Genomic DNA, 115,343 nt, shown 5'->3' on the forward strand with positions numbered 1-115,343 from the left:
ACCGATTGGCGGCACTTAAGCCAGCGCAAAGCTTGTTCGATACCGGCCGAGCCTATTGGCCTGCTTGTGCTTAGGCTGCGCAGCGATATGGGGCGTTGGGCTGAATGAAACGAACGGGGGGTCAATAGATGAAGCCTAATTTTGTTGTATTTGTTGTGGATCAGATGCAAGCTCGCACGATGTCTCTGCATGGCCATCCAGACGTGCGGACGCCGAATTTAGATCAGCTGGGGCTAGAAGGAGTGTCCTTCACCAGAGCGTATTGCAACAATCCCGTATGTATGCCTTCGCGTGCGACCCTATTGACGGGCCTTACTCCCCGGCAGCATGGCTGCTTGACGAACGGCAACGCCGTTCCTGAGCACCTGCCGACACTGCCGGGGGTGCTCGCTCAGAATGGGTATCGGACACATGCCGTAGGCAAGCTGCATCATCAGCCTATCGGCTCTGTCAGCAAGGGCGAGGAGATGGCTTTCTCATGGGAGAGCAGAGCGCGGTGGGAGGCTGGAGAGATTACAGCGCTGCCAAACGATTATTACGGCTACCAGACGACGGAGCATGTAGGCGGGCATGTCGACTGCTACGGCGATTATTTGACATGGCTGGAGCAGGAGCTGCCGGGAGGAAGGGAGCGATTGCTGCGGGCGGGAGCCTATGAGAAAAATAGCCTGTACGAGCAGCATTGGAAGATCGATCTGCCTGAAGCGCTGCATTACAACCGGTGGATCGCTCGCCGCTCAGCGGATTTCCTGGAAGGGCTTGGGCAGGAGGAGCCCTTCTATCTCTGGTGCTCCTTCCCCGATCCGCATCATCCCTTCGCAGCCTGCCGTCCTTATAGCGAGATGTATGATCCGCAGTCGCTGACGCTGCCGGAGGGGTGGAATGATGAAGCGGATTCTATCGATTGGCTGAAGGGCCTAAGAGCCGTTCATCCCGGGCACTCGCAGTTTGATGAAGCCACTCTGCGTGACATATTAGCGCAGACCTATGGCATGATCACACATGTGGACAGCTGTATAGGGGACGTGCTGGACAAGCTGAAGGAGCGTGGACTCTATGAGAACACCATTATTGTCTTCATGGCGGATCATGGAGAATATTTGGGCTCCCATCGGCTGCTGACCAAGGCAGAATGGCCTTGGGAGGAGCTTCTGAATGTTCCGTATATCTGGAGAGCTCCCCGCGCTGCCGGGCAGGGCGTCTATCGTGAGCGCGTCGTCAGCCTGCTGGACTTCGTGCCGACGGTTCTGGACTTTGCCGGTATAGATCAGGCTGTCATGGATACGCGCGGCATCTACAGCGCGCCGCCGCTTGGCTTGCCGGGCCGCAGTCTGCGCGCTGCCGTTGAAGAGGGCAAGGAGCTGCCTCCCCGTCCGGCGCTTGTGGAATACGATGAGGATTGGTATGCGCCCGAGACGACTCGAATGCGCACACTTGTTGCGGAGCAATACAAATTAACGGTGTTTATAAATTCGGATGAGGGGCTGCTGTTCGATCTGGCGGCAGATCCTCGTGAGCATAACAACCTATGGCATGTTCCTGAATATGCACATGTTCGTTATAAGCTGACAGAGCAGCTCCTGCGGGAGCTGATTCGCACTGACCGGTTCGATACGCTACGGATAACTGGAGCGTAAGAGGCTGTCTTGGGGCTGTTTGGAAGAGTGGTGCTCCCACTTTTCTGGACAGCCTCTTTTTTGTTCCACTTTAAATAAGGTATTGACGGGAATAGATGGTAAACCTATAATAAAAACGAAACGAGTTTCGATTATAGTATTTAATAATTAAATACTGAACGATAGTTTCGAAAACTCAATACTTTTTTATAAGTTTATGTAATCGTTCTCAAGGAAGGGGTGAGCCTGAGCATTAAGGTAAGTGTTCATGCCGTACAGTCTCTGTCACCGATGAATACAGAAAAAGGAGTGCTTGTTGTGGAAAATGTGAATGAAGTCCGGCAGCTGGACGTACCCGACATCAAGCGCGGGACGCCATTGAAGCAAAGGGCCTCAAGGCTGCTGAAGAGCTACCAGCTATATTTGTTTGTGCTTCCCGCTGTTTTGTATTACGTGCTCTTTCATTACGCGCCGTTATACGGCATTCAAATCGCCTTCAAGAACTTCCTGGCCTTCAAGGGTATAGCGGGCAGTCCATGGGTGGGTCTGGAGCATTTCGAACGATTTTTCCGTTCCTTCGAATTTACCAAAATTATTCTGAACACGATCAAGCTTAGCGTACTGCAGCTTGTGGTGGGCTTTCCGGCTCCGATCATACTCGCGCTGATGCTGAATCAGCTCATGCACAAGAGGTTCAAGAAGTTTGTGCAGACCGTTATTTATGCGCCTCACTTTATTTCGACGGTCGTTATTGCGGGCATGCTGTTTTTATTCCTGTCGCCGGATACGGGCATGGTTAACAAGCTCATCGGATTGTTTGGCGGCGAGCCGGTATTTTTTATGGGGGATCCCGACTGGTTCAGGCCCGTATATGTGCTGTCGGAGATTTGGCAGAACACAGGCTGGGGCACCATCATATATTTGGCAGCGCTTACGACGATCAGTCCCGAGCTGCATGAATCGGCGGTTGTGGATGGCGCAAACAAATTTCAGCGGATTCTGCATATCGATATCCCCGGCATTATGCCGACGGCCGTTATTCTGCTTATTCTGAGCACGGGCAATATTATGAGTCTCGGCTTCGAGAAGGTCTACCTGCTGCAAACGCCGCTTAACCTGCCCTCATCGGAGATTATTTCCACCTATGTGTACAAGACGGGCTTGGTTGGCGCACAATACAGCTTCTCAACCGCTGTAGGATTGTTCAACTCTGTTATCAATTTCATCATTCTCATCACAGTTAACCAAATTGCCAAAAAAGCTTCCAATACATCGTTATGGTAAGAAGCGGGGAGGTTCAATATGTTTAAACGCAGTCTAGCAGACATCTGGTTCGATCGCGTAAATATGCTGTTGATTATGACCGGACTGGCCATCATTGTTTATCCCCTCTACTTCGTGGTGCTGGCCTCAGTGACAGACCCTGGTGCTGTTCAGATGACCTTGTTCTGGCCGGAGAAGTTCAGTCTGGAGGGCTACAAGAAGATACTGGACAGCGACAACCTGTGGGTGGGCTACAAAAACTCTTTTGTATACGCAATCTTTGGAACCATTATCAATTTATGTCTGACCCTTCCCGCAGCCTACGCCTTGTCGCGGAAGGATATGAAGGGCCGCAGTACGGTTATGCTCTTTATAACGTTCACGATGTTTTTCAGCGGTGGACTTATCCCTACCTACTTGACGGTCAAGGAGCTTGGACTGCTTGACTCGGTTTGGGCGATGGTCATACCTAATGCGGTGGGCGCGTGGAATCTCATCATTGCTCGAACGTTTTTCCAGTCTACGATTCCGGATGAGCTTCTGGAGGCGGCGAAGATAGACGGCTGCTCCGATGCCAAGTTTTTTTGGAAAATGGTGCTTCCCCTGTCGCAGGCGCTTATTGCGATTATGGTGTTGTTCTACGGTGTTGCGCATTGGAATTCCTACTTCAACGCCTTGATCTACCTGCGGGACCAGGAGCTGTTCCCCCTGCAGCTCGTGCTTCGATCCATTCTGATCGAGAATCAGATTAGCAACGACATGATGACGGACATGTCCTCCATGGGAGACCAGCTCCGAGCGGCTGAGCTGATTAAATACGGCATGATTATTATTGCGGCACTCCCGCTGCTCATTCTGTATCCTTTCTTGCAGAACTATTTTGTCAAAGGCGTCATGATTGGAAGCATCAAGGGGTAAAGGATGCGGCCGTCATTACGGAAGGGAGGTGCATGCCGGGCATCCTTGTTGATTTGCTGCAGCTCATGTAAGCGCATACGAATACAAAATTAGGAGGTCATCGATTTGAACAATCGGAGAAAAAAACTGTTGGTATCCTTTCTTTCAGTCATGATGAGCGTTTCTGTTCTAAGTGCTTGTGCAGGAAACAACAATGATGGTGTGGAGCCCTCCAAGGAGCCGAATCAAACGGAAGCGGCTCAGACGCCCGAATCAACGGATGGAGGAGGGGAGCAAGGTGTATTCCCGATAGCGGAGAAGGTGACGCTTGAGATGGTAACCTGTAAGCACCCTAACAATGGGCCGTTCGAGGAAATGGATTTCTTCAAGCAATATGAAGAGAAAACCAATGTGCAGATTGAATGGACAGACATTGAATTTGCGCAATGTGAGGAGCAGCGCAATCTGATTCTGGCCAGCGGCGAGCTGCCGGATGCCTTCTATGGCACACTTGCGCTGACAGGCAATGACGTCATTAACTATGGCGGCCAAGGCATGCTGGTTCCCCTGGAGCAATACATCACGAAGGAAACGATGCCCAATCTGACGGCGTTGATTGAACAGAATCCGAAGTACAAGGCGATGCTGACAGCGCCGGATGGCCATATCTATTCGCTGCCGAGCATCCGCGAGCTGATGCTGTGGCTCTCTCCCGACATGATGTACCTGAACAAGGAATGGCTGGACAAGCTGGAGCTTGCCGTGCCGACAACAACAGATGAGCTGCGCACCGTTCTGGAAGCTTTTAAGACGAAGGATCCTAACGGCAATGGCAAAAATGACGAAATTCCGTTCTCCTTCCTGTGGGACTTCGCGAACTATAACGTAATGGGCATCGGCTCATTGTTCGGCACCTTCGGAAGAGCGGACTCCGCCAACCATATTTTCGTAGAGGATGGCAAGGTCGTCTTCTCTGCGAAGGAGCCGGAGTATATGGAAGCGATCCAATATTTCCACTCCTACTTCAAGGATGGACTGTTCGACAAGGAAAGTCTGGCGCAGGACCGCAATCAGCTGGTAGGCAAGGGCAGCGGTACCGAGCAGCGTCTGGGCGGCTTCTTCTCCTGGAACGCCTTCTCGGTTGTTGGCGTCGACAATGATCCCAAGTATGTCTTGGTTCCGGCTCTGAAAGGACCAGACGGCGATCAAGTATGGAGAAAATCGCTGGGCAACAATCAAGGCGTCAACCCGTTTGCTTTCTCCATGACAGCTGCGAATGAGCATCCAGAGCTGACGATGCAGTGGATTGACTTGTCCTATGCAACGGATACATCCATCGAAGCAGGCTGGGGACCTATCGGAACAACATTGGAAGACAAGGGCGGCACTTTGACGCTGAAGGAGGCCCCAGCAGGCCTGACGACAGACCAATACGTATTCAAGACGGCACCGGTTGAAGCGCCTTACGCCATTCTGGAGAATACGTACGGCACTCGTCTGGCCATGGCCGACAAGGACAAGGTCAAAATTGACGGCATCAAAGAAAACTATTTGCCTTACATGACCTCGGAGACGTTCCCAGGTGTATTGTTTACGGCGGAGGAATCTCAGAAGATCAAGACGCTGGATACCGACATTAACAGCTACGTGAACCAGACTAGCGCCAAGTGGCTGCTTCAAGGCGGCGTAGAAGGCGAATGGGACAAATACCTGGCTGACCTGCAGAAGATGAAGGTTGAGGAGCTGATCAGCATTTATCAAACGGCGTACGACCGCTTCAAGAGCGCCCAATAATAATCACAAATAATAGAGAGCATCCCCTGGAGGCTTGGGGCCCGGGGGAGGCTCTCCACTTTCGCTACATGAATAGAAGGGATGGTGCATTCATTTTGAAAGCGTATTCAGGGATTAAACGATGGTTGACCGTCTTTTTGAGTGCGGCTGTACTGACCGTATCTTGTCTCACAGGTGCAGGGGGGGTTAGTTATGCAGATGAGGCAAGCGACGAGCTTCCTGTAAATATTCGAACGGACAAGGCAGATTTCGATACGATTCCAGCCGTTGCTGAGCATTATAGGAATCAATTCGGCAATCAAGCAGTGGCGTACTTCAACAGTATTAATAACGAAAGCCGAATTCAGCGCATTAACTTCCTGCAGTACCCAGATGGACAGTTTTTGCAGATTAATGGCGAAGTAACGCTTGATATTCCTGCAAGGAATGCAAAAGTGTGGCGTCTGTTCAGTGATGTGCGCTTTGAGGGCTCCGTTGCGCAGACGATGAAGCTTTATGTGATTGACCCCAATGATGTGGAAACAGAATGGACCGTATTCCAGAACGGTGGCTGGAATGACCGTATAACCGGGCTATATACCAACTATACGAAGATGGGCTTCCAGGAAGACAACCCAACGGAGGGGATCACCCATCCTTGGCTAATTAAGGATACGAACGGCGATATTATCTACGAAGGCTACAAGATGAAAATCGTCGGGAACGGAACGCTGCGAAGCGTCTATCACTGGGAAGAAGAAGGCGTTCCGCTGGAGTTTGATACTTCCGCATGGACCGTTCTTGGAGGAGACATGGCTATACTGGACGTCTCCGTTGATGTAGATGCGCTGACCAATTTAAGCATGGACGGCGTGAACAAGCTGCCCGAGGAAGTGTTCAAGCGTTATCATGTGAACAGCGGGCCGATCGGCTTAGAGCAAGCCGGGGGCGAATTTACGGTGCTGGACGAGGCGTATCACAGAACGACTCATGATTACGGCTTTACTCCCGGTCGCGGCGCCTTTCATTACACACTGATGACCAGCTGGGCGGGTCTCAAGGAGGATTCGACGCGCCCTGGATATGCAGACTTTACGGCGACGAACCAGGTTTATGCCAAGAGTCAGCCTGCCATCGACAAATTCGAAGGTCTGTATCCATCGATCGGCAAGGATTATGTCCTGACGCTGGACGGCTGGCCGAGGTGGATGTGGGAATCCCCTAATTCCGGACAATCGGAGCATTTCGGCACACCGTCCCGCGCCAACTTCGATGCTGCTGCCGATGCGTCAGCCAAGCTGATCAAGAGCATCGATACCAGATTTGACGGGCTGGGTCCCAAATATGTGGAGGTTAAAAACGAATCAACGATTCCGCAGGAATGGTGGTTCTTCCAATCGGAGCCGGAGCAAGCGTGGAGTTACTTGTCGGAGTTCCACAACAAAGTGTCTGAAGAGGTAAAGGCTTTAAATCCGGATGTGTTGGTCGGCGGACCGTCAAGCGCATTCATGTATCTGGAGAAAAATGATTTCAATGAAGCGCGTGCGCAGCTGAAATTTATGGATGATACAAAGGATTCACTGGATTGGTATTCGCATCACTTCTATGAAAATGCCAACCTTTTCATCCATGACAGAGAAAACAACTCGGATGGCTTCCTGAGCGGACGAATGGAAGCAGTGCTGGATCTGCTCAATGCGCACATGGTGAATACAGATAACGTGAAGCCGATTTACATTACAGAAGAAGGAACCTATAATACGGCGGGAAGCGACGCGGACTACTTCCAGAAATTAGTTGCCTTCAACGGCTACATGCTGCGTTTCATCAATTATTCCGATACAATCGGAATGCTGGTTCCTTACTTGTATCCTATTATTAACTGGCGCCCCAACTCCACGGGTACGTTCTACAAATATAATGAGGCACAGAATGGATTATTGGAAGAAATGACGCCAATGGAAGCTTATCTGGATATGTGGAAGGATTACCGCGGCGCGTTCCTTCCTGCTGAAGCGGATCAAGAGCGTGTCTTCACAAATGCGGTTCGCTACAATGACAAGGTGTATGTCGCTGTTCACAATCTGAACTCGCAGCGCGTTAACCTGGATCTGAATGTGTTCGCGGGCGACGCCGATATTGCAGGCGTAACGCGCAAGCATTTCTTCCTGGAGAAGGGCGAGCTGACCTATGAGGAAGAGAATGTCACAGATCTGGACAATGTGTACATGCGCGTTCAGGAAATGAGCGTATTCGAGATTACGCTGGATTCCAATCCAGCGTTCACCAAGACGTGGGAGAGAGAATTTGCATATGCGCCTCAGGAGCTTGTGCCGACGAGCGTGAATGCGCCGGCCTCATTTACGGTTCAAGCAAGGCCTGCGAATCTCGCCAAAGCGACTCTCCGTATTGGCTTCGGCAAGACGGGCAGCGGGTTTGCGGAGGACATGCAAGTGGTTGTAAATCCTAGTGATACGGCCAATATGCAAAGCTTTAGCAAGGATTTGGCTTACACGAATAAGCCTGGCAACCTGTTGACCTTTACTGAATTTGAGCTGGATACCAGCAAGCTTCTGGCGAGCAATACCATTGAAATATCGCTCCCGGATGAAGATGGATATATCACAAGCGTACAAATCATCGAGTACCACGAGCAGTCGGCTCCAACAGGCGTCGCTACAAGTGCGCTTGCTGGTCCTATTGCGGACGCTAAGTCGAAGCTTACGTCGACTATCATTTCGTCCACAGGCAATGAGGTTGAGCCAGGCAAGAGCTGGGTGAAAAAGCAGTACCGAGACACGCTCAATATTGAAGTAACCAAAGCTGAGATTGTTGCACAGGATGCCTTAGCGACAAATGCTGAAGTGACAGAAGCTTTGGCAGACCTAGCCAAGGCGGCTGGGATTTTTGATCAGTATACGAAGACCAAATCGTCGCCTAGCGGCAGTCGAGGGGCCAAATTCTCCTTCGAGGACGGAGAAACGGCAGCTTATACCCACAATGTAAATGCTGTTACGGCATCGACAGGCACGCAAGGCGCAACGGACGGCAGCAAGGCGCTTCAAGCGGAGTTTACGACCTTCACATCCTACGCTTGGGATACAACAGGCACCTACTCAGGCAGCCTTGATTTTGCGGCGCCGGAGGAAGGCTGGAGCCTGGGAACTGCCCCATTTACCTTCGATGTCAAGAATTTAAGAAGCTACGCGACGCAGCTGCGAGTGGAAATTACGGACACTTCGGACGTAAAAGGCACTTATTATTTTACGCTCGGAGCAGATGCTTCGAGGAGCATCAGCATTGCCGATTTCGGCGTTGCGGGCGGCACATGGCTAGCGGACGGCAATTTCCCGAGAAGCGCTGCAATTGATACGGAGAATATTAAAAATATTCGATTGTATGTCTTTTCTCCAACGGCTGCTCCTGTTACGAATGCAGCGCTGGCCTTTGATAATATAGTTATTGGCCGTGTATCGGATCCCGGGCCAGGTCCTGTTAATCCAAACGGTGTGTTCCTATCCTTCGAGGATCAAGAAGAAGTTGTCTACGCGGCTAGCGGCCAAGGGATTACCGCTTCCCGATCGGAACAAGGCGCGACACATGGCAGCAAAGCATTAAATACGGAGTTTACTACCTTCACCGCATACAGCTGGGATACGAGCGGCAAATATTCAGGCAGCATAGACTTCACTGCGCCGGAGGAGGGCTGGAGCTTGGGCAGCAAGCCGCTTCAATTGGATGTTGCGAATCTCGTGAGCACAGGAGCCCAGCTTCGCGTGGAGGTTGCCGATGTTCAGGGGAATAGAGGCATTTATTATTTTGCCATAGCGCCCAATCAAGCACGAACGCTTACGATATCCCAATTTGGCGTATCTGCGGCCAGCTGGCTGGCAGACGGCTATTTCGCAAGAACGGCGGCAATTGACACCACTAAGCTGAAATCTATTCGCTTGTATGTATTTGAGCCTACAGCTGTAACCGTGGGACATGCGAAGCTTGCTATCGATAATATGATGATAGGCAGCGGGCCGGTCCAGCCAACAGATGAGCAGCTGGCAGCCGAAGCGGCCGATACGTTGTCGGCAGCCTCGTTAACATTCGCGGAGGGAGACACAGCGCAAGCCGTAACAGGAGCTATTGTATTGCCGTCTGCTGGCCTTCATGGAGCAACCGTGGCATGGGCTTCCAGCCATCCTGCGACAGTGTCGGCTAACGGGACGGTGGTTCGACCTCAGCATGGAAGCGGGAATCAGGTTGTGACGCTGACTGCTACCGTTACTATTGGAGCGGCAAGCGCAACCAAGGCTATTACAGTAACTGTGCTGGAGCAGGCTGCGCCTCCGTCTCCGCCTCCGCCAATCATTCATGTGCCGGGTCCAACAGCTCCGCCAGCACCGAGCGCTGAGGTTCTCGTGAATGGCAAGAAGCTGGACAAAATAGCAAGCGCGGTTACCGCGACCGAGGCGGGGCGCAAGGTGACAACGATTACGGTCGACCAGCAGCTGCTTAAGAATAGTCTGAGCACTATAGCGAATAATGCTGTTCTTACCATTCCTGACGAGAGCGGCTCCCCTGTTGTGAATGGCAAGCTTAATGGGGCAATCGTTAAGGATCTGCAGCATAAAAATGTGGTGCTTGAGCTTCGAACAGCCGCTAACTCCTATAAGCTTCCTCTTGAGGAGCTTCAAATGGATCATATGATCAAGGAGCTTGGCTCTGATGTGTCGCTGGAGGACCTGATTATCAATGTAAGAATCAGTCAAGCCGATGAAGAAACCCGGCAGGCGCTGGAGCAGTCGGCTGAGCAAGACGGATTTACGGTAGTGGCCGCTCCTGTAGAGTTCCATATTACCTACACTTACGAGGATCAGACAAAAGAAATTAGCACATTCAACTCCTTCGTGGAAAGAACGATCCTTATTCCGGAAGGCGTGTATCCCAATGAGATCACCACGGGGGTAGTAGTGGAAGAGGATGGAACCGTTAGAGGGATACCAACTAAAGTGGTGGGACAGAATGGCAGCTATTATGCTGTGATGAATAGCTTGACGAACAGCACCTACGCGGTGATCTGGAATCCTGTGGCTTTCCAGGATGTATCCGGTCATTGGGCGGAGCAGGCTGTAAATGACTTAGGCTCCAGATTAATCATAGCTGGGGTTGACGGCAACCGCTTTGAGCCGGATCGCTCCATCACCCGCGCCGAGTTTGCCGCGATCCTGGTAAGAGCTCTGGGACTTCAGGCAGAGGCAGGAGAGTCGGCGTATTCCGATGTTGCCCAAGGCAGCTGGTATGAAGCCTATCTCAATACGGCGACAGCGTATGGCTTGATTAACGGCTATGAGAGTGGTGAATTCAGGCCTCATGCTGTCATCACGCGTGAACAGGTTATGAGCATCATGGAACGAGCTATGGCGCTCACGGGACTTGATTCTGCAGCCGAGATGATAGAAGCGGATGAGCTGCTGTCCAGTTTCAAGGATGGCGACGAGGCGGCAGCCTACGCCAAGAGCGGTATTGCAGCCAGCATTAAGGCAGGTCTCGTGCTGGGCAGAAGCGAGCAAGTGCTTGCTCCGAAAGCAGCTATCACAAGAGCGGAAGTCGCGGAGGTTGTTAGTAGACTTCTGGAGCAATCTAACTTAATCTAATCAGTAGACGTTGTTCAAAAAGTCCAATTTTGATCACGAAGTATACCGGGAAGTCTATTCGACATCGAATATGGAACGCAAGCGAAACTTCCGGTGCTCACGTAGCTCCACTACGTTCCGCTCCTCAGTTTCTACTTTCGTTCCATCTTCTCGGTGCTGAAAACCGAACTTTTTGAACTTAGATTACTATTTGAACTTAGATTATTAGTGAGTTATTTTTTGGAGAGACCTCTTTATGGAGGTCTCTTGCATGTTAGGAAGAGATTGGGAAGAGAGGGCGAGGAAGTATGAATCCATATGAGGTTATTTGTAAAGTCCAGGATGGGTATTCGGTTGTCGAGCTGCGGGATACAGAGCGTGGAGATTGTGCGCAGCTTGTGCCGGAGATTGGCGGGAATCTAATTCGGTTTCATTCATCTGGGCGAGAGCTGTTAGCTGCGCCGGGCTCTATTCATGATTTGAGAGGGAATGAATTCATGTACGGCACCCCCCTGCTATTCCCGCCAAATCGCGTGCCAGGCGGAAGCTTTACGTTCAAGGGAAGACCTTACCAGCTGCCTATCAATGAGCAGCCGGACCGCCATCTGCATGGCGAGCTGGCGCGAAGAAGCTGGGAGGCCGTGGAATGGGGAGGAACGGAAGAACAAGGGGCTTATGTTGTGCTTCGGTTTCGGTATTCCGATCATGAGGATATGCTGGCTTACTTCCCGCATCCTCTCATATTCAACGTGACCATATCCCTGCTGGGTGGACGTCTCCGACTGGACGGCGCCATCGTCAATGAGGGCGAGGACGAGGCACCGTTCGCCTTCGGCCTTCATCCTTACTTCAATCTGCCAGGCGAACAAGCCCTGTTGCAAGCTCCGGCGGCCAAGGAATGGCCAATCTCAAGCTTCACCTTCATTGAGGGTGCCCCAGCCGATACCGAACGTGCGGGAGAGCTGCGCGGAGGGCTTCCGCTGAATCGTATTGCTCCTCTTGGCTCAGCTATGGTGGAGCTTCAGGAGGGTGAGGAGCGTATCTGCCGGCTGCGGATGATAGAAGAAGGCTATACGATCGCCTATTCCATCGGCAACACCTTCCCCTATTTGCTTATTTTCCGTCCCAATTGGTCGGAGTCGATCTGTCTGGAGCCATACTCCTGTCTGACTGACGCCTTCAATCTGCCTTATCCCCCGGAGATGACGGGAGCAAGAGGCCTCGCTCCTGGCGAGCGTGTGACGTTCGAGACTTGTATGTGGGTGGAGGAGTCATCTTAAGCTCTTGGCTTGAAGCTCTCGCGTTCCACTAGCCAATGCTGCAGGATAATGTCCTCTTGAATGATCAAATCTGGATGGACAATCAGCTGGTGAATATACTCAACTGATTTCCTGCCGAGCTCGTCCATTGGCTGCTGCATGGAGGTTATGGATGGACGAACAATCTCAGCAACCGCACTGCCGTCGAAGCCGATAATGGAGATGTCATCAGGAACGCGCAGTCCGTGATCCAGAGCGCCATTAAGCGCACCAACCGCCATATCATCCGTAGCGGCAAAGATAACAGTCGGCAGCTCCTCCTGGCGCAGGAGCTCTTCCATAAGCCTGCGTCCGGAGGAAAGCTTGTAATCACCCAATTTAATGAAGCTTTCATTGCGCTTAATACCATGCTCCTGCAATGCACCCAGATAGCCGCTGTAACGATTACGGCCGGCAGCTATATCCTGCAAGTCCCCGCTAAAATAAGCAATTTTGGTATGCCCCATCCGAATGAGATACTCCGTTGCGTCGAAAGCGGCTCTATAATCGTCAATTCGAACGGACAGGTGGGCATTAGACGGTGCGTTAATACTCGAGAACAGAATGGGCATGTTGGCATTATTGAAGAACGTAATGATTTCGTCATTAAATTTCTGATGCATAATAATGATGCCGTCTATTCGCATCTCCTTAAAAATTTGCAAATATTTCATTTCCTTCTCCAGATTTTCTGCAATATTGCCAACGAGCAGAGTATAACCCAGGGCGCTGGCCGTTTCTTCAATACTCCGTAGAATGGTTGAGAAGAAGTGATTGGTTATATCCGGCACAATAATGCCAATGGTGTTCGTTCTATGTGTCTTCAAGCTGCGGGCAATATGGCTTGGCGAATAATCCAGCTCCTCGATTGCGCGATTCACCTTCTCCAGCAAAGCCTCGCTAACATATTTTTCACCGTTTAATACCCGCGATACGCTCGTTACCGAAACCCCCGCCCGTTGCGCAACATCCTTAATACTTGCTCTCATAACATTCCCCTTTCACTCGATGCTGTTCCCTTAAAAATAGGACAGTACTCCGCAGCCTGTCAACTAGAGGCTAACCTGAATCCGTGATACAAAGTTTATAAAAACCGAGATATTTAAAGGAAAATGCATCTCTGAAGTCGAAAATTAAAGATAATCGCTTATTATCTACTTTCACCAACGAGGTGCTGAATATGAAGATCCAATTCACCCAATCTAAGGAAATCCTCTTAACAACGCATGCAGGCTTGGCTGCGGTCGGTGCGCTGCTTTCCCATACACAGTTGTCTCAGCGTCTTAATCGCTCAGCCGTTAAAGGAATGGAGAATCCGATCCACGGGAACGGCGAAGTCATGAAAAGCTATCTTGGTCTGCTCTGCCAAGGTAAAAGCGATTTCGACCACATCGAGCCTTTTCGCAAAGATACGGTGTTTCAAACATGCCTGGGTATTCGCAAAGTGCCTTCAAGCCCTACGCTCCGTCAGCGACTGGATGCCGCTGCACAAACAATAGATGCCAATTGGAATGACATTCTGTTGCAGGAATCTGCCGACCTCATCCGAAACCTCAATGCCCCGGTAACTGGACTTGACGCAGGCGAGCATACGGTCATACCGCTGGACATTGACGTTTCGCCGTTCGATAACTCCGGCACGAAAAAAGAAGGTGTCTCCCTCACGTACAAAGGAACATTTGGATATGCCCCCATCTTTGCCTATTTGGGCCGAGAAGGGTATGGCGTAAATCTTCAATTGCGTGAAGGTAGTACACACAGCCAGAAAGATGGTGCTGATTTCCTTCGGGAAACGATTCATTACGCTCGTCGCATTACAAGTGATCGTCTACTCGTCCGTATGGATTCTGCTCACGATAGTCTTGAAAACTTGCAAGTTTGCCACGCGGAGAAAGATGTTGACTACATCATTAAAGTCAATCTTCGCGGCGCTTCCAAAGAAAGCTGGCTGCGAGTAGCCGAAGACAAAGGGATATCTTGTGAGCAACGCCCTGGGAAGACCACCTACATCGGCGCGATTACATTTCCACAGAAAGACTTCGATTGTAACCTGCGTCAAGTGTTCCAAGTCATCGTGCGTACGATCGATCGGGATGGGCAGGTGCTCATGTTTCCAGATGTGGAAGTGAACGTTTACTGGACATCTCTGACTTGCTCGCCATGGCGTGTCATTGAGCTTTATCGCGATCATGGCACAAGCGAGCAATTTCATAGTGAGCTTAAGACCGATCTAGATTTGGAGCGATTGCCGGCAGGCAAGTTCGATACGAATGAGCTAGTCCTGCACGCTGGCGTATTCGCCTATAACCTGCTTCGCATCATGGGACAAGAAAGCTTACGTCAAGATGATGCACCGATTCGTGGAGGCGTCGGGCGCCGTCGTATCCGAACTGTCATTCAGAACATCATCTACATCGCAGCTAGAGTCAGCCGCCATGCCCGACAAACGTCCTTCAATTTCGGCCGTTACAGTCCATGGTTCCAAACCGTTCGTCGAATCTACCAGGCATTTGCCTGATTATTGTGAATGAAACGCAAGCACAGCCACCAGTCGCCTCCCCCCTGTAAAAAAGGAGGTTTATTTCGCATGCCTTGCTTCCTGTGAAAAGCGCTTCTTGTTTGAATCCGAAGATGGGAATGTTGTAAGATACACAATCTTCTACGCCTGTTTTCCAAAATACGGACTGCCTAGGAGGTAGGGGACCTAAGCTGTCACGGATTCAGGGCTAACTTTTTTAATGGATAAATTCAAACAAATACAATTGTTTACAATTAATAAAGAAAAAACGTCAATAGAATTAACAAAAGTCCAATAGAATGATCATGTCGCCCGTATGGTAACGATACCATAAATCAATTTGCAGTAAAAGGAGATTGTTAGAATGAATGAGCTGTTAGTTGCAGGGGGTACTTTAACGCCTCTCAGCTCCAAGACACATATCACTTATCAACTTCCAATCATCGGCCAGCTTGCTTCTCTGGAGCTAGAGTTCAGGTATAGTCCCAAGGTGTTGGTGGATCAGGAGGCCGCACAATCTCTGATTATCGAGGCTATCGAGAGATACAATGAACCATCTCATGCAGAGCTGCAGAAGCAGCAATGGGAACGTTATACACCTCTGCAAAACTTATTAACCTTATCCGTAGATGATCCGAACGGATTCCGAGGTTCAGCGCATCGCCATTCACCTGAGCAGAAGTATAAAATTGCGGGCTTGGCATCTTCTCCGGGGTTCATCAATGGAGAGCTTCCAGAAGGGCTATGGAGAATTACAATCAGTGTGCATTGTGTAATCACCCCGGAGTGCTCTTATCAACTAATAATAAGGGGAGGATCTCAGCTGTATGAAATGGATACCGTTTGAGCTGCATACCCATACGCCCCACAGCGACGGGAAGCATACACTGCTGGAGATGTGTCTTGAAGCGAGGAGATTAGGTATTCAGGGAATTGCACTTACTGATCACAACACGATGTCGGGCATGTCGGAAGCAAGAGCAGTCCAGGAGGAAACGGGTGTTGTCATCCTGCCGGGAATGGAATGGACAACCTTCTATGGACACATGCTGACGATAGGAGCGCCTTATTGCGACTGGCGTGACCTTGGGCCCAAGGATATACATAAGGGTATTAGCAGGGTGCATCAGGCAGGCGGCATTGTAGGGATTGCTCATCCATATAGAATGGGCAGCCCGATCTGTACGGGATGCCACTGGGAATATGAAGTAGAGAACTGGAACGATGTAGATTATATGGAGGTATGGCATGAGCTGAACCCTTCCCTTAAGCGCCATAATAGACAAGCTATGCAGAAATGGACAGCATTGTTGGATCAGGGCTACCGAATTACAGCTACAGCAGGCCGTGATTGGCATCATTCTGCGGTTCATAACGAACGGCCAGCCGTAACTTATATTGAATTACCTGAGGGCTGGGAGAACTGTGCTGCAGAGTCGGTGGTGCACGCCATCGCCCAAGGTCGATGCATGCCCAGCATGGGACCACTGCTCCTAATGGAAGCTGTTGTAGGAGCTAGCAGATACCGCGTGGGTGATGAGATTCCTATTCATGAAGATTCAGAGATGACCGTTACACTTCAAATTTGTATTGTCAGGTCTGAATTGTGTATTCCTTACGGGAATGAGCTATTGGTGACAAGAGTAGTTGTTGAATCCAATAACGGTATTCTGCTGGATCAAGTGTGGGACCAAGAGCAGACGCATTTACAGCAGCAAATCGAATTGGAAGGAATACGTTGGTTGCGAGCAAAAGCGATGGGGGTCATGCAAGAGGTATTTACAACCCTTGTCTTTACAAACCCCATCTATATTAGAATGCCGAAGAGTGAAAACGCAGAAGAGGAGATGAATGGATGCAAAACTATCGAATAATTGCTCATACAGGCTGCGAGGGTACTCCGTACAACTCAATCGCCTCTTGCGAGGCAGGCTATAAAGCCGGAGCTGAGATACTGGAAGTGGATGTTCGTTCAACGAAGGACGGCGTCGCGGCGCTTTATCATGATGATGAGCCGGATGTTGGCGCCTATACTTATGACGAATGGATTGCTGCAGGGAATGGTACAGCTGTCAAGCTGGAGGAAGTGCTCATGCTGTTCCAGGCAAGAGAGGCTGCGTTCAATCTGGACTTGAAGACAAAGGATGCCTATCGGGCGACAGTCCCGGTTGTGAATAAGCTGAATGCGTGGCATCAGGTATACTTCACCGGCGTTACGGACCATCTTGCCGGAAGCGAGCATGCCAAGCATGTCGTCTGGAACCTCCCCCATCTGTCTATGGAAATGGCAGATGACAAGTATGAAGCGGAAGTAAGTCGATATTGCGAGGAAGCAGTGAAAAGTGGCTTTACCGGCATGAATGCCCATTACGTCTCCTGTCGCGCATCCCTGATTCGTCAAGCGAGACAACATCGGAGACAACATCGGCTTATGGTCTGGATCTATACATTGCCGGACGATACAGAGTTAATAGCAGGCTATCTAGACATGGGTGTTGATGCGGTATCACTCCTTAACCCCTCGGTCTGGAGCAAACGTTAATATGGATAATCATTTCTTGGTAGAAAAGGAGGGAGGACGGGGCTGCCCCGTCCATCCAATATGTCTCTAGTGAATGTAAGCAATGCAAGAACAAGGGTCCCAGAGAAGCGGCTTATAGCTGCAAGACGAGAATCATATGCCGTGTGGTACGTGTTTTTGCTCCCGACACTGCTCGGCATACTGTTCTTCACCGTATACCCGCTGCTTGAATCACTTCGTCTCAGCTTTACCAGAGGTGTCGAGGAGCGTTTCGTTGGGACGGACAATTATACCGATGTGCTTACCTCAGATACGTTCTGGTATGCGGTCTACAATACCTTATACATTACAATCTTTCAGTTAATATTTGCTATTCCTTTGGGGTTTGTACTTGCTTGCCTCATTAATAGCCTGCGTCGTTCAAGCCATTTCTTCAAGGTGCTGTTCTATATTCCCAATACCACCTCGATGGTGGCGGCGGCAACCGTCTTTGTTGCGATTCTTCATCCCGACGGTCCTCTGAATTATGCCCTGGAGCTGCTTGGCATGGAGAAGGTGGTGTGGCTCTCCCAGCCCGTTTCCGCCAAGTGGGGCGCTATCATTCTATCCGTATGGCATTGGTTAGGCTTCGTTATTATTATATGTCTTGCGAATTTACAGGCAATCCCAATTGAATATTACGAGGCCTCATCTATTGACGGTGCTACACGATTGCAGCAGTGGTGGTTCATTACGATACCCAACATGCTAGGCAGTCTGGCTCTTCTTTGCATACTGGGCTGGATCGGCGGCCTTCAACGTTTTGCAGACGTCTTCATGCTGGGTGGCTTGCAGGGCAGCCCTGCGCGCTCACTCCACACAGTGGTCGGCTTTATATTTGAGAGGGGCTTTGGCGGCAATGAATACGGCATAGCTTCGGCAGCCGCCTATATATTGTTCCTCGTTATTCTCGTCTTCACCTATTTCAACATAAAGCTCCTCCGAATGAAAATATAGAAGGCAGGTCATAATCTATGCTTAGCTCTACCAAAAGAGATGCAGCGACCAAAGCCGTGATTACGATTCTGCTGGCGGCTATTGGATGTATAATGATTTACCCGTTTCTCTGGATGATTAGCGTCAGTCTGGAGAGAACAGCCAACGTAGCGCTGCCCTTCCCACCGCGCTTCATACCGGAGTTGTTCTCATGGTTCAACTATGGTCTGGTGTTCGAGAATAATGCTCTGTTCTTGGCCTATGGAAATTCAACTTTTCTTGCCTGTGTTCATGTTGCGATGAGTATCGCCTCGGCTTTGCTGGGGGGCTACGCGTTCTCGCGAGGCAGCTTTAAGGGCAAGCGAATCCTTTATATCGCTGTGCTTGCCACAATGATGATTCCATTCGAGACTAGACTCATTCCAATGTTTACCATGTTTAATGACCTGGGTCTTATAAATACCAAATATCCTCTAATCTTGCCATCCATTATTGATGCCTTGGGGCTTGTCCTGGCCAAGCAATATTTCGATCAGCTGCCCGAAGGTCTGAGAGAATCTGCCAAGATGGATGGGGCAGGCGAATTCAAGACGTATTTCTTTATCTTTGTGCCCTTAACGGGTCCCATTACGGCCACACTTGCCATCCTTGCCTTTCAGGAGAGCTGGAATTCATTTATATGGCCGCTCGTTGTCATTAACGATCAACATCTCAAGACAGTTCCTTTGTTTTTATCCAGCTTCTCGGCAGAGAACGGGGACAGACTTGCGGGTGTTACGATGGCCCTGACTGCCATGAGTATTATGCCGATTCTTCTAGTGTTTATCTTTTTCCAGAAATATATTATTCGGAGCGTGGCATTAAGCGGTCTGAAGGGAGAGTGATAGGATAGGGAGAGAAACAGAATAGAGAGAGACAGAATAGAGAGAGAAGCCAGATTAAGAGAACAGCTGTAGTGCCATATTGTTGCGAGAGTTAAATGGAGAGTATAAAAAGAAAAATGGAGGCTAAACCAGCTATGCTTAAAACAAACCCGAAAATGTTCGTTTGTATTTTATTTCTACTTTTTTCCTTAGCACTAAGCGCATGCAGCGGGAACGGAGGGGCGAATGCACCCGGAGCTACAAACGAAGCTAACGGCGGTCATGCCGATCGTTCGCCGACTGATGATGCCGGAACATCGAATCCGCAGCTTACAGGCACGCTTAAAGTGCAGATGATCGGAGACTTCTCCGTGGAAGACAAGACTGATGCCATTACAGGCCAGAAGTCCAAGGGCATTAAAGTATTAAAGGATGAGTTCGAGAAGCGTTACCCCGGCACGACTGTCGAATTCGTATTAATGGGCTGGGATAACTACAATGAGAAGACTCAGACCATGCTGCAGTCGAATGCTGCAGATGTCTACCAGGTGCCGGGTATCGCCAAGTTTGCGGAGCAAGGCTTATTGGAGCCGCTGCAGCCTTATATTGATAGAGACAGCTTCGACTTAGGTATTTACCTCAATGGCCAGGTAGATGGATGGCGAGCAATGGGACCTAATGATCAAGAACCCGAAATTTATAGCCTTCCTTATATCGGCGATGCTCGGCTAATCGTGTATGATACGAAGCTATTCGACGATTGGGGAGTGCCGTATCTGTCTGAATCGCCAACAATTGACGAAATATTGGAAAAAGCAAAGTTGATGACGGGGACGAATCCGAAGACGGGCGAACAAAACTATGGATTAACCTTTAATGGCAAGGACGCGGCAGATACAATCATGAACGTTAATGAAGCCAAGGGCGGTCAGTGGGGAAGCGGCTTCTTGTGGAAGGAAATGACGTTGGAGTTCGATACACCATCGATGGTGGAATCGGCAGAATGGTTGAATGAGGCGATGCAATACGCACCGGAAGGCGTGCTTGTTAACCAAGGCGCAGAAAATTTCTTGAATGTGAACAACAACATTGCCATTAATCTGCGTGCTGCACCAGGCTTTGTTAATACCATTGAAGCATTTGGCACAAAGGACCGTTATCAGGCCTCGCTCTTGTTCAAGCATCCAGAGAATGGCATGGGCGGCATGTTCGCTGGAAGTCCTTTTGCAATCGGAACAACAAGCTCGAACAAGGAGCTTGCTTGGGAATGGTTGAAATTCAGCGGCTCTGAATTTTTCCAGGAATATATGTGGATGGAGCAGCGCTCCCAGAGTATGCCTGTTATTAAGTCAGCAGCTGACTGGGATTCGGTAAAAGAAATTCCTCAGATGGATATAATTCTTAAGCAGATGAGCCAGCTGTGGGCTCCGCGCTATCCATACCGTTCAGGACAGCCAAGGTATATTCTGTCTGAGAATGTTGAACGTATTCTCTTGGGTGAGGTGCCGGCTGCAGAAGGCTTGAAGAAGGCGCAAGAAGAGTCGAGCAAATGGGTTAAGGATCAGTTATAAATTAAGTGATATAGAGAGGCGGAATGTTCCATGGTAAAGAAAGCTTCCATGCTGCTTGTGATGCTCGCTATGCTCGTTACATCCTTTGCAAGCCCATCCTTCGCATACACCAGCAGCAATTGGATGGGGTCAATCGCAAATACGACTTCTGTAGCCTCGCTGTCGATTCCAGGCACCCATAATTCGGGAGCCTTGTATGAGCCGATTTATGGCACGGCCAAAAATCAGGATCTTACTATTGCTCAGCAGCTATCTATCGGAGTGCGGTATCTGGACATTCGTACAAGACATTTCCAGAATGGCTTCACTATTCATCATGGAGCCGTGTATCAGAATCAGAACTTCGACGACGTGTTGAATGCGGTCCTAACCTTTTTGAAAAATAATCCTTCAGAGACTGTGATCATGAGTGTAAAGGAAGAGCACACGGCAGCAGAAAATACACGCTCCTTCGAAGAAACCTTCAATTGGTACGTTAGCAAAAATCCAAGCAAGTGGGTCATGACAGATCATATTCCTACTCTTGGAGAAGCCAGAGGGAAGATTGTGCTCCTGAGAAGATTTCCTGCCGCACAGCTCCCTAAAGGCATAGATGCTACGGGTTGGCAAGAGAACACAACCTTTACGATTAAGAAGAATGCCAATCTGAAGATCCAGGACTATTATAAGGTAACGGATAAGAGTAAAAAGTGGAATGATATTCAGAGCATGTATAATGAAGCAAAAACAAGCAATCCGACCTGGCTCTATATTAACTACACCAGCGGGTACAAGCCAGGCTTGTTCGGCATTCCGAATATTCGTGAAATCAAGAATGATATAAATCCTAAAGTAACCAGCTTTTTCACGACTAATACCAAAGGACGATTCGGCATTTCGGCAATGGATTTTATTACGAGTGACCATGCTTCTAAAATTATAGCAACCAATTTTTAGCGCTTGATGCTTAGATTTATGAGAGGCCTCTATATGGAGGCCTCTTTCACATTTATATCTGATGACAAAAAAATTCGTTGTTTACTTCGATATTCTCGCCGCGCAACATCAGGCAAGAGAACGGTCAATTAATTCTGGCAGCCCAATATGAACCCTGTACCGCTATGCTAGTAAGGGCGCTGGGACTAAGGCTGGAGCCGACTCAACGGTCATTCAAGGATGTCCATGCATCCAGCTGGTATAGCGCTTAACTTAACTAGAGAAGAATGCGCGGTCTGGATCCAGTGGCTTCTGTCTAAGTATGTGTTAGAAGTCGATATTTGAACATTGCAAGTCGAGATTGCATCTTCTCTCTACAGCGTTGAAGGACTATGCTGATTACAGAAGTAATGTCATAGTCCTTCAACCTATGCGAGCTATAAAAAATATCGTCTCGCAAAAGAGGACAGCATGATGGGGGGAACACAGATGCTGATCGGAATTCCCGGACTATTGCCGCCGGATTTGCTGAAATGGATGAGAGAGATGGGACATGGTGATGAGCTGGTGCTGGCGGATGCCAATTTCCCAGCTGCAAGCCATGCGCAGCGACTTGTACGATGCGATGGAATTGGCATTGTTGAATTGCTGGAAGCGATCGTCAAGGTGCTTCCACTGGACGATTATGTGGAGAAGCCTGCGGCGGTTATGGCCGTTGTCCCAGGCGATCCCGTAGAGACAACGATTTGGGACTCCTATGAAGCGATACTGTATAGAAAAACAGGATTGTCATCCTCATTGGAATCGATTGAGAGATTCAGCTTCTATGAACGGAGCAGTTCAGCGTATGTTATTGTTGCAACTGGTGAACGGGCACAATACGGCAACCTAATTCTGAAGAAGGGGGTCGTTCGTGAACATGATTGACCAGAGGCCCAATATTGTATTCCTATTCGCAGACGATCAAAGATTTGATACCCTGCGTGCATTGGGCAATACCGACATTCATACGCCGCATCTGGATAACCTGCTGGAGCACGGCACCGCCTTTCGCCAGGCTCATATTCCAGGCGGCACGGTAGGTGCAGTCTGTATGCCCAGCCGCGCGATGCTGCATACAGGAAGAACATTGTTCCATATTCATGACGACGGAAGAAGCATTCCTGAGGAGCATGTATTGATGGGGGAAACGTTCCGGCAAGCGGGTTACGCCACCTTCGGCATTGGCAAATGGCATAACGGCGCCGCCTCCTTTAACCGGAGCTTCAGCGACGGAGAGGATATCTTTTTCGGAGGAATGGAGGATCATTGGAATGTACCCGCTTTCCGTTATCATGCGGATGGAAGCTACTCAGGGAAAATTCCTGTAATTAGAGATCGTTTGATGTCTAATGAAGTGGAATATCGGCCTGCAGACAAGATTCAGGCTGGCGTTCATTCAACTGACCTGTTCTCGGATACCGCCGTACATTGGATTCATCAGTATAAAGAGGAGGAGCCGTTCTTCCTGTATGTGTCCTACATGGCTCCCCATGATCCTCGAAGCATGCCGGAGAAGTATATGAAGCTGTATGATCCAGCATCGTTGACGCTTCCTGATAATGTTGCGTGTGAGCATGCTTTCGATTATGGCATACGTGATATAAGAGATGAGAGGCTGGCAGCATATCCGCGAACGGAAGAAGAAATTCGGGGACATCTGGCAGAATATTATGCCATGATTACACATCTGGACGATCGAATCGGTGATATTATCCATGCTTTGAAGGAGACGGACCTGTTCGATCATACGATTATCGTATTCACAGGAGACAACGGACTCGCCGTAGGCCAGCATGGACTAATGGGCAAGCAAAGCTGTTATGAGCATAGCGTAAGAGTTCCGCTCATTTTCTCTGGGCCGGGAATACCGAAAGGACAGCGAAGAGATGAATTTGTATATTTATCCGACATCTACCCTACCTTATGCGAATTAACGCAAGTTCCGATTCCATCGTCAGTCGAAGGTGCATCTCTAGCCCCTCTGTTCTCTCGCGGCGGAGCCATCTCGGATCGGGATAGGCTGTATTTTGCCTATGCCGACCTTGTCCGAGCCGTGAAGAGCAGAGAGTACAAGCTCATCGTCTACCACCATAAGTCCCAATTGTTCCGTGTAAGCGAGGACCCCCTGGAGCGATATAATCTAATTGAGGATCCGGCTTTCTCCCATATGGAGCAGGTATTAATGAAAGAATTAATAGAGCACAGCTATCGATCAGGAGATCGCAAGCACCCCGCAGGACAACAATTCTGGTCGCAAATCGACAGATATCAACAAGGAGAAGATGAACAACTATGATAAATATAAATCAAATAAATGATGTGATTGGGAAAGGTCCGTTTCAGGACAACTGGGAGTCGTTAAGCCGCTATACGGTGCCGAGTTGGTACAAAAAGGCGAAGTTTGGCATCTTCATTCATTGGGGAGTCTACTCGGTCCCAGCTTATGGGAATGAGTGGTATCCTCGTGAAATGTACTTGAAGGATAGCGCCAGGCGGGATCGGCAGGATGTCAGCATGTTTGATTACCATATACAAACCTATGGCCCGCAGCATGAGTTCGGATATAAGGATTTTATTCCGATGTTCAAGGCAGAAAAGTTTGATCCTGCGGCTTGGGCAAGCTTATTCAGAAGAGCGGGTGCGAGGTATGTAATGCCCGTCGCTGAACATCATGATGGCTTCCAAATGTACGACAGCCAATTGTCGCAATGGAATGCCGCGAAGATGGGGCCGCAGCGCGACATCATCAGAGCGCTGAAGGAAGCTGTGCAGGAGAAGGGGATGAAATTCGCGGTGTCTTCCCATCGGGCGGAGAACTGGTGGTTCTACGACGGTGGAATGACCTTTCATTCGGATGTCCAGGACGACAGCTTCCGCGGTTTATATGGTCCGGCTCAGCCAAGGGATCCGGAATGGACGATTCACGGGGAAGGACCGGACGAAGCGTTCTTGACCGATTGGCTGCTTAGAACTTGCGAGCTTGTTGACCTATACCAGCCATCGATCGTCTGGTTCGACTGGTGGATCATGAATATTCGCTTCAAGCCATATCTTAAGAAATTCGCAGCCTATTATTATAATCGGGCAGCGGAGTGGGGGACGGAGGTTGCGATCAATTACAAGCTGGACGCTTATATGCATGGCACAGCAGTGTTCGATATTGAACGCGGTCAATTGAATGGCATTCGTCCCGAGCTGTGGCAGACCGACACTTCTGTTGCTCGCAACTCTTGGTCTCACAGTGTCAATAATCAATATAAGGACCCGGCGGACTTGATCTGCGATCTGATCGATATAGTGAGCAAGAACGGTTGTTTGTTGTTGAACATTGGACCGAAGGCGGACGGAACGATTCCGCAGGAAGACGAGTCAATCCTTCTTGCGATAGGTGATTGGCTTGCCGTGAACGGGGAAGGCATCTACGATACGACACATTGGAAGATATATGGTGAAGGACCGACCCAATCGGGAGAAGAGATGCACACGGAAGGCAAGCGGGGTGCCTATACAGAAGAAGATATCCGATTCACCTTCAAGGACGGGACGTTATATGCTTTCGTTATGAAGCTGCCCACTAGCGGAACCGTTATGATCCGATCTCTGTCCACGAATTCACGTCATTTCCGCAGTGTCATTTCAAGTGTAAACACTCTTGATGGCAACCTGCCGCTTGAATGGACAGTTTCTAATGAGGGGTTGGAGATCGATATTTCTTCTCTGGCTGAAACTCCGTATCCTACAGGCTTCAAAATTGGGATGGAGTAGTTGCTGCCAAACAAGAAAAATAGGAGCGATCATAATGCATAAAAGTAGCACGAAGCCCAATATTGTATCTATTCTAGCTGATGATATGGGAGCCTGGGCGTTAGGCTGTTCTGGCAATTCGGAAATAAAAACCCCGCATTTGGATAAGCTGGCGGAGGGGGGAGCGCGGTTTGATCAGTTTTATTGTGTATCACCCGTATGCTCCCCGGCCAGAGCTTCCATTCTAACGGGTACGATCCCCTCAAGGCATGGCGTACATGATTGGATTCGTTCAGGGAGTGTGAACAAATCAGAGCTTCCGAACAAGATGAGCAGCATGTCAATCTTCCACGACGAGCATGAGGCAGAGGCCTATTTGGAAGGTCAGCTTACTTATACCGACTTGTTATCTCAAGCTGGGTATCGTTGCGCGTTAAGCGGCAAATGGCATTTGGGCAACAGCTCTAAACCCCAGCATGGATTTCATCATTGGTATACCATTGTGCGAGGGGGCTGCTCCTACATGAAGCCAGACGTTGTGGAGCAAGATGAATTCCGTATAGAGGATGGCTACGTGACTGATCTCATTACAGATCATGCCATTCATTTTATTGAGGAATTGACGACCACGGCTGATCCATTTTATCTAAGCGTACATTATACGGCACCACATTCCCCATGGGAGCATTCGGAGCATCCTGAACGGTACTTGCAAATGTATGACGATTGTGAGTTCAACTCTGTTCCAGAGCTTCCAGCGCACCCCAATCAAATTCCAACCTGTCCACGAGGAGAAGGGGACAGACGACGGGAGCTGCTGCAGGGCTATTATGCAGCTATAACGGCCATGGACCATGGTATCGGACAAATCGTTGCAAAGCTGGATGAGAAGGGGATTAGAGACAATACTCTGATTGTCTTTATGACAGATAACGGAATGAATATGGGACACCATGGTATATGGGGCAAAGGAAACGGAACGTTTCCACTTAATATGTTCGATACTTCAGTGAAGATTCCAGCCATATTCCATCATCGGGGCATGATTCCAGCGGGACAAGTGCTTCGGGAGCTTGTAAGCCAATATGATGTGTTTCCGACATTGCTGGAGTATGCAGGCATTGAGCTTCATCATCACGAGATAGGCCCAGGCCGAAGCTTTGCGAAGCTAATGCTAGGGACAGAGGGAAATCATAATGAACATATCGTTGTATATGATGAATATGGTCCCGTTCGTATGATTCGAACGAAGGAATGGAAGTATGTGCACAGATATCCGTATGGACCGCATGAGCTGTACCAGCTTAGCAGAGATCCGGAAGAGAATGTTAATCGCATTCAAGATACGAGCTGCGCGCTAACCATTGAGGACATGCAATTACGTCTGGGCAACTGGTTTAGCCAATACGTCTTGCCGGAATCGGACGGTGTATATGCGCCGGTTACAGGCCTCGGTCAGATGAAATCTATTCGTCGGGGCCGAATAGAGGCAGGCACATTCAAGTCGTGAAGATTCATTCGCTTAGGAGGAGACATATGAGAGGTTTTGGTGTGGAATCAGCAGAAGCTTCACTATTCAGCCACAGACTCGAACCAATAGGACGTATCCTGGAGGACCGTCATTATCATGTTTGGTGTTGTTCACCCATCTACGACGAGGAAGGTAAGGTGCATGTGTTCTTCTCCAGATGGCCGCTAGATGCAGGACATGAAGGATGGTTGAAGGTAAGTGAAATTGCTCATGCTGTAGCCGACGAGCCTGGAGGCCCATATAAGGTGTTGGGTACAGTGATGACTGGTAGGAAGGGGAAAGCCTGGGACGCAGCGACCATTCATAATCCAACGGTGCAAAAAATCGGTTCAAAGTATGCGATGTTCTACCTGGGCAATTCCGATGGAACTGTGCATACCCAACGTATTGGGCTGGCTATAGCAGATTCATTGTATGGTCCCTGGAGCCGAGTAGGCAATGAACCCATATTAGATGTAAGTGAAGACAAAGGGATGTGGGACAGCTACATTACAGTAAATCCGGCTTTGCTGCAGCATCAAGACGGACAATTCTGGCTTTATTACAAAGCATGGGATCGGTACAACGACAATATGCGTAAAATGGGGGTGGCCATTGCGAAGCATATTGAAGGCCCTTATATCAAGCATCCCGCTAATCCGCTGGTTGACTTCTCCTGCATCCCGGCTGAAGCAGAGGACGCCTATGTCTTTGAAGAAAATGGAAAATACCATATGCTTATGCGAGATATGGGGGTGTTCAGCGAACGAGGTGGAATCTATCTGGAGTCGGAAGACGGCTTGCAATGGTCCCAGCCAACGATTGGTTATTACCCAAGTCATTATTATTTTGATGAACCAGAGTACCGCTTTGAGAGGCCGCAAGTGCTCATGAGGAATGGAACCCCTGCTTATCTGTTCTTGGCGCTTATGGGCTGGAATGGTCAACGATCAAGTGGAGCAGTATTAAAAATCCAGAAATAAGAAGCAAGGGGGTGCTTCCAGAGCGCTAAATGGTTATGATAAAATAAAATGATAACGCTTTCAATACAACTGTACATGGAACGAGTCAAGGGGGGGAGAACATGTCCAATCGTCGCGGGAGACCGGTGTTCAAATTTCTTATACCTTATTTGAGCATGCTGCTGCTTGCCAGCTTGGTATCTGTCATTATGTATCAGCAGACGAGCCGTGTGGTGAAGGAAGAGGTGTCGAGCCGCAACCAGGCCGTCCTACAGCTGGCTAAGCAGCAATTGGATCGACAGATTGTAGAGACCAATCAGCTTGCCATTAGCCTGAGCCAGGATCCGAGGGTGCTCGCTATGCAGCAAATTGAGAACCCATATGAGCGAAGCAGCATTACACGTCTGATGGAATTGCAGAAGCAACTTGGCAGCTATTCGGCTATTACACCATCCATTGAAAATTACTACATTCATTATATAAAAAGCCAATTTGTAATATCACCTGATAAACATAGCTTATTATCCCGAGCTTCCAGCGCGGAAGCGCAGTCGGATTCCGTCCACACGTTTATTAAGGGTCTTGAGGATCGGTACTATTATCAGGAGATGATGCCGGAGCTGAAGCTCCGCAGCGCTAATGGTGAACGCCGGCTAATTCCTTACATTCATTCCATTGGTTATCCAAGCTATTATTTGTCACATATTGTGATGTTCATCGACAGCTCTTCTATAAGGAATGCGTTGCGTTCGATTGATCTCTCGGAGGGCGGTTATGCCTATCTTGCCAACCAGGAGGGTGACATTATTGCCGGTGTTGCCGGCAGCGGCGAATTCCTTCCTCGAACCAGCCATAATGAACATGAGCAGCCTTCCGGTCAATTCGTCACCTCCATTGGGCTCGACAACGGCAGCTGGAGTCTCGTTGCCGTACAGCCGGAGCATATCGTGCTGCGAAAGGTGTACTATGTCAAAAAAATATCTGCGGTTATTATCTTCGGCATGCTGGCAATTGGAGGCGTGGCTTCTGTGCTGTTTGCTTATCGCAACAGCAGACCATTAAAAGCACTCATTCAGACTGTATTCCAATTAGAGTCGCATAATGAGCGGCTGCATCGAAGCATGGAAGAGCAAAAGCCGTTGCTGCAGGCGGCATTCCTGCAACGGCTGCTGGATGGTGCGTATCCCGGACAAAAAGAAATGGAGTCTGTGATGCAGTATTTGGATATTCCCTTACAGGGCGAACGATATTCCGTTATCATTATTCAATTACCCTATATCTTGGAGTCGATTGATATGGGAGCGTTGGAGAAGCTGGATCTGGAGAAAGCAGGCTTAAGGGAATGTATCGCGGAGCTGGAGGGGAATCACGCTTGTATGCTGGATATTGGCGAGAGCCGGCTGGCCATGATTTATTCCTCTGATACAGTCATTGAGGATGCTTGGAAGGAAGAGCTGACCATGAAGCTAAGTGCCATTCAGGAGTTGTTTCTCGGACGCTTCCAGCATGCCTTGCAGTTCGGCATAGGGCGACCTTATTCCTCATTAATGGATGTGTCGGCATCCTTCGAAGAGGCCTCCATTGCCTTGTCCTTCGGTATGCCTTCCTCTAGTCCCATGCCGTATTACGATGAGTTGCCCAGACATCCGCAATCGTATTATTATCCGTTCGATGTGGAGCAGAAGCTTCTTAACTATTTGCGAAGCGGGAACATGGAAGAGCTTGACAACACCTTTGGCAACTTGTTCGTCGAAAATTTTGTTGAGCGCTCTTTAATCGAACCTGTCCTACGGCTCTTGTTGTCCGAATTGGTCAGTACGGCTCTCAAGTTTATTGATCAGTCGGGCACGCAGATGTTCGAGGATGAAAGTATAGATATGATGTCCTTTCTGCAATTGCCTCATGGAGCAGGTGAAGCGGAGGCTTGCTTTCATCGAATTACAAGGCTGTACCAGCACATTGCGAGCAAGACCATTGACCAGAAGCGTATTCGGAATGAAGAGCTGATGCGCGAAATTGTCAGTTATCTGGACCTCCACTATTCAGACCCTTCCTTATGTCTGCCCATGCTGTCTGATCAATTCCAAATATCGGAGACTTATCTTTCGTTGCTGGTAAAAGAACATACAGGCTGCTCTTTCACGGAATATGTGAACACTAAGCGTATGAATGCTGCCAAAGAGCTATTGTCGGAGTCCAGGCTCAACATTGAACAGATTGCTGACCATGTGGGATATTCGTCGCTGAATTCATTCAGCCGAGCGTTCAAGCGTATGCATGGCGTAACGCCTACGCATTATCGAGCATTTTCCGGGCAGTGATTCAAAGAATTGAATATCCTTCCTTGTATGCCGCATGCAGCGGCTGTTTTTTTTGTTTATTTTGAAAATGCATAATGAAAAATCAAATGGATGAAAGCGTTTTTAATCATTTGTATAAAGAAAGGGCAAATGCAGATAGCGTAAATATGCTTTCCCAGCTAAGATCAAATTGTCGACGAGGCTCAACAATAGAAAAGGGGGACAACAAACAATGAGAACGGTTTCATCCATACAAACCAATCCAAAAGTCAGAATGCGCCTTCCGGCAGAACATCTGAAGCAGGCAAAACGCAGCTGGCAGCTGCTTGTTTTGTTTTCATTGCCGCTTGCATATTTAATCATTTTTCAATATTGGCCGATGTATGGAGCTCAAATCGCATTTAAAGATTTTATTCCCGTGAAAGGCGTTATGGGAAGCGAATGGGTCGGCATGAAGCACATGACGAGGTTTTTTGGTTCCTACGATTTCTGGAGAGTGCTGAAAAATACGATTGGCCTGGCCTTCTATCATTTAATCGTCGGATTTCCGGTGCCGATTATCCTGGCGCTAGGACTGAACTATGTCAGGCAGGCCAGATTCAAGAAGTCTGTGCAAATGATTACGTATGCGCCGCACTTTATATCCACTGTTGTTATGGTCGGTATGCTGCTTCAGTTTCTGGATCCACGAACAGGCATTGTAAACCAGTTTCTAAAGCTAATAGGTGCAGACCCCGTTCACTTTATGGCGAAGCCTGAGCTGTTTCAAACCATCTACGTTCTGTCTGATATTTGGCAGAATGCTGGATGGGGGTGCATCATTTATTTGGCTGCGCTGGCAGGCGTAAGCCCGACGCTGCATGAGGCTGCAGTCGTTGACGGCGCAAGCAAGTGGCGTCGCATCTGGCATATTGACCTTCCGGGCATTATGCCGGTCATGATCATTCTGTTGATCTTGTCGATGGGCAATCTAATGCAAACGGGGTTTGAGAAGGTTTACCTCATGCAGAATCCCGTCAATATTACAACCTCTGAAGTTATTGATACTTATGTCTACAAGGTCGGGCTGATCTCGGATGGATTAAATTTCTCCTATGCTTCGGCTATCGGTTTGTTCAAGTCTATCGTAAATTTAATATTGCTCGTAACCGTCAATCAGATTGCGCGTGTGGTTGGCAAAGAAAGTCTTTGGTAGGAGGGTCGCATATGAGCCACATGGGAAGTCCAAGGCAGAGAATCAAAGAATCAAAAGGGGATGCGGCGTTCACCTGGATCAATTATAGTATCCTGCTTACGATGGTTATTATTACACTGTATCCTCTCATCTATATTGTAAGCGCATCCTTTAGCGACAGTCAGGCTGTCGTCTCCGGGAAGGTATGGCTGTGGCCGGTTCAACCGACACTGGATGGCTACGAAGCGATATTCAAGCACAAGCTGATTGTATCCTCTGTCATGAATTCCTTCTATTACATGATTGTAGGCACTCTATTTAATGTTGTTCTTACGCTGCTGGCCGCTTATCCGTTGTCGCGAAGAGACTTTTATGGCGCCAAGCTGTTTATGGTCCTGCTTGTATTCACGATGATGTTCGATGGAGGATTAATTCCGCGTTATTTGCTTGTCAAAGATCTCGGTATGCTGGATACGCGGTGGGCGCTTATTATTCCCGCTGCGCTTAGCGTGTGGAATGTCATTATTACACGAACCTACTTCCGCGTAACCATTTCCAGCGAGCTGCTGGAGGCGGCACAGATGGACGGCTGCAACGATTTCCGGTTCCTGTGGAGGATTGTGCTCCCGCTGTCCGCCCCGATTATCGCCGTCATTAGTTTGTTTTATGCCGTCGGTCATTGGAATCAATATTTCAACGCGCTTATTTATTTGAAGGATCAATCGCTTTACCCCCTGCAAATTGTATTAAAGGATATTCTGGTACAAAACAAGGTGGATATGAGCATGGTGGCCGATGCCGTTGAAATGGCGGAGAAGGATGCCCTGCGACAGCTGCTCAAATATTCCTTGATTGTAGTCGCCGCAGGACCGGTATTGGTCTTGTATCCGTTCGTGCAGAAGCATTTTGTAAAGGGCGTTATGATCGGCTCGTTAAAGGAGTAGCGAATCTTCAAGAAAAGACAGCTTATGGAGAGGGGTGATGCGTATTTGCTAATATTCCTGGCACCAGGTGTCAGAGGCCCTGCATAGCAGTCATCCATTTGAATCGGGTTAACTTAAAAAAGGGAGGAAAACAGAGTGAAACAAAAATGGACTCTTGCGTTTGTAATGATGTGTTTACTGTTAGCCGCTTGCTCTAATGGAAGCGGGTCCAATGCGAAGCCGGACAATAAGGAGGGAGACAAAGCGGGGAATACGAGCGCTGTTTCTGCGCCGGGTACCTTTCCAATTGTAGAAGAGAAGGTTACTTTAAAGGTGCTTGCGGCACTACGGCCGGATGTAGAGGACTATCGTACAAACGAATTTACGAAGTGGCTGGAAGAGCGGACCAATGTGCATCTGGAGTGGGAGACGGTTCCGGAATCCAACATGAAAGAGAAGCTGAATCTGACGCTGGCGAGCGGTGATTATCCTGACATCTTTATGAATATGGGTATTACAGATGCGCAGCTCGAGATTTACGGCAACCAGGGGGTATTCCTGCCTCTTGAGGATTTGATTGAACAGCATGCGGTGAATACGAAAAATATATTCGCAGAGCAGGAGCACTTAAAACCGGCGATTACCTCCAATGACGGTCATATCTACACCATGCCGGATATTAATGAATGCTACCATTGCTATTACTCCGGCAAGCTATGGATTTACAAGCCTTGGCTGGATAAGCTGGGACTGGAGATGCCAACAACAACGGATGAATTCTATGAAGTACTGAAGGCATTCAAGACTCAGGATCCGAACGGTAATGGCATCGCCGATGAAATTCCGCTGTCTGGATCACCCAAAGGGTGGAACAGCTCTGTCGAAGGCTTTTTGATGAACGCATTCGTCTATTACGATTTCATAAACGGTGATACAACACGGCGATTGTATATGAATAACGGAGCCATAGATGCGGCGTTTATGTCGGAGCAATACCGCGAAGGGCTGCGGTATATGAAGAAGCTGTTCGACGAAGGATTAATTAATGCAGAGGCTTTCGTACAGGATGGCGATCAGTTGAAGCAGCTGGGAGCTAATGGGGATGTTGTGATTCTGGGCGCTGCTCCCAATGGAAGTCCAATCCCGATATCCGATAATGAAAGATGGAAGGATTATGTTGTTGTTCCGCCGCTCAAAGGCCCATCCGGCACGCAATATGTGAATGCACAGAATAGAAGAGGCAATGTCAACGGCCGATTTGTAGTGAGTGCGACAAGCAAGCATCCCGAAGTCGCTATACGTCTGGCTGATGCTTTCTACGATCCAGAGGTGCAGATGTTCTCCTTGTTCGGCAAGGAAGGCGAGGACTGGAGAAAAGCGGAGAGTGGCGAACAGGGTCTGGAAGGCAATCCAGCGACGTTCGTACGCTTGAAGAAAACTAGTGAAGTCGCGAATCACAGCTGGAATCAGGCCAACCCGACGAATCGGACTGTTGCTTTCCGAATTGGCGAAGCTATCAATGATCCGGTGAACAATGTAGAGTACATTCTGCATGCCTCGACCAAAAGCTATGAGCCGTTCCGTAACGAGACGGTTATGGTTCCGCCGCTCATCTTCAACGAAGCGCAGTCGTCAGAGCTGCTGGGCTTGCAGAAGACCATCAATGATTACGTCGACAACATGCTTGTCCAGTTCGTCATGGGCGATGCCAATCTGGAAGCCGGCTGGGACGGTTACCTGAACGAGCTGAGTAATATGAATATTAAGCGCTACCTGGAAATTATGCAGGAGGCGTACGATATTCGCTACAAGAAGTAAGGAATGATGAACAACCCCGACAAAACATCTTGTCGGGGTTATGATCATTAATAATAGCCATGTACGAGTCGGTGGGACTGTGCATGGCTATTTATTTTGCTCCAAGTAGAAAGCGCTCTCTGTAGGCGCCAGGGGTGATCCCCTCCTTGCTGCGGAAGATGCGGATGAAATAGCTGCTATGCTCATAGCCCACCTCATAAGCAATTTCCTGAATGCTGGTCATCGTATGGGCAAGCATATGTTTGGCTCGTTCCATTCGAATATGCTGCTGATATTGTAACGGTGTCATACCCGTATGCTTCTTCAGGCATCTGCTTAAATAGTCAATGTGGTAATGCAGCTCATCCTCAAGCTTCTTCGAGCTGAAGGGCTCCTGCATATGGTTCTCCAAATATCGAGCCATTCGGGTGCACAGCTCCAATGACCTCGACATGGGCCTCGTCTGGTAGATGACTTGCTGCAACTCAAGCAATAGCTGAGCAGTCAGGCTATGGAGCTCCAGTGCATTACGGATAAAAATGTGATTGCGAATCTCAACCATCCGATCCAGTATGGGGAGCAGAGGAGGCAAAACAACCTCCGTATGCTTAGGTAGATACATCGCATGTGATCGGGGGTTATGATCGTCATCCGTTGGCTGCTGAAGCGTCTCCATCCATTCGAAGCCGCCGCTATTCAACTCGCGAGGAGGAACAGGATGGCTGAAGTGTACATAATAGGTTTCCGTATTTTGTTCACAGGGGAGATGCCCGAAGTGGGTGCGTCCCGGTTCCAGCAGCAGCATACTGCCCGCCGTAATTGTATAGGGCTGGTCGTCTTCCGTCATATATAAAGTCCCATTGGTTACGATGATAAGATCGTAAAGGCTCCAGCTTCGCCGGAAATGTGCTTGCCCTTGCTTCCACCAGGAATGGCCAACAGTAACAAACTGCGGTAAAGGCGGGATGATAAACTCCAGCATCTTCATATTAGCGCCTCCATTAGCGGTCTATTCCTTAACAATAGGATAACGTTCGGCATACTGTCAATGGACAACTTCGGTTTGTGTAGTAGTCGGAATTGTCTCATTGGAAGTCGAGTATAACGCTTACAGAGCCAATGGCTAGAACGTATAATGGCAGGAAAGAAACAATGCTGAGGGGGAGAAGAATGAGGCAGACTTGGAGCTTGAATACGGATTGGAAGTTTTATTACGGGGACCTTGTTAATACCAATTACGACGCTGTGCACAAGGAAAGATATTCAAATCCGCATTGGATCAAGTCCGGTAATCATGGAATTGCCAAATGGGGGTATGACGATTCAACTTGGAGTGACGTTCGGGTTCCACACGACTTCGTGCTGGAGCGCGGCGAATATGATACGCAGGTGCCTGCGTCACACGGCTCGCTGAAGAAGGGTGTTGGCTGGTATCGCAGGGCATTTATGCTGACCGAGGATATCGCGTCGAAACGCTTAACTATTGAATTTGACGGGGTGTTCCGGAACTGCTCCATATGGGTGAACGGCCATTATGTAGGAGGTCATTTAAGCGGGTATACCAGCTTTGCTTATGATATTACAGAGGTGGTGCATGCCGAAGAGCCGAATGTAGTAGCGGTCCGGGTGGATGCAAGTGAATTCGAAGGCTGGTGGTATGAAGGCGGCGGCATATATCGCGAAGTTAGACTGGTAATGACGGATTCGCTGAGAATATCGCATTGGGGAACGTTCGTAAAGGCTGAGCTCGATTCAATTGAGAACAAAGCGCTTGTTGTCATCGAGACGGAGGTAGACAGCCATTACGAGAAGGACGTAGCATTTAAGCTGCAATCTGTCATCATGGGGCCAGATGGAGAGCTGGCTGGCGAAGCCGTTACATCTGCTGATATCTCCGCGGATGATAGTCTAACGCTCAAGCAGTCCGTTACTCTGGAGGCTCCTTGTCTCTGGTCCACGGATTCACCCAATTTATATACGCTCAAGAGTATGTTATTCATTGGAGACGAAGTTGTTGATAGATACGAAACGGTCTTCGGAGTGCGGACGATTGCCTTTGATGCCGAGCGAGGATTTCTGCTGAATGGTCAGCCGCTGAAGCTTAAGGGCGTATGCTGCCACGAGGATCATGCCGGCGTCGGCATGGCGGTGCCTGCAGCCGTTAATGAATTCCGTATTCAGCGATTAAAGGAGATGGGCTGCAATGCGTACCGAACGTCGCATAATCCGCCCGCTCCTTCCGTCCTTGAGGCTTGTGATCGGCTAGGCATGCTCGTCATTGATGAGGTGCGTCAAACGGATGCAACAAGTGAAGGGCTGAGCCAATTGAGAAGTCTCATCCGAAGGGACCGGAACCATCCATCCATTATCTTATGGTCGTTAGGCAATGAGGAAATGAATATTCAAGGGAAGGACGCAGGTGTGCGTATATTGCACGCCATGCAAAAACTTGCGCATAAACTTGATCCAAGCCGCAAGTGCACGTACGGTATGAATGCCGACTGGCTGCCGCTTACGCAGTATCATGAAGAGAACGGCTTCCATATCGACGTTCATGGCTTTAACTATATGATGAGAAGGAATTGGGATGCGTACGATCAGTTTCACAAGGCTTATCCGGACAAACCGTTTATCGGTACCGAGAATGCTTCGACGCTGTCCACCCGCGGTGTCTACAGGAAGTCATTCGCCGATCGCTCGTTAAACATCTCCGAGCATGGCAAAGCAACAGTCATCTGGTCGAATTCGGAGCGTGAAGGCCTTATTAGTGCTTATGGTGAAACGTATCCATTGTGGGGAGCTCAGCCGGAGGAAGCCTGGAAGGCGGCGGCGGAGCATGACTTTGTAGCGGGATTGTTTGTATGGACGGGGTTCGACTACCGAGGAGAAACATTCCCTTATGAATGGCCTAGCGTCATCTCTCGATACGGGATTATGGATTTGTGCGGCTTCCCGAAGGATATTTATTATTACTATCAAGCTAGATGGACGAGCCAGCCCGTGCTGCACCTACTCCCGCATTGGAATTGGCAGGGAAGCGAAGGGGAATTGATCGATGTATGGGCATTCTCGAACATGGATGAGGTGGAATTATTTTTGAACGGGAACAGTGCAGGAAGGCGACCTGTTCCTGAGCATGGCCATGCCGAATGGCAGGTTGTCTACGAAGCGGGTGAATTAATGGCGTGTGGGTACCGCAATGGCGAGCTAGTGCTGACGGAGGTTGTTGCGACAACAGGCGAGCCGGCCCAGATCCTCCTGAGCTCCGAGAGGACCACTCTTATAGCCGATAATGAAGATGTATGTATCGTGCAAGCAGCGATTGCCGATGCAGCCGGTCGAATCGTTCCGAATGCAGACGCGCTCTTGACGTTTTCTGTAGAAGGACATGGTCAGTTAATTGGTACAGGCAATGGCAACCCGGAAAGCCATGAGGATGACAAGTCGCCCTGCCGAAGAGCTTTCAAAGGACTGTGCCAGGTGCTGGTATGGGCCAACGGAGCAGGCGGTGACATTCGTCTGATTGCTGAAGCGGAAGGCGTAAAGCGTGGAGAATTAACTATTCACATTGAGACTTCGGATAAAACATCGCTTGCGTCCACGTTGAGATCTGCCGAGCTGATTCCAACGGGCACGGGTCGGAGAGATGCAGCCGACGGCGGTGTCTGATCGGCAATGATAGGGAGCTGCACGATTCTCTTGTCTAGCATTCCAATACGTACCGGAGGACAACAGATATGACACAATCTCATGATCGACCCAACCTATTATTTATTATGTCAGATGACCATGCAGCCAATGCCATTAGTGCTTATAGCTCCAGGCTGGCTGAGGTATTCGCGACTCCCCACATCGACAGGCTGGCCAAGGAAGGGGCGCTCTTCCGCAATTTCTTCTGCACAAACGCCATATGCACACCTAGTCGCGCGACGATTCTGACCGGTTTGTATTCCCACCATAATGGTGTGAAGACGTTAAGCGACAGCTTGAGCACGGAGCTGGAGACGTATCCTCGAAGGATGCGGGAAGCGGGCTACGAGACGGCCGTTATCGGCAAGTGGCATCTGCACAGCGAGCCGCAGGGATTTGACCATTACGATGTGCTGTCCGGGCAGGGCACGTATTGGAATCCCAGCTTTATGAGGTCAGGCTTTGACTGGTCATCCATATCCGATGTTCATGATGTGATTACCGGGACGAGACATGCTGGGTATGTGACGGACATTATTACGGACAAATGTCTGGAGTGGCTGGAAGCACGAGATCCATCCAAGCCCTTTATGTTGCATTGTCACCATAAGGCACCGCATGACGATTTCGAATATCATCCCCGTTATGAGCATCTGTTCGACGGGATAGAAATTCCGGAGCCGGAAAGTTTGTGGGAGAATCGGGAGCATCGTTCAGAAGGCTCCCGAGACTACGGTACGTCTGTGTCGGAGCGTAATCCGAAGCGGAATGCCGTCCTGCGACAGAGCGATCCGTCTTACCCGACCGGTCCTCTTGAGCTTGCGGGCCTGGATGCGGAAGGGAGAACCAAAGCGGCGTATCAGAAATATTTGAAGGATTATCTTCGAGTTGTCAAGGGAATAGACGACAATGTAGGCCGATTGCTTGACTACCTGGAGCAAAGCGGACAACTGGAGCATACGATTGTCATCTATACCTCCGATCAGGGGATGTTTCTCGGCGAGCATGATTATATCGACAAACGCTGGATTTATGAAGAAGCGCTACGGATGCCGTTCCTCATTCGGTATCCAAAGGAGATCGAGCCGGGCACCGTGATGGAATCGCTCGTGAGCAATATTGATATCGGACCGACATTGTTGGATTATGCCGATACCGACTATACTTGCAAAGTGGACGGGAGCAGCTTCAGAGGGCTGTTGAACGGGTCACAGATGGAATGGAAGGACGCCATCTATTATCGTTATTGGATGCATCTAACGCATCATGATAACCCGGCGCACTTCGGCTTGCGGACGAGAGAATACAAGCTGATCTTCTTCTACGGCTTGCCGCTGGACGCCTCGGGAGCACTGGATGAGGAGACGCCTGCATCATGGGAATTTTATGATTTGCGGCAGGATCCTTACGAGATGAATAATGTATATGGACATCCCGAATACAAGGAGCTTATTAAAGAAGCGAGACAAAAGTTGTTTGCGATAAAGAAGAGTGCAGGCGATGATGATTCAGCTTATCCAGAGCTGCTGGAACGAATAGCGCTATCACAGTACAGCTAGTTTAAATTCATACAACTGCAGTTCAGCGAAGCGGAGGCCCCTATGGTGTCTCCGCTTTCTTGAAATATAAAGAAAGCTTGCTTTCATAATGGCTCGTCCACATTAGGCCTCTTGCTTGGCTTAACAACCCATGTTCCTCCGACAAGGAATACCCCGCTAAGTATAAATACGGATAGAAGTCCTGCTGAGGAACCGATCAAGCCGAAGAAGAGAGGAGCCACGATCTGGGAGGCTCTGTTGACGGTTAATCTAAGACCAAGCACCTCTCCCGTGCGGGACTTCGGAGACGCATTATAAGTCGTCGTCATGGATAGAGGCTGACTGCAGCCGAGCCCGGCTCCCATACAAGCGCTCAGCACCGCGAGTACCAGAATATGATCCCAGATCGGCAGGAGCAGGAAGCAGATGCCGGCGACGAAGATAGAGGCCATCAACACATAATCACGTCCGAAGGCGTTCGTCAGCTTGGTTAGAGAGAAGCGCACGACTACCATCATCAACCCTTGAAGGGTTAATATCCAGCCAATAGATGAAGCCGAGATATCCATTCCTTGGGCATACAAGGGGAAATAAGCGACAAAGATATCGCGGCTGTATAGAGCTAGCGCGCTCGAAATCATCGCCTTGCGCAGCTGCGGAATCTTCAGAAGTCCCAGGGAGGATATTAAAGTGGCTTCAGCCGGAGCTGTTGTTTTGCCAGAAGCTTGGAGACGCCAGGCCAATATGAACGCAATGATACACAATACTAGAGAAGCTGCAAAGACGGACGGATAGGAGATATGCTCCGCCATATAGCCGCCAGCTACAGGTCCAGCCACCGCTCCCACCGAAACGGCGGTTGAGAACATGCTGAAATAGTAATCCCGCTTATGCGGGGGAGCAGCATTCCCCAGAAGGTTTTGCAAGGAAATTACAATGAGAACATGAGAGATACCCACAATAATCTGCGAAAGATAAAGCGCCCAAAGCGAATCAATCAGCGCGGGTATGGCCATACCTGTCCCAACTCCGATAAAGCCGCTTAATACCGGAAGCCGGTCCCCGACCTTGTCCGCAATTCTTCCTGCATAGATGGAGAGGAATAATGGAATCAATGCGTATGCTGCGGTTAAGTATCCAATTTCAAGAGTAGAAGCGCCGAGCTCGGCTCCGTACAAGGTCACGATGGGGCGGGTCATATTCAAGATCATCTGAAAGCAAAAAATAGCGATCAGTATAATTCGAAAGCTCATAGCGGCGCGCAAGAATGATCCCCTCCTAATACGTACGGGATACATTATATCATGATTGCTTTTGACGAACTGTACATGGTTTTTCCATATAAAAAAGCTAAAATTTTCATATTGGATTGGAATGCCAATCCTTTACAATGAAAGCGCATCCAAGAATTGCGAGTAAAGGGGAGAGGAGGACAGCTTAACAATAACGGGCAAACCATATCACATGAATTTGAATTTGGGAGGTAATAAAATTTGAAGCGACTATTTGCAGGCCTGCTTACCTTGGCTATGATTGCCGGGCTGGCGGGACAGCCTGGCACAGCCAACGCAGCCACCCCGTTCCCTACTTTGAACTTCGATAATGGCGTAATCCCCTCTTATGTAACAGGCTCGAACGCTACACTTCAGATTGTAACGAATACGACAGGGTCTAAGGCGCTCAAGGTCAACTACGCCGTTGCGGACTTCCCCTCCGTGAAGTTTGCGCCCGCCACGCCATGGAGTGTAGGCTCCGGCAATGCGATTGCCTTCGAGCTGACGAATGCAAGTAATAAGGATATTACATTCTACCTGCGTGTGGATGACAGCGCCCAAGCCGACGGCGTGAAGGATTCTATCGTTAGTCAGGCGGTAGCGAAGGCCGGGACGACTAACCAATATTTTCTGAGTCTCAACTCCGCGGTGCTGGATTTGGGCATGCGCTTCCTGCCGCCTAATCCTGCCGGCTTACAGATGGGATATGCATGGGGAGATAAGTCCATTGATCCCGCCAATGTTGTGTCCTTGCAATTTTTTCAGATGTATCCCAGCACTGCTACAGCCTTGGTCATTGACAATTTGAGAGTGATCCAGGATCCCAATTCGAATCTAAGCTACTTGAACGGCATTGTCGATAAGTATGGTCAGTATTCAGGGGCAAGCTGGAGCGAGAAGATCAACAGTGACCAGGATCTCTTGAACGATAAAGCAGAGGAGGCGCTTGCGCTTAACGGTTCACAGCCCATTGCTACAAGCCAATACGGAGGGTGGAAGAACGGTCCCAAGCTGCAAGCGACAGGTCGATTCAGGGTTGCTCAATATGGGGGCAAGTGGACATTGGTTGATCCTGAAGGGTACTTATTCTTCTCGACTGGTGTGGACGTCGTCCGCTTGGATGATATGCACACCTGGATCTCGGGACGGGATGCGATGTTCAAGGACCTTCCGGCCAAAAACAGCTCACTCGGCGAGCACTTCCGTTATACAACGACAGTAGGCAGCCCGCCGCTGGGACAAACCGAGGGCTGGCTGTTCAATCACTATTCCGCGAACCTGGAACGCAAATACGGAACCGATTATATCAATAAGTGGAAGGATGTATCCGTGGCCCGCTTCAAAAATTGGGGCTTCAACTCGCTTGGCAATTGGTCGGAGCCAACGCTGTTCTTCGGCAAGGGCTCCCAGCACAAGCTGGCGTATGTGGCCAATGGCTGGACGAGTTGGGGAACCCACACTACCATTCCAAGCGGGGAGTGGGGAGGGGTTGCCGACCCGTACGATCCGCAGTTCACGGTCAGTGTCAACGATATGGTGCAGAATCAGATTGTTGCGTATGGCGTCGCGCAGGACCCATGGCTTATCGGCATTTATGTAGATAATGAAATCCCTTGGGGCAGTCCTGCTACTACACAGAGCAAATATTTGCTTATCAGCAACCTGTTAGCCATGAATGCTGCTGACAGCAAAAGCTATGCCAAACGTGCCATGATCGCCCATCTGAAGACCAAATACAGCAACAACATTGCAGCATTAAACGCCCAGTGGGGCACTTCATTCGCTTCCTTCTCAGCAATAGACGCGCCGTTCAAGCCGGCGCAAATCTCAAACGGCATGCTTCCCGACTATTCAGCGATGCTGAAGCTTCTGGCAAAAAAATATTTCAGTATCGTAGATGCCGCCTTGACACAAGCACTGCCCAATACTCTGTATCTGGGCTCCAGGTTTGCGGAATGGGGCATTAGCAAGGAGGTTCAAGAGGCCGCCGCTGAATATGTGGATGTGGTGAGCTACAACGTCTATAAGGAGTCTGTTAACGGTCATAGCTGGATGGATATCGCTGCGCTGAACAAGCCTGCTATTGTAGGAGAGTTTGCCTTCGGATCCAATGATAGAGGTATGTTCGGAACGGGTCCGAACTCGGAATCCGCCGCGTCAAGCCAGCAGGATCGGGCGTCCAAATTTACGAATTATATGAATGCCGCCTTGCAGAATCCTTATTTTGTCGGCGCGCATTGGTTCCAATATGTGGATGAGCCGCTGCTTGGCCGTCATTGGGACGGCGAAAATTACAATCTGGGCTTTGTGGATGTGGCCGATGTTCCGTATGCTCCTCTTGTCCAAGCCGCTAAAACGGTTCACGCTCAAGCCTATGCCACAAGATTCGGCAGCACAGGGAATACGAAGATATCCTTCGAAACCTCGGAGAATCTATCCCTGATCAGCGCTTATAATCAAGCGACTATTCAATATGTGTCACAGGGCGCAACCGATGGTGTTCGCGCTATGAAGGTCAATGTAGGCACTCTCGATACGGTGTATGCCGGAGTAGAGTTCAAACCTGCTTCGCCATGGAATCTGGGAGCTGCGCCATCCATCACGGCAGATGTGACCAACCCAACCGCATTGCCGATACAGCTCCGATGCAACGTGCTGGATAATAATGGACAGCTGAGAACGTTTTATTTTACCGTAAATGCCAATGCTTCTCGCACCATTACGCTCGGCAGCTTCGGCGCCTCGCCTGCCCAAACGTCTGGGGCTGACGGCTATTGGGGAGCGACAAACGGATTGTCGACGGCCCAAATCAAGTCCATCAGCTTCTACTTGTGGGAGGACGCGCCGCAAAGCGGGAATTCGTTTATAATGGATCGTCTGCTTGTATCCAAGTAAAGAAATGAGGGAAGCAGCAACAAATTACCTCCCAATAGCATTTGTTTACCGTTGCTTAGCCTAATCCCTTGTATTAATGTCTAATGTACAAGGGAGGGAGAAGGTCATGAGCAGGCCTAATATATTGTTCGTTATTGCAGATGACGCATCCCATATGGGAGCGTATGGCCATGATTTTGTATCGACACCGGCATTCGACCGGGTAGCGAAGGAAGGTGTTCTGTTCCAGAACGCCTTTACCACCAATCCGAAATGCGCGCCTTCGAGAGCCAGCATTCTTGCCGGCATGCATACCTGGCAGATGGAGGAGGCATGCAATCATTTTGGCAAGTTTCCTTCCAAATTTGCTTGTTATCCGGACCTTCTGGAGGAGCAGGGCTATCATATCGGCTATACAGGAAAGGGCTGGTCTCCAGGCGATTGGAAGTCAGGGGGACGCAAGCGGAATCCAGCCGGTCCGGCATATAATGAGAAGAAGCTCGTGCCGCCTACAACGGGCATCAGCACCATTGATTATGTCGCGAACTTCCATGACTTTCTGGACGATCGAGCGGGGACGGAGCCGTTCTGCTTCTGGTTCGGATGCCTGGAGCCTCACCGCCATTATGAGCAAGGCAGCGGTCTGCGCGCCGGGAAGCGGCTTGAGGACATTAAGCTGCCCGCCTATTATCCCGATGATGATACGATTAGAAGTGATTGGCTGGATTACGCCTTGGAAGTGGAATGGTTCGACACACAGCTGGGTAGAATGCTGGACCTGCTGGAGGAACGCGGTGAGCTGGATCGAACTCTCATCGTGGTGACCTCCGACAACGGCATGCCCTTTCCTCGTGTGAAGGGCCAGATGTACGAGCAGGACTTCCGCCTCCCAATGGCAATTTGCTGGAGGGAGAAGGTGCCTGGAAACCGGAGGGTTCAGGATCTCGTCAGCTTTATGGATCTCGCCCCCACCTTCCTGGAGGCGGGGGGCGTAACTCCGCCCTCCCAAATGTCGGGGAACAGCCTCATGAGCTTGCTAATAAGCGACAAGGAGGGACAGGTAGATCCTTCTCGCGTACGGGCGTTTATGGGCAAGGAGCGGCATGATCTTGGCACGGAGGGCGACGTGGCTTATCCTGTGCGCTGCATAAGAACACCGGATTACTTGTATGTTCGCAATTTTAAGCCTGAGCTGTGGCCAGCTGGCAATCCCGAGACCGGTTATCCTAATGTCGACAGCTCTCCGACCAAAACCTTGCTGCTGAAGCAACATGAGGAGGGCGATGACGAATATTACCTTCTTTCATTTGGTAAGCGACCGGCTGAGGAATTGTTCGATATCGTTGCCGATCCGGAATGTATGGTGAATCTGGCGGATGTGGAGGCCTATCAATCCTTGAAGGAATCGCTGTGGGAAGAGCTGAGGGATAAGCTGGAGCAGACGGGAGACCCCCGTATTATGGGCCAAGGGGATATATTCGACGGCTATGAATATGTAGGAGACCAATCTCATTCCTGGAAGGCGTACAAGGAAGGCTGGTTTGAGAAGCAAAGGTTTTAGAGGTCTGAAGAAGCCTGGGGGCAACGTTGGTCACAACGAAGCCTCGCGGGCTTTTTTCTTTATACAACCGTTATTGGACGGACAGTAACAAATGTTCCACCCTCGATTCCTATTTTTTCTGCCTATACGCGTTTGTGGAAGCGCTTTACAATTGATACGAAACGTAACATTTCACACTTAAATGAAGGGAGTGAGCATTGCCATTTGGTCTTGCAGCATGGGAGGGAAGGTAGAGCGATGGGATGAATAAATCTAATTCAAGGAGCGATTGCGATGAAGAAAGGTCGAAACGCAAGATGGAAGGCACTGCTGGCCATTGTGCTGGCATGCTGTGTAGGCGGGATGGGGTTTCCAAGCCTGCCGCCGCTGTCAGCCGCCGCAAGCCCGCTTACTGCGGAGCTGTTAAACAATCCAGGCTTTGAATCAAGCGGCGGCTGGTATGGGGACAATGTGACCTTCAATATGAAAACGACCGACAAGCACACCGGCTTGAAGTCGGGATTCGTCTCTGGCAGGCCGGAGGCGGGCAAGGGTCTCATCTACGGCGGCAACCTGAAGCCTCTCGTGCTCTCGGCTGATGAAGGGACATACACCGTTGGGGCCTGGATGAAGCTGGCGGATGCGGGAGCGACGGATACAGCGGTCCTGCAGGTGTATATGAATGACAACAATGTCATTCGTACCTTCGAGGTGACAGGCGAGGTAGGCAATAGCTGGACCTATGTGACAGGCACTGTGCCGCTGGAATTTTCAGAGTACATGGGTGACATCAAGCTGAAAATCTTTACGAAAAACAGCACAAAGGACTTCTACGTAGACGATTCCACGTTCTACAAGGGGACAACCTATCTGGCCGCTCAACGTCCGGCTGCGCCGGGGGGACAAGCCTCAGGTCCTGATCTCTCCAGCCTGCAATACTTAAAGATGTCGGATGATTATCGCGTCTTCATTAACGGAGAAGAGAAGTTTGTGTACAAAAGCTTAAATAATGCGGGCGGCAACGCCAGGTATAACAGCATGTCATTCATCAACTTCGATACGAGCGGACCTGCTGAGGTGAAAATATACCCCAAAGCTCCCGTCTTCGAATATCAGCTCCGGCCATATTCCTATGATATCGACAGTGAATTAACAAGTGACGGCATGATTACCTTCATGCTGGAGCCGACCAAGCAAGTTGTGCTGACGCTCGGGGAGAATTATGACAAGGCGCTGGTCATCTGCGCGAATCCCGTTGAGCAGGCACCCCAGCCATCCGCAGTAGCTCAATATTACGGTCCTGGCGTTCATGTCATCGGGCATTGGAGCGAGCCTGGAGCGCGGGGCAAGCTGCAGAGCGGCGACACGGTATATATTGCTGAAGGAGCCGTCGTTGTGGGAGCCTTCAATGCCAATGACCGAAGCAACGTGAAGATATACGGACGCGGCATAATATATGGCGGAGCGTATCCTCATGATGAGGATTTCAGCAGCTTCGTAGCGGATTCCAAAACGGTGGATGTCGAGAACATTACGGTTGAAGGCATCACCTTCACCAACTCGCCAGGCTGGACCATTCGCGCCTTCTCGCATGACGATGAGAAGAAGAACGTCAGGCAATTAACCGTTCGCAATGTGAAGCAAATCGGGCAATGGCACTACAATACAGACGGCATTCAGATCGGACCAGACGGCTTTCTTATTGAAAATAACTTCCTACAATCCAATGACGACAATTTTTCGTTGAACGGAGCTTGCCGAAATGGCGAGATTCGCAACAATATACATTGGGTGAACCGCAACGGCGGCGTGTATACGCTGGGCTGGGGCGTTAATCGTATCGAGAATATTCATATTCACGATAATGTCGTCTATCGTTACGGCTCCAAGCTGTCCATTGATGCCGTCTTCCCTCTGGAGATGACCAAGGACATCGCGAAGGTGAAAAATATTCATTATAAGGACATTATTATTGAGGACCTGGGTGTAGGCACCTATTGGGTGGATTACAGGGCCAAGTCTAGAGGCTCCGTACAGGATATAACCTTCGAGAACATTACAATTCTGGATAGCAAGCCGGGCAAAATGACAGGCTACAGCAGCGCCATTCCGATTAACGACGTTGTGTTCAAAAACGTAACGCTGAAGGGTGTTCCCGTTACGGACGCCGCATCGGGCCAGCTTACATTAACCAATGTAACGAATGTTCAATACGCGCATGATGCCGTACCTCCGGTGCTGCTGCCGATTGCTTCAGCACAGCTTAGCGCAGATAAACATGTGCTGGTAGCGGGAGATGCTGGGCAGAATACCGCCAAGCTAACGGTCAGCGGCAAGCTGACGGATCAGTCCAATGCGCCTATATCGCAGGCAACGGTCGTCTATTCCTCTTCTGCTCCCGATGTTGTAAGCGTTTCAACGTCGGGAACAGCACAGGCTCTGAAGGCGGGGAGCGCCGTCCTATCCGCAGCAGTTACGTTGAACGGGGCGACAGCTGCAACGAACAGTATTACCTTCCAAGTGACGGAAAGCCCGCTGCTTTCCCATAATGTTGTCATCAATGGAGGCTTCGAGGGGGATGGCGGCTACAAGAAGCCGCCGACTGGCTGGACGGTCACAGGGGATGCAGCCTTTTATGCGCAGGCTAACGGTCAATACGGGAATTACTCCCACTCCGGGCAAGCCTATGGCAACTTCTACAGCAGCAATCCGTACGTAACGACGGTCACGCAGACGATCAGCAATATTCCTAACGGAGATTATTATTTCGAAATGTGGTACTCCGGATGGGAGCGGAATTCGGCATACGCCGGCGTGAAGGATTATGGCGGAGAGCTGAAGCAGGTAGCTCTAACCGATCAGCTTAACAATCAGCACAAGGTGAGCATTGACTCAATCCCAGTAACGAATAATCAGGCCACCATTGTGGTCCATCTGGACGGTAAAGGCGGCAAGCCTCTGTACATTGACGATATCGTTCTGATGAAAAAGAATGGGGGCACGCCGCCTCCAGCATTCGAGGAAACAGCCCCGGGGCTGCGATATACCCAAGGCGGCTCCTTGTGGGATGCCGCAAGCGGAACGTTAACCTTCACCAAGAGCGGTACAATTGACGGCTTCTTCTATCAAGTGCCGTCGGCGGTGAAGAAGGTGTTTATTGCATCCAATGTTACGGTAACAGGCGGCTTCCTCTTCAGCTCCAGCGCTACGATTGAAGGGGAGAGCTGGGATACCTCCGTTATCTATGGAACGCCGGAGCAGCGATACTCTCAGAATCGGGGGCTTAATCCATGGCAGCTGAATGCGATTGAGATGCGCGGCAACGGCACCTTGCACGTCAAAAATTTGAAGTCGCTTAATCCGAAGGGCTACCATATTTCGGGTTATGGCTCAGGCACCGTCATCCACGTCGATCATGTTCAGATGATTGATGACCGCGGGGGCGATCAGAACAATGGCGACGGGTTTGTTGGTACGGACGGCTCCTCTATTCGTAACAGCTTTATCAGCACAGGTGACGACGCCATTAAGCTGTATCGGAATATGACGATTGAGAATGTGGAGATTGAGATGCTTCATAATGGAGCGCCGATACAGCTTGGCTGGAACGATGATGAGAATCAGGTCGTCAATGCCTCTATTAAAGACCTGAAGGTGGTAGGGAAAAGCCCAAGCGAGACCTATAATCTTGGCGTGTTCAGCTGGGTTCACGGCACGACGGCCAAAACCCGCAATTTGACAATTGACGGGCTGTACGTGAATGCTCCAGGAGCGCAGCTATTCCGAATCAACTCGCCGAACGCAAAGCTTAATATGAACATTGTGGATGCCAATATTATTACCGGCGTCTACGGAACGGTCAAGTCTACAGGAGCAATAACCATTAATGGATCAACAGAACGCTCCAACTATTATTCCTTCGATGGCAGTCTGCCGGATCCAGGCGATCCCGTATATGAGCCTTCTCCTTATCAAGCGACTGCGGTGAAGGGAAGTCCCGTTGTTGATGGTGTGAAGGATGACCTTTGGGACGCTGCTCCTGTCATCAAGACGGATAAGCTGCGCATGGGTGAAGGGCTGACAGCGGCAGAATATCGGATGATGTGGGACGAGGGCTACCTGTATGTGCTGGCTCAAGTACAAGCAGCTGCTGGATTAAATGCGGATAACCCTAATATATGGGAGAATGATTCCATAGAGGTGTTCGTCGATGAGGATAACGCCAAAGCGCCCGCTTACGACGATAACGACAGGCATCTTATCGTTTCCTATACGAACAAGCGCCAAGCTTTCGACACTGTCGGACTGGAGCAGGTTCACACAGCTGCGGCTGCCGACGCTACCAGCTACACGGTGGAGATGAAAATTCCTTTCCTGCTGCCCCATCAGGCCGGACATGTGATCGGATTTGACGGACAGGCGAACAGCACAGGGGGCACGGGCAATCGGGTTTCGATAAGCGGCTGGTCCGGCGAGCAGAACCTGTCTGACAAAACCCCGCGCGTCTGGGGCGAGCTGACGCTGGCGGATGAAGCGGGCTCAGGCTCTGATCCGGTCATTGGAGCGGAGGATATGACCATTACGGAAGGGCAAAGCTTTGTGCTTCCGCTGACGCTTCGCCATACAGACGGCTTGGGACGGCTGAAGGCGGTTATTCATTACGATCCCAATAGGCTCACGTTCAAGCAGATTACATTCAAGGACATACTCCCACTGGTCGAATACAACGCTGAGACACCAGGCCTTATCGTATTTGATGGTATCAATGAAGCGGGAATAACGTCCGCATCGGAGCTCATTGCGGAGCTTGAATTTACAGCGAAGCCATTGGCTGGCGAAGAGTCGGCAACCATGTCCATTCTGCTGGATGGCATTGAAGCCCATACCACTCTGGGGGCGCCATATTCCATCACCGCTCAAGCCGCGGTCATTACCATTGATGAGCGGATTGTCTTCGGGGATGTGAATGATGATGGCCGAATTGACGGATTGGATGCGCTGAAGCTGATGAGGCATCTGACAAATCTGGAGACATTAACGGCCGAGCAGGCCAAGGCAGCCGATTACGATGGCGATGGTGTGCTGACCACTTCGGATGTGCTCAAAATTCTCAAAAAAAGCGTTGGTCTAATTGATTAGGAAGCTATGGTTATGGATGACCGTCGTGATGCTGGCCATTAGTCCCCTAGTTCCGGTACAAGCGTTATCGATGGAGCAGCCCCTGCTTGTTGTGCAGTCTGCATCCGGGAAGCCGGGAGAAGAGGCGATTGTACAAGTGCTCCTCCGAGAGCCGGCACAGCTCAAGACCCTGCGATTCAAGCTGCGCTATGACCCTTTCTTGCTGGAGCTGAATGAGAGCAATGTTAGGCAGGGAGGCGATGTGGGAGCCGGCTGGCTGTATGCGAGCAAGGTCGAGCCTGATCAGGGCACTGTGCACATAGGAGCCGTCAGCACCAAAGGCTTTCTGACGAATCAGGATGCCGTAATCGCAACTCTATCATTTGGCATTCGAGCCCAGGCGAAGGCTGGTCCTGCGCGAGTCACAATTGAGACGGTTGAGGCTTATTACGATGTTGCGAAGCCGGCACCTATTCAGACTAGCTCCGGGAGAATCGACATTATGAGCACCACATCGCCTGTCAATATGCCTATCTTGAAGGGAGAGTCGGTCATTGAGGTCGACGAAGCCAGCAGAACGGTCCATCTGGTGCAGCATGTTAGGGCTCACAACGGCACTGTCGAGACAGTTATCACGTTGTCGGATATGCGAAGGCTGATAGATGAGGCGAAGAAGCTGGCTCTGACAAGTCATGCGTCCAGCAAGATTACCGTTAGGATCGAAGCCGTTGTGAGTGCAGAAGAGATGGTGAAGAAGGCAGTCGTTACCTTGCATACCGGCATTCTGGAGGAGCTTGTGAGTCTTCAGGGGATTCAAGTCCTATTGGCTACGCCGCTTGGCCAGATAGCCTTGGACCATGAAGCATGGCACTCCATCTCCAAGCAGGCCAGCGGGGACCTGAGGCTTCAATTGGAGCAAATCGCTTCAAGAAGCGTCCTAGATGCACTTGTGCATGATAGCGGGCGGATAGATGCCAAAGGCTGGCCGGCTTATGGATTCGAGATGACATCCGACAGCGGTGCTATTACCTCTTTAATGGGAGGGGAGATGACGGTTATGCTTTCCTATGAACGCACTGACAACGAGCATCCCTCCAAAATAGTCGCATACGTGCTGGATGAGGCGGGACAATGGAGGCTCGTAAAAGGTCATTACCTCGATGAAGCCGGAAGCTTCTGGCTGCTCTTATCGAATATGTCTCCGATCAAGATGGGGTATGTGGACATTCAGTTTCTGGATGTGTCCGAGGGGGATTGGTTCCACGACGCAGCAGCGTTCCTGGGAGCTAGAGGCATTACGGATGGCGTAGGCGAGCAGCGATTTGCGCCCTATGCAACGGTGACGCGAGGACAATTCATCAAGCTGCTCTTAGACGCATATGGCATTATGCCAAGAGGAAGCGGCGACAACTTCGAAGACGCTGGCAATACATGGTATTCGGGATATCTAGCCAGCGCCAAGCAGCTCCAGCTGTCCGACGGTGTAGGACATAACCGCTTTGCGCCGGAAAAGCCCATCAGTCGCCAGGAGATGTTCACTCTGGCTTACCGTATGCTGCAGCAGCTGGAAGAGCTGCCAGCCTTGCAAGATGATGGCCCATTAAAGTTCAAGGACGATTATGCCCTTGCGCCTTGGGCGGAGGAAGCCGTCACCTACCTCGCTGCTGCGGGAGTCGTAACGGGTGACGGCCAGAATGTGAAGCCGCAAGGCCTGTCCAGCCGCGCGGAGTTGGCCCAATTCGTGTATCGGTTATTGAGGAGCTAGATAGTCCTGTTCTCAGTATTTTGAAGTTACTGGCTTTAAAAAAATTTTTGGGCATCCAGTGACGTTGTCATTGGATGCCTTGTTGCGCATCAAGCGCACGGGTCGTGGTTGGGTGGTTATGTGGAGAGGAAGCTGGAATCATGCGAAACGATAACAAATAATGGAATAGTGAAAAAAAAGATAGACTTTGATTGTTATGCTTAATGAGGTAAGAATAAAACAGAGAATACAGTAAAGGAGAATCTAAACGATGAAACATGTATTAACCTGTATTGTAATCTTGGCAATGGTAGTTACGGGTCTGATTCCAGTACACCCAGCACAAGCAAGTGCTAATGAATCATTAGTCATCTATCCAGCCCCAGGTGATGGAGTAAAGGAATCCCCCAAATACAAAGTATTTGTCGAACAAAGCAACAGGAGAGAGGCTTCGTTTGTATACTTCTCAGAGCCTCCAGTATTTGACCCCAACGATCCGAAGAGCGGCAACAAAAATGATGGCGCGGAAATCTATCGAGCAGCGGGAACTACTCAAAACTGGACGACTTTCTCTCTAGAAGGTACGGCTACTGTAGAGGTTCAAAAATTAGATGGAAAACCAATTGAAAGCGTTCGCATATTGCCTTCAAAATATGGCATAGAAGGTATAATCAGCGAGGATCGACAGAGTGTGAGATTTGAAATTAAATCTACTCAAAAGGCCTTTGTTGAATTCGATGGCGAATTAATTGATCGTATGTTTGTATTCGCTGACCCGTTGGAAGAACCAGATATTGTACCTGAGAAAACAAATGGAGACGTATTTGTAGCAAAATCGTCCGGAGGAGCTCTAGAGGGGCTGAACGAAACCCACAAGGTCCTTTTCTTTGAACCGGGAGTGTATGATATTGAGAGCTATGGTCCTATTAATACAGGGACGACAATCGAAGATAGAACGGGCTCCCATAAGGCTTGGATAGTGCCTTCTCATATCGAGCAGATTTATATAGAAGGAGGCGCTGTTGTTTTTGGCGGATTTCTAATTAATCACAACAATGTCGTTGTCAACGGACGAGGAGTTATTTCAGGCGAGACATTGCTGTATCATCAGATGAATTTGCTTGAGTTCAATGCAGGTACCGAAAACGGTTATGTTGAGGGTATTACAATGTCTGATGGTGTGCATTTCTCTTTGAGAGGCTACAATGCTCGCTATAATGGCGCAAACTTTAAAGTAATCGCTAATTGGCGCTTCAACAACGATGGGATCAATGTGCCTCAAGATGCTTTAATAGAGAATGTTTATTTGAGCGGTAATGATGACACCGTAAAGTTTTATTTTGGTGGATCGACATTGAAGGATTCAGTCATTGGTCAAATGGTCAATGGGGCCGTGTTTCAGTTCGGATGGTTCCATAAGGATGTCGCAAATGTCAACGTTTCAAATATCGATGTTTTGTTTTTTGACGGATTTAATGCCAATCAGAATTTAGGTGTAATCAATTATAGGCCGCGGGGCAACAAGGATGACAAGGTATACGCCATAGAAAATATCACTTTTGACGGTATTCGAGTCGAAGGCCCGACTATCCGATTCATATCTCTCGGAATACCGCAAAATCAAGCCTTCAAAAATATAACGATTCGGAATGTTGATATTCATAGCTGGCGCAATCCAACTATTAAAAACTATATTAAAGGTTCGACAGATGCATCATCAACGGGGATGGGAGAGGTTCAAAATATTCGATTCGATAATGTAAAAGTTAACGGCATGTACATGACAAAAGAGAATATGGAAACGATAGGTAATTTCGAACCATTAGATAACAAATTTAATAATGAGGTTCATTTTGAAGTAAGTGTAGATAAGACAGAGCTTGAAACCAAAATGAATGTTGTGAAAGCTCTAATGGAATCTAATTACACACAAAGCTCATGGTCTGCAATGCAGGCAGTATACAATCATGCCCGAGAAGTGTATTACAGCACGGAATCAACAGAGATTGACACGAATTCAGCAACGGAAGCATTACAACATGCGCTTGATGCTCTAATTCCGAACATTACAGTAACACTCAACAAAACAACAAGCAGCTTGGTTGTAGGCAGCAGCGAATCGTTAACAGCAACTATAGCACCGGACGTAGCGACAGACAAGTCAGTCATGTGGTCTGTAAGCAATAGTGATCCGGAAGGTGTAGTCACGGTAGATAATAATGGTTTAGTAACGGCGTTGAAGGCTGGTACAGCCATTATAAGAGCAACAAGCAATGCAGACACAACCAAATATGCAGAACATTCAATAACAGTGAGCTATCCCGTCGGCGGTCATGAGGGCAACGGTAGCGGAGGAGGGAATAGCAGCGGTACGATTCCTTCAAATGATCATCCTTTGAAAGTAGAGATTACGGCTCCTCAGTTGAACCCTAACACAGGTACCGCAGAAGTGAAGATAACTTCTGAAAAACTGAAAAAGGTATTAGAGACCTCCAATTTAGCCGTTGTCGAAATTCCAAAGGTCATGGGAGCCGTTTCTTATGAAGTTAACTTGACAGCGAGTGACTTAAAAGCCGGTGACGACAAGAAAATTGAAATCATTGCGGATATAGGTACTGTAACCGTTCCGACAAACATGTTAAGCCATTGGAGCATAGAAGGATCTAAGAATATTTCCATATCTATAGCTTCGGTAGACGCAAGCAAGCTCAACCATGCTTTTAGGGAGCAACTAGGTGACAAGCCTGTCCTTGAATTCCATATGAAGGCTGATGGAGAAATCATAGAATGGAAGAATAAAGAAGCTCCTGTTCGTATATCGATCCCTTATGCACCTACAGAAAAAGAACGCAAATATCCTGAACATATTGTGATCTGGTATATAGACCGCTCAGGCCAAATAACACCAATTCCGAATGGGAAGTTTAATTCAGAATCGGGAAGCGTTGATTTTACAACCACTCATTTCAGTACCTATGCCGTAGCATTTGTACAAAAGACCTTTCAAGATTTGACGGGACATGAATGGGCTCGAAAAGCAATAGAAGTGAACGCCTCAAAAGGGATCGTCCAAGGAATCAGCGATTCAAGCTTTGCTCCTGCAGCCAGTATAAAAAGAGGCGATTTTATGCTGTTGCTTATGAAGACGCTTGATTTGAGTGGAGATGCAATCGACAACTTCTCAGATGTAAGCCTGTCGAGCTACTACTATGAAGCTATAGGAACCGCAAGATCGTTGGGTATTACAGAGGGCAAGGGAGACAACTTGTTTGATCCAGAAGCGTTTATAACAAGGCAGGAAATGATGACGCTCGTCTTTAAAGGCATGAAGGCAGCGAATAAGGGATTGATCAGCGGAACCGCTTCAGAACTAGAAAGCTATGCTGATTATGAGACTATCGCAAGCTACGCGAAAGAAAGCATTGCGACCCTGACAAAAAACGGGATAGTGTCTGGTAATGGAACGGATATTAATCCCCTCGGGTATGCGACACGGGCAGAGTCAGCAGTATTGATTTATAACATGAACAATCAATAGGAAGCATTGTCTCTCAGTTCACATTCCACCTATGCCCAATATGCAATGCCAAATAAGTGGTTTAGAGAAATCGGTCTATTTAAGACAAGCAGTAAGTAATCAATTGACTAGTGACGTGCCTCTTTGCACCTTGTTGTCTGGTGGGCTTGACTCATCCGCGATTACTGCGCTGGCAGCAGCTGAAAAGAGGCCAGGACTGTTGCAGTCTTTCTCGGTCGACTTTCGAACTTCTAGTGATGGATTTATTCGTGATGCTGTTCGCGAAGCCCCCGATTCGCCCTTTGCACGTGAATTGTCACAATTTGTGGGTACAGATCATTATGAGATCCTTTTAAGCGGAAAAGAACTTCTGTCTCCTGAGGTGCGGAGCGGCGTACTTAATGCCATTGATTTGCCTCCGTGCTATTGGGGTGACATGTGGCCATCTTTGAATTTGCTCTGTCGAGAAATAAAGAAATATTCAACTGTAGCTCTGTCTGGTGAAGGTGCCGACGAGTTATTCGGGGGATATCAGTGGTTTTTCAATCCGAACGCAACTCAATGTGAAACATTCCCTTGGCTCACATCTGGTTCTAACCGCTATTTTGCGGACTGAAGCTCTTCAATCGTAGCTTCCTCGCTCACCTAGACCTTGACAATGCAAGAAAGCAGAGTTTTTTAGAAGCTTTAGCCGAAGCTCCTAGGTTGAATGGTGAATCAGACGAAAATTTGCGTATGAGAACTGTGAGCTACTTGAATTTGACCCGCTTCTTGCAGACCCTGCTTGATCGGTTAGATCGTATGAGCATGGCTCATGGCCTTGAAGTACGAGTACCTTTCTTGGATCATCAACTAGTTGAATACGTTTTTAATGTTCCTTGGAATATGAAGTCGTTTGATGGGCGAGAAAAGAGCCTTCTACGTGCTGCAATGAAAAATATACTGCCTGACTCAATTCTACAACGGAACAAGAACCCTTACCCAGCCGTTCAGGAATCGCAATACGAATCGGGGCTTCGTCATATGTTGCAGCAGGTACTTGAGGACCGGAATGCACCAATTTGGCCTCTTCTTGATAAAGACAAAGTGAAAAATGAATTACAGAGAAATTCCTCAGGCGTCAGTCTTCCTTATTCACGAGGAAGTCTTGAGATGTGCTTATGGCTCAATATGTGGCTCGATAAGTATAAGGTTGAGATAGAACTTTAATAAAGATGGCAATCGTCCACGTTTTGGCGAAGTAGAAGGGATTATCTCGATCAACGGAGAACGTTTCTCAATCTGCTAATCTCTACTAGCATTGATATGATAAGCAAGTTCAAAACTTTTTTGATAGAGTTATTGAGCTTGCTTGAAATTCAGTACGTTATATTCCAGTAGCCAATGAGGACAGTTACTCATGTAGCGAACTTCATGGGATTTTTTGGTATTACAGAGTTGTGAAAATAATGTCAGAGAAATAGATGCCAACAGGTAATTTAATAGAAAGAGGGTAGTTGAGATGGATACTCGACAGATAGTGATTTTGGGTTCTACAGGTTCAGTTGGTCAACAAGCCTTGGCCGTGGTTCGTGAGCATCCCGGTGAATTTCGTATTCTAGGGATTGGAGCAGGTGGCGGTCAAATCGATATATTGGCTAAGCAAATCGTAGAGTTTCAGCCAGAGGTAGTGGCCATTGCCAAAGAGGAGTCATTACCAGAAATACACGCTGCTGTACGCGATGTTTTAGCTGCACAAGGCCTTCGAACAGGTGAATTTTCAAGTCCGCAATACTTATCTGGAAACCAGGCAATTGAAGAGCTTGCTAAGATGTCATGTGATGTGGTGCTAAACAGTATTACTGGAGCAGTAGGCCTGAAAGCGACCTTAGCTACCTTGCGTTCAGGAAACTTGCTCGCTCTGGCCAACAAGGAATCACTTATTATAGGAGGCGAACTCGTCACACGAGAAGCTCGCCCCGGCCAGATAATACCTGTAGACTCGGAACATTCCGCTTTGGCTCAAGCACTTCGTGGCGGAAAAGAATCAGAGGTGAAAAGACTCATTATCACCGCAACGGGAGGACCTTTCCGCGGGATGAGACGTGCCGAACTAAAAAACGTTACTATTGTGCAGGCTCTCGCTCACCCTAAGTGGTCAATGGGGCCAGTGATCAGTATCAATTCCGCGACCATGGTTAATAAGGGGCTAGAAGTGATTGAGGCACACTTGTTATTTGGCATTCCCTATGCAAATATCGAGGTTGTTGTACACCCTGAGGCTTTCATTCACTCAATGGTAGAATTCATTGATGGGTCTACAATTGCACAAGTGAGTCCTCCTGATATGAGGTTGCCCATCGCTCTCGGTCTTAAATGGCCTGAGAGAATTCCTCATGTAGTTCCTGGTGTAGATTGGTTATCGTCACATAGCTGGTCCCTACAGCCATTGGATAAAGAAATGGGCTCAATGGTGAGTCTTGCTCGCCATGTTGGCGAACTGGGGGGGGCTGCTCCTGCCATTTATAACGCGGCTAACGAGGTGTGTGTCGAGGCTTTCGTGTCCGGTCGGTTACCTTTCCTCGGTATTTTCGATGTAGTTGAACAGGTCGTTCAGAAATCCACGCCCACTGTGAATATCCTTACTTTGGAGGATGTACTTGAATTCGAAGCGCTAGCACGGGTTTCAGCTAATGAGTTGATCAATAGTAGGCTCCGTTAATAAAAAAAGGCTTGAGATACGAGGAGGAATCATATGTTGGTAGATCATGTTGACAAAGTCTCTTGTGCTAGTTTTAATCAGACGGTGCCGAAGGAGTACGTGCATAAATACGCACTCGATGAGGTCTTTATTACAAGTTGGGCTCACGTGGGCGATCAGATGATTCTGGGTGCTGTCCTCCCACGCGCGCACTCACTTTATTGCGAATTCCCGGCTGAAGATAGATCCCCAGATATTGCTCTCATTACCGAAGTGTGCCGTCAGTCTTGTTTTGTCGTTGCACACACAAAGTTCGAAATTCCTGTGCAAGGAAACCGTTTTCAATTCCTCTTAGAAGAGCTTGAAGTAGAGCTAGTCGAAGTTAGCAGTTTACCATCGAAACGCCCTATTGAGTTGTTGGTGGAATGCTCAATTGAAGAGATGAAGCGCAGAGGCAGTGAAGTATCTTCGCTTGTTTGGGTATTTACGGTTTGGGACCGCGAGGGGAAAGTTCGAGTCGCTAAATCACGTATGAAAATGGTCTGGATCGATAGGCTTGATTGGCACCGCATGCATACTCACATGCGGAACGGACGTGATCTGAATACTACTATTGAAGCCAGATCCGTATTACCTTCTGAAGTATCTCCGAAAGATGTGGGTCGCCAAAACCGTGATAATGTAGCTTTACAATCTGTCACGTCATCTGAAGGAGAATTTCAGGCAATAGCTAGGGTGGACACAAGACATCCCGTATTGTTTGATCATCCAATAGATCACGTTTATGCCATGGTGCAGCTTGAAGTGAGTCGGCAACTGGCCATTTACATTGATGCAAAGATGAGGAATGTCAGCCCTGAAGAATTAGAGGTGTTTGCCTTTAAGGCGAAATTCACTTCCGTTGCTGAACTCGATCTGCCTCTTGCATTATGCGAAGAGAAACCAGATTTACTCACTGGTGAAAGAGATGCAATGGTACACCATATACTATTCCAGCAAGGGGGTCGCACGGTTTCCAAATGCCAACTATCAACCAGAATGCAGCTCAGGTAGAGGGATTGCAATGATTAATAAAACAAATAGCCATTCCCAATTATTCATCTATTAATGACGTCTGTCCTAATGCTGGGAAACGTAAGACTTTTGAAAATGCGAACAAAGCAATAGGAGAAACTGTAACCTTATCGGAAAAGATTATTCCGAACTCGTGGGTTGTATTACCATCATGAGGGAGCTGACCAGCCGCACCAAATCCATATCCATGGAACAGCGAATTGTAGCATTAAATCGATTTCTGATGGGATGGCTAGGATACTTTTGGATTGCTTCAGCTAAAACACACTGCGAAGAACTGGACAAATGGATACGTAAACGACTTCGTACAAGTATCCGGATACTACGAAACCTAGGTATTCCCGAACAAGCGGTCTGCATGATGGCGAACTCACGACTTGGAAATTGGGAAATATCCCGTGTCACAAATAAAGCCCTTGGCAACTCCTACTGGGAGAGACAAGGTCTGAAAAGTTTACTTTCTCGTTATCCGAAGCTTTGTTAACCTTTAGGAACCGCCGTATGCGGACCCGCATGTACGGTGGTGTGAGAAGATGGGGGCTAGCCGCCATCTCTTACTAGATAGGTAATGTTTAATTCAGTGACTTCATCAATGCCTGCTTTTTGGACTTCTCAAGAATTGCTTTCCGTCGTCGGTCGTACCGCTTGCTTCAATGGCGGTAATGATTTCGTTTTCCTTATACTGGATTTATGCCTAAATCGCGCATCGGGATCAATCACGGACTGAACGTCTTTTTAAGCGAGGAACCGTTCCTCCTCAACGATTAGCTTATAGATATTCGCCTGAGCGATTCGCTGTATCGCCGTATCATCGTATTTAAACCATGAATTTGCAAATATCGTTCGTGAATTCTACGGGGTCGTTAACCGTCGAACCCAAAATTGTGATATTGCGAGGTTGTTATAATGACCAGCGTTAGCCAAGTTCTTGCTTGGCCGTCCGGAAAAATACTTCAATACGCCAGCGTTTCCCATAGACCTCAAGCGCTTGTTTAGGAACATCATGGCGGTTGCTAATGATCAAATAGGCGCCCTTGTAGGTGGCAAGGGAATCTTGGCCCTCCTCGGCTGCTGCGGCCGATTCTTCATCTTCTTTCAAACGAGTGGCGACAACAGCGGCAATCGGAACAAAACGATGTTTCACAGTCGGTTGCCCTTTTCGCCCTGTGGCGGGATAGGGCAGTTTCATATAAATATCAGCTAGTGCGATGGCCGTCAGACCGGAGGATCCTTTGGCCACAAGGGATTTGTACGTCTCTTTAATCAATTGGCGTGCCGATACGGGAATAAACCTGTCGCGTCGGCCCGGCTCCTTCACGATTCGGAACAAAGCCGTGTTCCGTTTCGCTTTGGTTACCCAATCAAACTTATTCTCCATGAGGAATACAAAAAAATTTTTGCATAAATACCAACGATCCATGGCAATCCATAAGCGACACGAGACATGCTCTCGCAGCATCAGTAGCATTTGTTTGGCCAAATCAAGCTTGGAGAGTCCGTGCTCGCCTTCTTCCACCTTACGCCACATGCAGTAGTAGAGCGGATATTCAAGGCCATTTTGCAGCACGGCTTAAAATACAACCACATTCATACACCAGCTATAAGCTTTTGTAGAAGAGTCCTTGAGCCAACAAAGGAATGGCAGGCATTTAGCAAACGGATGATTGCTATGGGTATCATCTAGAGCTACCTCCAAACAGGTGGCTCCACTTACCGGAGGGGTGGATCATTTTCGCCGGAGGCCTGGCTCACTCACGACCGGAATGGCGGCTCTATTTCATCGATATGTTCAATTGAGGAGCTAGAATTATAATTAACGTGGCGGGCTGGGGAGATCAAACCAAAATCTTACCCAGCCTTCTTCGCTGCGAACACCGTAAGGCAATTGGAGTAAGTGAAAAAGTGATTTGCAAATGGCAAGACCTAGTCCGCTTCCGGAAATAGAGCTTTTACTCTTATAAAATCGTTCGAAAACAAATGAAAGATCTTCATTGGAGATCTGACCTCGATTGGAAACCTCTATCGTAATTCCTCCTGATGTACCCTTTACCCGAATCAAAACTTCACTTCCATGAGAACCATGTTTTACAGCATTATTGAGCAAATTAGAAATAATGGTCCGAAGCTTTTCTTCGTCGCTGTAAACAACCTCGTTATCAATGTTTTGCTTTATGATGCGGATTTCCCCTTGAGTTGCTAACGGCCGATTGGAATCCACCACATCATGTAACAGCGTATTGATATTTAACACACTGATTCTGACTTTTTCCAGTCCGCTATTGAACTTGGAGTACTTGAGCATATCATCGACCATATGCTGCAGTCTATCCGTGTTCTTGCTGATCTGACGACAGTACCCGGTTAATTCTTCTTGTCCATGCAATTCATCTTCCAATAATTCGTTAAACGCGGATATCGCGCTAATGGGGGTATTCAATTCATGAGATACGGCTGCATAAAATTCCTTCTCCGCCAGCTCCCGCTTCTGAAGCTCCTCGGCCATTGCCTCTACCGAGCGTCCTAAATCGCCTAACTCGTCGTTTCTCTTCCACGATAAGCGAATGCCAAATTGACCGGCCGCAATGCGGCTTGCAGAAATCTGGAGTTCATTAATTGGTCTGACAAGCGTTTTGGAAAGAACAAAAGCGATTAAAGTGGCCAACAGTAAAGCCGTTACACCAATTCCAATTAATTGACCGGACAACATGTCGTTCATTTGCTGGGAAAAGGAAAGTGGCAAGATAGCGATTACATAGCCTCCTTTATTAAGAGGTTGTCCTGCAATGACCGCTTTAACCGAACTCGGATTATCCGCCTTGGGAACGGTGACGATGAACGCTTCACGTTGCTCAATCTCACTAGCTCCCTGCGACAAGGCCGTTTCCAGCATGAATTTCACTCTGAAATTTCTCATAGCGGTAGAGCGCTCCAATACCATGTTTGGTCCATAAACAGCAAAGATACCATATTGTTCGCTTTCAAAGGCGAGGATGTCGGAGGATACATCCAATTGCCGGTCGATCCGTTCTGCGAGCCAGTTAATTTCCTTTTGTAAATATTTTTCTGTGGTCACACGATAATTATAATCCAGTTGAACCACTTGAACGATAAAGAATAGGACCATGATACATGTGATAAGTAGAGCCATCGTTCCCCATAGCTTCAAAAACAGTCGGTTGCCCTTTAACTTATTTGACGTACTCAAAAGCGTACCCAACCCCCCAAACCGTCCGAATCAGCGAGCTTTCATTGCCAAGTGATTTCCTTAAATTCTTGATATGTGAATCAACGGTTCTATCCGTAATCGTCAAATCATCCTTCCAGACTTGATTCAGTAAAGACATGCGATCGAATACAACATTCGGATGGCTGGCAAGCAAATATAACAAATCAAACTCCTTGCGCGTCAGGCTGATTAATTGTCCCCGAACGAGCACTTGGCGCGTTATCGCGTTGATCGAGATCTCTCCATAGGACAGCATAGCTTGATCGGTTGTTAAATGCGTATTCATGCCGAATCTTCTTAATAAGGCTTCAATCCGGAAATGAAGTTCTTTGAGCGAAAAGGGTTTGGTTACATAATCGTCCGTACCCGCAAGGTACCCTTGCTCCTTGTCCCATTCCTGTCCTCTGGCAGTTAAAATGATGATTGGAAGATTGGAATGCTCTCGAATCTTCTTCACAACCGCGAAGCCGCTTATGTCGGGCAACATCACATCTACAATAACAAGAGAAATGGAAGTGTGTATATCGAGCAGCAGCAGGGCCTCCGAGCCTTTAACGGCACTGTAAACCGTATATTCTTTTTTCTGCAGAAAAATAGTGATTGCTTCAAGAATAGAGGGGTCGTCTTCAACGAGGAGAATCTCTCGCTTATCCTTCATCCAAACAGCCTCCCGCATGAAAGTCTATAGTCATTATTCCATTTGAGGCCATGACTTGTCCAATGCCGAGAGCTTAATGAATTCTCCATTCTTTCATCACAATTTGGAGATATACTTACTTGAGCATTTCATGCAGGTATCTGAGAAAGGAATGAAGAGAAATGAAATTATTGGAACAAAAAAAGGGAAGAAGACTTCTCCTGCTAGGCTTCATATCTGCAGCTCTAATCGCCAGCTCTGCAGCATGCAGTAATGAACCAAGCCAAGTTGCATCGTCATCCAACCAGAATGGATATGATGAGCAAACGCCAATTCTGCTGCACAACGAAACCTTTTTTGTCGGTGGCTCTTACAATGGAGCGCAATATACGGGACAATCCATGATTCACCGACTTTCATTAGGCGAACAGAATACGCCTATCGTTATGCTTCCAGGTTTAGGACTATCCGCGTATATCTATACGTCGACACCAGATGGAAGAGCGGGCTGGACAAGCGATTTCGCTGCTGCCGGATTCGATACTTATGCCGTAGATACGCATAATCTTGCGGTATCCGGATTGGACGCTGCCGCTTTCGGCACCGAAAATCAGCCGTCACTTTCGGTATGGGGGGAATCGAAAATATGGAAAACGTGGGGGTTCGGAGATAATCCAAATGAACCGTATCCGGACACGCAATATCCAGTCGAGTATATTGAACAGTTGTATGCTTCATTCTCACCTCAAATCTCGGAGAGCAAAAGCTCGGGTGTCGCAGGAACGGAGACGCAAAGCTCAGTGAAAGATGGCGGTTCAGTTGAACAGCAGCCTGCAGGCAGAAGGATAGGGGCGCCTGCTGACGTACAGGCACCGGAAGGAGCGGCTAAAGGAGGCCAACGTCCAGCCGGAACGGAGCAAGCCGAAGGAGCAGGACAAGGGGGGCAAAGCTCCAGAAATGCAGACCCGGTCGAGGTTCAGAATATGATTGCTCTACTTGAACGTACGGGACCGTCCGTTCTCATGGTGCATTCCATGGGCGGCGTTACCGGCTTCGAGGTTGTAAGGCAGCGTCCAGAGTTAGTAAAGGCTTTAATCGTGATCGAGCCGGTGGGCTCGCCGACCGACAAGACTGATTTGGAGCAGCATTTCGTCAATGTCCCTTATCTTGCCGTATATGGCGATTATATTGAGAGCAGAGGTCAAACCGGTCGATACGAGTCTTGCATAGAAACCGCGAAAGTGTTGAACGAGCTTGGCGGATATGGGGAAGTGATGACTTTGACCGATCTTGGGTACAAAGGAAACACCCATCTTATGATGCAAGATAGGAACAAGGAGGAAATTGCGGAGCATATCATCCAATGGATTCAGTTACATGTGAAGGCTTAGCGCAAAAGGCCGTCCTGTTGTCGTTTATCGACTACAAGACGGTCTTTCTCTATTACGTGTATATGTTGTTCACAGCGATGAGCACAGCAAACAATTCGTCAACCTCACCAAACAACAAATCCTGAATCTTACATCATCACATTTTTGATGGAAAAAACCAGTGTTATTGATGCTTGCTTTTGTACTCCTGGTTTCAATGTTGGCGGCCTGTTCAGGCGGCAATAACGGAATGAATGCAAAAAACTCAAACGGTGGGAAGGCTGCAACAACCAAAAAACAAACGAAGGAGGCACTCCGAGAGAGCATTCTTCTCTCGGAGTGCGCCTTCTTCCTCTTTGTTTCATCGGTTGCTTGGCGGTATTTATTACTCTTTCACACCTCCAGCGGTTAGTCCTTCCACCATATAGCGTTGAAGGAACATAAAGGCGACGAGCAAAGGCAACGTTGCGACGACGGCCGCAGCCGATGCTCCTGACCAGTTGTAGGTGAATTCCCCCATAAACTTCAAAGCCAGGCCCGGGCTGATCGTCCGCATGTCCATTTCGCTGACGAGGGACAAGCCGAACAAGAAATCATCCCAAGCAATGAGAAACGTATATATCGAAACAGATAGAATTCCGGGTGTCGTAAGCGGAACGATGACGCGAAACAAAGTCATGAACCGACCTGCTCCGTCCATCTCCGCGGCTTCCTCCAGCTCCTTGGATATGCCGTCAAAGAATGTTTTCATCAACATAATGCAGAAAGGAAGAGCGGTGGTGGTATTGGCGAGAATCAGCACCCATGGAGTGTTGAGCAGGTTTAGGGAGCTGTATAAACTATATAAGCCGATCAGCAGCGTGACGGCTGGAAACATCTGCGTCGAGAGAAACAACAGCAGAAGCAGATTGCTTCCGGGGAACTTGACCCGGGAGAAGGCGTACCCGGCAAAGATGGATACAAAGATGCTTAGCAGCGTAGCCCCCCCTGCTACAATAATCGTGTTTTTATAGAACACAAGAAATTCTGGGGATCCAATAACGCTCAAGTAACTTTCAAACGATAGCTTGAACGGAATCCAATTTGGCGGTAGTTGAAATAAATCGCTATTTGTCTGCAGAGAAGTTATGAGCAGCCAATAAATCGGGAACATAAAGAGGATCACAATGGCTGCGAGCAGGAGATGGGGCCAAACAAGTGCTCTCTTATTCAACATCAAACGAAAGGTGTTCATGAGATATGCCTCCTTAATGCGCGCTTCCTCTGTTCATGATTTTGGTGAAGGCAATGGAGAAAATAAACAATACGGCCATCCATATGACGCCGATGGCTGAGCCTCGGCCGAAATCGTATTTCTCGAAGGCGGTTTCGTAGGTTAATATGGCTAAGGATTGTGTGGCATCGACCGGACCGCCGCCTGTAAGTGTGAAAAACAACGTAAACATCTGAAAATTCTGAACAATCAACATAAGTGTAACGGTTGCGATAACCGGCTTAAGAAGTGGAAGTGTAATTCTGAAAAACACTTGCGTGGCGTTCGCTCCGTCAATGCGAGCTGCTTCGTATAAGCTGCGCGATATGTTTTGCATGCCCGCCAGAAGCATAAGCGTCATAAGTGGCGTCTGCTTCCAAATCGCTACGATTAGAATAGCAGCGAGCGCAAAGTCAAAGCTGCTCAGCCAATTGACGTTCTCATCGATCAAGCCGGCGTTCTTCAGTAGGTAGTTGAACACACCATAATCAGTTTGATACATCCACATAAAGATGAGCGAAGCTACAATTGTGGGTATGGCCCAAGGAAGCATGAGTACGCTTCGGAAAAAGCCGCGCAGGATAACGCGGCTATTGAGTACCAACGCAATAATCATACCAAGCACCAGTTCCATGCCTACGGCAATTCCGACATATCGCAGTGTGACTCCGAATGCATCATAAAATTCGGATGACATAAGAATTGATGTATAATTCTCGAATTGATTCCAAGAGGAAGTCGGCTGAAGCAGAGAATAATCCTGCAGGCTCATCGCGAATGATTGCAATAGTGGAATAACAATGGTCACGATAAGCAATAGTATTGCAGGTAAAATGAGAATGGCGGCAAAAATCAGGTTTTTATGTTCGCGGGACAATTTGAGCTGCATCGCTGTTTTCGCATCCTTTCCCTTCCAAGTTGAGCCTCCATTATTGATATAATTCCTTGATTTTCGGCATGATCCTGGCTATGGCTTCTTCCGGCGTGGAGCCTTCCGAGACCATAACAACCATACTTGCCGCTTCTTTCATCGCGTTGTCAAACTTGGGGTTTTGAGTCGGAAGCGCTGTCGCTGTAGCCATCTGCGCGTTGAACACCTTCGCGTATTCGTCCTCGTTCATTTCCGGTAAGGCGGCAATGGATTTCCTGGAAGACAATACGCCATTTGCTGCATGGTACATCTTCATCGCATCCTCTGATACGAGGAACGTCACAAGCTTTGCAGCGGCATCCTTTTGTTTGCCGTCTTTGGAAATGACCAGTTGATGCTCGGTAAAGACGGTTTCACTTTGATTAGATTGATTAACGGGGATCGTTGTTACGCCCCACTCCTCATCGAACGCTTCGCCCTTGCCGCTAGTGCCGCGGAACACGCTTCTGCCGAAGTCGCCGTCGGACACCATGCCAAGTGTGCCGTTGCCGAACATGCCGCGCAAATCAAAAATCTCTGCTCCTTTGGGAGACGTCTTGTTCGTGACGAGCGTTTGAATGTAGGCGAGAGCGTCCCTGAGAGCCGTACCTTCGTCAAATACGACCTTGCCTTCGTCATCGACGAACTTGCCGCCATAGGACAGAACGATACGATACAACATATTACCTGTATAGGAAGTATCCTTCGTATTCTCACCTATTCCATAGATCGGATTGCCTTTTTCGTCTTGGCCAAGCTTCGCAATTTTGTCGGCCATCATCAGCATTTCGTCCCATGTTTGTGGAGGCGTGTTGGGATCTAGACCGGCTTTTTCAAACAGTTTTTTATTCCAGAAGAGAGCGTTGGGATGTGGAGCCCAAGGCATGGCCATTACTTTATTGCCGTATGTTACGCCCTTCAAGCTTCCTTCGAGAATGTCATCGATCAAGGAAGCTTCCAGAAGCTCATCCATCGGCGCAGCGATGTCGGCTCCAACGAATGCCGACGTAAAGTTCTGATTGGCCATAATAACGTCCGGAGCATTGCCGCCGGCGGAGCTTACAAGCACTTGGTCCTTGTATTGATTGAAGGGATAACCAATTGATTTGACAGTGATACCGGGATTTTGTTTTTCGAACTCATCCATTAAGTCATTGTAAATATCTTTAGTGGCATCTTCGACCGAAATCCAGTTCGCAAATGTAATTTCGACCTCTTGCATGACAGGCTCCTTGCTTGGATTACTCGATGCAGCAGATGTACCGTTACTGTTGCCGTTAGAGCCGTTGCCGGAGCATGCGGATAAGAGCAGTGCTAACAGGAGGGTTAGCGTAACGGCAAGCATGGTGCGTTTTTGTCTCATTTTGGTGACCGCCTTTCAAGCGTGAATTTTGAGTGCGCTTTCATTCTAGCATTGCTAAAGGGGTCACATAAGGAGGCATCCTTGCGAGAAAATACCAAATTTTTATGAATGCTATTGGTTCTGATCGCGAAAACGTTTGGGTGTAATGCCTTCACGGTCGTGGAATACTTTGACAAAGTATTTGGTGCTGGCATAACCTACGGCTTCCGCTATTTCGTAAACCTTCATCGGACCGAACAAGAGCAGCTCCCTTGCTTTCTTCATACGCATTTCAGTCAAATAATCAAGGAAATTAGTGCCAACTTCCTGCTTGAACAACGCACTCAAGTAACTGGGACTCATATGCACATGGTCCGCAACCTCCTTGAGTGTTAAGCCGCTTACCGCCATGTTTTTCGTCATGTAGGCAAGTGCTTCGCGAATCCACTCATTGCGAATCTCGCCCGATTCGCTCTGAAGATATTGCATAAGATTGGGGTTACCACGCAGCAGGGTTATCGTTTTTCTTTCATGGACCAGCTTGCTTGCTTCATCGATAGACTGGATCAGCTTGTCGGGATCGATGGGCTTAAGCAGATAGTCGGAGGCGCCGTTCCTCAGTGCTTCCTTCGCATACTCGAAGTCTGCATAGCCCGTTAGCACGATGCATACCGGATCAAACGTGGAATCTTTTAATTGCCTGATTAATTCCAATCCGTCCATGCCAGGCATTCGGATATCTGTGATGATGATATCTGCATCAAAGTCCCCCAGGCGTTGCATGGCGTCAAGACCATTCGGGCTCGCTTGGCATAAAATATGTTCGTCCCAATCCTTCAACGTTCTCATAATTCCGTTACGTGTTAGCTTCTCGTCTTCGACGACCATTATTTTCAAAGCTTCCATATGCCGATCACCGCTTTCTGAAGGTTGGTTTGGGCAGCCGGATACGTACTGTTGTACCGCCCGGTTTGCTGCTATCAATCGACAATCCGTATGAGTCTCCATACTGCATTTGAATTCGACGATGAACATTGAGTAAGCCGATCCCCGTCTTCATGGAGCCCTGGAAGCTGTCATTGAGCTGCGGCGGTTGAAGGAGCAGATTCTGCAGCAATGTCAATGTCTCTATGGTGCATCCAATGCCCGTGTCAGTGACGATGATATCGAGATATTCGTCTATCTCGGTTGCTAGAATTCGTATGCTTCCGGGATGCAAGGAGGGTTCGATCCCGTGCTGTACGGCATTCTCAACGATGGGTTGAATGATTAGCTTCGGAATTTCAATGGCCATGAGGTTGGGCGAAGCCTCTACCATCCAATCCAGCTTTTCGTCGATTCGCATGTGAATGAGAGCAAGAAACCGTTTGACATGTGTTAATTCTTGCTCAAGCGTCGCGAATTCGGACGAGCTGATGGAATATCGGAATAGCTCGGATAAATCCAATATTAGAGAGGCCGTCTGATTCTGGCCCTGCTCCCGTAATATCCAATTGATGGCTTCCAGTGTGTTGTACAAGAAGTGGGGATGTATCTGGGCATGCAGCGTTTTTATTTCCGCCCGATGCTGCGCGAGTTCCTTTTGGTAGCCAATTTCGATCAACTGATGGATGTCGTTAACCATTTTGTTATAGGACATGTTCAACTCGTTGGCTTCCCGGTTGACGTATTGGACGGGGTTCGGCGTGAGTTGGCCTCTACGTGCTTTTTGCATAATTTTACGAACTTGATAGATCGACTTCGTTATAGGAAGTGAAATCCAATAGGATAACAGGATTGCGAGTCCTACACTAATGATGCCGGCAAGCGTGAGCGAATATTGCAGCTTCTCAATAGGCTCGTTTATTTTTTGAATGGGAATCATGATAGCAAGCGTCCAACCGGTCAGATGCGATATGTGATGAACGACACGGAAGCTTTGCCCGTTCCAGTCGATGAGGTCGGAGCGAACAGCCTCCTCCAAACCAAGTCCATTCATTTCGTGGTTGGCGTGAATAAGGTTTCCAGTCTGGTCGTATAAGCGAATCATGGTGTCATCGGAGACATCTCTTGAAATTTCATTCAGAACGGAAACGTGCAAGCGCACGAGCTCATAACCGCCAGGGGTTCCATCGCTATCTAACAGCATAATTTCGCGCAGCGCGATGAGCTCATTCTGTTGTGCGGAATCCAAGCCCAGCCAGAACAGCTTGCCCGTCGTTTCACTTAGCTGCGTGGACAACGATGTGAAATTCGAAAGCTGTGAAGCGAGCGTGAGTTTGTAGACGGGAGCGTATGGTTCACCGTTGCCATTATATATTTCAATGGATTGTATGAGAGGAGCAAATGCCATGTACCGATTCAATATGGGACCTGCATCCAGTTTTCGATCGAGCGACAGTTGTCCTCCGGACAACATGGAGGTGAGGTCGGCTTGAATCGTGTTATCCATTACCGCTTGCAGGGCAACGGTATCGGCTTGGATTAGAAGCGCTTCCAATCGTCCGTTTATTTGAGTTGCTAGATTTCGGGAATAGGACTGAGCGTCCCGATCCAACATCGGCACGATATTCCGATAGGCGATGAAACCGCCGAGCAGAATGCCAAACAACATAATTAGAATAAGCGCTCCTGATATTTGGACACGCGTGGTTGTTAGGTTTAAGCGGTCTAGTAAAGCTACAGTTCGGGTGAGCGTGGCAGGCAACCCCCTTCATGAAGTTTAGCTTGCGATTATCGAAGAAACAGATGATCCGACGCAAGCAAGCTATGCTCCCGGCGGAATTGACCAGGCGATACGCCCACCCAGCCACGGAATACCTTGGAGAAATAGTTGCTATTCGAATACCCGATGGACTGCGCGATCTCTTGCAAGCTCATGCTTGTCGTACGAAGTAGATTGACAGCTTTCTCAATGCGGAGTTTGTTCAAATATTCAATGGGCGGGATGCCTGTGCATCGCCTAAATTCCCTCAAGAAATGGTATTTTGACATTTCAGCAATCTCTGCAATTTCATCCAAACTGCCTAAAGTATCGTAATGAAGCTCCATATACTCCAGTGCTCTCTGGATACCGGTCGGAAATTGCTGCGATGATGCAGGATAGACTGCGCTTCGAGAGAGCTCAGTCAGGAATTGATAAGAGAGAGCGGAGGCGATATAGCCGTCCTTAATCTGCTGTCGTCGAGCCATCTCGAATATGTTGCGGAGCAACTGAATGGCGCTGCTATCGGCAGGAAAGGAGCTGATAGAGCCTAGACTGGCGGCAAGCTCGTTATAGATTGGAAGGATATTCCCAGTGAGAGAGATATAAAGGTATTCCCAGTGGCTGCTGTCTGCGGGAAAGTAGTAATGGTGGTCGCTAGGCACCCAGACTAGGAATCCATTCCCAGCATTCAAGGTATAGGTTTGATCTCCGATTCTTATTCGCCCCGTACCCGATATGGTGTATTGGAACAGAAGCATTGAAGGACTCTCCCTTGTAAGTCCATTCCAGTTATAGTCTGCTGACATGGTATTCTCCCAGCCTACTCCAAGTATCATGGAGACGGCGTAGGAGGGGATATCGCGAAAACGGAATCCATAAGAATGGCGGAATGGCTTGGATAATTGTGTCACGAATATACTCTCCTTTCAGATTAGAAAGTAGCAATATTATATACAAAACCATCTACAGCAGGCTAGTGGAATTTCGTAAGATAAGATAAATAAACGGTGAATTGTGAAAAAAAACATCGTATGAGCCCCTATATAATATAAGGGAGAACATCGGCCGAACTTGAAAAAATATCCCAATGGAGGTGACTCTATGCGAGCTTCAAAAGAATTTCTCAAATCGTTGGGCTTCCCTGAAGGAGACTTATATAGTCTTCCAACCTCATCGAAGCGATTCCCCGACGGAGCGCAATATCGAGTAGAACTCCCTAGCGTTGAAGGACCGCGAGCTCTAGAGGCTGCACTGCAGGCCATGGATCACTATGGAATCATCATTCATAGAATCTCGCAGGGCAGCGGAATCATGCTGTTAACCGATGAAGAGATTGTTGACATGGGAAGAATGTGTGAGGAGCGCGGGATGGAGTTAAATCTATTTGTGGGGCCGCGAGGAACATGGGATATAAGTGCGCAGCCGCTTACATCTGCAGGCAAAGCAATGGGACTTCGGCATGAAGGAATGGATCAGTTGGTATTCGCAATGGAGGATCTGAAGCGGGCTGTGAAATTAGGTATTCGCGGCGCGTTGGTCGGCGATGAGGGTCTGCTGCTGATTACCAAAGAAATGAAGTTGGCCGGTTTACTGCCGCAAAACTTCGTGGTGAAAGGTTCCGTTCAAATGATGGCTGCGAATCCGGTATCGATTCGTCTTATGGAACAGCTTGGAGCTGATACTTACAACGTGCCGACAGCGCTGACATTGCCGAAACTTGCAGCCATTCGAGAAGCCACCGATATCCCAATCGATCTCTATGTGGAAGTGCCCGATAACTTCGGTGGATTTATTCGCCATTATGAGATTCCGGAGTTGATCAGAATTCTGTCGCCTGTATATATAAAGTTCGGGCTTCGCAATCATCCTGATGTCTATCCATCGGGCAAACATCTGGAAGCGACCAATATATCCCTTGCCCAAGAAAGGGTGCATCGCGCGGCGCTCGGCATGCGAATGATTCAGGAGTATTATCCTGAAGCAGTTGGTTCTACTTGGGGAGCGAAGGGTTTAGGGGTACCCCAAATCTCCTAAGCAAAGAGAGGAGTTGCATTCAAACTTGATATCAGCAAAGTTATATATCCAGGGTGAGTGGAGAGAAAGTGAGTCGGATAGAAGGGGAGAACGATATAATCCAGCTCATCTTGAAGAGCTGGTGGGCACTTATGAGGTTGCAACAATACAGGAAACAGAAGAGGCAGTTTTATCTGCAAGCAAAGCTTTAAAACGTTGGAAAATGAAGGCTGGACCTGAAAGAGGAGAGTATTTGTTTAAAGCGGCGCAGCTACTTGAACACAACGGGAAAGAGCTCGCTTGTCTAATAACGAGCGAGGTAGGGAAGCCATTCGGCGAGGCCATGGGAGAGGTTAAGCGAGGAGTCGCGCTGCTTCGTTATTATGCGGGTGAAGGAATGCGAGCGTTAGGGGAGGTATACCCGGCTTCGGACGGGCCTTCCCTCCTCTATTCCAATCGCGTCCCGTTAGGCGTAGTAGGAATAATTACTCCTTGGAATTTCCCGGTCGCTATTCCCTTATGGAAGATCGCGCCTGCGCTTATCTATGGAAACACAGTCATATGGAAGCCGGCAGAGCATTCTTCGTTGACAGCATACCGCCTCATGCAACTGTTGGAACAAGCGGGATTCCCGCCAGGAGTGATTCAGTTCGTGACAGGTATAGGCTCGGAGGTTGGGCATACCGTCATTAATCATCCGTCTATTAACGGGATTTCCTTTACGGGGTCTAATCACGTTGGCAAGCAAATAGCCAAAGCTGCCGTAGAACGGGGAGTAAAGTATCAATTAGAGATGGGCGGAAAAAACCCGACTATTGTGGCAGCCGATGCCCATCTCGAACAGGCTGCGGAGATGACGGTCAGCGCGGCGATGCGATTCTCGGGTCAAAAGTGTACAGCTACAAGCCGGGTTATTGTCGAAAGAGCTGTACTGGAGCCTTTTACGAAGCTTCTTGTCGATAAAGTTAAAGGAATCAAGGTTTCGGATCCCATGCAAGCTGATTGTTTTCTAGGACCTGTGGTTCATCCTTCTGCCCAAGCCGATATTCTATCGGCAATTCAACAAGGGGTGAATGAAGGAGCAAGGATACGGGCTGGAGGGTCTCTGTCATCGGAACTGTCGGAAGGTTGTTATGTTAACCCTACTGTCTTGGATCATGTTAAGCCTGATTCGGACCTGGCGCGTAAGGAAATTTTCGGACCTGTATTGGCGATTATACCTGCTGACGATTTCCAGCATGCAATAGCCATAGCCAATGATAGCCAATATGGATTAAGTGCTGCGATTTTCACGAGCGATATCGATCGAATGCTGTCATTCCTTAAGCATATTGAAGCAGGCCTCATCAAGGTGAATGGCGAGACTGCCGGAGTTGAACCACATGCGCCGTTTGGCGGCATGAAACAATCGAGCTCCCATTCCCGTGAACAGGGACGTGCCGCCATTGAATTTTACACATCGGTACAAACAATCGTTATTTCTCCTGCTGGCAAGTCGTTGGAGGAGGCAGAGGCTTGAAAATTATAGATGCACGTATCTATCGAATCGAATTACCGGAGGACACATGGATTTGGGTGGCGTTGGAATCGGATCAAGGCATAGTAGGTTGGGGAGAGGCCACTGACGGAGGTCAAGCGGAGCTCCTTGCGACTTTGTTTACAGAAGAAGCCAACAAACTGATGGATACGGACCCGCGATATATTCGCAAGCTGACACATAGGTTTCAGGAGAAAGATTACCATCCTTCTTACCCTGTTCAGAGACTTGGATCCACAATAAGAAGTGCAATCGACCAAGCATTATGGGATTTAACCTCCCAAAGCTATGAATTGCCCCTGCATGCATGTCTTGGGGGAGCTGTCAATCCATCTATTCCACTCTATGCCAATTTAAATAGAGGCCTAAGGGAGGATCGTTCCACTGAGGGGCTCCAAATGAAAGCGAAGGAAGCGCGCGAGGCAGGCATATCCATGGTCAAGTGTACGCCGTTCGATGAGTTGAATCCGTTCAAGGATTCGGAACTTATGGCTATGGCATTCTCTCGCATTCTCGCCCTGTATGAGATTGTACCTCCTTCTCGTGTTATGCTGGATTGTCATCAGAGGCTGAACCGGCTGTCATTGATTGCATTGTTGGAATGGTGCGAGAAGCATGGTCGCCCCTATTGGATCGAGGATCCACTGCCTCCTGAAGCAATAATTCATTTCCCTGAAATTCGGGCGTATGCTCCTTATATTCGTTGGGCTGCAGGAGAGGGGGTGCTACATGAGAAGGAGTTAGTTCCCTATCTAGTAGGTCGATATTACGATGTGTTAATGCCGGATGTGAAACATGCCGGCGGCGTAACAGCACTTCAGACCTTCATATCAATGGCCGAGAGTGTGGGGCTGAGTATTTCCTTGCATAATCCGACCAGCCCGATATCCACAGCCTTCTCGGCGCATCTTACTTCGTTATGCCGTCATTCCGTACCTATGGAATATCCATGGGGAGTTACCCAATTGAGATCAGCGGCCATGACTGCTGACGAACCGATAGAGAGGGGGCATTATGTGCTCTCGAATCGGCCTGGTATCGGTATGTCCCCTAATCCAGTATTCATGAACAATTTTGGGCGTGTTTGGAACGGAAGGCAGTTCGTTGTATCCACTGTTCATTAGTAATGCCGTCTGAATACGTATGAAATGATCTCCTGATAATACACTGTTGGTATTCCTCATCATATTGTTTCCTTTCCCTATTTGAATGTAATTGATGTTGTATTATATTTGGATCAGTTACATTGAATAAATAGGTTGAAAGGAAGGTTTTAAGTGATAAATGCTGAATCGCAAATTCATGGAGCTGTATATATTTCATCCAGAGCTTACAATTCATATCAGATGTGGAAAGAATATTGTAGGGAGGAGATAGAACGTGATATTGGTTATGCAACAAAACTGAACTTGAATGCACTTCGCATCTGGTTAAGTTATGAATACTGGCAAGAAGAACCGGAGCTACTTAAAGAGCGATTCGAGCATCTTCTTACTGTGGCGTATAGTCAAGGTATTCGAATTATGCCAAGCTTGTTTGAATGTTGTGCTTCACCGCAGACAAGAGAGAGACTGCTTGACAAGAATCCATTAACAGCAGTAGCTGTAAATTCTCCATTAGAGGAAGTTGTTAATGATGCATCATGCTGGAAAGATACCGAGCTGTTTGTTAAATGGATTATGGAGCACTATTCATCCGATGAGCGTCTATTAGCCATTGAGATTATAAATGAACCGAATACTCCTCAACGTTTTCGGTTTGCTCGAACAATGGTTGAGATTGCTGCAAAGTTAAAAGGATCAATACCTATCACCGTCGGAAGTATTCATGCGGAGGAAAACTTGTATTATCTTGATCTTGGAATAGATATATTTCAATTTCATGACAATTTTCCGAGTGAACTGAAGTCTTTTTCGGATAGAATCCAGCAATCTCTTCAAGTTGCAGATATTGTTGGAAAACCGATCTGGATAACGGAATGGCAACGGTTGCGAAAAGGCAGAATTGGCTGGAATGGCGAAGGAACCGATAATGAAGAATGGCAGCCAGAATATGTAACGTTAGCTAATGTAGTGAGAGAATCAGGAATTGGCCACTTCTTTTGGTCACTCATGGTAAAGCCTGCATACCTCATAGGTCAACGCAAAAGTGGAACACTTAATGGTGTGTTCCACGAAGATGGATCAGTATGGAGTCTCGAAGATGCACGTGCCATCTCTGGTCATGCAGCGTTCCATGCTGAGGAAAACAAAAAATGGCCAGACTGGGCAAAAGCTATATCGGAAACTTATATAAAGAAGTAAATAACGAGTTGAGTATGAATTATTCTGAATACATGCTGATACTAGTGAAACATCTCCTCCCCATTAAGGGTGTGAGATGTTTTCTGTTACTGTTCGATATAATGGGGAGTGATCCATATTCGGATATTCAAAATGTTTTATATATCTAGTATTCAAACTAAAATACTACTCGGTTTATTATCCGTAACTGTAATCTCTATTTCAATAGTGATGTTTTATATGTATGGCAATTCATCAGAAGCAATAAAGCGTAATGCCATTCAATATGCTTCTGAAAGCTTAGTTCATTCCGACGAAAAGCTTCGGCTACTATTTCGTGATATTGAAAGAGTTCTTACAGTGATTTCTCTTGATAAAGAATTTATCTCTTCTTCACTAACAAGCAATAACGAGTTTCCAAGTATAGGATGGTATCACGAAATAAAACGTGTAGAATCATTTCTTCAATCCTTGCGAGGATATAATTCATATATTGATCGTCTAGGAGTGGTGGGTCTTGATTCAGACAAATTATTCCAAAGTGGAGTCGTACAAATTCGGGAGCTTCCGGACGACGATTGGAGTAAACGTCTGCTAAATACTGAGGCTAACCGAGGCAGATTATTCGCCGAATATCGAAATGGCAAAGTTTCGGTGGGCAAAGTAATTTTTAATCAGGGTGTTATTATCGGTTATTGTGTTCTAGACATTAATCCTGAGGTGCTGGCATCCTCCTACTCCGGACAGTCCAATCTAGATATGCAGCAGGTAGTGGTAACCTCGGATGGTACAATTGTTCTCAATCACGATATGAATGCAATAGGGACCTCAATTACAACTTCAAAGTATAAACCGTTCTGGTCCTATGAGAATACTTCGGGAATGAGTACAACATTAAGAGAGATCCAGTACGGAACCAAAGAATATATATTGCTGCGTCGATATATTCCTGAACTGGAGTGGACCCTCATAACGGTAATCTCAGAATCTGATTTAATTCATGACATAGTAATTGTACGTATAGAGATGCTCCGGATTATAGCGGTGGTGGTGCTTGTTGTAATTATTGCATCCATCCTAATTGCAAGACAAATCACAAGGAATTTGAAATCGCTCACAAGAACGATGGAGTCCGTTAAGCGCGGAGACTTCAATGCCCGGCATGAGATTATCACTCATGATGAGGCTGGGAGACTTGGGGCTACCTTTAATATTATGATGCAAAGGATTCGAGATCTCATGCAGGCAGTAGAGGAACGAGAGCGACAGAAGAGAGAAGCGGATTTCAAGGCACTTCAAGCACAGATCCATCCACACTTTGTGTATAACACTTTAAATACAATTCGTTATCTAGCGAAGATTCAGCATACTCCAAATATAGAAGAATTAACGACATCGTTTATTACACTTTTAAGATCGCTAACCAACCATCAGGATGAGCAGATTTCAGTAAATCAAGAAATTCAGCTGTTAGATCATTATATGACAATTCAACAATATCGTTATGCAGGTAAGCTTCAATTTGAATGTCACGTTGATCCAGGTTGTGTGAGCTGCGGAATTCTCAAATTTACTTTGCAGCCGCTTGTAGAAAATGCGATTTTGCATGGCATGGGAGCAAGAGAAAATAACGGAATGATACATGTAGACGTATTTCAAGAGGGCAGTGATCTCATTTGTATCGTGTATGATAACGGTGTTGGTATGACAGAAGAGCAAATTCGCAAGGTAAGTGGTATCGATTTACAACGTGAGCATAAAGGGAGAAAAGCAGGGGTTGGATTAAAAAATGTGAATGAAAGAATACAGCTATATTACGGTCCCAAGTATGGAATAACCATTCATTCTGAGTGGGGACATTCTACCACAATAGAAGTAAAGCTTCCGTATGTGCAATTAATAAAGGGGGATGATGGATTTGGCTTGGACAGTTCTACTCGTTGATGATGAATGGCTTGTCCGTCGTGAATTAGCTCATTTAGTTGATTGGGGAGCTTTAGGATTCTCAATTATTGGGGAGGCATCCAATGGCACTTCTGCAATTAATATGATAGAGCAGCATAGCCCCGATGTTGTTATATTGGATATCCAAATGCCTGGAATGGATGGTGTCGAGCTTGCTATGCATATTTTTTCGAATAACTTAGAGACTAAGATGCTTGTTCTTAGTAGCTATGATCATTTTGAATATGTAAAGAGTACTCTTAAGAGCGGCGCTGTAGATTATATTCTTAAGCATGAATTAAATGCACATCTACTTAAAACAACCCTCGTATCCATTTCTAAGCAACTAGAAGATCGAGAGCGCAAATTGAATAGAGAACGTCAATATGATCTGGATCAAAGGAGCAATCAACCTGCATTATTGCGTCATTATGTCAGAGAAATTCTTCTCGGTGGAACAACAGAATGGAAACCTTGGATGAAATCGTACTCATATTCGTATCAAAGGTCTGCTCTGCTTGTACTACAGATTGCTTATTTTTTCAATCTTACCCATGGGAAGAGTGACACGGAAAGAAGTCAAATTGTGACATCAATTATAGAGGTGTGCCAGCAGGCTGTAGGAACGTTGGAGAAAGGCTGTGTTGTTCATATCGATCACGGACGGTTTGCTGTTCTTATTGGCTATCCAAATCTAAGTAGCGAGAGCGCGATATATCAAGATTTACAGAATCTTGAAGGTCAAATCCTCAGAACACTACATTTGATTCTAAATATGCATGTGGCAGTACAGATTGCTGGAGTATGTACTAATACTCAGCTATTGCATGAGATGTACGGAAGAGCAGCGGCCAAATTACGTTTCTTATCAGGGTTAGAGCCTAGCATCTCAAGAGAGAGTATTGACGGAGTGGTTGAGAAGCGGCAACTCTTTTCCATTGAGCAGGAAAAGCGGCTTCTATCCGCGGTAATCGGAGGCGAAGAAGAAGTTGTAGTAGCGATCATTGAGGAGCTTTATGCTGCAGTGATAAGTACTAAAGCAGATGAATTGCAGATTCAACTCATGGTAAACGAGCTCATCACATTGGCCAGGAAAGTTTTGGTGAAATCAGGAATCAAAACAACGGAGGCAATCGAGCATGCAATGATGCAACTGACAACAGGTGCTGAATCACTTGGCGACCTCATTAAAGCGTTATTTATTAAACTGGTTCATAGTCTGGAAGAGGATAAGATGCCAATTTATTCACCTTATATTATTCAGGTAGTAGATTACATACAAAAACATTATAGGAAAGAAATTAGTCTGGATTCAACAGCACGATATTTTAATCTGTCTCCATCTTATCTGTCTCGTTTGTTCAAGAGTGAGACAGGAACGGGATTTATCGAGTATGTTAATCGAATACGTGTCAAAGCAGGAAGAGAGCTCCTTGAGAGTGGGGAGCTTACTGTAAAGGAAGTATACGAACAGGTAGGCTTTAATAATTACAGCTATTTCTTTCGTGTGTTTAAAGATATAACAGGACTAACACCTCAGCAAGCTGTCCGGAAGCGTCAGCATATGGATTAAGAAGTCAAACTTGTACAGCTATAAGACAAATTTGTGAAGTTTATTAGTGACCACTCTTATATACAATGGAACCACAGACGGCAAATAATATAATAAAAATGCCGGATTGTACAAAACTTGAAAGGGTGGTTGTCAAGTGACAAAAAAGAAGTGGACGATGTCTTTAGTATCCTTAGTTATGCTTGCTACAGTAGTAGTTAGTGGTTGCAGTAACAATGGTGTGCAAACAGCAAATCAGGTCAAAGAAGATGTTGTAGCCAATGAAACAGAACGGTATAACACTAGTGGGTTTCCAATTATGAAGGAACCAATTTCTTTGAGGTTTGTAGCAAGGATGAATCCGCAGCACGGTGAATGGAATGAGATGACTGTAGTTCAAGAATACGCCAAAAAAACGAATATGAACATTGAATTTGAGGTGTATCCGGTTCAAAATTTTGGTGAAAGGAAAAACCTGTTATTCGCTTCAAACGATCTGCCGGACGCATTTATTAATTCTTGGATTGAGCCAGCAGAGCAATTGAAGTATGGATCAACAGGTATGTTAATTCCACTTGAAGGATTAATTGATAAACATGCTCCAAATTTAAAAGCCCTTTTTGAGAAGTACCCTGATGCCAAGAAAACCATTACCGCTCCTGACGGCCATATTTATGCCTTACCAACAATGGTAGAACTGGATTCTGCAAGAACTTCTAAAATTTGGATAAATCAAGATTGCCTGAATCCGTGACAGCTTAGGTCCCCTACCTCCTAGGCAGTCCGTATTTTGGAAAACAGGCGTAGAAGATTGTGTATCTTACAACATTCCCATCTTCGGATTCAAACAAGAAGCGCTTTTCACAGGAAGCAAGGCATGCGAAATAAACCTCCTTTTTTACAGGGGGGAGGCGACTGGTGGCTGTGCTTGCGTTTCATTCACAATAATCAGGCAAATGCCTGGTAGATTCGACGAACGGTTTGGAACCATGGACTGTAACGGCCGAAATTGAAGGACGTTTGTCGGGCATGGCGGCTGACTCTAGCTGCGATGTAGATGATGTTCTGAATGACAGTTCGGATACGACGGCGCCCGACGCCTCCACGAATCGGTGCATCATCTTGACGTAAGCTTTCTTGTCCCATGATGCGAAGCAGGTTATAGGCGAATACGCCAGCGTGCAGGACTAGCTCATTCGTATCGAACTTGCCTGCCGGCAATCGCTCCAAATCTAGATCGGTCTTAAGCTCACTATGAAATTGCTCGCTTGTGCCATGATCGCGATAAAGCTCAATGACACGCCATGGCGAGCAAGTCAGAGATGTCCAGTAAACGTTCACTTCCACATCTGGAAACATGAGCACCTGCCCATCCCGATCGATCGTACGCACGATGACTTGGAACACTTGACGCAGGTTACAATCGAAGTCTTTCTGTGGAAATGTAATCGCGCCGATGTAGGTGGTCTTCCCAGGGCGTTGCTCACAAGATATCCCTTTGTCTTCGGCTACTCGCAGCCAGCTTTCTTTGGAAGCGCCGCGAAGATTGACTTTAATGATGTAGTCAACATCTTTCTCCGCGTGGCAAACTTGCAAGTTTTCAAGACTATCGTGAGCAGAATCCATACGGACGAGTAGACGATCACTTGTAATGCGACGAGCGTAATGAATCGTTTCCCGAAGGAAATCAGCACCATCTTTCTGGCTGTGTGTACTACCTTCACGCAATTGAAGATTTACGCCATACCCTTCTCGGCCCAAATAGGCAAAGATGGGGGCATATCCAAATGTTCCTTTGTACGTGAGGGAGACACCTTCTTTTTTCGTGCCGGAGTTATCGAACGGCGAAACGTCAATGTCCAGCGGTATGACCGTATGCTCGCCTGCGTCAAGTCCAGTTACCGGGGCATTGAGGTTTCGGATGAGGTCGGCAGATTCCTGCAACAGAATGTCATTCCAATTGGCATCTATTGTTTGTGCAGCGGCATCCAGTCGCTGACGGAGCGTAGGGCTTGAAGGCACTTTGCGAATACCCAGGCATGTTTGAAACACCGTATCTTTGCGAAAAGGCTCGATGTGGTCGAAATCGCTTTTACCTTGGCAGAGCAGACCAAGATAGCTTTTCATGACTTCGCCGTTCCCGTGGATCGGATTCTCCATTCCTTTAACGGCTGAGCGATTAAGACGCTGAGACAACTGTGTATGGGAAAGCAGCGCACCGACCGCAGCCAAGCCTGCATGCGTTGTTAAGAGGATTTCCTTAGATTGGGTGAATTGGATCTTCATATTCAGCACCTCGTTGGTGAAAGTAGATAATAAGCGATTATCTTTAATTTTCGACTTCAGAGATGCATTTTCCTTTAAATATCTCGGTTTTTATAAACTTTGTATCACGGATTCAGGGATTGGTTAAACAAGGCAGGAGCGGAAGTTCCAAAGACAACAGATGAGCTCTATGAAGTGTTGAAAAAGTTTAAGGAGCTAAATATTGCACCTGATGCTGTACCTGTGTCTATGGATCTAGGCGACAACGCTTATTTTAACAATGACAAGTTACGTCCATGGCTTAGCATGTTCTCCCTATCATTGCAGATGGGGGAGGCTGGTAAAATTGAAAATGATACATTTAAGCTCTGGCTCGATAGCGAAAATTATAAAGAAATGCTCCTGTTCACTCATAAGCTGTTTGAAGAGAAATTACTGGATAATAATACATTTACCAATGATGTTACGAAGGTGAATGCACTTTCTACAGCTAACAAGGTGGGGTTATCTTTTGGTCAGACTACAGCCTTCGTTGATACACAAATCTTCAAGGGAATTGCTCCGCCAAAATCAAAATTTGGTGATCCAACTGTGACGTCCGCATCAGTTGCTCGTGATGGTGGCACGTTTGCGATTACAAATAGCAATAAATACCCTGAAGCTACCATCCGCTGGATTGATTACTTTTACGGCGAAGAAGGATCCGAGTTCTTCAGGTTCGGAATTGAAGGTGTTACTTATACTAAAGATTCGAATGGAAATCCAAAATATAGCGATGAAATTATGAATTTTAAACCAAGTCCGCAGCAAGCTATTGGGAAATTCACATTTTGGCCTGGGGCGGGCGCACCACATATTATTACAGCAAAAAATGCTGGTATTATTACGAGTCCTCTGATAGAAGACGCGCAAGACGCGTTGGAGCCTTATATGCCCGATGTGGTGTATGGCGAACCATTAATGGACCCATCCGATGCGGACAAGTTTAGTGCTATGCAGGAAGATATCCGGAAATTTGTGCGCGAATCGATGGCGCGATTTATTATCGATGGTGTAACAGAGGAGAAATGGAGCCAATATAAGCAGACTCTTCAGACGCTTGGCATAGATGAATATGAAGCATATTACCAGAGAGCATTGGATGGCTATAACAAAAATTAGCATCCTAAGAAGGAAGGCCAGCTGCCTTCCTTCTTCTTCCTATAATATGTTTTGAAGGAGTGAATAGGCTTTGGCATCCACGAAGAAAAAGGCGTTTCGCAAGCACTGGGAATATTATTTGCTGCTGCTCCTGCCGGTAGCTTGGTATGTAATATTTCAATATCTACCGATGTATGGTGTTCAAATTGCATTTAAAGATTTTAATCCCGTCAAGGGTATTTCGGGTAGCCCATGGGCTGGCTTAAAACATTTTCAGGATTTCTTTGATGCATATTATTTTTCACGCCTAATTACAAATACGATCCTGTTAAGCTTGTATAATATTATATTTGCATTTCCTGTTCCCATAATGCTGGCGATACTTATTAATGAAATTCGCGGAAATGTAATGAAAAAGCTGCTTCAGAATGTAACATATATTCCTCATTTCCTTTCAGTAGTTGTTGTTACCGGAATGATATACACCTTTCTTCATCCTGATACAGGTGTTGTTAACAATATTATTAAGTGGTTTGGGCTTGAACCGTTTGCGTTTATGCAAAGCCCTGAATGGTTCAGAACGATATTTGTAACAAGCGGTATCTGGCAAGAGGCAGGATGGTCTGCCATTATTTTTTTAGCGGCTCTAGCAGGTATAAATCCCTCGCTTTATGAAGCAGCCAAAATTGATGGGGCTTCTCGCTGGCAACGTATTCGTTATATCTCGTTACCTGGTATCATGCCCACCATTATTATCCTATTAATCTTGCGCATAGGTCATGTTATGGATATTGGATTTGAAAAAGCACTTCTCTTGCAGAATAGCCTGAATGCAGAATCGAGTGACATTATTCAGACTTTTATTTATCAGACAGGGATACAAAAAGGGCGATATAGCTTCTCTGCTGCCATAGGATTATTTAATTCAGTTATTAACTTTGTCATGCTAATCGTTGCTAATTACATCGCTCGTAAGAAGAGCGATACGAGCTTGTGGTAAGGAGGAATGAACATGAGCCTAAAATTTAGTGAGGAACGTTGGTTTGATATAACCTGTTATTTTATATCCATTGTGTTAATTGTAATTGCAGCATTTCCTATCTACTTTGTAATAATAGCTTCCATAAGTGATCCAATAAAAGTGCTAAATGGCGATGTGCTATTCTATCCTATCGACCTTAACTTTGAGGCATATTTTAAAGTTTTTGAAGACAATAAGATTTGGAACGGGTACAGTAACTCCATTCTTTACACTACTGTCGGAACATGTATTAATTTATTTCTCACTACAATCGCGGCATATGCCTTGTCTCGTCGAACTCTACCGGGACGCAACGCCATTATGTTTCTTATTGCATTTACAATGTTTTTTAATGGGGGACTTATTCCTACTTATTTGCTGGTCAAGTCCTTGTCTCTTGCTAATACATTTTGGGCTATGGTCATTCCCAATGCTATTGCTACGTATAACTTAATTGTTATGAGAACTTATTTCCAGACTAATATTCCCGATGAATTGCTGGAATCTGCACAGATGGACGGCTGCTCAAACCTGCGCTCTTTTTGGAATATTGTTCTCCCTTTATCAACACCAATTCTTGCGGTGATGGTACTATTTTATGCGGTCCAGCACTGGAACTCTTATTTTAATGCTCTTATATATTTGAGGGATAGTGACATGTTCCCGTTGCAGATTATTCTTCGCGATATCCTTATTCAGAATAAGATTCAAGCGGAATTTGATAGTTTTGACAGTGCAGATAGCGTGTTCCTTGCTGAAAGTATTAAATATGCCGTAATCATGGTTGCAAGTCTTCCCGTGTTAATTATGTACCCTTTTGTTCAAAAGTATTTTGTCAAGGGCATTATGGTTGGCGCAATAAAAGGATAATACACATTATATTTCACAAGGGATGCCCTTGCCGCATCCTGCCTGTCAATAGAAAGCGGGCTAGTCTGTGTATTTTACAGGCTAGCTCTTTGTTACCACAATAGAATCTATAAGTTTTCGAGCATTCGAAAACGGAAATTCTATTTGGCGATAAATCCTACATCTAAACGCGGTCGCTCATCTTTGAAAGGCCTCGATAGAGGATTTCTCATAAGTGTCTTACTGAGTACCAATCTGTTGCCTTATCCTACCCGGTACAATTACATGAGAAGTCCGCGAAACTACTATTTTTGTACTATATCAATTAAGGGGAGTCTAAACATGAGAACTTATTCTAATCCGTTGTGTATTCATATAGACCACTCATCAGAAATTGAAAATAATAATAAACATTCGGTCTGTCATCCTGATCCCTACGTGTTGAAATGGAATGGTCAATATTATGCTTATGCAACAGCAAAAGATGGTGTATCGATAATTCACTCTAAAGACTTAGTAAACTGGACAAGTATCGGTTATGCCTATCAGGAGGAGGGAAGATCTGACTACTGGGCACCTGCTGTTATTTACGATAATGGAACATTTTATCTATATGTATCCAACATGCCAAGTGGCCACCACGATCCTCATCTTCAAGTCATGAGAGTTGCGACGTCATCTTCGCCACTTGGACCGTTTCTATATCGTAAGACACTCTTTGAAACCTTTTCGATCGATGCTCATGTCGTGCGAGATGATAACGATGAGCTTGTATTATTTTATTCAACAAATGAAACTTTCGGTATTGATGACAATCGCGCTGGGACTGTAATACTTGCCGATCGTATGATAGACCCGTTGACCCCTGAAGGGAATCCGAAGCTAATTGTTCGTCCAACACTAGACGAGGAAGTATTCGCAGAAAATCGTTTTGGGGATGGGAGAAACTGGCACACTATTGAAGGGGCTTTTCATCACAAGAGAGGGCGCAAGCACTATGTTATGTACAGTGGGAACGCTTTTACAAGTCCTTACTATTATATTGGATATAGCATTGCTGAGGTTAAAGATGGCCAATCACTCACACAGTTATCGTGGCAAAAATACCCTGATGACGATACTTACAAGCCGCTTCTTCGTCAAAATATTCATGTTGAAGGTGTGGGTCACAATAGCGTTGCGAAAGCGCCCAATAATATAGATGACTGGATTGTGTATCATGGCCGCGATGTGCTTGTTAATAAGACTGACTGTAATGAAAATGAAGAGCGTAGGCAAATGAGAATCGATCCAATACATTGGCATGGTGATCTGATGTATATATCTGGACCGACGTATCTAACCCAGCCTGCTCCTGCAGTCCCCCTGTTCCGTGATTTGTTTGATCATCCAGATGGTGTAATTGGACAAGGTTGGACAACTGAAGGAGGCGATTGGGAAATCCATGACGGACAATTGCTGCAAAAAACACAGGTTGGTGTAGGAAGGGCTAGCATTAACGCATTATTACCATATGCCCTATTGGAAGCCAACATTCGTTGGGAGCCTAGTCATATGGGGGGGTTATATGGTGTAGCATTGTTATCTGTGGATGATAATTGCTTTGTTGAAGTGCTATTTGATGTTGGTAAAAGAACAATAGGTATATATGAAACTATTCGTAATATTAAAATGAAGGAAATCATCTTGAATTTAAAAACAACTTTCAGGTTTGATGTCTATCATCAGCTTATTGTGAGCTGTGCAGAACGTACAGTTAGAGTTGAACTTGACGGCATGGAAATGCTATTTGCTAATGTGAACACACCGTTATCTCGCTATGCATTAGTAACCTACTATACATCAGCAAGGTTTGCAGGAATCACTCTCACCGGTGCTCTTTCATTCTCTAGGTTGGGAGCGGAAGCTTGTGTTCAGTTGATGAGTCCTGTAGCAGGAGAGTGGAGATTTATCGAAGATTGTTTAGTGGGCATGCCCAAACATGGGGATGCAGCCTTGGCCATTCATAACCCATTTATGGAATTCTACTCAGTCTGTCGATTTAAAATTAAGGGTACGCAATGGAGAGTGGACTTGGAATTTGTATTAGAGAGGGGAGTGACACGAACTATCGCAATAACCGATCAGTTAGTAGAACGAAAAGAAACATTACGTATCCAATATGAGGAGAGCTTATTGCAGGTTTGGTCGGATAATGTTCTCGTATTCTCAGAGCTTCTTTTGGAGTATAAGTGGAGATCGATTTCTATAAATTCCAATAGAAAACTTGTTGTACAATATTTGGAATGGGTTGAGCTTGGAAATTCACACTGAGCACAGGGGGCAATTCCCAATGTCATATTTTCGTTTTACATGTCCCCCACTCCCCCATTATATAACGAGTCATGATGCAGTATTTTTTCCAGGGAGTGGTCACGCGGAACGTTCTAACATAGGTGTGTTCGATCTTCTGATAGTAGAGGAAGGAGAACTCTCTATAGGAGAGGGGCCTCAGCAATGGAAGCTGGAGCCCGGCTCTTTCGTCGTTCTAAGACCAGATTGTACCCACTACTCACCGCGCCCTGTTTCGGTTAAAACACACTATTATTGGCTTCACTTTCAGTCTAGAGGGGATTGGACGGAGGTTGATTCTGAGAAGAGGGAAGAGGTGCGTAATGTGAAAAAGGCTGAGGAGACCAATCCGATACACCCATTTCCATTATTGATTCCAAGGCATCGGAAATTAATAGATCCTACCCCAACTTTCAATTTACTAGAGGAATTAAAGGAACTAGAATTGTCTCCTCTAACAGATGCCAGATGGAAACAACAATTATACTTCCAGAAGTTAATATTTGAGTTGAGTTGCTCATCCAGTAATTCATGTCTCCAATCATCTGGGAGCTTGGCACAGATGGTTGCTGCTTATCTACGAACACATTATAAGGATAGCTTAAAATATGAACAACTGGCTGAGCAATTTAATTTTCATCCCCATCATATTGTTCGCTGTTTCAAAAATCAATTTGGATGTACACCACAGGAATATTTATTGGTCTATCGGATTAAGCAAGCCAAACTATTGCTAAAAAACTCGAATGAGGACATACAGGCGATATCACATCATACAGGTTTTGGATCATCCTCTTATTTTTCGAAAAAATTTCGTGAAATTGAACGTATGGCGCCAATGGCATATCGAAATCAATTCTTTGGAAGAAATAATTAGAATCAAAATGTTCAGATTGTTATACGGAATGTTCACTTTGTCAGTATCGTATATATTCCCTATCAAGTACACTTGAAGCATGTAAGCGCTTGAATACTCGCTTGCAATAATTATCTATGGGAGGGAATTAGTATGTTAAAAAGATGGCACGTATTCAAGATGGTCTTAATGGTAGCCTTAATCATGAGTATGGTTAGTGTAGGAACTGTAAACGCAGCGGTATCCAATTTCTATCCCGTTATAGCTCCTAACGGGGCTGATCCATCTGTGTATAAGCATTCTGATGGTTATTATTATTCTACCTTCACAACCGGAGGAAATGTGACGCTTTGGCGATCGAAGTCTCTGGCTGGTCTCTATTCAGGTACAGTTAGTAGTGGCAATAGAATGGTAATCTGGACGCCACCGGCAACAGGAGCCTATAGCAAAAATATATGGGCACCCGAGATTCAATTCATTAATAACAAATGGTATGTGTACTTTGCCGCCGATAATGGTAACAATGTGAATCATCGAATGTATGCATTAGAAAATACAAGTGCTAATCCATTCCAAGGGACATGGACCTTCAAAGGTAAAATAAATCCTCCGGATAACGATGATTGGGCCATTGATGGTGTTGTCCTCAATCAAGCTGGAAGCTTGTATTTTATTTGGTCCGGCTGGGAAGGCACTATAAAAAACCAGCATATATATATCGCACCAATGAGTGATCCTCTTACCATTAGCGGAAGTCGAGTGAAAATTGCTAGCCCCACATTTTCTTGGGAAACGAATACTACTCCACAAGTTAACGAAGGGCCGCAGGTTATCGTTAAAAATGGAAAAATAAGTATTGTATATTCTGCTAGTGGTTCTTGGACTAATAACTATTGCCTCGCTCTTATTACCGCGAGTACAAGCAGTAATCTTCTTCAAGCGTCATCCTGGACAAAGAAGAACACGCCAATTTTTCAGAGCTCCAACGGCATATTCGGACCTGGGCATCATAGCTTTACAACTTCTCCTGATGGAACTGAGGATTGGATCGTTTATCATGCAGCTCGCTGGAGCGGATCTGGCTGGACGCGAGCTATTCACGCTAAGCCATTCAGCTGGAATGCAGATAATACTCCTAATCTAGGAACTCCAGCATCACGTAATAGCACTATCTCACTGCCTTCTGGTGATTATACACATGAACGTTATCAGGCTGAGAATGCGTTACTCTCGAACGGTCCAGTTGTGAAATCTCTTAGTGGAGCGTCCGGTGGGAAAGCTGTAGGCAGTATCGATTTTACAAACAGTTATGTTGAATTTACCGTTAATGTACCTAGCACGGGCTGGTATGCTATGACAACCAGGTATGACAGCGGATCCGCAACTGACATAGACGCTACCCTAAATGTCTCTGTAAATGGAGGAACGGCGGAATCTATGATCATGCGCTCTACTCGTTGGGGGAATTGGTCTAACACTGCTACCCAAGTTTATTTAACCTCTGGTACAAACACAATTAGATTTACAAAGGGTGATGGTTATGCCCAACTTGATCACATTGACATATTTAAACTTCAATAATATATAAGGAGCCATTGAGTATGAATGCTACTTACAGCAATCCCTTATCAATTCAAAAGATCGGAGATCCTTTTATTCTAAAAGCATCCGACGGACGGTACTATTGTTATCCGACATCTGCTATTGATGAAGGCTTCAAAGCATGGTCTTCAAATGACCTCATTAATTGGACAGAAGAAGGTTTTGTATACCAGAAGAGCAAAAATAAAAAAGCATGGGGATATAAGCAATTCTGGGCACCTGAGGTTGTTGAACGAAATGGAAAGTTTTACATGTATTATACCGCTCGATGGCTTGAAAAAGACAGCTTGCGTATCGGTGTGGCAGTTAGTGATAATCCATGTGGACCATTTGTTGATGTGTATGATGGACCGTTATTTGATTTTCATTATGCCGCGATTGATGCACATGTTCTGCTGGCAGAAGATGGCCGTAGTTATCTGTATTATTCCCGAGATTGCTCTGAGAATAAGGTTAATGGGCGCAAAGAAAGTCACATATATGCCGTCGAATTAGATTCGGATATGATTACGGTCAGGACTGAGGGGCAAATATTACTGAAGCCAGACCAACAATGGGAGTTTAAATCGGGTGCCGATTGTCGTTGGAATGAGGGGCCTTTCGTAATCGTGAACAATGGCTTGTATTACTTGATGTACTCTGCGAACTGTTATGCTCATCGTGATTACTCGGTTGGGTACGCGGTGTCAGAACACCCATTAGGACCGTTTCGAAAGTATGCAGATAATCCAGTATTATATTCTGACCATCAGGATATATCAGGTCCTGGTCATCATTGCGTTGTTGAATCTCCAGACGGACAAGAATTATTTATTGTATATCACACTCACACCGATCCTATAAATGGTGGAGGAGATCGACAATTGTGTTTGGATCGTTTGAGTTTCCGTGAGGATGGAACTATCGAGGTCCATGGTCCGACCTTAACGGAGCAGCCAGTACCTTCATTGACTAAATGTTGATAGACCTCAACGGGAAATTGGAGTTGTATCAATAGATCGACTATTGTGACTTGTGGCGCACTCGGAATGTCTGTCTACCAGAGTGCGCCCTCTTATACTTCTTATAATCAGGTGTATTGTGTCTCGATTAACCAATCTACCAATCGACTTCGCAGTTCTGTGCGAACGTCGGCATAGTTCGGGTCTTTTGCTAGATTGTAAAGTTCCCCAGGATCTGCTTCAAGGTCATAAAGCTCATCGGTATCGCCTGGATTCACACATAGCTTCCAACGGTCCGTACGGATCCCTTTCGTTAAGCCTTGAATAATCTCAGGGCATAAATGGTGATGTCGGTCCGCTTTCAAAGCTTCATATTGGGCATTCGTTAGAGATCCTGGCTGCAGCGGTTTGCCTGGCATGCCATATTCCATGAAGATGCAGTCACGATGCTCTTTACTATCCCCTGTTAATAGCTCGGCATAGCTTAGACCATGTAACGCTTCAGGGAGTTCTAATCCGGCTAACTTCATCAAGGTTGGAAACAGATCAATATTGTTGACCATTGCTTTGGTCCTCCCCTGCTTTACGCCTGGACCTCTGATAATTAATGGGACTCGAATCAAAGAATCGTACAGATGGGGACCCTTGCGTATGTAACGATGGTCCCCAAGATAATCACCATGGTCAGAAGTGAACACGACGATAGTGTCTTCGGCCAGTCCTCGTTCCTCGAGGAACTGCATCAGCTTGCCGATCTCGTCATCGATGTAGGATATCATACCCCAATAAATTCGGATTAGCTTGCGCAGTTTCTCAGGAGTTGGGTAATCACGGCCGTAGGCATCCCATTCCCTTACCAGCTGCTGCTTATAGGGCTTATTGTACATTTCTTCATCCGGATAAACAGGAATATTGATCTCCACATCGTTATACATACTGGCATAAGGCTCACAAACCATATAAGGTGGATGCGGATCCGGTATGGAAAGCCATAGGAAGAAGGGGTGGTCATCTCCTGCTTGTTGCGTAGATTCTGTAATAAAGTCCTTGCCATAGCTAAAGACTCGGCCAGTTATGTTCTCTTCTAAAGGGAATGGATCATCGGCGAAGGGCATCTGCATCACAGGCTGACGGTATTTGGAGATTTGTTTTTCCACATCGTCAGACGGAAAGGGGAAGCCCGTATGATGTGCTTCTTTAACAAAATCAAATGCTTTATCCTTCTGATTGCCGAAACAGTGGTCCTTTCCAGCTAAGCCGGTACGATAGCCAGCGTTACGCAGCTCAACGGCAAAGTTCATCTGATTTGACGGCAAAATGCTTGAATTGTCAAACCGTTGCATTGAGTGGGCATACTTTCCAGTGAATAATGCAATCCGTGAGGGTGTACATAGTGGGGTTGTGACGAAGCTGTTGCTGAAAACGGTGCCCTGCTGAGCTAGTCGATCAAGGTTAGGCGTCCGTATTTTGCGGTTGCCGTTTACACCTAATGTATCATAACGCTGCTGGTCGGTGTAGATAACTAGAATATTTGGTTTACGTTGCTTTGTCATCATTTAAGCTCCTTCCTATAATTCCACATTTGTTTTGGTTTTATTATATATATAGTAAGTATACAAATGAATATAGTATTTAACGAAAGGATGTAAAATCGGGTCAATTTGATGAATATACCAATGGAGCTATCGCAAAGGTTGAAAGTAGCCAATGCCTTCTATAACAGTCGAACGCCGGAATCCCTTCGTCAATCAAGCGTTGCAAGTGAGATCCATTATATGATGCCGCAGCACTATTCACTAATTTACCACCTAGAGGGAACCAGAGAGGCGTTATTGAGTGAAAGAATTCATGTACTTGATCGGGATCAAGTCATGCTGCTAGAGAAGGGCGGCAAATATGCATTCAAGATTCCGAATCATGCATTTCGTGCAATCCACATTGCATTCGAACTTCAGCCAAATAGCAGTAACGAGGTGTATGCCAAGGGAAACACGGAATTTCAAGCTAATCTAATTGATGTCCCTCGTTTTATCACAAGCGGTCCCAACTCCCGATTACGTCTGTTATTCGATGAAGCAGTTCATTGCTATTTATCCGGCTCTAGGTTAAATGAATGGAAGGGAGAACTTCTAGTTAAGCAAATTCTTTTGGAGATGGCTTTGACTAGTGAACAGCAGGATCAAATCAATCGACCAGTTATGCATGCAATACAGATTATGCAAAAAAGTCCACATCGTAACTTTACAGTCGAAGAACTGGCAATGGCGGTTAGTCTTAGCCGAAGCACATTAACTCGTGCATTCCGTGAAGTTACAAAGATGTCGGTTAAGCAATATCAAATAATCATGAAGGTAAAGATTGCAGCGAGCCTCTTTCGAACGAATCCGTACTGCTTAAATCAAGAGGCGGCATGTCTTCTGGGGTTCAGTGACGCGTATTATTTCTCTCGTGTGTTTACAAGAATAATGCGAGAGACACCGCAAGCTTATAAGAATAGAGTGAGAGAGTATAAGTGGTCACCAGGGCATGGCGAATCCTGACAAAGACTAGCTCAGAGAACGCTGAGTAAAACGTATGTTTGAATTCAATGTATGAAATACTAATGAGCAGCTTTCCTATATTGAGTAGGGGAGACACCTGTCTTTTGTTTGAATAGATTGGAGAAATAGTACATATCAGCAAAGCAAAGGCGATCAGCAACCTGTTGAATTGGCAAATTAGTTTGTTCAAGGAGACGGCACGCAAGCTTTAGCTTCTCTTCCAGTACAAGCTGATACGGAGTGACCCCAAGCTCTCGCTTGCACAAATTATTAAAGCTTCTGGCTGACATAGAGAAGTGTTGTGCAAGCTCGTTAATGGTGATTCTGGTTTCCAAATGCTTCAATATATATTCCTGCAACGAAGAGGCGAACGGTGAAACATGTTGTTTCTCCCGTTGATTGGCCAAACCTAAGGTGTGAATAATTTGAAAAATTAATGATGCAAAGTTAGAGGCTGCTGCTGTAGGGGAGTCCTGAAAATTGAAGACTGCTGCCTTCGATAAAAACTGTTCAAAAAATGTAAGAATCTCCTCATGATGCACACGGTAAACATATTCCAATCCACAAGCACGTAGTAACTCTAGTACAAAGTCATCCTCCAGGTTGATCCATATGTATACCCAACGATTGTCATCCGAGGCATCGGGGTCGGCTGATACTTCGTGATAAGTATATTTGGGGAGAATAAACGTGTCGCCGGCGCTTAATGAATGGGAGGCGGACTCCACTTTAATAGTGCCATGACCCTTCAGGATATGTCCCAGCACAGTAATATTTGAACACTCACGTTTATTGTAATAGATCGGATCGCAATCGTTTAATCCGCATACGGCTGCCCGCAGCGGCAGGCTGTCTACTGCTGGCAGCGAATAAATCTCTCCGCGCTTCATATATCTTCCTCCATCTTGTTAGATTGCGATTTTCCTCATCTTGAGTGCACTAATCCTTATGTAAAGGATGTTTAATTAGCAGTATACTCCTAATCAGCAGAAATTTCATCCATGGAGAATATGGGAATGGAGGTGTGAGCGATATGAAGACACTAGGAGCCGTGGATATTGCTACGAATAGAATTCGAGGGAGTGGAACTTAAAGAATGGCCCCTCATGGTGCAAGGAGATTCTCAGTGCCTCCAAATCTATAATAGTAATACTAGAGAGGATGATTCTAATATGACCAAACCAAACATACTGTGGATTTGCACTGACCAACAGAGATGGGACACGCTAGGAAGCTACGGCAACGAATGGGTACACACCCCTAACATTGACCGTCTGGCGCGGGGAGGAGTGCAGTTCGACCAAGCCATCTGCCAGAGTCCTGTATGCACACCGAGTCGTTCTAGTTTTTTGACTGGTCGCTATCCACGCACTACACGTTGTCGTGCCAATGGACAATCCATTCCAGGAGATGAGAAGTTAATATCGAGACTGCTAGCAGACGAAGGCTACACCTGCGGTTTATCCGGCAAGTTGCATCTGTCCGTCTGTCACCCTGATATAACAACGGGTTCAGAGCGGCGTATCGATGATGGATTCCATCAATTTTTTTGGTCACATCATCCTATGCCGGAGTGGTCCACTAACGAATATATCCAATGGCTGAAGCTAAAGGGCAAGACTTATCACACACCGAACCGAGAGGACTGCAAATATGTGCAGACAGGCATGCCAGCAGAGGATCATCAAACGACCTGGTGTGCAGAAAAGGCTATCCAATTTTTCGAAACGGCTGCTAGCTCAACACACCCATGGTTCTTCATCTGCAATATGTTCGATCCTCACCACCCGTTTGATCCGCCGAAAAATTATATCGATCGCTATTTGGATCGATTGGATGAGATTCCTCTTCCGAATTATGTGGATGGAGAGCTCGAGAATAAGCCAGTTTATCAACGAATAGATCGTGACGGCGCTTACGGGATGAAGGGATACTTGCCAGCATCTCAAATGACGGACCGCGACCATCGCATGCTTCGAGCAGCTTACTGGGCAATGGTAGATCTGATCGACGAACAAGTGGGACGGATGCTAGATGCTCTTGAACGCAGTGGGCAACTGGAGAACACGATCGTCATCTTCATGTCGGATCACGGCGAGACGCTGGGCGATCATGGCTTCTACTTGAAGGGCTCACACTTCTATGAATGCTCCGTTAGAGTACCGCTCATCGTCTCCTGGCCAGGAACTATACAGGGCGGTCGTCGCACGAACACGCTGGTCGAGCTCACAGACCTAGCGCCAACACTATTGGATGCAGCGGGTATTGATCTTTACGAGGGTATGCAAGGGCAGTCGCTATGGCCGTATCTCTCTGGACAAATTCCTGAGGATACCGTTCACCGAGAAGATGTATACTGTGAGGCATATAATGCTAGTTCCGTCTACGAGGATCCGAATGGCACGTGGGCGACTATGGTTCGGACACAGACACATAAGCTAGTTCGTTACCACAAGGGCGAGACGTGCGAGTTGTACGATCTTGCACAGGATCCGAATGAAACTCGCAACGTCTATAACGATCCTGAATACTTAGAGATCAAGCTGGAGCTGCTGGAACGACTTTGCGACCGGATGGCAGGGACTGTCGATCCGTTGCCAACGCGTGAAGCACGTTGGTAATCGCAACAACTAAGAGGTTCCATGTTGTTTGGTTTGATTATAAGCAGATATAGACGCCAGTATGATGCGGGTTGAAAATTTATAATGTATAAATAAAAAACATAATTATAACAAGTGGAGTGATCTCAGTGACAATACCACCAAGAGCCGAATATCCAAGACCCCAATTTGTCAGAAATGATTGGGTAAATCTGAATGGAGAATGGGAATTCACATTTGATGACAAACGGGTTGGTCTTACCGAAAAATGGTACAAGTCGGACCGTGTCTTTGAAAAGCGAATTCAGGTTCCGTTTACCTTCGAATCCAAGCTGAGCGGGATAGAAGATCCAAGCTTCCATGATGTGGTATGGTATCGCAAGGAAGTGAGACTTCCTAATTCCTTCAAGGGTAAGCAGACCATTCTGCACTTCGGTGCAGTTGACTATGAAGCTACGGTATGGGTGAATGAGCAGCTTGCGGTGCATCATGAGGGGGGGCATACTCCATTCTCAGCCGACATTACCAACCTGTTGCAGGAAGGTGTGAATGTTATTGTGGTCCGTGCTGAGGATTTCGGCAGAGATGTATACCTTCCTAGAGGCAAGCAATTCTGGGAAGAGAAGTCAATGGGGATCTGGTATACGCGAACTACGGGCATCTGGCAGACTGTATGGATGGAGGCTGTATCGCCGATTCACCTGGAGAAAGTAAAATATGTACCGGATATCGATCGAAACGAAATCAAAATTCGCGCTTACTTGAATAATGTGGAGGGTCAAGAGGTCAAGCTCGGCATTAAAATCAGCTTCAAGGGTGAGCTGGTGGCGGAAGATATCGTTCACATGCGCTCACAGGTTGAAGGGCGAACGATTAAACTCACTGGACTTAATGATCATAGGATGGATCGCTTCTGGTCACCGGATCGTCCGAATCTTTATGATGTTCGGTTCACGGTTTGGGCAGGAGGAACGGTTGTAGACCAAACAGACAGCTATTTCGGAATGAGGAAGGTCTCGATTGAGAACGGCAAGCTATGTCTGAACAATCGTCCGTATTATATGAAGATGGTACTTGATCAAGGCTATTTCCCAGATGGGAACTTGACACCACCTAGTGATGAAGCCATTAAACGCGATGTTGAGCTGACCAAGGAAATGGGTTTCAACGGTGCTCGAAAGCATCAAAAGGTGGAAGATCCTCGTTATCTATATTGGTGTGATCTGTTAGGTCTGCTTGTATGGGGTGAGATGGCAAATGCTTGCGATTATTCTGAGGAATACGTGCGCAAGCTCTCTAAGGAGTGGCAAGGAGTGATCGAACGGGATTACAACCATCCGAGCATTGTAGTGTGGGTACCGTTGAATGAGAGCTGGGGCGTTCCGAATATCCAGATCGATAAACAGCAGCAACATCACGCGATGTCCATGTATTACTTAACCAAATCGTTAGATCCGACCCGCCCGGTTGTATCGAATGACGGTTGGGAACAGGTCAAGACCGATCTGTTTAATATTCATGATTATGAATGGCGTCAGGAGGTGTTGGAACTGAGATATAGCAATGCTGAAAAAGCAGTCAACGCGATGCCAGCTAATCGAAGGTTGAGTGTTGGTGGCTATGATTATGAAGGTCAACCGATTCTTGTAACCGAGTTCGGCGGCATTGCTTATAAAAAGAGCGAATGGGAAGGATGGGGATATTCCGGCGCTAGCAGCGATGAAGATTTCTTAGCACGTCTACGTGCAGTGGTTTATCCTTTGCGCACCTCTTGCGTCGTACAGGGTTACTGCTATACGCAACTGACTGATGTAGAACAGGAGATCAATGGCCTATTGACCTATGACCGTTCACCAAAGGTGCCAATCGAGCTCATTCGCAAGATTATAGATGAGAAGTGAATGAATCAGGAGGGGTAATGTTGAATATTGTTAAAAGTGTGGAACTAGGTAAGTATCACGGTGAAGAAGCCGTCTACTTGCGTTATGGACAGTATGAAGCAGTATTACTTCCTGAAATTGGCGGAAATCTCGTTGCATTCCGTGATATCGAGCAAGGCTATCGATTCCTACATGAGCCTGGCAAGGAAGAGATGGAGTCCTTTAAGTCAAGGCCGATAATTCATGGTATCCCTATACTGTTTCCGCCGAACCGCTACGAAGACGGGAGATTCCCATGGGACGGAGTCACTCATACATTACCAGTGAATGAACCGGCGACGGGGAATCACCTTCATGGGTTTGTTTACAATATTCCGTGGCAGCTTGAAGATTACGGTGCGCTCCCTTCTGAAAGCTTTGTTATGGTTTCCATTACAATCGATGAGAATCATGAGGTTTACGCCTCATTCCCATTCTGCTTTCGTATTGAGCTTCGCTATGGACTAAGCGGTAACGGTTTAAGCCAGCGTGTATCCGTTCATAATCTAGGAAGCCGTTCGATGCCGTGCCTGCTAGCCTTCCATACATCGGTGAATGCACCGTTCGTAGACTCCAGCTCGGCGAGGGACTATAGGATGAAGCTCACGATTGGTGAGCGGTGGGAGCTTAACGACCGCATGCTGCCAACAGGGCAGCTCCAGCCATTGCAGGTAGAAGAGAAAGCCCTTCAAGGGACAGGTGTCTATCCTTACTGGCAAGCCATGGATAACCACTACACGGCCTTACCACAACAGGGCAGGAACCGAATGGAGCTTACGGATGAGAAGCTTGGCGTAACATTGGTATATGATGTAGGAACCTCCTACAAGAAATGGATGATCTGGAACAACTTTGCAACGGAAGGTTTTTTCTGTCCTGAACCACAGGTGAACCTGGTGAATGCGCCGAATGTACGGCTGCCAGCAGAGCAAATTGGGTTGTTCGGTTTGGAACCAGGCGAGATTTGGGAGGAAACCAGCCGTATGTACGTGAAGCCTGCGAAGGAGTCCAGTCATGATGGTTTGTAAAGAAGGTAAAGAGCTTGCCCGAGAGATAGAGCATACTGTTCTTCCGGATCAGACAGCAGCGCTATGGGCATTAGGTCAAGCGGGCTTCCTAATTCGAGTGGGGAAGTATACCATAGGACTCGATCTCTATCTCACTAATTCCATCGAAAATGTTGCTGGGACACCTTGGGTGCGTGCATTCCCACCCCCGATTGAGCCTGATAAGCTACCACAACTAGATGCGGTATTATGTACCCACCATCATGAGGACCATATGGATATCGGTACCCTTCAAGTATTACAATCTCGCACTTCAACTCCATTCATCATCCCAAGAGCGCACGAAGCCAAAATGAAAGGGTGGGGGTTCTACGAAGAACAATTAGTGGGGATGAATCATATGGAAACGTACTATTCCGGAGGGGCAGAGATTAAGGCCTTGGCTGCCATGCACGATAAATTCGAGCAGGATGCGCATGGCAATCACTGCTATCTGGGCTATATCATCCGCGTGGGGGGGATGACAATATATCATGCTGGTGATACAATAGGCTTCCCGGAGCTGATTAATTGGCTCCGTGAAGAGAATGTGGATATCGCCATGATTCCCATGAACGGACGCGATTTTACACGAACCTCGGCTGGCATTGTGGGTAATTGCAATTATCGGGAGGCTGCAGACCTGGCAGTTGCAATTGGAGCGGATCTTGCCATTCCCATGCACATCGGTATGTTTCCTCATAATGACGAAAACCCAGCCTTCTTCGTGGATTATTGGTTGAAGAACTATCCGGGACGTAAGTTTCATATAATGGCTCCGGGAGAACGGTTTATTTATATGAAGTAAAGACAATTTAAACGCATTGCCGGATTCATCTATAAGCTACTTCAGAATATCCACTTATCGCAGTAGGTTGTATTTTTTGTTCTTTGTGGCAAAAACCATGAATGTTTTAGTGGAGAGGAATGGCGATCATTTACGCTCTGCGAAATGATCGCCATTGCTCATTCCCAAAAGAAAGCTCGATAGTCCGCTAGCTTACAAGATGAGACGATGGAGTTGAAGATTACAGAAAATTCGTGGAGGTATTCCACTAATTGATAGCGTTTTCAAAATTAAGGGGGTACTAAAATGGCTAAGTGGATACCCACATCTTTGTTTTGGCAGTACCTGTTATCGTATGTATTTGTCTTATTACTCCCACTGCTAGTGATAGGAAGCTTGCTATACTGGCAGTTGGTTGATACCGTCAAGGATAAGGATTTGGCAAACAACCAGAAAATGCTGAACCAGATGAAGGATGTAGTAGACGTTAAATTCGCAGAGATGAATCGAATAGCTGTCCAGATTAGCGAGTCTCCAGAATTAACGCCGTACTATATCACCCAAAATTTCTATCATGCCTTGATGGCTCGTAGATTAATGAATTATACCGTGGCGAATGAATTCATTGACAATCTGATCTATTATGTTAAAGGGCATCCCTATCTATATTCTGAAAAAAGCAGCTACACTTTCTCAAGGTTCATTAATGACATCTATCGTTATGAAGATTGGCCAGAAGCAAGCTTTATACAGGATATGAATGAGCTTAGGGAGCCGATGCTTCGTCCCGCAGAAGATGTGGGGGTAAATACAGGTGTTAGCCGTTATGTGACATATCTAGTGCCTGTCCCTATGAATGATCTAGCGCCTTATGGGACAGTGATGTTCCAAATCAAGGAGACATCCTTCCGACAAATTCTTTTTTCCGATATAGAGAACCATCAAGGAAATGCTGTGATTATGGATGAACAGGGGCGTATTATTACAGCTATTGGAAATGAGAAGGTATTAGAGAGTAACGCATTTCATGCATTAACGAAAACGTTAGCGGGTACAAAAAACATGCTTTATTCATTAGAGGAAACCAATTATTATGTGTCTTCTATTACTTCAGAACGAAGCGGATGGACTTATATGATGATGATTCCTGAGGCTGACCTGATGAGAAGCGTAAACGAAATTAAAAATAAAGCTCTGCTTGCATTTCTAATAATTCTGGTCTTAGGCATAGTTGTTATCTATTACGTCATGCATTTGAACTACAACCCCCTGAAGAAATTAATTCATTCCGTGGAGACAAAGTGGGGGAAGGCAGCCACTGGTGCACATGGCATTGATTCTGTAACGCAGGCGATTACTCAGATAGAGGTTGCTAGAATGGCCATTAATAAAAAATTCGAGTCCAGTCAGCCCATCCTTCGTCAGCAATATCTAATGAATGTGCTGAAAGGTAGCCCGTTGGAAGATGTGAATTCTGTTGAAGAAGCGGAGGAACTAGGTATTTATTTTCCCTATAACTCTTATTTCGTTCTAATGGTTAAGACGAATTCAGGTTTAAGTAGTAATTCGAAGTTCGGCATTGAACAAGCAATAAACAAATGGTTTAATGAATCGAAGGAGAGTATTAGTGGACATCAGGTCATATTATTGGATGAAACACAATGGGTATGGATATGCAATGTTGACGTGGATTACTTCGATACTGATACTTCATTGGAACACCTTAGAGAGCAAATGCTGTTGACAAGAGTATCTTCCTTCACTATAGGAATAGGTATGCAATATGATAATCTGAATGATATGGGTAAGTCGTACTTAGAGGCGACTACAGCATTAGATTATAGATTTATTCAGGGCAAGAATCGAATCATTAAATTTGTTTCAATTATCTCTGAGCATTCGGTAACTGTTCATTGGTACCCAACCAGGCAATTGAATCATCTTCCACTGCTAATTAGACAAGGAGATGTCGTAAAAGTAACAGAATGTATTGATTCTATCGCTCAACAAATCAAAAAGAACAGCCTGACCTTATTTATGGCTCGCTGTGTATCCTGGTGCTAGACTTTTAATTGGACACATCGAACCGAGAGTGCGACAATAAATCCATTCTTAATCGAGGTGTTTGACGTGACCAAAAAGTATGACAGAGAATTCAAGATGCACACCGTGCGGCTCATTCAAGAAGAAGGGAAAACGGTGGCGCAGGTAGCCCGCGAAATGGGGCTGCATGAGAATACCCTTTACCGTTGGCTAGCAGAGTTTAAAGCGGACGGAGCTCAAGCTTTTCCTGGTAGCGGTCAACTGAAGCCAGATGACAAAGCCATGCGTGATCTCCAGAAGCGAATCCGTGATCTGGAGGAAGAAAATGAAGTCCTAAAAAAGGCCATGCACTACTTCGCCAAAGACCGGCGTTGATTTATGCTTACATTCATGAACACCGCTCAAAGCGCTGTGTCACGAAGTTGTGCTCTTGGTTAGGTGTATCCCGAAGCGGTTATTACGAGTGGACGACTCGTGAAGAAAGTGAGCAAAGCCTTAAACGTAAAGAACTAGATAAGCATATACGGCAAGCATTCGTGGACTCCAGAGAGCTTTACGGAAGCCCGAAAATCCATCAGAAATTGAAACAGCAAGGCGTAATGGTTTCAGAGAAGACGGTAGGCCGGAGAATGCGCGAAATGGGCTTGAGATCGCGTACGGTCAAGAAATATAAGGCTACGACGAACTCCAAACACAACTTGCCGGTGGCCGAGAATGTCTTAAATCAGAACTTTACGGCCGAGAAGCCCAATCAGGTATGGATGGCGGATATCACCTATGTTCCCACAGATGAAGGTTGGCTTTATCTCGCTAGTGTGGAAGATCTCTGCACACGCAAAATCGCAGGATTTCACATGGATGAACGGATGACAAAGGAGCTGTGCTTAAAGGCTCTAGATCAGGCCTATCGCCTCCAAATGCCGGAGGAGGGGGTGCTGCATCATTCCGATCGCGGCAGCCAGTACGCGTCAGCCAAATACCAGGAACGTCTCCAAAATTACAAGATAACTGGCAGCATGAGTCGCAAAGGAAATTGCTACGACAATGCCTGCATCGAATCGTTCCATAGCGTTCTGAAGAAAGAGCTGATCTATCTAAATAAGTTCAAAACGAGGGCCGAGGCAAAGGCCAAAATTTTTGAATATATAACCTGTTTCTACAATGGAAAAAGGATCCACTCTTCCATAGGATACCTTACACCCAATCAGTACGAACGTACGTTCCAAAAGATGGCGTAATTCTCTCGGTTTGATGTGTCCAATCTATTGACAGAGGTCCAATCCTACGATCTGATTAACATTGTAATGAAGACAATGATGGAGTTGGACAAGAAGTGGCATCAGGAATTGCCGGACGCTCTGACGCTATCAGAGCTTGATACAGTGGAACAATTAACGGAGAACTTAAGTCGAGTTTGTGCAGAGTTATGTAACAGCTTAACTAATGAGGGGACTGAAGCGCAGCTCCATATTCGGATGAAGCAATTTTTGCAAGAGAAATATTGTGATCCGTTGTTAACAATTGATCAGCTAGCAGAACGTTTTGACTTGTCGTCTTCATACGCAAGCCGCTATTTTAAAGAGCAAACGGGAAAGACCTTATGGGAGTATGTGAATCAGTTAAGAATTGAGCAAGCTATGGAGATGCTGAGAACGACTGATTTGCCCTTGCAAGACATTGTTACTAGGATTGGCTATAATGATGTATCTAGCTTTATTCGCAAATTTAAGCAACAAGTTCAATTGACGCCTGGAGAATATCGTAAATTGCATGCTTGAGTCATAACGCTTGATGTAGATGAATGAGGTTTTGATCATTCGGATCTACTTCAAGCGTTATTTCATTATATTCAATATCCGCATAGAGGTTCAGTAATGACCAATAATGAGGTTTATTATCATCTGAGAACCTAGAGAATAGAAGGGTTTTTCTGCACTTATTCAGGAATGACATATCTGATTTGTAAATTGCTCATTTATCTATTGGTGCTAATTTGGGAAGATAAATCTGGGGACAAGATGAAAGCGTAATCAATTAACGAAAGGAGGTCATAGAGACAGATGAGCCAATGGAGAAGAGTCATTAGAAACTATGAATTGTACTTGTTTCTTTTACCCGCCATAATTTATTTTATTGTTTTTCAGTATGCACCAATGTATGGGGTTCAGATTGCCTTCAGAGAGTTTATCGCATCTAAGGGGATATGGGACAGTCCTTGGGTAGGTTTTACACATTTTGAACGATTCTTTAATTCCTACCAATTCTGGCCGGTAATTAAGAATACCATTGGAATCAGCCTTTACGAGCTTGCGGTAAAGTTTCCGATTCCGATCATCACCGCGCTGCTGTTAAACCAGCTGGTCTTTACACGGTACAAAAGGTTTATACAAACCATTACGTATGCGCCGCATTTTATCTCCGCTGTTGTTATCGCAGGTATGATCTATTTGTTCCTCTCGCCACGCAACGGACTGGTAAATCAACTATTAGCTGCATTCGGCCTAGAGAAGATATTCTTTCTTGCGGAGGCAAGCTGGTTTAAATCCATTTTCATATTTTCAGGTGTGTGGCAGGAGACGGGTTGGTCGATGATTATATATCTAGCAGCTCTGACAGCTGTTAATCCAGAACTGCACGAAGCAGCCGTTATGGACGGAGCCAGCAAGATTAAGCGGATCTTTCATGTGGATATTCCTTCCATTATGCCGACTATCATGATTCTACTTATTCTTAATATAGGCAGCTTCATGACGGTAGGATTTGAGAAGGTGTACCTTCTGCAAAATTCATTGAATCAGCCTGCGTCAGAAATTATCCAAACATATGTCTACAAGACTGGGTTACTCGGAGCGCAATTTAGTTATTCAGCAGCAATTGGTCTATTTAATTCCGTGGTAAACTGCATGTTGTTATTATTGTTTAATTATGTGGCCAAACGAATCGGTCAAACCAGCTTGTGGTAGGTAAGAGAGGTGATTATCCATGAAAAATCTTGCACGTAGTCGCGGAGACCGACTTTTCGACCTCTTTAATATTTTGTTGTTTGCATTTGTAAGTTTAATTGTCATTTATCCTTTGTATTTCATGATAATTGCATCGTTCAGTGATCCGCAAAGCATTAATTCAGGAGCAGTGTGGCTACTCCCGCAGGACATCACCTTCGAGGGCTACAGTCGAATTTTGAACGACCCTAATATATGGCTTGGATATCGAAATTCGATTTTCTACACCATTGTGGGAACTGCAATTAATGTAGCCTTGATTATACCAGCTGGGTATGCTTTGTCACGGAGGGACTTGCTCGGCAGGAATCCGATCATTATCTTTATTGTTTTCACCATGTTTTTCAATGGCGGATTGATTCCAACCTATCTAGTTGTAAAGAATTTAGGTATGTTGGATACGATATGGGCCTTAATCCTTCCTAGTGCCGTTGGTGTTTACAATCTCATTATTTGCAGAACGTATTTTCAGAGCACTATCCCGGATGCACTATATGAAGCGGCTGCTATTGATGGGTCGACGAATACTGGCTTTTTCTTTCGAGTTGTGCTCCCTTTATCCTTACCGATTATTGCAGTTATGGTGCTATTCCATGTAGTCATGCATTGGAATTCATACTTCCCTGCTCTAATCTATCTGAAGGATGAGGTTAAACGACCGCTTCAATTAATTCTGAGAGAAATCTTAATCATCAGTCAGCAACAGGATAACATGGTGGTAGACTCCGAATCGATCGCCGATCAGCAGCGTATTGCTGAGTTGGTGAAATATGGCGTAGTCATCGTAGCCAGCTTGCCGGTTCTTGTACTGTATCCGTTTCTGCAAAAGTATTTTGTTAAGGGTGTTATGATTGGATCAATAAAAGGTTAACTATTATATTTTGAGAGGGGTTCATGATATGCATAAGAAGAAGTGGTTAGGTGTTTTTACAGTTATTGTAATGACAACTGTGCTGGCACTGGCTGGCTGCAGTAGCAATAACGCTGAGAATAATATCGGCAATAAAAACTCAACTGAATCGGGGGAAGTTGGGTCGAATGAACAAAGCAATTTTAATAAGGAAGGCTACCCAATTGTCAAGGAAAAGGTGACCTTCCAACTGGTAGGTCCTAAGCAAGAGGGAATTGCAAAGGAATACAACGATATGATCATGTTTAAGCAATTAGAGGAAGAAACCAATGTCCATATCGAATGGTCAATGACAGAGAACAGCACTTGGAATGAAAAGAAAAATTTATTGTTTGCAGGCAATGATCTTCCAGATGCATTCTATGGCGGTTCCGCTCTAACGACAAATGAGGTTGTTCAATATGGATCTCAGGGTATCTTAATTCCGCTAGAGGAGCTGATTGAAGAATATGCACCAAATTTGAAACGAGTTTTTGAACAACGCCCGCACTATAAAGAAGCAATTACAGCTCCTGATGGTCATATATATTCTCTGCCTAATATTGTTGAGAATGACTCCTTTCTAAATTCGGATACTATTTACATTAACAAAGAATGGCTGGATCAAGTAGGGATGAAGGTTCCTGAAACTACTGATGAATTTTACCAGGTGTTGAAGGCTTTTAAAGAAAACGATCCGAATGGAAACGGGAAATCCGACGAGATTCCTCTTAGCTTTGACTATCTGCACGTCAATCATGGGATGTACTCGTTGTCCGGTTCATTCGGGGTTTTAGACAATCCTGGAACACACACCTATCTAGAAAATGAAAAGGTCATATTCGCGCCAGTACAACCCGGATATCGAGAATTCCTGGAATATTTCCACAAGCTTTACAGAGAAGGATTGATTGACCAAGAGGTTTTCACGCAAGATGAACAAGTCTATTTTGCTAAGATAAAAAACAAAGAGCTGGGTGTTAAGATTATTTGGAACAACGTGATTAATTTCGGAGATATCACTCAGTCGCCATATTCCGCAATCCCGCCATTGGCAGGTCCAGATGGTACCAGATTGTGGAATGTGAATCGAGGCCAAGGTATTAACTCTTTCGCAAGCTTCGCCATTACTTCTGAAGCAGAGCGTCCTGAGATCTTAATGCGTTGGATTGACAGACAATACGAGCCCGACATGAGCTGGCAGATGCACAGTGGTCCGTTTGGACATAATCTGATTTTGAGCGACAATGGTAAGTATGACAGAGCTAATTCACCAGAAGGATTATCGAACAATCAGTTCAGACATTCAGAAGCGCCAGGCAATTTCGGGGTATGGGCCGTTCTTGGTGAATCCAACCGCTTAAACATGCCTGCCGGAATGAAGGAAAAACATGAAGCCGCACAAGTGTATAAACCTTATTTAGCGAAGCAAGAGAACCTTTATCCTGATATCATTTATAATGTGGAGGACGTTTCGCGTTTGAAAGTTCTGAAGACGGATATACATCAGTATATCGAAACCGCAGTCCCCCAATTCATAATAGATGGCGTGACGGATAGCAACTGGGACACTTATATTAATAGTTTAAACAAGATGGGATTGCAAGAGCTTATTGATATTTATCAAGAAAATTACGATAATTTAGATTAAATAGAGCAGCTATTGAAGCGCAAGCAAAGGACACCCACAAATTGTCCTTTGCTTGGTTTTTTTTGGTGATGGAGATTATCGTTGTTCCAACCCATTGAGTAGGAATAAATGGGCATTCAGCATCAGGTGGGCTACTCAGCAATTTTTATATGTCACACCTGCAACTTGCATATTGAATTTCCAGAGCCAAAGAAGATGTGATGACTTGCAATAAGAAAATTCTAAATTGAACAGAAAAATATAAGTTGATGACAACCCTCTCATTAGACTAGTGTGAGGAATAAAGGTCTATGATAAAGGAGCTGAATAAGGTCATGAGACGGAATCTATTGTTGAAAATGACAGCTTCGTATATCATGGTGTTCTTTACAATCATCTTCCTTCTATATATGACTTTCTTCCTGTTCATTAGAGATGAGCTGGAGAAGGATACCCATCTGATAAAAAACAAGTATGCTGAATATGTTATGCAATCCATAGACTTCCAATTGAGGGCCATCGATCAAAGTGCAATAAATTTAATCCAGAATAATGAAACGATTAAACGGTTGTTCGAAGTGAATGCCTTTGATCCGCTGTTGCACGTGGAGACCTATGACAGCTTGAATACGTTGATGGTAAGGCATACCCTCCTGGATAGCGTTTATGTTGTGCGTTACGCAGACGGCAAGATCATCAGTAATCGTGTCTCAAGCCATATAGCCGAATATGGGGATCAGCTTTTCATAAATGAGATGATGGTACAAGCGCCTAAGGGATGGGGGAGTCAACGCCCATTCAAGGAATTTGTCTCTTCTAGATCTAAGGATGTCGTTAGTTTGGTGAGAAAATATCCTCTGCATACAGGCGAACTAGGCGTCCTAGTATTAAATGTGGATGTGCTAAAGCTGGATTCACTGATTATGGAGCTCAATAAAGGGACCGTCTCTTATCTGGAGCTCTATAGTACAGGAATGAATCGAATAATTGAGAAGAATCATGAAGAATCCATCGTCAATCATTCCATCAGTGAAGTCCAATCTCAATATACGGGCTGGGTTTTAAGGAGCGGCCTCCGCAGTCAATCTACAAACGAGTGGTTAGAATCCATCGGATCTTATTGGATCGTGATTGGTCTGGTGATCGTGACAGCAGGCGCGCTGCTGCTAGCGGCATTATCTATTAAGCATTACCATCCTGTCCAGACTATTGTCAGCCGTATCCAGTCTTATTACACCTCGACCGAGCAAGCGCATGAGCAACAGATCATCGGTGTGGGACTACTGGAGAAATCATTTCAGGAATTTATAGAGGTATCAGAGAAATATAAGGCCCAGGCAAATGAGGTACAGCAGTTGAGCCGCTTGCAGTTCTTCAGAGACGTTATTGAGGGTACTCGGCAGGTGAAGAAGACGGAGTGGGCATCAGCGATGCACACCTATGGCATGCCGGGACAATTCGACCAAGCGTATGTCCAGCTCATCGAGATTGATCAATATTCCCTGTTTATAAAGAACTACACCGTCAAAGACCAAGAGCTTTTCAGATTCGTATTGCATGCTGCTATCGTGGAGAGTGCAGGCAGCAAGCCATTCCTCCATGCTTGGGCCGAATGGATATCTCCTTCAAGAATGGCTGTAATTATTCGGTATACGAATACGGGTGTCAGCAACGAGCCGACAAAGCTGTTGAACGAATACCGAGATTGGGTGGACATTCATCTGCCATTCCCGATTACGGTTGGTATAGGAGATCCATCAGGAGAGATCGAGGGTCTGGTGGCATCATATACGCAGGCTGTTGAGGCGGCCAGTTATAAGTTAGTGCTGGGTGTCGGTAGAACTATCGCTTACCGTGATCTGCCGATTGGAGAGAAGAATGAGATGTATGAACATCTCGTTCGATTGAGAAGCGCAGCCGATCTGTACAAGCTCGGCAAAGAAGGATGGGAGCCACTGCTTAAACAGTCCTTCGAGTTATTTGCTCAACGTTGGATTAGCATCGATGAGCTGAGGAATTTATTGAATTATTTCATCTTTTATTTGTATAAGGAACTACAGAAGCTGCCCAAGGAAGAGGCTGTGGCTTGTGCCGAGCAATTGCATGAAGGACTGCTGAACGCACTCAATCAGGAAGAGCAATTGGAAGGTATTCTTGCAAGATGGGTCATGTGCTTAACCGCAACTCAAGAGTTGCTCAAAGAGCATCTGCATCATATTCAACACTATGAGCTTATTACGAATGTCAGGACTTATATTGAACAAAATTATGCAGATGCCGAAATATCGCTGGTTACTTTAAGTGATATATTCGGAATATCTCCCAAGTATTTGAGCCAAGTCTTTAAGGAGACATATGGCGAGAAATTTATCGACGTTCTACTGGCACTTCGTATGGAGCATGCAAAAGTACTGCTGAAGGAATCAAGCGTTTCTATTCAAGAAATATCCGGGATGGTTGGGTACACCAATGCGGTCTCATTCAGCCAGTCCTTCAAGAAATATGCAGGGATCTCCCCAAGCTATTACCGAGGCAATATATAACCATATCGGGAAAAGAGTTAGCCTATCAGAATCCTATATCCTTCATGCCGTTTCGTGTTCCTGGTGAATACAAACGGTTTTTTGTCATTTATTAACGGATCGGAAATCTATAGGTTGTATGAATGGGCACACAAATTATATGTTGAATTAGCACACCCCAAATAACAAACAGAAGGAGGTTCCATTCATTGAATGTCCCGTCAAGACGCATGTGGAAGCAAAATATTCCGTTATTAATTATGTTAGGGCCCATCATCCTGTATTTCCTCATTTTCAAGTATGCACCAATGTTCGGGTTGATCGTAGCCTTTAAGGATTACAATCTGATCGAAGGGGCAATCAAGAGTCCATGGATCGGCTTGAGGAATTTTCAACTCTTGTTCAATAATCCGATGAGCATTGATATCATTCGTAACACCTTGCTGTTGAGTGCGTTACAAATTATCGTGGGATTCCCATTTCCAGTGCTCATGGCGTTGCTGCTGAACGAGGTTCGATTGAAATGGTTTAAGAAAAGCATTCAGACATTGGTATACATGCCGCATTTCTTTAGTTGGGTTATTGTGGGCGGAATTGTGCTCACGATCTTCTCTCAAGAGACCGGTATTGTCAATGTTCTATTGGAAAGGTGGTTTGGTTATACGTATCCCTTTATGTATCAGGAGGCTTCATGGATCACAGTGTTTCTGGGTTCGGGAATATGGAAGGAAGCGGGTTTCTCAGCGATTATCTATCTGGCTGCTTTAGCTTCTATCGATCCAAGCTTATATGAAGCAGCTAGCATGGACGGTGCAGGGAAGCTTAGGAAAATCTGGCATATTACTTTGCCGGGTATACGACCTACGATGATCCTGCTGTTCATCTTAGCTATGGGAAGAGTAATGGAGGTCGGCTTTGATCCGATATATGTTATGCAGAATGCTGCTGTCATGGATGTGGCTAGCGTCATCAGTACTTATATTTACACTATGGGTATACAGAATGGGCAATACAGTCTTACGACGGCCATGGGATTATTTGAATCTCTTGTGGGGCTAGTTCTAGTTGTGACTGCCAATCAGATTGCCCGCAGATTTGGACAAGAATTATGGTGAGGGAGGGGCGGTACCATGCGATTGTCGCGAGACGAGAGGGTCTTATCCATCATTAACTATGTAGCACTTACCTTGATTGGGTTGTCCTGCTTATTCCCTCTAATGCATATCATCAGTGTTTCGTTCAGCGGGTATAATGCAATCATTACGGATCAGGTTACCTTGTGGCCGGTAGGCATATCCTGGGAGAACTATGACTTGCTTCTGCAGGGTACGGACGTGGTGAGAGGATTTACGAACAATGTAGTTATTACAGTGATAGGAAGCGCACTAAGCATGCTGGCTACCATCTTGGCTGCATATCCCTTATCCAGAAGCTATTGTATTGGGCGCAAACCTATAACGATGGCTATCGTCTTTACCATGCTGTTCCAAGGGGGATTAATACCAACGTTTCTGCTCGTCAAAAATTTGGGGCTAATCGATTCTTACTGGTCTCTGTGGTTCCTTACACTGGTTAGTGCCTATAATATGTTGATTATGAGGACATTCTTCCAGCAGATTCCCGAGGAAATGATAGAATCCGCTAGAATGGACGGTTGCAGTGAGTGGAGAATTCTCTTCAATATGATTCTGCCATTGTCGAAGCCGGTCTTGGCTACGCTAACGCTTTTTTATGCTGTACACTATTGGAACATTTTCCTTGGGGTGCTGATCTATATCAATGATTCGGATAAGAAGAACTTGACTGTAATGGTCCAGCAGATGATTCAGAGTCAACAGTTGATTGCGCAGCTAGGCAAGGATGCTTTCGATGTCAATATCAATCTTACCCCGGAAGGTATCAAGTCAGCGGGAATTATGGTGTTGGTTGCCCCGCTCATGATTATTTACCCTTTTCTTCAGAAGTACTTCGTAAAGGGCGTTATGCTAGGTTCAGTTAAGGGTTGAGGAGATAAAAATGAAGGGTTCTGAAATCAATAGGATGTTAAAAGTGCGTGCATAAATCTTAAAGAAAACTATATGTTGCCTCTTTTGTTAAAAAAACCTATAGTTGAGCGGAAGTAGTGCGCATGCTTCAATCAAACTTATGATAACTGGGAGGCTAACGTATGAATCAAAAAAGGGGAAGAACGCTCGTAGCTAGTCTGTTGGCTGTAGTGCTCATCATTTCTGCTCTATTGACGGGGTGTAACACCAATAATAATACTAATAAAGACACCGACAACGTTCCCATCACGAAAGATGAGTCAAACCAGCCAGAACATAAGAAAGAAGGGGAACGGGCAAAGATCACAGTGCCTTTCATCAACTTTGGTGTTATTCCTTCCGAAGAGGGTACGCCGACAGACAATCGTTGGACGCAATGGATTCAAGAGAATGCACCGGTGGATGTGGAGTTTGTTGATGTACCTGTAGGGCAGCGTATTGAGAAATATAATGCTATGTTCGCTGCAGGAGAAGCGCCTGACCTGATCATGACCTTCGGAGATGACTTCATTGCTCAGCTCATCGATCAGAAGCTGGTTATGCCAATTGATGACCTCATCGAGAACTACAGTACGAATTACAAAGAACTTCTAAACGAGTTCCCGGAAATTCGACAAGCCGCAACGAAAACAGACGGTCATATGTATTCGATCGCCAGAGTTGTTGGAGTTAAGACGAATCCAGCCATTGTCATTCGAGAGGATTGGCTTCAGAAGCTAAGCTTGGAGATCCCTAAGACGACGGAAGAGCTGTATACGGTTGCTGAAGCCTTCGCCAAGCAAGATCCGGATGGGAATGGCAAGGATGACACTTACGGTATCGGATTGTCTCAAGGATCAAGATACGCTTATGAATCGATGTTTGGTGTGAACGATTACTATGACAGGAATGGAGAGTTAGTGAGGGATTCCATGCCGCGTCAGCAGTACATTGAATTCATAAAAAAACTTTATGATAATGGCATCGTAGATAAAGATTTCTTGACCGATAAGGATGGTGCCAAGGAATCACAGGATTTCTTGACGGGCAAGCTTGGAATTACCTTGATTAATCAAGCTTCCCGACCTATGGGATTCAATACCTTCAAGTCCTTCCTGGACAATAATTCGAATGGTTCATACACTGTTATTGAACTGCCTGAGAGCCCGAATGGGCAGTACTCTCCGCATATTAATCCGCCGTTCGAGATGTTTGTCATGGTAAACTCGCAGACCAAGAATCCGGAAGCCGTGATGAAGTATATTGACTTTCTACTCGAAGATCAGACGGGAATTATCTTATCTTATGGCTTCAAGGGCGAGCACTGGGAGCTGGGAGATAACGGTTGTCCTAATTTGCTTGATGCCGATAAGTACGCTAAAGAAGTAGGTTGGAACAAGCTGTATTGGGAGTGGATTTTTCCTGAGCTCAAATTCGGACCATGCCGCGAATTTGCCAGCACGCTGAATCCAGATGATCCAGTTGAGAAGAAGTTCATTGAATTCACCGAGAAGCACAGTGCGGCATATCTATCGAAGGAGCGTCCGATTAAAGGTCTAACCTTCGGATTATATATGCCGCAGATTCCTAAGGATTTAAACCAGATTAGACAAAGTACCTCGAAAACAATTCAAGACATACTCGACAAAGCGCTGGTTAGCGGGAGCTCCTACTCGGCAGAGCAGGCGGTGAAGGATGCCGATAAGGTATTCTATGGCTCCGGTGGAGAAAAGATTGATCAGTGGCATAATGATTGGTATAAGGCGCACAAAGATGAAGCTTTCTTAATTGAGGAAATCTACGCATTCCTAGAGAAGCAACAAGAACTAGGAAAAGCGCCAAGCGTCAAATTTGAATAGAATGACTCTCGCCTAAAAGCGCCAACCAGCTACAAGCTGGCTGGCGTTTTTAGTCTATGTAGGCAGCAACATATCACCCTACTATCGCAGTTATTTACCATTGTTACTTATAAACACTTGTAATAAACTTGATAGTGTGAGGAGTCATAATAGCAATATTATATAATACAGGAGGTAATGACTTTGTTGAAGATTGCAATGATCGGTGCAGGAAGCGTGGGCTTCACCCGCAGGTTGATGATGGACCTACTTGCAGTAGAGGAGTTCCGGGATACAGAATTCCGTATGATGGATATCAATGAAGAGAACCTGACGATGGTTGTTGATTTATGCCGCAAGATGATTAGTGACAACAAGCTGGCGGCTACTATTCACGCTACAACCAATCAGCGCGAGGCGATTACGGATGCCGATTATATTATCTGTATGGCGCGTGTTGGCGGGCTGGAGGCATTCAAGCATGATGTTGAAATCCCTTTGAAGTATGGAGTGGATCAATGTGTAGGCGATACCCTTGGACCTGGCGGCGTATTTTTTGCGATGCGTACTATTCCGGTGCTACTGGACATTGCGAAGGATATTAGAGAGGTTGCGGCTCCGAATGCACTGCTGCTCAACTACTCCAATCCTATGGCGATGAATACTTGGGCGATTCGACGCGCGGGCGGCGTTAATGTGCTGGGTCTCTGCCATGGGGTTCAAGGAGGCCACAAGCAGATTGCGCGGGCGCTGGGACTGCCGGAAGAGGAAGTGGATTTCATCTGCGCCGGCATTAACCATCAAACCTGGTATGTCCAGGTTACTCATCAAGGCATGGACATGACGCCTTATCTGCTTGAAGCGTTCGAGAAGCACCCGGAGCTGTCGCAGCGCGAGAAATGCCGGATTGACGTGCTGCGCCGCTTTGGCTATTACTCCACAGAGTCTAATGGACACCTGAGCGAATATTTGCCTTGGTACCGGAAGCGTCAGGATGAGCTGGACAAGTGGATTTATAAGGAAGAATGGATTGGCGGCCGCACTGCGGGCTATTTGAATCATTGCATCAAAAAGACAAATGAATATCGCGAGCTTTATCCGAAGTGGATGAGCGGCGAAGCAGAATATATTAAGCTGGGCGAACGCTCCCACGAGCATGGCTCCTTCATCATCGAAGCGCTGGAGACGGGCAGAGCGTACCGAGGTCATTTCAACATCGAGAACAAAGGTCTTATCACGAATCTGCCGAACGGATCAACAATCGAAATTCCATGTTATGTGGACAAAAACGGCGTACAAGCAAGCTTCGTAGGCGACCTGCCAATGCAGCTTGCGGCTACTTGCCGCGCAAGCATCAGCGTGCAGGAAATGGCAGTTGAGGCGGCGCTTACGGGTAATAAGGAGCTGTT

The 115,343-nt window shown here is 46.7% G+C and carries 81 protein-coding genes (1 of these 81 only partly in view); 66 read left to right on the plus strand and 15 right to left on the minus strand.

The features are described from left to right. The first annotated feature begins 128 nt into the window (after positions 1-128). The 6 genes from AB1S56_RS08380 (at position 129) to AB1S56_RS08405 (ending at position 12,456) form a co-directional block, all read left to right on the plus strand. Positions 129-1,637, plus strand: a complete 1,509-nt coding sequence (locus tag AB1S56_RS08380) for a sulfatase-like hydrolase/transferase (RefSeq protein ID WP_340872697.1) — start codon at positions 129-131, stop codon at positions 1,635-1,637. A gap of 288 nt (positions 1,638-1,925) precedes the next feature. Next, positions 1,926-2,900, plus strand: a complete 975-nt coding sequence (locus AB1S56_RS08385; RefSeq protein ID WP_340872742.1) for an ABC transporter permease subunit — start codon at positions 1,926-1,928, stop codon at positions 2,898-2,900. 18 nt (positions 2,901-2,918) lie between these two features. Beyond that, the gene (locus AB1S56_RS08390; RefSeq protein WP_340872696.1) at positions 2,919-3,797 is read left to right on the plus strand and encodes a carbohydrate ABC transporter permease; all 879 of its coding nucleotides are present in this window, start codon (positions 2,919-2,921) and stop codon (positions 3,795-3,797) included. Positions 3,798-3,902: 105 nt separating this feature from the next. After that, the gene (locus AB1S56_RS08395; RefSeq protein WP_340872695.1) at positions 3,903-5,570 is read left to right on the plus strand and encodes an extracellular solute-binding protein; all 1,668 of its coding nucleotides are present in this window, start codon (positions 3,903-3,905) and stop codon (positions 5,568-5,570) included. A 95-nt stretch (positions 5,571-5,665) separates the two neighbouring features. Continuing rightward, on the plus strand, positions 5,666-11,197 hold the full coding sequence (locus AB1S56_RS08400; protein WP_340872694.1) for an S-layer homology domain-containing protein: 5,532 nt from the start codon (positions 5,666-5,668) through the stop codon (positions 11,195-11,197). Positions 11,198-11,484: 287 nt separating this feature from the next. Continuing rightward, entirely contained in the window at positions 11,485-12,456 is a 972-nt protein-coding gene (locus tag AB1S56_RS08405) for an aldose 1-epimerase (RefSeq protein ID WP_340872693.1), read from the plus strand. Here AB1S56_RS08405 and AB1S56_RS08410 read toward each other — a convergent pair. Next, positions 12,453-13,463 (minus strand): LacI family DNA-binding transcriptional regulator, encoded by a 1,011-nt coding sequence (locus AB1S56_RS08410; RefSeq protein ID WP_340872692.1) that lies wholly within the window; start codon positions 13,461-13,463, stop codon positions 12,453-12,455. The two genes, AB1S56_RS08405 and AB1S56_RS08410, sit on opposite strands and share 4 nt — an antisense overlap. 191 nt (positions 13,464-13,654) lie before the next feature. Here AB1S56_RS08410 and AB1S56_RS08415 point away from each other — a divergent pair, with 191 nt between their 5' ends. From AB1S56_RS08415 to AB1S56_RS08495, 17 genes are all read left to right on the plus strand, one after another. Next, the gene (locus tag AB1S56_RS08415) at positions 13,655-14,992 is read left to right on the plus strand and encodes an IS1380 family transposase (protein ID WP_340873812.1); all 1,338 of its coding nucleotides are present in this window, start codon (positions 13,655-13,657) and stop codon (positions 14,990-14,992) included. A 364-nt stretch (positions 14,993-15,356) separates the two neighbouring features. After that, entirely contained in the window at positions 15,357-15,839 is a 483-nt protein-coding gene (locus AB1S56_RS08420; RefSeq protein ID WP_340872836.1) for a hypothetical protein, read from the plus strand. Beyond that, positions 15,820-16,866, plus strand: coding sequence for a CehA/McbA family metallohydrolase (locus AB1S56_RS08425; protein ID WP_340872835.1), 1,047 nt, complete (start codon positions 15,820-15,822; stop codon positions 16,864-16,866). Before AB1S56_RS08420 ends, AB1S56_RS08425 begins: the two co-directional genes overlap by 20 nt. Continuing rightward, complete coding sequence (locus AB1S56_RS08430; RefSeq protein ID WP_340872833.1) at positions 16,848-17,534, plus strand: glycerophosphodiester phosphodiesterase; 687 nt, start codon at positions 16,848-16,850, stop codon at positions 17,532-17,534. Before AB1S56_RS08425 ends, AB1S56_RS08430 begins: the two co-directional genes overlap by 19 nt. Before the next feature lie 141 nt (positions 17,535-17,675). After that, entirely contained in the window at positions 17,676-18,509 is an 834-nt protein-coding gene (locus AB1S56_RS08435) for a sugar ABC transporter permease (RefSeq protein ID WP_340872832.1), read from the plus strand. A gap of 17 nt (positions 18,510-18,526) precedes the next feature. After that, entirely contained in the window at positions 18,527-19,372 is an 846-nt protein-coding gene (locus AB1S56_RS08440; RefSeq protein ID WP_340872831.1) for a carbohydrate ABC transporter permease, read from the plus strand. A gap of 134 nt (positions 19,373-19,506) precedes the next feature. Then, complete coding sequence (locus tag AB1S56_RS08445) at positions 19,507-20,922, plus strand: extracellular solute-binding protein (RefSeq protein ID WP_340872830.1); 1,416 nt, start codon at positions 19,507-19,509, stop codon at positions 20,920-20,922. A 30-nt stretch (positions 20,923-20,952) separates the two neighbouring features. Beyond that, a complete protein-coding gene (locus tag AB1S56_RS08450) occupies positions 20,953-21,858 on the plus strand; it encodes a phosphatidylinositol-specific phospholipase C (protein WP_340872829.1) in 906 nt (301 codons plus the stop codon). A gap of 468 nt (positions 21,859-22,326) precedes the next feature. Continuing rightward, a complete protein-coding gene (locus tag AB1S56_RS08455) occupies positions 22,327-22,764 on the plus strand; it encodes an RbsD/FucU domain-containing protein (protein ID WP_340872841.1) in 438 nt (145 codons plus the stop codon). Next, positions 22,757-24,175: a sulfatase-like hydrolase/transferase gene (locus AB1S56_RS08460; RefSeq protein ID WP_340872839.1), complete on the plus strand. Its 1,419-nt coding sequence runs from the start codon at positions 22,757-22,759 to the stop codon at positions 24,173-24,175. Before AB1S56_RS08455 ends, AB1S56_RS08460 begins: the two co-directional genes overlap by 8 nt. After that, positions 24,172-25,644, plus strand: a complete 1,473-nt coding sequence (locus AB1S56_RS08465) for an alpha-L-fucosidase (protein ID WP_340872827.1) — start codon at positions 24,172-24,174, stop codon at positions 25,642-25,644. Before AB1S56_RS08460 ends, AB1S56_RS08465 begins: the two co-directional genes overlap by 4 nt. A gap of 34 nt (positions 25,645-25,678) precedes the next feature. Beyond that, positions 25,679-27,133 (plus strand): sulfatase-like hydrolase/transferase, encoded by a 1,455-nt coding sequence (locus AB1S56_RS08470; protein ID WP_340872826.1) that lies wholly within the window; start codon positions 25,679-25,681, stop codon positions 27,131-27,133. A 26-nt stretch (positions 27,134-27,159) separates the two neighbouring features. Beyond that, positions 27,160-28,116, plus strand: coding sequence for a glycoside hydrolase family protein (locus tag AB1S56_RS08475; RefSeq protein ID WP_340872825.1), 957 nt, complete (start codon positions 27,160-27,162; stop codon positions 28,114-28,116). Between the two features lie 101 nt (positions 28,117-28,217). Further along, positions 28,218-30,416: a helix-turn-helix domain-containing protein gene (locus AB1S56_RS08480; RefSeq protein WP_340872824.1), complete on the plus strand. Its 2,199-nt coding sequence runs from the start codon at positions 28,218-28,220 to the stop codon at positions 30,414-30,416. Positions 30,417-30,627: 211 nt separating this feature from the next. Beyond that, a complete protein-coding gene (locus AB1S56_RS08485) occupies positions 30,628-31,590 on the plus strand; it encodes an ABC transporter permease subunit (protein WP_340872823.1) in 963 nt (320 codons plus the stop codon). A 20-nt stretch (positions 31,591-31,610) separates the two neighbouring features. After that, on the plus strand, positions 31,611-32,513 hold the full coding sequence (locus tag AB1S56_RS08490) for a carbohydrate ABC transporter permease (protein ID WP_153784730.1): 903 nt from the start codon (positions 31,611-31,613) through the stop codon (positions 32,511-32,513). Between the two features lie 135 nt (positions 32,514-32,648). Further along, positions 32,649-34,310 carry an ABC transporter substrate-binding protein gene (locus AB1S56_RS08495; protein WP_340872822.1) on the plus strand — a complete coding sequence of 554 codons (1,662 nt, stop codon included), beginning with the start codon at positions 32,649-32,651 and terminating at the stop codon, positions 34,308-34,310. 91 nt (positions 34,311-34,401) lie between these two features. On the opposite strand, the gene AB1S56_RS08500 is transcribed toward AB1S56_RS08495, so the two are convergent. Beyond that, a complete protein-coding gene (locus AB1S56_RS08500; protein ID WP_340872821.1) occupies positions 34,402-35,277 on the minus strand; it encodes an AraC family transcriptional regulator in 876 nt (291 codons plus the stop codon). A 182-nt stretch (positions 35,278-35,459) separates the two neighbouring features. Here AB1S56_RS08500 and galA point away from each other — a divergent pair, with 182 nt between their 5' ends. Together galA and AB1S56_RS08510 are read left to right on the plus strand one after the other, a co-directional pair. Further along, positions 35,460-37,958, plus strand: coding sequence for a beta-galactosidase GalA (galA, locus tag AB1S56_RS08505; RefSeq protein ID WP_340872820.1), 2,499 nt, complete (start codon positions 35,460-35,462; stop codon positions 37,956-37,958). A gap of 68 nt (positions 37,959-38,026) precedes the next feature. Next, positions 38,027-39,538 carry a sulfatase gene (locus AB1S56_RS08510; RefSeq protein ID WP_340872819.1) on the plus strand — a complete coding sequence of 504 codons (1,512 nt, stop codon included), beginning with the start codon at positions 38,027-38,029 and terminating at the stop codon, positions 39,536-39,538. An 83-nt stretch (positions 39,539-39,621) separates the two neighbouring features. On the opposite strand, the gene AB1S56_RS08515 is transcribed toward AB1S56_RS08510, so the two are convergent. Next, entirely contained in the window at positions 39,622-40,782 is a 1,161-nt protein-coding gene (locus AB1S56_RS08515; protein WP_340872817.1) for an MFS transporter, read from the minus strand. 228 nt (positions 40,783-41,010) lie between these two features. Here AB1S56_RS08515 and AB1S56_RS08520 point away from each other — a divergent pair, with 228 nt between their 5' ends. From AB1S56_RS08520 to AB1S56_RS08565, 10 genes are all read left to right on the plus strand, one after another. Continuing rightward, positions 41,011-43,686: a hypothetical protein gene (locus AB1S56_RS08520; RefSeq protein ID WP_340872815.1), complete on the plus strand. Its 2,676-nt coding sequence runs from the start codon at positions 41,011-41,013 to the stop codon at positions 43,684-43,686. A gap of 106 nt (positions 43,687-43,792) precedes the next feature. Beyond that, complete coding sequence (locus tag AB1S56_RS08525; protein WP_340872814.1) at positions 43,793-45,226, plus strand: sulfatase; 1,434 nt, start codon at positions 43,793-43,795, stop codon at positions 45,224-45,226. Positions 45,227-45,499: 273 nt separating this feature from the next. Beyond that, a complete protein-coding gene (locus tag AB1S56_RS08530; protein ID WP_340872813.1) occupies positions 45,500-50,344 on the plus strand; it encodes a sugar-binding protein in 4,845 nt (1,614 codons plus the stop codon). Between the two features lie 16 nt (positions 50,345-50,360). After that, on the plus strand, positions 50,361-52,088 hold the full coding sequence (locus AB1S56_RS08535) for an S-layer homology domain-containing protein (protein WP_340872812.1): 1,728 nt from the start codon (positions 50,361-50,363) through the stop codon (positions 52,086-52,088). 250 nt (positions 52,089-52,338) lie between these two features. Next, positions 52,339-55,605, plus strand: coding sequence for an S-layer homology domain-containing protein (locus AB1S56_RS08540; protein WP_340872811.1), 3,267 nt, complete (start codon positions 52,339-52,341; stop codon positions 55,603-55,605). 40 nt (positions 55,606-55,645) lie between these two features. After that, positions 55,646-56,200, plus strand: a complete 555-nt coding sequence (locus AB1S56_RS08545; protein ID WP_367903468.1) for an asparagine synthase C-terminal domain-containing protein — start codon at positions 55,646-55,648, stop codon at positions 56,198-56,200. After that, positions 56,197-56,793 carry an asparagine synthase C-terminal domain-containing protein gene (locus tag AB1S56_RS08550; RefSeq protein WP_340872837.1) on the plus strand — a complete coding sequence of 199 codons (597 nt, stop codon included), beginning with the start codon at positions 56,197-56,199 and terminating at the stop codon, positions 56,791-56,793. Before AB1S56_RS08545 ends, AB1S56_RS08550 begins: the two co-directional genes overlap by 4 nt. 292 nt (positions 56,794-57,085) lie before the next feature. Next, positions 57,086-58,285: a 1-deoxy-D-xylulose-5-phosphate reductoisomerase gene (dxr, locus tag AB1S56_RS08555; RefSeq protein WP_340872809.1), complete on the plus strand. Its 1,200-nt coding sequence runs from the start codon at positions 57,086-57,088 to the stop codon at positions 58,283-58,285. A 33-nt stretch (positions 58,286-58,318) separates the two neighbouring features. Then, on the plus strand, positions 58,319-59,317 hold the full coding sequence (locus AB1S56_RS08560; protein WP_340872807.1) for an AfsA-related hotdog domain-containing protein: 999 nt from the start codon (positions 58,319-58,321) through the stop codon (positions 59,315-59,317). A 172-nt stretch (positions 59,318-59,489) separates the two neighbouring features. Continuing rightward, positions 59,490-59,822, plus strand: coding sequence for a group II intron maturase-specific domain-containing protein (locus AB1S56_RS08565; protein ID WP_340872805.1), 333 nt, complete (start codon positions 59,490-59,492; stop codon positions 59,820-59,822). 432 nt (positions 59,823-60,254) lie between these two features. Here the strand turns inward: AB1S56_RS08565 and AB1S56_RS08570 are convergent, their stop codons facing one another. The 3 genes from AB1S56_RS08570 to AB1S56_RS08580 all read right to left on the minus strand — a co-directional run bounded on the left by AB1S56_RS08570 (position 60,255) and on the right by AB1S56_RS08580 (position 63,222). Beyond that, on the minus strand, positions 60,255-60,905 hold the full coding sequence (locus AB1S56_RS08570) for a transposase (RefSeq protein ID WP_367903444.1): 651 nt from the start codon (positions 60,903-60,905) through the stop codon (positions 60,255-60,257). Between the two features lie 246 nt (positions 60,906-61,151). Next, positions 61,152-62,543, minus strand: a complete 1,392-nt coding sequence (locus AB1S56_RS08575) for an ATP-binding protein (RefSeq protein ID WP_340873494.1) — start codon at positions 62,541-62,543, stop codon at positions 61,152-61,154. Further along, complete coding sequence (locus tag AB1S56_RS08580) at positions 62,527-63,222, minus strand: response regulator transcription factor (RefSeq protein ID WP_340873492.1); 696 nt, start codon at positions 63,220-63,222, stop codon at positions 62,527-62,529. Before AB1S56_RS08580 ends, AB1S56_RS08575 begins: the two co-directional genes overlap by 17 nt. Positions 63,223-63,383: 161 nt before the next feature. Between AB1S56_RS08580 and AB1S56_RS08585 the strand changes: the two genes are divergently transcribed. Continuing rightward, positions 63,384-64,592 (plus strand): hypothetical protein, encoded by a 1,209-nt coding sequence (locus AB1S56_RS08585; RefSeq protein ID WP_367903445.1) that lies wholly within the window; start codon positions 63,384-63,386, stop codon positions 64,590-64,592. A 364-nt stretch (positions 64,593-64,956) separates the two neighbouring features. Here AB1S56_RS08585 and AB1S56_RS08590 read toward each other — a convergent pair whose 3' ends face one another. The 6 genes from AB1S56_RS08590 to AB1S56_RS08615 all read right to left on the minus strand — a co-directional run bounded on the left by AB1S56_RS08590 (position 64,957) and on the right by AB1S56_RS08615 (position 71,672). Then, the gene (locus tag AB1S56_RS08590) at positions 64,957-65,589 is read right to left on the minus strand and encodes a carbohydrate ABC transporter permease (protein WP_340873488.1); all 633 of its coding nucleotides are present in this window, start codon (positions 65,587-65,589) and stop codon (positions 64,957-64,959) included. 229 nt (positions 65,590-65,818) lie between these two features. Beyond that, positions 65,819-66,712, minus strand: coding sequence for a sugar ABC transporter permease (locus AB1S56_RS08595; RefSeq protein WP_340873486.1), 894 nt, complete (start codon positions 66,710-66,712; stop codon positions 65,819-65,821). Between the two features lie 40 nt (positions 66,713-66,752). Then, a complete protein-coding gene (locus AB1S56_RS08600; protein WP_340873485.1) occupies positions 66,753-68,096 on the minus strand; it encodes an extracellular solute-binding protein in 1,344 nt (447 codons plus the stop codon). 111 nt (positions 68,097-68,207) lie between these two features. Beyond that, a complete protein-coding gene (locus AB1S56_RS08605) occupies positions 68,208-68,981 on the minus strand; it encodes a response regulator (protein WP_340873483.1) in 774 nt (257 codons plus the stop codon). 7 nt (positions 68,982-68,988) lie between these two features. After that, the gene (locus AB1S56_RS08610) at positions 68,989-70,668 is read right to left on the minus strand and encodes a sensor histidine kinase (RefSeq protein ID WP_340873480.1); all 1,680 of its coding nucleotides are present in this window, start codon (positions 70,666-70,668) and stop codon (positions 68,989-68,991) included. A gap of 119 nt (positions 70,669-70,787) precedes the next feature. Beyond that, on the minus strand, positions 70,788-71,672 hold the full coding sequence (locus AB1S56_RS08615) for an AraC family transcriptional regulator (RefSeq protein WP_340873479.1): 885 nt from the start codon (positions 71,670-71,672) through the stop codon (positions 70,788-70,790). A 190-nt stretch (positions 71,673-71,862) separates the two neighbouring features. Here AB1S56_RS08615 and AB1S56_RS08620 point away from each other — a divergent pair, with 190 nt between their 5' ends. The 7 genes from AB1S56_RS08620 to AB1S56_RS08650 all read left to right on the plus strand — a co-directional run bounded on the left by AB1S56_RS08620 (position 71,863) and on the right by AB1S56_RS08650 (position 80,843). After that, positions 71,863-72,795 carry a U32 family peptidase gene (locus AB1S56_RS08620; protein ID WP_340873477.1) on the plus strand — a complete coding sequence of 311 codons (933 nt, stop codon included), beginning with the start codon at positions 71,863-71,865 and terminating at the stop codon, positions 72,793-72,795. Between the two features lie 25 nt (positions 72,796-72,820). Further along, positions 72,821-74,293 (plus strand): aldehyde dehydrogenase family protein, encoded by a 1,473-nt coding sequence (locus AB1S56_RS08625; RefSeq protein WP_340873476.1) that lies wholly within the window; start codon positions 72,821-72,823, stop codon positions 74,291-74,293. Next, on the plus strand, positions 74,290-75,435 hold the full coding sequence (locus AB1S56_RS08630) for a mandelate racemase/muconate lactonizing enzyme family protein (protein WP_340873474.1): 1,146 nt from the start codon (positions 74,290-74,292) through the stop codon (positions 75,433-75,435). The genes AB1S56_RS08625 and AB1S56_RS08630 overlap by 4 nt, the downstream gene beginning before the upstream one ends. A gap of 153 nt (positions 75,436-75,588) precedes the next feature. Then, on the plus strand, positions 75,589-76,614 hold the full coding sequence (locus AB1S56_RS08635) for a cellulase family glycosylhydrolase (protein ID WP_340873472.1): 1,026 nt from the start codon (positions 75,589-75,591) through the stop codon (positions 76,612-76,614). Positions 76,615-76,746: 132 nt separating this feature from the next. Then, positions 76,747-78,537: a sensor histidine kinase gene (locus tag AB1S56_RS08640; protein ID WP_340873470.1), complete on the plus strand. Its 1,791-nt coding sequence runs from the start codon at positions 76,747-76,749 to the stop codon at positions 78,535-78,537. Beyond that, complete coding sequence (locus AB1S56_RS08645) at positions 78,512-80,110, plus strand: response regulator (protein WP_340873468.1); 1,599 nt, start codon at positions 78,512-78,514, stop codon at positions 80,108-80,110. Before AB1S56_RS08640 ends, AB1S56_RS08645 begins: the two co-directional genes overlap by 26 nt. Positions 80,111-80,246: 136 nt before the next feature. Beyond that, complete coding sequence (locus AB1S56_RS08650) at positions 80,247-80,843, plus strand: hypothetical protein (protein ID WP_340873467.1); 597 nt, start codon at positions 80,247-80,249, stop codon at positions 80,841-80,843. A gap of 194 nt (positions 80,844-81,037) precedes the next feature. Here AB1S56_RS08650 and AB1S56_RS08655 read toward each other — a convergent pair whose 3' ends face one another. Then, on the minus strand, positions 81,038-82,375 hold the full coding sequence (locus tag AB1S56_RS08655; protein WP_340873812.1) for an IS1380 family transposase: 1,338 nt from the start codon (positions 82,373-82,375) through the stop codon (positions 81,038-81,040). Between the two features lie 99 nt (positions 82,376-82,474). On the opposite strand from AB1S56_RS08655, the gene AB1S56_RS08660 reads away from it, so the two are divergent. The 7 genes from AB1S56_RS08660 to AB1S56_RS08690 all read left to right on the plus strand — a co-directional run bounded on the left by AB1S56_RS08660 (position 82,475) and on the right by AB1S56_RS08690 (position 91,115). Continuing rightward, positions 82,475-83,515 (plus strand): extracellular solute-binding protein, encoded by a 1,041-nt coding sequence (locus AB1S56_RS08660; RefSeq protein ID WP_340873549.1) that lies wholly within the window; start codon positions 82,475-82,477, stop codon positions 83,513-83,515. A gap of 70 nt (positions 83,516-83,585) precedes the next feature. Continuing rightward, on the plus strand, positions 83,586-84,494 hold the full coding sequence (locus AB1S56_RS08665) for an ABC transporter permease subunit (protein WP_340873547.1): 909 nt from the start codon (positions 83,586-83,588) through the stop codon (positions 84,492-84,494). A gap of 12 nt (positions 84,495-84,506) precedes the next feature. Continuing rightward, positions 84,507-85,385, plus strand: coding sequence for a carbohydrate ABC transporter permease (locus AB1S56_RS08670; protein ID WP_340873544.1), 879 nt, complete (start codon positions 84,507-84,509; stop codon positions 85,383-85,385). A gap of 321 nt (positions 85,386-85,706) precedes the next feature. Further along, positions 85,707-87,677 carry a glycoside hydrolase family 43 protein gene (locus tag AB1S56_RS08675; protein ID WP_340873543.1) on the plus strand — a complete coding sequence of 657 codons (1,971 nt, stop codon included), beginning with the start codon at positions 85,707-85,709 and terminating at the stop codon, positions 87,675-87,677. Between the two features lie 343 nt (positions 87,678-88,020). Continuing rightward, positions 88,021-88,572, plus strand: coding sequence for an AraC family transcriptional regulator (locus AB1S56_RS08680; protein WP_340873542.1), 552 nt, complete (start codon positions 88,021-88,023; stop codon positions 88,570-88,572). A 132-nt stretch (positions 88,573-88,704) separates the two neighbouring features. After that, positions 88,705-90,132: a family 43 glycosylhydrolase gene (locus AB1S56_RS08685; protein ID WP_340873541.1), complete on the plus strand. Its 1,428-nt coding sequence runs from the start codon at positions 88,705-88,707 to the stop codon at positions 90,130-90,132. Between the two features lie 20 nt (positions 90,133-90,152). Beyond that, entirely contained in the window at positions 90,153-91,115 is a 963-nt protein-coding gene (locus AB1S56_RS08690) for a glycoside hydrolase family 43 protein (RefSeq protein WP_340873537.1), read from the plus strand. Between the two features lie 107 nt (positions 91,116-91,222). On the opposite strand, the gene AB1S56_RS08695 is transcribed toward AB1S56_RS08690, so the two are convergent. Continuing rightward, positions 91,223-92,650 (minus strand): sulfatase-like hydrolase/transferase, encoded by a 1,428-nt coding sequence (locus AB1S56_RS08695; RefSeq protein WP_340873535.1) that lies wholly within the window; start codon positions 92,648-92,650, stop codon positions 91,223-91,225. Positions 92,651-92,788: 138 nt separating this feature from the next. Between AB1S56_RS08695 and AB1S56_RS08700 the strand changes: the two genes are divergently transcribed. Next, complete coding sequence (locus tag AB1S56_RS08700; protein WP_340873534.1) at positions 92,789-93,634, plus strand: AraC family transcriptional regulator; 846 nt, start codon at positions 92,789-92,791, stop codon at positions 93,632-93,634. 59 nt (positions 93,635-93,693) lie between these two features. Here AB1S56_RS08700 and AB1S56_RS08705 read toward each other — a convergent pair whose 3' ends face one another. After that, a complete protein-coding gene (locus AB1S56_RS08705) occupies positions 93,694-94,524 on the minus strand; it encodes an AraC family transcriptional regulator (RefSeq protein WP_340873532.1) in 831 nt (276 codons plus the stop codon). Positions 94,525-94,806: 282 nt separating this feature from the next. Between AB1S56_RS08705 and AB1S56_RS08710 the strand changes: the two genes are divergently transcribed. From AB1S56_RS08710 to AB1S56_RS08780, 15 genes are all read left to right on the plus strand, one after another. After that, complete coding sequence (locus AB1S56_RS08710; protein WP_340873531.1) at positions 94,807-96,255, plus strand: sulfatase-like hydrolase/transferase; 1,449 nt, start codon at positions 94,807-94,809, stop codon at positions 96,253-96,255. A 128-nt stretch (positions 96,256-96,383) separates the two neighbouring features. Then, a complete protein-coding gene (locus AB1S56_RS08715; protein ID WP_340873530.1) occupies positions 96,384-98,135 on the plus strand; it encodes a sugar-binding domain-containing protein in 1,752 nt (583 codons plus the stop codon). A gap of 17 nt (positions 98,136-98,152) precedes the next feature. Further along, the gene (locus tag AB1S56_RS08720) at positions 98,153-99,181 is read left to right on the plus strand and encodes an aldose 1-epimerase (protein WP_340873529.1); all 1,029 of its coding nucleotides are present in this window, start codon (positions 98,153-98,155) and stop codon (positions 99,179-99,181) included. Continuing rightward, on the plus strand, positions 99,168-100,007 hold the full coding sequence (locus tag AB1S56_RS08725) for an MBL fold metallo-hydrolase (RefSeq protein ID WP_340873528.1): 840 nt from the start codon (positions 99,168-99,170) through the stop codon (positions 100,005-100,007). The genes AB1S56_RS08720 and AB1S56_RS08725 overlap by 14 nt, the downstream gene beginning before the upstream one ends. A gap of 285 nt (positions 100,008-100,292) precedes the next feature. Further along, positions 100,293-102,050, plus strand: coding sequence for a cache domain-containing protein (locus AB1S56_RS08730; protein WP_340873527.1), 1,758 nt, complete (start codon positions 100,293-100,295; stop codon positions 102,048-102,050). A 96-nt stretch (positions 102,051-102,146) separates the two neighbouring features. Next, positions 102,147-103,267, plus strand: a protein-coding gene (locus tag AB1S56_RS08735; RefSeq protein ID WP_340873823.1) for an IS3 family transposase whose coding sequence is annotated in 2 segments (ribosomal slippage) — positions 102,147-102,372 and positions 102,372-103,267 — 1,122 coding nt in all. Because the reading frame shifts where the segments join, the coding sequence is not laid out codon by codon here. 66 nt (positions 103,268-103,333) lie between these two features. Beyond that, the gene (locus AB1S56_RS08740; protein ID WP_340873582.1) at positions 103,334-103,807 is read left to right on the plus strand and encodes an AraC family transcriptional regulator; all 474 of its coding nucleotides are present in this window, start codon (positions 103,334-103,336) and stop codon (positions 103,805-103,807) included. A gap of 282 nt (positions 103,808-104,089) precedes the next feature. Further along, on the plus strand, positions 104,090-104,992 hold the full coding sequence (locus AB1S56_RS08745) for an ABC transporter permease subunit (protein ID WP_340873584.1): 903 nt from the start codon (positions 104,090-104,092) through the stop codon (positions 104,990-104,992). Between the two features lie 19 nt (positions 104,993-105,011). After that, entirely contained in the window at positions 105,012-105,902 is an 891-nt protein-coding gene (locus AB1S56_RS08750; RefSeq protein ID WP_340873585.1) for a carbohydrate ABC transporter permease, read from the plus strand. Between the two features lie 28 nt (positions 105,903-105,930). Continuing rightward, positions 105,931-107,571: an extracellular solute-binding protein gene (locus AB1S56_RS08755; protein WP_340873587.1), complete on the plus strand. Its 1,641-nt coding sequence runs from the start codon at positions 105,931-105,933 to the stop codon at positions 107,569-107,571. A 290-nt stretch (positions 107,572-107,861) separates the two neighbouring features. Further along, the gene (locus AB1S56_RS08760) at positions 107,862-110,093 is read left to right on the plus strand and encodes a helix-turn-helix domain-containing protein (protein ID WP_340873588.1); all 2,232 of its coding nucleotides are present in this window, start codon (positions 107,862-107,864) and stop codon (positions 110,091-110,093) included. A gap of 209 nt (positions 110,094-110,302) precedes the next feature. After that, complete coding sequence (locus tag AB1S56_RS08765; protein WP_340873594.1) at positions 110,303-111,187, plus strand: ABC transporter permease subunit; 885 nt, start codon at positions 110,303-110,305, stop codon at positions 111,185-111,187. 15 nt (positions 111,188-111,202) lie between these two features. After that, positions 111,203-112,078 carry a carbohydrate ABC transporter permease gene (locus tag AB1S56_RS08770; RefSeq protein ID WP_367903446.1) on the plus strand — a complete coding sequence of 292 codons (876 nt, stop codon included), beginning with the start codon at positions 111,203-111,205 and terminating at the stop codon, positions 112,076-112,078. 161 nt (positions 112,079-112,239) lie between these two features. Then, positions 112,240-113,955: an extracellular solute-binding protein gene (locus AB1S56_RS08775; RefSeq protein ID WP_340873590.1), complete on the plus strand. Its 1,716-nt coding sequence runs from the start codon at positions 112,240-112,242 to the stop codon at positions 113,953-113,955. Positions 113,956-114,138: 183 nt separating this feature from the next. Continuing rightward, positions 114,139-115,343 carry the 5' portion of an alpha-glucosidase/alpha-galactosidase gene (locus AB1S56_RS08780; protein ID WP_340873591.1) on the plus strand. 271 nt of this gene lie beyond the right edge of the window, so 1,205 of the gene's 1,476 nt are visible here — the first part of the coding sequence; the start codon lies at positions 114,139-114,141; the stop codon falls past the right edge of the window.

Origin of the sequence: Paenibacillus sp. PL2-23 (genome assembly GCF_040834005.1) — a bacterium.
Taxonomy (GTDB): Bacteria; Bacillota; Bacilli; order Paenibacillales; family Paenibacillaceae; genus Pristimantibacillus.

Bases quoted from the DNA above. Each gene is read 5' to 3' on its own strand.
- AB1S56_RS08380 (WP_340872697.1), top strand. From the start codon at position 129: ATGAAGCCTAATTTTGTTGTATTTGTTGTGGATCAGATGCAAGCTCGC.
- AB1S56_RS08390 (WP_340872696.1), top strand. From the start codon at position 2,919: ATGTTTAAACGCAGTCTAGCAGACATCTGGTTCGATCGCGTAAATATG.
- AB1S56_RS08405 (WP_340872693.1), top strand. From the start codon at position 11,485: ATGAATCCATATGAGGTTATTTGTAAAGTCCAGGATGGGTATTCGGTT.
- AB1S56_RS08410 (WP_340872692.1), bottom strand. From the start codon at position 13,463: ATGAGAGCAAGTATTAAGGATGTTGCGCAACGGGCGGGGGTTTCGGTA.
- AB1S56_RS08415 (WP_340873812.1), top strand. From the start codon at position 13,655: ATGAAGATCCAATTCACCCAATCTAAGGAAATCCTCTTAACAACGCAT.
- AB1S56_RS08420 (WP_340872836.1), top strand. From the start codon at position 15,357: ATGAATGAGCTGTTAGTTGCAGGGGGTACTTTAACGCCTCTCAGCTCC.
- AB1S56_RS08425 (WP_340872835.1), top strand. From the start codon at position 15,820: ATGAAATGGATACCGTTTGAGCTGCATACCCATACGCCCCACAGCGAC.
- AB1S56_RS08430 (WP_340872833.1), top strand. From the start codon at position 16,848: ATGCAAAACTATCGAATAATTGCTCATACAGGCTGCGAGGGTACTCCG.
- AB1S56_RS08440 (WP_340872831.1), top strand. From the start codon at position 18,527: ATGCTTAGCTCTACCAAAAGAGATGCAGCGACCAAAGCCGTGATTACG.
- AB1S56_RS08445 (WP_340872830.1), top strand. From the start codon at position 19,507: ATGCTTAAAACAAACCCGAAAATGTTCGTTTGTATTTTATTTCTACTT.
- AB1S56_RS08450 (WP_340872829.1), top strand. From the start codon at position 20,953: ATGGTAAAGAAAGCTTCCATGCTGCTTGTGATGCTCGCTATGCTCGTT.
- AB1S56_RS08455 (WP_340872841.1), top strand. From the start codon at position 22,327: ATGCTGATCGGAATTCCCGGACTATTGCCGCCGGATTTGCTGAAATGG.
- AB1S56_RS08460 (WP_340872839.1), top strand. From the start codon at position 22,757: ATGATTGACCAGAGGCCCAATATTGTATTCCTATTCGCAGACGATCAA.
- AB1S56_RS08465 (WP_340872827.1), top strand. From the start codon at position 24,172: ATGATAAATATAAATCAAATAAATGATGTGATTGGGAAAGGTCCGTTT.
- AB1S56_RS08470 (WP_340872826.1), top strand. From the start codon at position 25,679: ATGCATAAAAGTAGCACGAAGCCCAATATTGTATCTATTCTAGCTGAT.
- AB1S56_RS08475 (WP_340872825.1), top strand. From the start codon at position 27,160: ATGAGAGGTTTTGGTGTGGAATCAGCAGAAGCTTCACTATTCAGCCAC.
- AB1S56_RS08480 (WP_340872824.1), top strand. From the start codon at position 28,218: ATGTCCAATCGTCGCGGGAGACCGGTGTTCAAATTTCTTATACCTTAT.
- AB1S56_RS08485 (WP_340872823.1), top strand. From the start codon at position 30,628: ATGAGAACGGTTTCATCCATACAAACCAATCCAAAAGTCAGAATGCGC.
- AB1S56_RS08490 (WP_153784730.1), top strand. From the start codon at position 31,611: ATGGGAAGTCCAAGGCAGAGAATCAAAGAATCAAAAGGGGATGCGGCG.
- AB1S56_RS08500 (WP_340872821.1), bottom strand. From the start codon at position 35,277: ATGAAGATGCTGGAGTTTATCATCCCGCCTTTACCGCAGTTTGTTACT.
- galA (WP_340872820.1), top strand. From the start codon at position 35,460: ATGAGGCAGACTTGGAGCTTGAATACGGATTGGAAGTTTTATTACGGG.
- AB1S56_RS08510 (WP_340872819.1), top strand. From the start codon at position 38,027: ATGACACAATCTCATGATCGACCCAACCTATTATTTATTATGTCAGAT.
- AB1S56_RS08525 (WP_340872814.1), top strand. From the start codon at position 43,793: ATGAGCAGGCCTAATATATTGTTCGTTATTGCAGATGACGCATCCCAT.
- AB1S56_RS08530 (WP_340872813.1), top strand. From the start codon at position 45,500: ATGAAGAAAGGTCGAAACGCAAGATGGAAGGCACTGCTGGCCATTGTG.
- AB1S56_RS08535 (WP_340872812.1), top strand. From the start codon at position 50,361: ATGACCGTCGTGATGCTGGCCATTAGTCCCCTAGTTCCGGTACAAGCG.
- AB1S56_RS08540 (WP_340872811.1), top strand. From the start codon at position 52,339: ATGAAACATGTATTAACCTGTATTGTAATCTTGGCAATGGTAGTTACG.
- AB1S56_RS08545 (WP_367903468.1), top strand. From the start codon at position 55,646: ATGCAATGCCAAATAAGTGGTTTAGAGAAATCGGTCTATTTAAGACAA.
- dxr (WP_340872809.1), top strand. From the start codon at position 57,086: ATGGATACTCGACAGATAGTGATTTTGGGTTCTACAGGTTCAGTTGGT.
- AB1S56_RS08560 (WP_340872807.1), top strand. From the start codon at position 58,319: ATGTTGGTAGATCATGTTGACAAAGTCTCTTGTGCTAGTTTTAATCAG.
- AB1S56_RS08565 (WP_340872805.1), top strand. From the start codon at position 59,490: ATGAGGGAGCTGACCAGCCGCACCAAATCCATATCCATGGAACAGCGA.
- AB1S56_RS08580 (WP_340873492.1), bottom strand. From the start codon at position 63,222: ATGAAGGATAAGCGAGAGATTCTCCTCGTTGAAGACGACCCCTCTATT.
- AB1S56_RS08585 (WP_367903445.1), top strand. From the start codon at position 63,384: ATGAAATTATTGGAACAAAAAAAGGGAAGAAGACTTCTCCTGCTAGGC.
- AB1S56_RS08595 (WP_340873486.1), bottom strand. From the start codon at position 66,712: ATGCAGCTCAAATTGTCCCGCGAACATAAAAACCTGATTTTTGCCGCC.
- AB1S56_RS08600 (WP_340873485.1), bottom strand. From the start codon at position 68,096: ATGAGACAAAAACGCACCATGCTTGCCGTTACGCTAACCCTCCTGTTA.
- AB1S56_RS08605 (WP_340873483.1), bottom strand. From the start codon at position 68,981: ATGGAAGCTTTGAAAATAATGGTCGTCGAAGACGAGAAGCTAACACGT.
- AB1S56_RS08610 (WP_340873480.1), bottom strand. From the start codon at position 70,668: ATGTTGTTTGGCATTCTGCTCGGCGGTTTCATCGCCTATCGGAATATC.
- AB1S56_RS08620 (WP_340873477.1), top strand. From the start codon at position 71,863: ATGCGAGCTTCAAAAGAATTTCTCAAATCGTTGGGCTTCCCTGAAGGA.
- AB1S56_RS08640 (WP_340873470.1), top strand. From the start codon at position 76,747: ATGTTTTATATATCTAGTATTCAAACTAAAATACTACTCGGTTTATTA.
- AB1S56_RS08655 (WP_340873812.1), bottom strand. From the start codon at position 82,375: ATGAAGATCCAATTCACCCAATCTAAGGAAATCCTCTTAACAACGCAT.
- AB1S56_RS08670 (WP_340873544.1), top strand. From the start codon at position 84,507: ATGAGCCTAAAATTTAGTGAGGAACGTTGGTTTGATATAACCTGTTAT.
- AB1S56_RS08675 (WP_340873543.1), top strand. From the start codon at position 85,707: ATGAGAACTTATTCTAATCCGTTGTGTATTCATATAGACCACTCATCA.
- AB1S56_RS08685 (WP_340873541.1), top strand. From the start codon at position 88,705: ATGTTAAAAAGATGGCACGTATTCAAGATGGTCTTAATGGTAGCCTTA.
- AB1S56_RS08690 (WP_340873537.1), top strand. From the start codon at position 90,153: ATGAATGCTACTTACAGCAATCCCTTATCAATTCAAAAGATCGGAGAT.
- AB1S56_RS08695 (WP_340873535.1), bottom strand. From the start codon at position 92,650: ATGATGACAAAGCAACGTAAACCAAATATTCTAGTTATCTACACCGAC.
- AB1S56_RS08705 (WP_340873532.1), bottom strand. From the start codon at position 94,524: ATGAAGCGCGGAGAGATTTATTCGCTGCCAGCAGTAGACAGCCTGCCG.
- AB1S56_RS08710 (WP_340873531.1), top strand. From the start codon at position 94,807: ATGACCAAACCAAACATACTGTGGATTTGCACTGACCAACAGAGATGG.
- AB1S56_RS08720 (WP_340873529.1), top strand. From the start codon at position 98,153: ATGTTGAATATTGTTAAAAGTGTGGAACTAGGTAAGTATCACGGTGAA.
- AB1S56_RS08725 (WP_340873528.1), top strand. From the start codon at position 99,168: ATGATGGTTTGTAAAGAAGGTAAAGAGCTTGCCCGAGAGATAGAGCAT.
- AB1S56_RS08730 (WP_340873527.1), top strand. From the start codon at position 100,293: ATGGCTAAGTGGATACCCACATCTTTGTTTTGGCAGTACCTGTTATCG.
- AB1S56_RS08740 (WP_340873582.1), top strand. From the start codon at position 103,334: ATGAAGACAATGATGGAGTTGGACAAGAAGTGGCATCAGGAATTGCCG.
- AB1S56_RS08745 (WP_340873584.1), top strand. From the start codon at position 104,090: ATGAGCCAATGGAGAAGAGTCATTAGAAACTATGAATTGTACTTGTTT.
- AB1S56_RS08750 (WP_340873585.1), top strand. From the start codon at position 105,012: ATGAAAAATCTTGCACGTAGTCGCGGAGACCGACTTTTCGACCTCTTT.
- AB1S56_RS08755 (WP_340873587.1), top strand. From the start codon at position 105,931: ATGCATAAGAAGAAGTGGTTAGGTGTTTTTACAGTTATTGTAATGACA.
- AB1S56_RS08760 (WP_340873588.1), top strand. From the start codon at position 107,862: ATGATAAAGGAGCTGAATAAGGTCATGAGACGGAATCTATTGTTGAAA.
- AB1S56_RS08765 (WP_340873594.1), top strand. From the start codon at position 110,303: ATGTGGAAGCAAAATATTCCGTTATTAATTATGTTAGGGCCCATCATC.
- AB1S56_RS08770 (WP_367903446.1), top strand. From the start codon at position 111,203: ATGCGATTGTCGCGAGACGAGAGGGTCTTATCCATCATTAACTATGTA.
- AB1S56_RS08775 (WP_340873590.1), top strand. From the start codon at position 112,240: ATGAATCAAAAAAGGGGAAGAACGCTCGTAGCTAGTCTGTTGGCTGTA.